The 114,932-nt window shown below is 60.4% G+C and carries 102 protein-coding genes, 2 tRNA genes, 2 pseudogenes and 1 riboswitch (2 of these 107 cut by a window edge); of the genes and pseudogenes, 59 read left to right on the top strand and 47 right to left on the bottom strand.

The features are described 5' to 3' along the window. A protein-coding gene (locus J3P73_RS03580; RefSeq protein WP_130773930.1) for a PAS domain-containing hybrid sensor histidine kinase/response regulator crosses the window boundary here: on the top strand, window positions 1-3,399 show its 3' portion. The gene continues 126 nt to the left of window position 1, outside the view; 3,399 of the gene's 3,525 nt are visible here — the last part of the coding sequence; the start codon falls outside the window, past its left edge; the stop codon is at window positions 3,397-3,399. Between the two features lie 9 nt (window positions 3,400-3,408). Here J3P73_RS03580 and J3P73_RS03575 read toward each other — a convergent pair whose 3' ends face one another. Beyond that, window positions 3,409-3,966: a TetR/AcrR family transcriptional regulator gene (locus tag J3P73_RS03575; RefSeq protein ID WP_130690765.1), complete on the bottom strand. Its 558-nt coding sequence runs from the start codon at window positions 3,964-3,966 to the stop codon at window positions 3,409-3,411. A 137-nt stretch (window positions 3,967-4,103) separates the two neighbouring features. Between J3P73_RS03575 and J3P73_RS03570 the strand changes: the two genes are divergently transcribed. After that, window positions 4,104-5,306: an MFS transporter gene (locus tag J3P73_RS03570; protein WP_018072468.1), complete on the top strand. Its 1,203-nt coding sequence runs from the start codon at window positions 4,104-4,106 to the stop codon at window positions 5,304-5,306. Window positions 5,307-5,312: 6 nt separating this feature from the next. Here the strand turns inward: J3P73_RS03570 and J3P73_RS03565 are convergent, their stop codons facing one another. Together J3P73_RS03565 and J3P73_RS03560 are read right to left on the bottom strand one after the other, a co-directional pair. Further along, a complete protein-coding gene (locus tag J3P73_RS03565; RefSeq protein ID WP_130654535.1) occupies window positions 5,313-5,756 on the bottom strand; it encodes a YybH family protein in 444 nt (147 codons plus the stop codon). Window positions 5,757-5,849: 93 nt separating this feature from the next. Beyond that, a complete protein-coding gene (locus J3P73_RS03560; protein WP_018072466.1) occupies window positions 5,850-6,254 on the bottom strand; it encodes a GFA family protein in 405 nt (134 codons plus the stop codon). A 58-nt stretch (window positions 6,255-6,312) separates the two neighbouring features. On the opposite strand from J3P73_RS03560, the gene J3P73_RS03555 reads away from it, so the two are divergent. Then, window positions 6,313-6,813 (top strand): MarR family winged helix-turn-helix transcriptional regulator, encoded by a 501-nt coding sequence (locus tag J3P73_RS03555; RefSeq protein ID WP_207579772.1) that lies wholly within the window; start codon window positions 6,313-6,315, stop codon window positions 6,811-6,813. Window positions 6,814-7,251: 438 nt separating this feature from the next. Here the strand turns inward: J3P73_RS03555 and J3P73_RS03550 are convergent, their stop codons facing one another. From J3P73_RS03550 to J3P73_RS03530, 5 genes are all read right to left on the bottom strand, one after another. Continuing rightward, window positions 7,252-7,461, bottom strand: coding sequence for a cold-shock protein (locus tag J3P73_RS03550; RefSeq protein ID WP_003545273.1), 210 nt, complete (start codon window positions 7,459-7,461; stop codon window positions 7,252-7,254). A 264-nt stretch (window positions 7,462-7,725) separates the two neighbouring features. Further along, entirely contained in the window at window positions 7,726-9,939 is a 2,214-nt protein-coding gene (locus J3P73_RS03545; RefSeq protein WP_130690763.1) for a 3-hydroxyacyl-CoA dehydrogenase NAD-binding domain-containing protein, read from the bottom strand. Between the two features lie 15 nt (window positions 9,940-9,954). Next, entirely contained in the window at window positions 9,955-10,338 is a 384-nt protein-coding gene (locus J3P73_RS03540; protein WP_024321009.1) for a cupin domain-containing protein, read from the bottom strand. A 2-nt stretch (window positions 10,339-10,340) separates the two neighbouring features. After that, window positions 10,341-11,549: an acetyl-CoA C-acetyltransferase gene (locus tag J3P73_RS03535; protein WP_024321010.1), complete on the bottom strand. Its 1,209-nt coding sequence runs from the start codon at window positions 11,547-11,549 to the stop codon at window positions 10,341-10,343. 141 nt (window positions 11,550-11,690) lie between these two features. Then, window positions 11,691-13,487, bottom strand: a complete 1,797-nt coding sequence (locus J3P73_RS03530) for an acyl-CoA dehydrogenase C-terminal domain-containing protein (protein ID WP_075224271.1) — start codon at window positions 13,485-13,487, stop codon at window positions 11,691-11,693. A gap of 279 nt (window positions 13,488-13,766) precedes the next feature. On the opposite strand from J3P73_RS03530, the gene J3P73_RS03525 reads away from it, so the two are divergent. The 8 genes from J3P73_RS03525 (at window position 13,767) to J3P73_RS03490 (ending at window position 23,404) form a co-directional block, all read left to right on the top strand. Then, the gene (locus tag J3P73_RS03525; protein WP_245002705.1) at window positions 13,767-14,525 is read left to right on the top strand and encodes a DNA-3-methyladenine glycosylase I; all 759 of its coding nucleotides are present in this window, start codon (window positions 13,767-13,769) and stop codon (window positions 14,523-14,525) included. After that, on the top strand, window positions 14,522-15,223 hold the full coding sequence (locus tag J3P73_RS03520; protein WP_018493673.1) for an SDR family NAD(P)-dependent oxidoreductase: 702 nt from the start codon (window positions 14,522-14,524) through the stop codon (window positions 15,221-15,223). The genes J3P73_RS03525 and J3P73_RS03520 overlap by 4 nt, the downstream gene beginning before the upstream one ends. Before the next feature lie 162 nt (window positions 15,224-15,385). Continuing rightward, the gene (locus tag J3P73_RS03515; RefSeq protein ID WP_130690757.1) at window positions 15,386-15,751 is read left to right on the top strand and encodes a VOC family protein; all 366 of its coding nucleotides are present in this window, start codon (window positions 15,386-15,388) and stop codon (window positions 15,749-15,751) included. 327 nt (window positions 15,752-16,078) lie between these two features. Continuing rightward, the gene (locus tag J3P73_RS03510; RefSeq protein ID WP_130690755.1) at window positions 16,079-19,858 is read left to right on the top strand and encodes a peptidoglycan-binding protein; all 3,780 of its coding nucleotides are present in this window, start codon (window positions 16,079-16,081) and stop codon (window positions 19,856-19,858) included. Between the two features lie 315 nt (window positions 19,859-20,173). Next, window positions 20,174-21,097, top strand: coding sequence for a sulfite exporter TauE/SafE family protein (locus tag J3P73_RS03505; protein WP_018072454.1), 924 nt, complete (start codon window positions 20,174-20,176; stop codon window positions 21,095-21,097). Next, the gene (locus J3P73_RS03500) at window positions 21,097-21,897 is read left to right on the top strand and encodes a TIGR02186 family protein (RefSeq protein WP_024321015.1); all 801 of its coding nucleotides are present in this window, start codon (window positions 21,097-21,099) and stop codon (window positions 21,895-21,897) included. Before J3P73_RS03505 ends, J3P73_RS03500 begins: the two co-directional genes overlap by 1 nt. A gap of 224 nt (window positions 21,898-22,121) precedes the next feature. Next, a complete protein-coding gene (locus tag J3P73_RS03495; RefSeq protein ID WP_130773929.1) occupies window positions 22,122-22,679 on the top strand; it encodes a dihydrofolate reductase family protein in 558 nt (185 codons plus the stop codon). Between the two features lie 143 nt (window positions 22,680-22,822). Beyond that, window positions 22,823-23,404, top strand: coding sequence for a transglycosylase SLT domain-containing protein (locus tag J3P73_RS03490; RefSeq protein WP_003545252.1), 582 nt, complete (start codon window positions 22,823-22,825; stop codon window positions 23,402-23,404). A gap of 32 nt (window positions 23,405-23,436) precedes the next feature. Here the strand turns inward: J3P73_RS03490 and pdeM are convergent, their stop codons facing one another. From pdeM to J3P73_RS03475, 3 genes are all read right to left on the bottom strand, one after another. After that, complete coding sequence (gene pdeM, locus J3P73_RS03485; RefSeq protein ID WP_130693045.1) at window positions 23,437-24,162, bottom strand: ligase-associated DNA damage response endonuclease PdeM; 726 nt, start codon at window positions 24,160-24,162, stop codon at window positions 23,437-23,439. Window positions 24,163-24,205: 43 nt separating this feature from the next. Next, window positions 24,206-26,716, bottom strand: a complete 2,511-nt coding sequence (locus tag J3P73_RS03480; RefSeq protein WP_130664041.1) for a ligase-associated DNA damage response DEXH box helicase — start codon at window positions 26,714-26,716, stop codon at window positions 24,206-24,208. Between the two features lie 152 nt (window positions 26,717-26,868). Next, complete coding sequence (locus tag J3P73_RS03475; protein ID WP_130654523.1) at window positions 26,869-27,501, bottom strand: YitT family protein; 633 nt, start codon at window positions 27,499-27,501, stop codon at window positions 26,869-26,871. Between the two features lie 133 nt (window positions 27,502-27,634). Between J3P73_RS03475 and J3P73_RS03470 the strand changes: the two genes are divergently transcribed. Then, the gene (locus J3P73_RS03470; RefSeq protein ID WP_018072448.1) at window positions 27,635-28,135 is read left to right on the top strand and encodes an RrF2 family transcriptional regulator; all 501 of its coding nucleotides are present in this window, start codon (window positions 27,635-27,637) and stop codon (window positions 28,133-28,135) included. A 23-nt stretch (window positions 28,136-28,158) separates the two neighbouring features. After that, window positions 28,159-28,620 (top strand): carboxymuconolactone decarboxylase family protein, encoded by a 462-nt coding sequence (locus tag J3P73_RS03465; protein WP_130773928.1) that lies wholly within the window; start codon window positions 28,159-28,161, stop codon window positions 28,618-28,620. 334 nt (window positions 28,621-28,954) lie between these two features. Here J3P73_RS03465 and J3P73_RS03460 read toward each other — a convergent pair whose 3' ends face one another. Together J3P73_RS03460 and J3P73_RS03455 are read right to left on the bottom strand one after the other, a co-directional pair. Next, window positions 28,955-29,590 carry a YitT family protein gene (locus tag J3P73_RS03460; protein ID WP_075224262.1) on the bottom strand — a complete coding sequence of 212 codons (636 nt, stop codon included), beginning with the start codon at window positions 29,588-29,590 and terminating at the stop codon, window positions 28,955-28,957. Window positions 29,591-29,800: 210 nt separating this feature from the next. After that, a complete protein-coding gene (locus tag J3P73_RS03455) occupies window positions 29,801-30,733 on the bottom strand; it encodes a class I SAM-dependent DNA methyltransferase (RefSeq protein ID WP_130773927.1) in 933 nt (310 codons plus the stop codon). A 201-nt stretch (window positions 30,734-30,934) separates the two neighbouring features. Between J3P73_RS03455 and J3P73_RS03450 the strand changes: the two genes are divergently transcribed. From J3P73_RS03450 to J3P73_RS03440, 3 genes are all read left to right on the top strand, one after another. Next, window positions 30,935-31,201, top strand: a complete 267-nt coding sequence (locus J3P73_RS03450; protein WP_024321021.1) for a DUF6460 domain-containing protein — start codon at window positions 30,935-30,937, stop codon at window positions 31,199-31,201. Window position 31,202: 1 nt separating this feature from the next. Then, window positions 31,203-31,700 carry a CAP domain-containing protein gene (locus tag J3P73_RS03445; protein ID WP_018483937.1) on the top strand — a complete coding sequence of 166 codons (498 nt, stop codon included), beginning with the start codon at window positions 31,203-31,205 and terminating at the stop codon, window positions 31,698-31,700. Between the two features lie 85 nt (window positions 31,701-31,785). Further along, window positions 31,786-33,132, top strand: coding sequence for an MATE family efflux transporter (locus J3P73_RS03440; RefSeq protein ID WP_130773926.1), 1,347 nt, complete (start codon window positions 31,786-31,788; stop codon window positions 33,130-33,132). Here the strand turns inward: J3P73_RS03440 and J3P73_RS03435 are convergent. Further along, window positions 33,108-34,196 carry a quinone-dependent dihydroorotate dehydrogenase gene (locus tag J3P73_RS03435; protein ID WP_130773925.1) on the bottom strand — a complete coding sequence of 363 codons (1,089 nt, stop codon included), beginning with the start codon at window positions 34,194-34,196 and terminating at the stop codon, window positions 33,108-33,110. The two genes, J3P73_RS03440 and J3P73_RS03435, sit on opposite strands and share 25 nt — an antisense overlap. After that, window positions 34,193-34,546 (bottom strand): DUF952 domain-containing protein, encoded by a 354-nt coding sequence (locus J3P73_RS03430; protein WP_130773924.1) that lies wholly within the window; start codon window positions 34,544-34,546, stop codon window positions 34,193-34,195. The genes J3P73_RS03435 and J3P73_RS03430 overlap by 4 nt, the downstream gene beginning before the upstream one ends. A 176-nt stretch (window positions 34,547-34,722) precedes the next feature. Here J3P73_RS03430 and J3P73_RS03425 point away from each other — a divergent pair, with 176 nt between their 5' ends. From J3P73_RS03425 to J3P73_RS03405, 5 genes are all read left to right on the top strand, one after another. Next, window positions 34,723-35,121: a hypothetical protein gene (locus J3P73_RS03425; protein WP_130773923.1), complete on the top strand. Its 399-nt coding sequence runs from the start codon at window positions 34,723-34,725 to the stop codon at window positions 35,119-35,121. Between the two features lie 91 nt (window positions 35,122-35,212). Continuing rightward, window positions 35,213-35,860, top strand: a complete 648-nt coding sequence (locus J3P73_RS03420) for a response regulator (RefSeq protein ID WP_130773922.1) — start codon at window positions 35,213-35,215, stop codon at window positions 35,858-35,860. Window positions 35,861-35,981: 121 nt separating this feature from the next. Beyond that, entirely contained in the window at window positions 35,982-36,644 is a 663-nt protein-coding gene (locus J3P73_RS03415; protein WP_075224259.1) for a S24 family peptidase, read from the top strand. An 11-nt stretch (window positions 36,645-36,655) separates the two neighbouring features. After that, entirely contained in the window at window positions 36,656-37,366 is a 711-nt protein-coding gene (locus tag J3P73_RS03410) for a thermonuclease family protein (protein ID WP_207579771.1), read from the top strand. A gap of 102 nt (window positions 37,367-37,468) precedes the next feature. Continuing rightward, window positions 37,469-37,882, top strand: a complete 414-nt coding sequence (locus J3P73_RS03405) for a tellurite resistance TerB family protein (RefSeq protein WP_018072434.1) — start codon at window positions 37,469-37,471, stop codon at window positions 37,880-37,882. Between the two features lie 33 nt (window positions 37,883-37,915). Here J3P73_RS03405 and J3P73_RS03400 read toward each other — a convergent pair whose 3' ends face one another. Continuing rightward, window positions 37,916-38,791, bottom strand: a complete 876-nt coding sequence (locus tag J3P73_RS03400; RefSeq protein ID WP_130654513.1) for a transporter substrate-binding domain-containing protein — start codon at window positions 38,789-38,791, stop codon at window positions 37,916-37,918. A gap of 301 nt (window positions 38,792-39,092) precedes the next feature. Between J3P73_RS03400 and J3P73_RS03395 the strand changes: the two genes are divergently transcribed. Then, complete coding sequence (locus J3P73_RS03395) at window positions 39,093-41,291, top strand: adenylate/guanylate cyclase domain-containing protein (RefSeq protein WP_130773921.1); 2,199 nt, start codon at window positions 39,093-39,095, stop codon at window positions 41,289-41,291. A 13-nt stretch (window positions 41,292-41,304) separates the two neighbouring features. Here J3P73_RS03395 and J3P73_RS03390 read toward each other — a convergent pair whose 3' ends face one another. Both J3P73_RS03390 and J3P73_RS03385 read right to left on the bottom strand, forming a co-directional pair. Beyond that, window positions 41,305-41,811 (bottom strand): YHS domain-containing (seleno)protein, encoded by a 507-nt coding sequence (locus tag J3P73_RS03390; RefSeq protein WP_130674633.1) that lies wholly within the window; start codon window positions 41,809-41,811, stop codon window positions 41,305-41,307. A 14-nt stretch (window positions 41,812-41,825) separates the two neighbouring features. Next, complete coding sequence (locus J3P73_RS03385) at window positions 41,826-42,419, bottom strand: ankyrin repeat domain-containing protein (RefSeq protein WP_165422553.1); 594 nt, start codon at window positions 42,417-42,419, stop codon at window positions 41,826-41,828. Between the two features lie 682 nt (window positions 42,420-43,101). On the opposite strand from J3P73_RS03385, the gene J3P73_RS03380 reads away from it, so the two are divergent. After that, complete coding sequence (locus tag J3P73_RS03380) at window positions 43,102-45,096, top strand: methyl-accepting chemotaxis protein (RefSeq protein ID WP_130674632.1); 1,995 nt, start codon at window positions 43,102-43,104, stop codon at window positions 45,094-45,096. 117 nt (window positions 45,097-45,213) lie between these two features. Here the strand turns inward: J3P73_RS03380 and J3P73_RS03375 are convergent, their stop codons facing one another. Next, entirely contained in the window at window positions 45,214-45,594 is a 381-nt protein-coding gene (locus J3P73_RS03375; RefSeq protein ID WP_207579770.1) for a VOC family protein, read from the bottom strand. A 424-nt stretch (window positions 45,595-46,018) separates the two neighbouring features. Here J3P73_RS03375 and J3P73_RS03370 point away from each other — a divergent pair, with 424 nt between their 5' ends. Next, window positions 46,019-46,297 carry a hypothetical protein gene (locus J3P73_RS03370; RefSeq protein WP_018072426.1) on the top strand — a complete coding sequence of 93 codons (279 nt, stop codon included), beginning with the start codon at window positions 46,019-46,021 and terminating at the stop codon, window positions 46,295-46,297. Window positions 46,298-46,577: 280 nt separating this feature from the next. On the opposite strand, the gene J3P73_RS03365 is transcribed toward J3P73_RS03370, so the two are convergent. After that, window positions 46,578-47,726, bottom strand: coding sequence for a helix-turn-helix domain-containing protein (locus J3P73_RS03365; protein WP_018072425.1), 1,149 nt, complete (start codon window positions 47,724-47,726; stop codon window positions 46,578-46,580). Between the two features lie 354 nt (window positions 47,727-48,080). Here J3P73_RS03365 and J3P73_RS03360 point away from each other — a divergent pair, with 354 nt between their 5' ends. The 6 genes and pseudogenes from J3P73_RS03360 to J3P73_RS03335 all read left to right on the top strand — a co-directional run. Further along, entirely contained in the window at window positions 48,081-49,127 is a 1,047-nt protein-coding gene (locus tag J3P73_RS03360) for a UDP-glucuronic acid decarboxylase family protein (protein ID WP_018072423.1), read from the top strand. Beyond that, window positions 49,127-50,113 carry a UDP-glucose 4-epimerase GalE gene (galE, locus tag J3P73_RS03355; RefSeq protein WP_207579769.1) on the top strand — a complete coding sequence of 329 codons (987 nt, stop codon included), beginning with the start codon at window positions 49,127-49,129 and terminating at the stop codon, window positions 50,111-50,113. Before J3P73_RS03360 ends, galE begins: the two co-directional genes overlap by 1 nt. Continuing rightward, window positions 50,110-52,017 (top strand): glycosyltransferase family 2 protein, encoded by a 1,908-nt coding sequence (locus J3P73_RS03350; protein ID WP_207579768.1) that lies wholly within the window; start codon window positions 50,110-50,112, stop codon window positions 52,015-52,017. The genes galE and J3P73_RS03350 overlap by 4 nt, the downstream gene beginning before the upstream one ends. 19 nt (window positions 52,018-52,036) lie before the next feature. Further along, window positions 52,037-52,975 (top strand): glycoside hydrolase family 26 protein, encoded by a 939-nt coding sequence (locus J3P73_RS03345; RefSeq protein ID WP_130687085.1) that lies wholly within the window; start codon window positions 52,037-52,039, stop codon window positions 52,973-52,975. 18 nt (window positions 52,976-52,993) lie between these two features. Then, complete coding sequence (locus J3P73_RS03340; protein WP_207579767.1) at window positions 52,994-53,503, top strand: DUF995 domain-containing protein; 510 nt, start codon at window positions 52,994-52,996, stop codon at window positions 53,501-53,503. Between the two features lie 122 nt (window positions 53,504-53,625). Beyond that, window positions 53,626-53,829: pseudogene (locus J3P73_RS03335) on the top strand (hypothetical protein); the annotation flags it as partial. 11 nt (window positions 53,830-53,840) lie between these two features. On the opposite strand, the gene J3P73_RS03330 reads toward J3P73_RS03335, so the two are convergent. The 3 genes from J3P73_RS03330 to J3P73_RS03320 form a co-directional block, all read right to left on the bottom strand. Further along, the gene (locus J3P73_RS03330; protein ID WP_130720068.1) at window positions 53,841-54,473 is read right to left on the bottom strand and encodes an imm11 family protein; all 633 of its coding nucleotides are present in this window, start codon (window positions 54,471-54,473) and stop codon (window positions 53,841-53,843) included. A 146-nt stretch (window positions 54,474-54,619) separates the two neighbouring features. Beyond that, window positions 54,620-55,000: a hypothetical protein gene (locus J3P73_RS03325; RefSeq protein ID WP_207579766.1), complete on the bottom strand. Its 381-nt coding sequence runs from the start codon at window positions 54,998-55,000 to the stop codon at window positions 54,620-54,622. Then, window positions 54,960-55,304: a DUF4274 domain-containing protein gene (locus tag J3P73_RS03320; protein WP_207579765.1), complete on the bottom strand. Its 345-nt coding sequence runs from the start codon at window positions 55,302-55,304 to the stop codon at window positions 54,960-54,962. The genes J3P73_RS03325 and J3P73_RS03320 overlap by 41 nt, the downstream gene beginning before the upstream one ends. A gap of 141 nt (window positions 55,305-55,445) precedes the next feature. Here J3P73_RS03320 and J3P73_RS03315 point away from each other — a divergent pair, with 141 nt between their 5' ends. Further along, on the top strand, window positions 55,446-55,661 hold the full coding sequence (locus tag J3P73_RS03315; RefSeq protein ID WP_245002704.1) for a DUF3768 domain-containing protein: 216 nt from the start codon (window positions 55,446-55,448) through the stop codon (window positions 55,659-55,661). A gap of 17 nt (window positions 55,662-55,678) precedes the next feature. Here the strand turns inward: J3P73_RS03315 and J3P73_RS03310 are convergent, their stop codons facing one another. Next, a complete protein-coding gene (locus J3P73_RS03310; RefSeq protein ID WP_130808720.1) occupies window positions 55,679-55,942 on the bottom strand; it encodes a helix-turn-helix transcriptional regulator in 264 nt (87 codons plus the stop codon). Window positions 55,943-56,037: 95 nt separating this feature from the next. Between J3P73_RS03310 and J3P73_RS03305 the strand changes: the two genes are divergently transcribed. The 5 genes from J3P73_RS03305 to J3P73_RS03285 all read left to right on the top strand — a co-directional run bounded on the left by J3P73_RS03305 (window position 56,038) and on the right by J3P73_RS03285 (window position 68,161). Further along, window positions 56,038-56,367, top strand: coding sequence for a hypothetical protein (locus J3P73_RS03305; RefSeq protein ID WP_130808719.1), 330 nt, complete (start codon window positions 56,038-56,040; stop codon window positions 56,365-56,367). A gap of 509 nt (window positions 56,368-56,876) precedes the next feature. Further along, window positions 56,877-57,464 (top strand): hypothetical protein, encoded by a 588-nt coding sequence (locus tag J3P73_RS03300; protein ID WP_245002703.1) that lies wholly within the window; start codon window positions 56,877-56,879, stop codon window positions 57,462-57,464. Next, the gene (locus J3P73_RS03295; RefSeq protein ID WP_245002702.1) at window positions 57,461-64,414 is read left to right on the top strand and encodes a bacteriocin class II family protein; all 6,954 of its coding nucleotides are present in this window, start codon (window positions 57,461-57,463) and stop codon (window positions 64,412-64,414) included. Before J3P73_RS03300 ends, J3P73_RS03295 begins: the two co-directional genes overlap by 4 nt. A 67-nt stretch (window positions 64,415-64,481) precedes the next feature. Continuing rightward, window positions 64,482-66,689 (top strand): type I secretion system permease/ATPase, encoded by a 2,208-nt coding sequence (locus J3P73_RS03290; RefSeq protein WP_245002701.1) that lies wholly within the window; start codon window positions 64,482-64,484, stop codon window positions 66,687-66,689. Further along, window positions 66,686-68,161, top strand: coding sequence for an HlyD family type I secretion periplasmic adaptor subunit (locus J3P73_RS03285; protein ID WP_207579763.1), 1,476 nt, complete (start codon window positions 66,686-66,688; stop codon window positions 68,159-68,161). The genes J3P73_RS03290 and J3P73_RS03285 overlap by 4 nt, the downstream gene beginning before the upstream one ends. Before the next feature lie 97 nt (window positions 68,162-68,258). Here the strand turns inward: J3P73_RS03285 and J3P73_RS03280 are convergent, their stop codons facing one another. After that, window positions 68,259-68,570, bottom strand: a complete 312-nt coding sequence (locus J3P73_RS03280) for a hypothetical protein (protein ID WP_130808715.1) — start codon at window positions 68,568-68,570, stop codon at window positions 68,259-68,261. A gap of 269 nt (window positions 68,571-68,839) precedes the next feature. On the opposite strand from J3P73_RS03280, the gene J3P73_RS03275 reads away from it, so the two are divergent. The 3 genes from J3P73_RS03275 (at window position 68,840) to J3P73_RS03265 (ending at window position 70,707) form a co-directional block, all read left to right on the top strand. Further along, on the top strand, window positions 68,840-69,310 hold the full coding sequence (locus J3P73_RS03275; protein ID WP_207579762.1) for a hypothetical protein: 471 nt from the start codon (window positions 68,840-68,842) through the stop codon (window positions 69,308-69,310). A gap of 67 nt (window positions 69,311-69,377) precedes the next feature. Next, a complete protein-coding gene (locus tag J3P73_RS03270) occupies window positions 69,378-69,896 on the top strand; it encodes a hypothetical protein (RefSeq protein ID WP_207579761.1) in 519 nt (172 codons plus the stop codon). A gap of 268 nt (window positions 69,897-70,164) precedes the next feature. Then, entirely contained in the window at window positions 70,165-70,707 is a 543-nt protein-coding gene (locus tag J3P73_RS03265; RefSeq protein ID WP_207579760.1) for a recombinase family protein, read from the top strand. Between the two features lie 322 nt (window positions 70,708-71,029). Here J3P73_RS03265 and J3P73_RS03260 read toward each other — a convergent pair whose 3' ends face one another. From J3P73_RS03260 to J3P73_RS03250, 3 genes are all read right to left on the bottom strand, one after another. Further along, window positions 71,030-73,792, bottom strand: coding sequence for a hypothetical protein (locus J3P73_RS03260; protein ID WP_207579759.1), 2,763 nt, complete (start codon window positions 73,790-73,792; stop codon window positions 71,030-71,032). Continuing rightward, window positions 73,789-74,994 carry an SIR2 family protein gene (locus J3P73_RS03255; protein WP_130808711.1) on the bottom strand — a complete coding sequence of 402 codons (1,206 nt, stop codon included), beginning with the start codon at window positions 74,992-74,994 and terminating at the stop codon, window positions 73,789-73,791. Before J3P73_RS03255 ends, J3P73_RS03260 begins: the two co-directional genes overlap by 4 nt. Before the next feature lie 989 nt (window positions 74,995-75,983). Next, window positions 75,984-76,310 carry a sunset domain-containing protein gene (locus J3P73_RS03250; RefSeq protein WP_130808709.1) on the bottom strand — a complete coding sequence of 109 codons (327 nt, stop codon included), beginning with the start codon at window positions 76,308-76,310 and terminating at the stop codon, window positions 75,984-75,986. A 244-nt stretch (window positions 76,311-76,554) separates the two neighbouring features. Between J3P73_RS03250 and J3P73_RS38240 the strand changes: the two are divergent. Then, a pseudogene (locus J3P73_RS38240) lies at window positions 76,555-76,962 on the top strand (recombinase family protein); the annotation flags it as partial. Here the strand turns inward: J3P73_RS38240 and mcrC are convergent. The 5 genes from mcrC to J3P73_RS03225 all read right to left on the bottom strand — a co-directional run bounded on the left by mcrC (window position 76,942) and on the right by J3P73_RS03225 (window position 82,084). Continuing rightward, window positions 76,942-77,997, bottom strand: coding sequence for a 5-methylcytosine-specific restriction endonuclease system specificity protein McrC (mcrC, locus tag J3P73_RS03245; protein WP_207579758.1), 1,056 nt, complete (start codon window positions 77,995-77,997; stop codon window positions 76,942-76,944). The pseudogene J3P73_RS38240 and the gene mcrC overlap by 21 nt on opposite strands. Next, window positions 77,997-79,052, bottom strand: coding sequence for an AAA family ATPase (locus tag J3P73_RS03240; protein WP_245002700.1), 1,056 nt, complete (start codon window positions 79,050-79,052; stop codon window positions 77,997-77,999). The genes mcrC and J3P73_RS03240 overlap by 1 nt, the downstream gene beginning before the upstream one ends. Before the next feature lie 104 nt (window positions 79,053-79,156). Next, a protein-coding gene (locus J3P73_RS03235) for an IS3-like element ISRle4 family transposase (RefSeq protein WP_130655348.1) occupies window positions 79,157-80,346 on the bottom strand; the annotation gives its coding sequence in 2 pieces (ribosomal slippage) (window positions 79,157-80,097 and window positions 80,097-80,346; 1,191 coding nt in all). A gap of 176 nt (window positions 80,347-80,522) precedes the next feature. Continuing rightward, window positions 80,523-81,491, bottom strand: coding sequence for a hypothetical protein (locus J3P73_RS03230; RefSeq protein ID WP_207579757.1), 969 nt, complete (start codon window positions 81,489-81,491; stop codon window positions 80,523-80,525). A 125-nt stretch (window positions 81,492-81,616) separates the two neighbouring features. Next, window positions 81,617-82,084, bottom strand: coding sequence for a hypothetical protein (locus tag J3P73_RS03225; RefSeq protein ID WP_130808707.1), 468 nt, complete (start codon window positions 82,082-82,084; stop codon window positions 81,617-81,619). A gap of 247 nt (window positions 82,085-82,331) precedes the next feature. Between J3P73_RS03225 and J3P73_RS03220 the strand changes: the two genes are divergently transcribed. Next, window positions 82,332-82,916: a type VI secretion system-associated protein TagO gene (locus tag J3P73_RS03220; RefSeq protein ID WP_130808706.1), complete on the top strand. Its 585-nt coding sequence runs from the start codon at window positions 82,332-82,334 to the stop codon at window positions 82,914-82,916. Between the two features lie 57 nt (window positions 82,917-82,973). Here the strand turns inward: J3P73_RS03220 and J3P73_RS03215 are convergent, their stop codons facing one another. The 3 genes from J3P73_RS03215 to J3P73_RS03205 form a co-directional block, all read right to left on the bottom strand. Continuing rightward, the gene (locus J3P73_RS03215; RefSeq protein ID WP_207579756.1) at window positions 82,974-84,197 is read right to left on the bottom strand and encodes a tyrosine-type recombinase/integrase; all 1,224 of its coding nucleotides are present in this window, start codon (window positions 84,195-84,197) and stop codon (window positions 82,974-82,976) included. Between the two features lie 187 nt (window positions 84,198-84,384). Continuing rightward, window positions 84,385-84,458: transfer RNA gene (locus J3P73_RS03210), tRNA-Gly, on the bottom strand. 59 nt (window positions 84,459-84,517) lie between these two features. Continuing rightward, complete coding sequence (locus tag J3P73_RS03205) at window positions 84,518-85,612, bottom strand: 2'-deoxycytidine 5'-triphosphate deaminase (protein WP_012755918.1); 1,095 nt, start codon at window positions 85,610-85,612, stop codon at window positions 84,518-84,520. A 72-nt stretch (window positions 85,613-85,684) separates the two neighbouring features. Then, a riboswitch (SAM riboswitch) is annotated at window positions 85,685-85,763 on the top strand. A 42-nt stretch (window positions 85,764-85,805) separates the two neighbouring features. Between J3P73_RS03205 and J3P73_RS03200 the strand changes: the two genes are divergently transcribed. The 3 genes from J3P73_RS03200 (at window position 85,806) to apaG (ending at window position 89,245) form a co-directional block, all read left to right on the top strand. After that, on the top strand, window positions 85,806-86,990 hold the full coding sequence (locus J3P73_RS03200) for an O-succinylhomoserine sulfhydrylase (protein WP_207579755.1): 1,185 nt from the start codon (window positions 85,806-85,808) through the stop codon (window positions 86,988-86,990). A gap of 256 nt (window positions 86,991-87,246) precedes the next feature. Then, window positions 87,247-88,278 carry an IS110 family RNA-guided transposase gene (locus tag J3P73_RS03195; RefSeq protein WP_207579754.1) on the top strand — a complete coding sequence of 344 codons (1,032 nt, stop codon included), beginning with the start codon at window positions 87,247-87,249 and terminating at the stop codon, window positions 88,276-88,278. Between the two features lie 574 nt (window positions 88,279-88,852). Continuing rightward, window positions 88,853-89,245, top strand: coding sequence for a Co2+/Mg2+ efflux protein ApaG (apaG, locus tag J3P73_RS03190; RefSeq protein ID WP_026157240.1), 393 nt, complete (start codon window positions 88,853-88,855; stop codon window positions 89,243-89,245). 302 nt (window positions 89,246-89,547) lie between these two features. On the opposite strand, the gene J3P73_RS03185 is transcribed toward apaG, so the two are convergent. The 3 genes from J3P73_RS03185 to J3P73_RS03175 all read right to left on the bottom strand — a co-directional run bounded on the left by J3P73_RS03185 (window position 89,548) and on the right by J3P73_RS03175 (window position 92,787). Then, window positions 89,548-90,540 (bottom strand): Hsp33 family molecular chaperone, encoded by a 993-nt coding sequence (locus J3P73_RS03185; protein ID WP_207579753.1) that lies wholly within the window; start codon window positions 90,538-90,540, stop codon window positions 89,548-89,550. A 90-nt stretch (window positions 90,541-90,630) separates the two neighbouring features. Then, window positions 90,631-91,545 carry an ornithine carbamoyltransferase gene (argF, locus tag J3P73_RS03180; protein ID WP_003545186.1) on the bottom strand — a complete coding sequence of 305 codons (915 nt, stop codon included), beginning with the start codon at window positions 91,543-91,545 and terminating at the stop codon, window positions 90,631-90,633. A 42-nt stretch (window positions 91,546-91,587) separates the two neighbouring features. Next, a complete protein-coding gene (locus J3P73_RS03175) occupies window positions 91,588-92,787 on the bottom strand; it encodes an aspartate aminotransferase family protein (RefSeq protein WP_207579752.1) in 1,200 nt (399 codons plus the stop codon). 420 nt (window positions 92,788-93,207) lie between these two features. On the opposite strand from J3P73_RS03175, the gene J3P73_RS03170 reads away from it, so the two are divergent. Next, the gene (locus J3P73_RS03170; protein ID WP_130699391.1) at window positions 93,208-93,741 is read left to right on the top strand and encodes a GcrA family cell cycle regulator; all 534 of its coding nucleotides are present in this window, start codon (window positions 93,208-93,210) and stop codon (window positions 93,739-93,741) included. Between the two features lie 283 nt (window positions 93,742-94,024). Here J3P73_RS03170 and phoB read toward each other — a convergent pair whose 3' ends face one another. From phoB to phoR, 7 genes are all read right to left on the bottom strand, one after another. Continuing rightward, window positions 94,025-94,708 (bottom strand): phosphate regulon transcriptional regulator PhoB, encoded by a 684-nt coding sequence (gene phoB / locus J3P73_RS03165; protein ID WP_003545181.1) that lies wholly within the window; start codon window positions 94,706-94,708, stop codon window positions 94,025-94,027. A 133-nt stretch (window positions 94,709-94,841) separates the two neighbouring features. Continuing rightward, window positions 94,842-95,555: a phosphate signaling complex protein PhoU gene (phoU, locus tag J3P73_RS03160; protein WP_003556199.1), complete on the bottom strand. Its 714-nt coding sequence runs from the start codon at window positions 95,553-95,555 to the stop codon at window positions 94,842-94,844. Between the two features lie 44 nt (window positions 95,556-95,599). Then, the gene (pstB, locus tag J3P73_RS03155; RefSeq protein ID WP_017966871.1) at window positions 95,600-96,415 is read right to left on the bottom strand and encodes a phosphate ABC transporter ATP-binding protein PstB; all 816 of its coding nucleotides are present in this window, start codon (window positions 96,413-96,415) and stop codon (window positions 95,600-95,602) included. A gap of 15 nt (window positions 96,416-96,430) precedes the next feature. After that, window positions 96,431-97,753 (bottom strand): phosphate ABC transporter permease PstA, encoded by a 1,323-nt coding sequence (gene pstA / locus J3P73_RS03150; RefSeq protein ID WP_018072411.1) that lies wholly within the window; start codon window positions 97,751-97,753, stop codon window positions 96,431-96,433. Continuing rightward, window positions 97,750-99,231, bottom strand: coding sequence for a phosphate ABC transporter permease subunit PstC (gene pstC, locus J3P73_RS03145; RefSeq protein WP_026170928.1), 1,482 nt, complete (start codon window positions 99,229-99,231; stop codon window positions 97,750-97,752). The genes pstA and pstC overlap by 4 nt, the downstream gene beginning before the upstream one ends. A 170-nt stretch (window positions 99,232-99,401) precedes the next feature. Beyond that, window positions 99,402-100,436 carry a substrate-binding domain-containing protein gene (locus J3P73_RS03140; protein WP_018072409.1) on the bottom strand — a complete coding sequence of 345 codons (1,035 nt, stop codon included), beginning with the start codon at window positions 100,434-100,436 and terminating at the stop codon, window positions 99,402-99,404. A gap of 675 nt (window positions 100,437-101,111) precedes the next feature. Further along, window positions 101,112-102,335, bottom strand: coding sequence for a phosphate regulon sensor histidine kinase PhoR (gene phoR, locus J3P73_RS03135; RefSeq protein WP_026170927.1), 1,224 nt, complete (start codon window positions 102,333-102,335; stop codon window positions 101,112-101,114). A gap of 241 nt (window positions 102,336-102,576) precedes the next feature. Between phoR and ppk2 the strand changes: the two genes are divergently transcribed. Continuing rightward, window positions 102,577-103,458: a polyphosphate kinase 2 gene (gene ppk2, locus J3P73_RS03130; RefSeq protein ID WP_130690724.1), complete on the top strand. Its 882-nt coding sequence runs from the start codon at window positions 102,577-102,579 to the stop codon at window positions 103,456-103,458. A 56-nt stretch (window positions 103,459-103,514) separates the two neighbouring features. Here the strand turns inward: ppk2 and J3P73_RS03125 are convergent, their stop codons facing one another. Then, window positions 103,515-104,702 carry a regulator gene (locus J3P73_RS03125; protein ID WP_207579751.1) on the bottom strand — a complete coding sequence of 396 codons (1,188 nt, stop codon included), beginning with the start codon at window positions 104,700-104,702 and terminating at the stop codon, window positions 103,515-103,517. A 287-nt stretch (window positions 104,703-104,989) separates the two neighbouring features. On the opposite strand from J3P73_RS03125, the gene J3P73_RS03120 reads away from it, so the two are divergent. From J3P73_RS03120 to J3P73_RS03060, 13 genes are all read left to right on the top strand, one after another. After that, complete coding sequence (locus tag J3P73_RS03120) at window positions 104,990-105,949, top strand: NAD(P)H-dependent flavin oxidoreductase (protein WP_130690722.1); 960 nt, start codon at window positions 104,990-104,992, stop codon at window positions 105,947-105,949. Window positions 105,950-106,059: 110 nt separating this feature from the next. Further along, window positions 106,060-106,135 (top strand) — tRNA-Thr (locus J3P73_RS03115). Between the two features lie 352 nt (window positions 106,136-106,487). Then, window positions 106,488-108,131: a cytochrome-c oxidase, cbb3-type subunit I gene (gene ccoN / locus J3P73_RS03110; RefSeq protein ID WP_130690720.1), complete on the top strand. Its 1,644-nt coding sequence runs from the start codon at window positions 106,488-106,490 to the stop codon at window positions 108,129-108,131. A gap of 3 nt (window positions 108,132-108,134) precedes the next feature. Beyond that, window positions 108,135-108,887 (top strand): cytochrome-c oxidase, cbb3-type subunit II, encoded by a 753-nt coding sequence (gene ccoO, locus J3P73_RS03105; RefSeq protein WP_207579750.1) that lies wholly within the window; start codon window positions 108,135-108,137, stop codon window positions 108,885-108,887. A gap of 17 nt (window positions 108,888-108,904) precedes the next feature. After that, window positions 108,905-109,075 carry a CcoQ/FixQ family Cbb3-type cytochrome c oxidase assembly chaperone gene (locus J3P73_RS03100; protein WP_018072402.1) on the top strand — a complete coding sequence of 57 codons (171 nt, stop codon included), beginning with the start codon at window positions 108,905-108,907 and terminating at the stop codon, window positions 109,073-109,075. After that, window positions 109,066-109,944, top strand: a complete 879-nt coding sequence (ccoP, locus tag J3P73_RS03095; protein ID WP_130664019.1) for a cytochrome-c oxidase, cbb3-type subunit III — start codon at window positions 109,066-109,068, stop codon at window positions 109,942-109,944. The genes J3P73_RS03100 and ccoP overlap by 10 nt, the downstream gene beginning before the upstream one ends. After that, window positions 109,944-110,135: a hypothetical protein gene (locus J3P73_RS03090; RefSeq protein ID WP_130690718.1), complete on the top strand. Its 192-nt coding sequence runs from the start codon at window positions 109,944-109,946 to the stop codon at window positions 110,133-110,135. The genes ccoP and J3P73_RS03090 overlap by 1 nt, the downstream gene beginning before the upstream one ends. After that, on the top strand, window positions 110,136-110,960 hold the full coding sequence (locus J3P73_RS03085; protein ID WP_018496554.1) for a DUF2189 domain-containing protein: 825 nt from the start codon (window positions 110,136-110,138) through the stop codon (window positions 110,958-110,960). Between the two features lie 13 nt (window positions 110,961-110,973). Further along, window positions 110,974-113,241, top strand: a complete 2,268-nt coding sequence (locus J3P73_RS03080) for a heavy metal translocating P-type ATPase (protein WP_207579749.1) — start codon at window positions 110,974-110,976, stop codon at window positions 113,239-113,241. Continuing rightward, entirely contained in the window at window positions 113,242-113,400 is a 159-nt protein-coding gene (ccoS, locus tag J3P73_RS03075; RefSeq protein ID WP_018072397.1) for a cbb3-type cytochrome oxidase assembly protein CcoS, read from the top strand. 34 nt (window positions 113,401-113,434) lie between these two features. Beyond that, a complete protein-coding gene (locus tag J3P73_RS03070; RefSeq protein ID WP_018072396.1) occupies window positions 113,435-113,746 on the top strand; it encodes a hypothetical protein in 312 nt (103 codons plus the stop codon). A gap of 118 nt (window positions 113,747-113,864) precedes the next feature. Further along, window positions 113,865-114,254, top strand: coding sequence for a hypothetical protein (locus tag J3P73_RS03065; protein ID WP_024321062.1), 390 nt, complete (start codon window positions 113,865-113,867; stop codon window positions 114,252-114,254). A gap of 258 nt (window positions 114,255-114,512) precedes the next feature. Beyond that, window positions 114,513-114,932 carry the 5' portion of an MDR family MFS transporter gene (locus J3P73_RS03060; protein ID WP_130660831.1) on the top strand. It continues 1,071 nt past the right edge of the window, so 420 of the gene's 1,491 nt are visible here — the first part of the coding sequence; its start codon is at window positions 114,513-114,515; its stop codon lies beyond the right edge, outside the window.

Below are 114,932 nucleotides of genomic sequence, written 5' to 3'. Positions count from 1 at the left end.
GAAGGCGGATGGCCGGTGGTCTATGCGCTGAGCCTTGCGATCTACTGCACCTCCTGGACCTATTTCGGCAGCGTCGGGCTTGCGGCGCAGCGGGGCCTGGAATTTGCCGGCATCTATATCGGCCCCATCCTGGTCTTCACGCTCGGCATGCCGCTGCTTCGCCGTATCATCGAGCTCGCCAAGGCGGAGAAGCTCACATCGGTTGCCGATTTCGTCGCCGCCCGCTACGGCAAGAACTCGACGGTCGCAACGATCGTCGCATTGATCTCGCTGATCGGCGCCATTCCTTATATTGCGCTGCAGCTCAAGGCGATCTCCAGCACCGTCAGCGCCATGGTCAATCCGTTCGATTACGGCATCGGCAGCGGCAACCTCTATTTCCTCGACCTGCCGCTCGTCGCAACGCTGGTGCTAGCCTGCTTCGCCATCATGTTCGGCACGCGGCATACGGATGCGACGGAGCATCAGGACGGCCTCATCCTCGCCGTCTCGATGGAATCGGTGGTCAAGCTCGTCGCCTTCCTGACGGCCGGCGTCTGCGTCATCTGGTTTCTCTTCGATGGCCCGACCGACCTCTGGCGCAAGACCGTCGACAATGAGCTGGTCATGTCGGCGCTCAGCTACCATACGCCAATCAGCCGCTGGATCACCCTGATCATCTTGTCGGCCTTTGCGATCATCCTGCTGCCGCGGCAATTCCACGTGACGGTTGTCGAAAACCGAACCCCGAAACAGCTGAAACTCGCCGGCTTCCTGTTTCCCACCTATCTCATATCAATCAATCTCTTCGTGCTGCCGGTGGCGATCGGCGGGCTGCTGACCTTCGGCGGTAGCGGCAATGCCGATTTCTACATGCTGTCGCTGCCGCTTGCCGGCCAGATGCCCGTCATTTCGCTGATCATCTTCATCGGCGGTTTCTCCGCCGCAACGGCGATGGTCATCGTCGATTCCGTCGCGCTGTCGATCATGGTGTCGAACGACATCATCATGCCGATCTTCCTCAGGCGCAAACTCGCCGGCCGCGCCAGCCAGCGCGACAATTTCGCCAAGACGCTGCTCAACATCCGCCGCAGCGCCATTTTCGCCGTGCTGCTGTTCGGCTACGCCTATTACCGTTCGACCGACAGCACCGCCGGCCTTGCCTCGATCGGCCTTCTTTCCTTTGCCGCGATCGCGCAAATCGCCCCCGCGCTGTTCGGCGGGCTGATCTGGCGGCGGGCGAACGCGCGCGGCGCGATCCTCGGGCTGACCTCCGGTTTCGTCATCTGGATCTACCTGCTGTTCCTGCCCTCGCTCGGCGGCCCCGATTATTCCTATGTGGCAAGCGCCGTGCTCGGCTTCATCTTCCCCGGGACGACATTGTTCACCGCAGCCGACGCCGATCCGCTGGTCAATGCGACGGCGATGAGCCTGCTCGTCAACACCGCCTTCTTTATCGTCGGCTCGCTCACCCGCAACGCCAGGCCGCTGGAGCGCATCCAGGCCGGCATCTTCGTCAAGCGGCATTCGCGCTCGCAATTTGCCACGCGCGGCTGGAAGACCCGCATCAGCGTCGGCGATCTCAAGGCGGCGATCTCGCGCTATCTCGGCGAAGAGCGCATGCAGCGCTCGTTGACGACCTACGAACAAAGCTCCGGCCGCAAGCTGGAGGACGAACAGCCGGCAGACATGGCGCTCATCCATTTCAGCGAACAACTGCTCGGCAGCGCCATCGGCTCGTCTTCGGCCCGGCTGGTGCTGTCATTGATCCTGCAGAAGATCGAGGATGCCTCTTCCGACACGGCCTGGCTGCTCGACCAGGCGAGCGAGGCGCTGCAATATAACCAGGACATGCTGCAGACCGCACTTTCGCAGATGGACCAGGGCATTGCCGTCTTCGACAGTTCCAACCGGCTGACGATCTGGAACCGGCGCTTCCGGCAATTGCTGGATCTGCCGGAAAGTGCCGGCCAGGTCGGTTTTCCCCTGTCCGATATCGTCACTACGCTCAGCCAGCGCGGCGACATCGCGCCCGGCGATCTCAGCCAGACGGTGCGACATTTCCTGACGCTCGACAAACCCTTTTCGCTGGTGCTCGGCGGCGGCGAGCGGATCATCGAGGTGCGTTCCAATGCCATGCCCGACAAGGGCATCGTCGCCACCTTCACCGACATCACCCAGCGCGTGAGTGCCGACCAGGCGCTGAAACAGGCGAATGAGACTCTGGAGCAGCGCGTTGCCGAACGTACGGCCGAGCTTACCCGCGTCAACCACGAACTCGGCGAGGCACGCGCCGCTGCCGACGAAGCGAATATCGGCAAGACACGCTTTTTTGCCGCCGCCGGCCACGATATCCTGCAGCCGCTCAATGCCGCCAGGCTCTATTCCTCGGCGCTGGTCGAGCGCATGGCGCAATCCGACAACAGCCTGATCGTGCGCAACATCGATTCCGCGCTGGAATCGGTCGAGACCATTCTCGGCGCGGTGCTCGATATCTCCAGGCTCGATACCGGCGCCATGCGGCCGCGGCTTGCCTCCGTCGCGCTCTCCGACCTGCTGAAGCGTATCGAGACCGATTTCGCGCCGATCGCCCGCGAAAAACAGCTGAAGCTGGTGGTCATGCCGACGTCGCTCAGGGTCCGCTCCGACCCCAACCTGCTGCGCCGGCTGGTGCAGAACCTCGTCTCCAACGCCATCAAATACACGATCAGCGGCAAGGTGCTGGTCGGCGCGCGGCGGCGCGGCAACCAGGTGATCATCCAGGTGATCGATTCCGGCATCGGCATTCCGCCATCGAAATTCCGCACCGTGTTCAAGGAATTCGCGCGGCTGGACGAGGGCGCGAAAACCGCCTCCGGCCTCGGGCTCGGCCTTTCGATCGTCGACCGCATCGCCCGCGTGCTCAACCATCCGGTCGAGCTGCAGTCGACGCATGGCAGGGGCACGGAATTCCGAATCGTCATGCCGCTCGACGTCTCGCGCCCGGCCGAGGCCACAGTGGCCGTCACGCCCGCCGACCGTCCGGGGCAGCCGCTGAGCGGGCTGAAAATCCTCTGCATCGACAATGAGCCGAAGATCCTTGAGGGCATGCGGCTCTTGATCAGCGGCTGGGGCTGCGAGGTGGCGGCGCTGGATTGTCTCGCCGACGTGATATCAAGCGACGGTCGGGACGGACCCCCAGATATCGTCATCGCCGATTATCATCTCGGCGACGGCACCGGTATTGCTGCTATCCTGCATCTGCGCCGGCAGTTCGGCGCCGATATTCCCGCTTTGCTGATCACGGCCGACCGCACGCCGGAGGTGCGCAGCGAGGCCGAGCGATACTGCATCGCCGTTCAGCACAAACCGGTGCGCCCGGCGGCACTGCGCGCCTATATCACCCAGATTTCCGGCCTCAAGCGCGCAGCCGCGGAGTAAGAGATCCGCTCAGTCCGTCGCGCCCATGACACGGGCGACCAGATCGCGCACGCGCGCTGCATCCGGCACGTCACCGAACAGGATGCGGTACATGATCGGCGCCACGACCTGGTCCATGACGCGGTCAACATCCGGAAAGACCTCGCCGCGGGCCTTTGCCCTCTCGGCGATGACAGCGATCTGCTGGCGGGTAAATTCAGCGCATTTGCAGGCATTTGCGCCCGCCTGCGCCGCCAGCACGTCGCGGATCATCTCGCGGCCCGGCCCGGAGGACATTTCCTCGGCATATTGCTCGGCCCAGGCTTCGAGATCGGCCTTGCCACTGCCGGCATCGACCGGCTGCATATCCGGGCGCAGCCGATCGACGGCGACATCGGCGAAAAGCTCCTGCAGGTCGCCCCAGCGGCGATAGATGGTCGATGGCGTCACCCCCGCCTTGCCGGCGATCAGGGGGATCGTCACGTCGGCGCGGCTCATCTCGGCCATCAGCTCACGGACCGCCTTGTGCACCGATGCCTGAACCCGGGCGCTTCTGCCGCCCGGACGGAGATTCTCTTTCACTGTCATGCGGGCAACCCGACTTTCTCTCCTTGATGCCGATGGTTCAAAATCTTTGACAGACCTATTAACGCAAAGAATTTGCTTTTACGAAATGCCTGCTCTACATAAGCTAACGCAACGGCTTAGCTTTAAGGAGCTTATATATGTTCGTCGCAGCCAAATCCACCGAGAATTCGCCGCGCGCCTCGATCGGCTTTCATGCGCTGACGCTCGCCACCTTCTTCGGCGCCTCCGCGGCGCCGACGCCGCTCTACCGGATCTATCAGGAAAACTTCTCCGTCTCGCCGGTGCTGATCACGGTGATTTTCGCGGTCTACGCCTTCGCACTGCTGGCGGCGCTGCTGACCGCTGGCTCAATCTCCGACCACCTCGGCCGCAAGCCGGTAATCTTCTTCGCCCTTGTGCTCGAAATCGTCGCCATGGCGCTCTTCGTCGTCGCAAGCGGTCCCGGCTGGCTGATCGCAGCACGGATCGTGCAGGGGCTGGCAACGGGTATCGCCGGCGCCTCGCTCGGAGCGGCGCTCGTCGATGTCGACCGGGCAAAGGGACAGATCGTCAACTCGATCGCACCGCTTTCCGGCATGGCGGTGGGCGCGGTCGGCACCAGCGCCTTGATCCAATACGGCCCCTTCCCGATGCATCTGATCTATGCGCTGCTGCTCGTCGCCTTCACGCTGCAGGCAGCGGTCATCTGGCTGACGCACGAGACCGGCGGCACGCGGCCGGGCGCACTCGGCTCGCTGATCCCGCGGGTCACCGTTCCGCCGCAGGTGAAGCGACCGCTCTCGCTGGTGACACCGATCAACATCGCCAACTGGACGCTCGCCGGCTTCTATCTCTCGCTGGTCCCATCCTTGGTCGCCACCACAACCGGTAGCCGGGCGCCGCTGACGGGCGGGGCCGTCGTCACCGCATTGATGATGAGCGGAGCGATTGCCGTCTATCTCAGGCGCAGCAAGACGGCCTCGGCCAATCTCGCTTTCGGCGTATCGGCCAAGACGCTCGGTATCCTGACCGTCGTTGCCGGCGTGCATCTCGCCAATGTGCCGCTGCTGCTGATCGGCACGATTTTCACCGGCGCCGGTTTCGGCACCAATTTCCTCGGTTCGATCGGCACCATCATGCCGCTCGCCAAACCGGACGAGCGAGCCGGGCTGCTGTCGGCCTTTTATGTCCAGAGCTACCTCGCCTTCAGCCTGCCGGCGATCCTGGCCGGGTTCCTGGCGAAATCGGCCGGTTACGCACTGACGACGGACATCTATGCGACGGCGATCCTGCTTTTGATGGGCGTCGGACTGATGAGCATTCGCGCCGACCGGCGGAAGGTCGCGGGGAGTGCTGCCTGACAGTCTTTACGGTTTAAGGTCGAGCAGCGCCCGGCCGCTGCCGTCCATGGCGAAGGGCACCGAGGCGTGCTGATGGGCAACCAGCCAGCGGCCATCCTGCTTGACGAGGCCGAGGGTCTGGCGGAACCAGAGATCGACCGCGGTGCCATCGGTCTTGGTCCCGGTCATGCGCATGAGGCCGCTCCAGAAGGCGACATCCTCTCCGGCCGTCAGTCTGGCATCGCGCACCTCGCCGCCGATCGGGCCTTCCCAGGTATCGAACCAGGCCTGCAGACCCGCTTCGTCCTTGCCGTGGTAGACGAGCGGCGGCGCCAGCGAAAATTCGACGGAATCCTCGGCCTCATAGGAAAGCGCGTCGCTGGCGTTCTTCTCACCCAGCGCCTTGGCGCGCATCATCAGCATGGCGATGATCGCCTCTTCCTCAATCCTGGCGTTCTCTTCGTCTTTCACGATCGTTCTCCTTCTCCGTTATGGACAGAGGACGAAGGGGAGGACGACGATCCGACATCAGCGATAGAACCGCTGCGCACTTTTGGAATTGCGTCAGAGATAACTCGTCACCGCCGGTTCGTTCCACCAGGCATCGTGCCTGCCATCGGCATAACGGACGGGCAGTGCTGCCAGTTCCTCGGGCGTGATATCGTCGAGGCAGGCGATGTTGATCGAGACATAGGCCCCGCCGATCGCTTCGACATAACCGTCACCATAGGCCGGCACACCGCAAGTACGGCAGAAGCGATGATGACCGCTCATGGTGTTGAACTGATAGTCGGACGTTTCCGCCTGGTCGCACATCAGCCGGAAATCCTCCGGCTTGACGTTGGCGCCCCAATAGCGGCGCTTGGCGCAGATCGTACAATTGCAGCGGCCGGTGCCCTCCTCGAGGTCCATGTCCACCTCATAGTGCACTTTGCCGCAATGGCAGCTTCCCTTGTAGGTTTTCTTCATGGCGCTCTCCTCCTTCGACGTTGCCTTCAGTCTCCGTACATGACAATATGTTGTCATTATGGATGAGATACAAAATCGACAACATGTTGTCAAACAAAATCGACCGGAGCGAACAATGGAGGGGGATGCCTTTTCCGCTTTCGCGATCACCGCCCTTCGCCTCGCCGCCCATCTGACGGCGGCGGGCGACCGGCTGGCAAAGCCGGCAGGACAGACGAGCGCGCGCTGGCAGGTGCTGGCGGCGGCACGACGCGGCGGCATGTCGGTGGCGCAGATCGCCCGCGCACTCGGCGTCGCCCGCCAAGGCGTGCAGCGGCTGGCGGACGTGCTGGAAGGCGAAGGGCTGATCGCCTATGCCGACAACCCGCAGCACCAGCGCGCCAAGCTGGTGCGACTGACCGCAGAAGGGGCCGCGCGGCTCGGTGTCATCGAGATCGCGCAAGCCGGGTGGGCCGACGGACTGGGCGCCGCGTTCACGCCAGCGGAACTCGATGCCGCACGTGCGGTGATGGCGCGAGTCATGGACAGGCTGGAGGGTGCCGAGGCGCCAGGAGGTTGAGCGCGTTACCCGTCCTGCGGGCCTGTTGTCGCCGGTGGACGCACTCGGCTTGGCGATGCGAAAGATTCTCTAAGGTCATGCCGTGATCGCCCCCCTCTGCCCTGCCGGGCATCTCCCCCACAGGTGGGGAGATTGGCTGGGCACACGGGCTTCCCCAAACAGCGGACGTCCAGCACGGCGAAACGGTAGATGGGCAGGAAGTTCAAGCCACTTGTGATCTCCCCACCTGTGGGGGAGATGCCCGGCAGGGCAGAGGGGGGCTTATACGGCACGACCTATGTGCCAAGGCGATGCCAACAACTCCGCCAATCGGGCACAGCATCAACCGACCAGACACAAAAAAAGGCCGGGGTAACCCGACCTTCCCTGCTATCTCAACGAACCGTGCCAGTACATCCGTGGTCACGATCCGGAGATGATATTTAGAGCCTTGAAGGCTCAGGCCGCCTGGAGGCGGTCTGCCGACATCTTGCCGGACTTGTTGTCGCGGACGAGCTCGTAAGACAGCTTCTGGCCATCCTTGAGATCGCGCATGCCAGCACGTTCAACGGCAGAGATGTGGACGAAAACGTCGGCTGCGCCGTCATCCGGCTGAATGAAGCCGAAGCCCTTGGTTGCGTTGAACCACTTTACGGTACCTGTGCTCATGACGATATCCTTTTCGAATCGTTCATAGAAGATTGCAGCTCGGATAAATGCCAAGCGGCGATGAAAACCGATTTTGGAGGAAGTTCGCCAGGAACGACGCGAGGCCGTTTCAAAGTTCATCTAGCAAGATCGATGCGCGAACATGTAATCGGAAATTGTGTCCGTGACAAGGCCGCAGCAAGGGAAAGTCGAATTCAAATGGCGAGGGTGAAGTCGAATAATTCTTGAACGTCGTAGCGCCGCGGCAGGATGGGTAAAGGCGGCCTAAGCCGCCTTCCCCAGCTTCGCATAGGGGTCGAACCGGCCGTAAAACGTCTCGCCCTTGGCGGCCATGTCCTTCAGCAGCGGCGTCGGCTTGAAGTGACTTCCGTAAGCAGTAGCTAACTTTTCCGCCAATTCCACGAAAGCCTGCGCGCCCATCCCGTCGATATAGCTCAGCGCCCCGCCGGTATAGGGCGCGAAGCCAAAGCCCAGGATCGAACCGACATCCGCTTCGCGCGGATCGGTGACGATGCCTTCCTCCACCGTGCGTGCGGCTTCGAGCGCGATGGTGACGAGGAAACGCTGTTTCAGGACGTTGACGTCGACCTCATCCGCCTGCTTCTGCGGATAGAAGGTCTTGAGGTCGGGCCAGAGGGACTTCTTGGCCGGCTTCGGCGGATAGTCGTAGAAGCCCTTGGAATTCTTGCGGCCGAAACGGCCCTCCTTTTCCACCATGCGGGAGATGAGTTCCATATGCCTGGGGTCGATGGCCTTTTCGCCGAGATCGGCGACCGTCGCCTTGAGGATCTTCAGCGAGAGGTCGATGGCGACCTCGTCGTTGAGCGCCAGGGGACCGACCGGCATGCCGGCCATCTTGGCGGCATTCTCGATCATCACAGGCGGCACGCCCTCGATCAGCATATCGTAGCTTTCCGACATGTAACGCAGCACGCAGCGATTGACGAAGAAGCCGCGGGTGTCATTGACGACGATCGGCGTCTTCTTGATGGCCGCGACATAGTCGAGAGCGACGGCCAGCGCCCTGTCGCCGGTGTCGCTTCCGAGGATGACCTCGGTCAGCATCATCTTCTCGACAGGCGAGAAGAAGTGAATGCCGATAAAATCGGCAGGGCGTTTCGAATTCCTGGCGAGACCTGAGATCGGCAGGGTCGAGGTATTGGAGGCGAAGACCGCGCCTTCCGGCAGCACGGCTTCGACCGCCTCGATGACCGCTTTCTTCACCTCGCGATCCTCGAACACCGCCTCGATGACGAGATCGGCATTGGCGAGGTCGGCATAGTCTGCCGAGGGCGTGATGCGGGAGAGCAGTGCAGCCGCTTCGTCCTGCGTAAGACGCCCCTTACCGATCGAATCCTTGACCAGGCCTTCCGAGACGGTCTTGCCCTTGGTCGCCGCTTCGATGTCGCGGTCGATCAGCGTCACCGGAATGCCGGCGGCGGCGGTGACATAAGCGATCGAGGCGCCCATAAAACCGGCGCCGACGACGCCGACATGTTTCAGCTCGGTCTTGGGGTGACCGGCCGGGCGGCGGGCGCCCTTGCCGAGCTCCTGCATGGAGATGAACAGCGAACGGATCATCGAGAAGGCTTCGCGGGTCTGCAGCACCTCGGTGAAATAACGCTGCTCGATCTTCAGGCCCGTATCGAACGGCACCTGCAAGCCTTCATAGACGCATTTCAGGATGGCAAGCGCCGCCGGATAATTGCCCGATGTTTCCCGGCGCAGGATCGCCGGGGCTGCCGGCCAGAGCAGGGCGGAAGCCGGCGTCCAGATGCCGCCGCCCGGCGCCTTGAAGCCCTTCTCGTCCCAGGGGGCGATCGGCTTCAGGCCATCCTTGATCATCTGCTTGGCGGCCGGGATGAGCAGATCCGGCTCGACCACCTGATGCACGAGGTTCATCGCCTTGGCGCGGGAGCCGGTCAACGACTGGCCCGTCGTCATCATCTGCAGCGCATCCTGGGCGTTCGCCAGCCGTGGCACACGCTGCGTGCCGCCGGCGCCGGGGAAGATACCGACCTTCACCTCGGGCAGCGCGATCTTGACGCTCTTGGCATTGGAGGCGACGCGGCCGTGGCAGGCGAGCGACAGTTCGAAAGCGCCGCCCATGCAGGTGCCGTTGATGGCGGAAACCCAGGGCTTGCCCGACGTTTCGAGCTTGCGGAACAGGCCGCTCATGCGGCCGACCAGACCGAAGAGGTTCTGCACGGCCGTCTCTGGGCTCTTTGCCTTTTCCTCCTGATAGGAGCTGAACATCGATTTGATCATCGACAGATCGGCGCCGCCGGAGAAGGAGGACTTGCCCGAGGTGAAGACGACACCCTTGACGGCAGCATCAGCAGTCGTGGCGTCGATGATGGCGTCGAGTTCGGCCATCACCTCGGCGGTGAAGACGTTCATCGATTTGCCGGGCATGTCCCAGGTGACGAGAGCGATGCCGTCGGCGTCGGTTTCGAGCGTGAAATTGGTGTAGGTCATTGGGTTCCTCCCCGATCAGGCCGGCAAATGGCTGCGCTGCGCGTCTAAGGTCTTCGTCTTTTCGGTGACGACATCGCCGGTATGCTTGGTCAGCGACGGCTCGAAAAGCACGATCCAGCATTCCTCCGGCGCAACCGGATTATGCTCGACGCCCCTCGGCACGACATGAAAATCACCGGCGCTCAGATGCACATGCGGGCGGTCGCGATATTCGATGGTCAGCGACCCCTTCCAGATGAGGAAAAGCTCGTCCTCGTCGCGGTGAGAATGCCAGGCGAGCTGGCCTTGGACCTTGGCGAGCTTGACGCTCTGGCCGTTGAGATCAGCGATGACGCGGGGCGACCAGTGCTCGGTGACCTCGGCATATTCGGTTTCGATCGTGCCGGTGTTGAAGCCCATCGTCAGACCCTTTCGATAACCGTTGCCGTGCCCATGCCGGCGCCGATGCAGAGCGTCACCAGCGCGGTGTTGAGGTCGCGGCGTTCGAGTTCATCCAGCACCGTGCCGAGGATCATCGCGCCGGTGGCGCCGAGCGGATGGCCCATGGCGATGGCGCCGCCATTGACGTTGATCCTGTCATGGTCGATGTCGAAGGCCTGCATGTAGCGCAGCACCACGGCAGCGAAGGCCTCATTCAACTCGAAGAGGTCGATGTCGGAAAGGCTCATGCCTGATCGTTTCAACAGCTTCTCGGTGACGTCGACGGGCCCGGTCAGCATCAGGGCCGGATCGGAGCCGATATTGGCGAAAGCCTTGATGCGGGCGCGCGGCTTTATGCTCATGCTCTCACCGCCGGCTTTGGAGCCGAGCAGGACGACACTGGCGCCATCGACGATGCCGGAGGAATTACCGGCATGATGAACATAGTTGATGCGCTCGATCTCAGGATGGGCCTGAATGCCGACGGCCTCGAAGCCGCCCATCTCGCCGGGCATCTGGAAGGACGGATTGAGGGAGGCGAGCGCCTGCATATCGGTGCCGGGGCGCATGTGTTCATCCTTTGCCAGGATCGTCAGGCCGTTCTGGTCCTTGACCGGGATGACCGACTTGTCGAACCAGCCCCGTTCCCAGGCATGGGCGGCACGCTTCTGGCTCTCGACCGCGTAAGCGTCGACATCGGTTCTGCTGAAGCCGTATTTGGTGGCGATCAGATCGGCCGAGACGCCCTGAGGCATGAAATAGGCCGGGAAATTCACGGAAGGATCCATGAACCAGGCGCCGCCCGACATGCCGAGGCCGACGCGGGACATGCTTTCGACGCCGCCCGCGATGACGATATCGTCGGCTCCTTGGGCGATCTTGCCGGCACCGAAATTGACGGCATCGAGGCCGGAGGCGCAGAAGCGGGAGATCTGCATGCCGGGCGCCTTGGTGGAGTAACCGGCTTCGAAGGCGGCGGCCTTGGGGATGACGGCGCCGGCATCCATGACCGGATCGACGCAGCCCATGATGATGTCGTCGACGGTTTCTGTATTGAGCCCGTTGCGCTCGCGGATCGCTTCCAGCGTCTTCGCGGCGAGGCGGACGGAGGGCACCTCATGCAGGGCGCCGTCCTTCTTGCCGCGGCCGCGCGGCGTACGCACGTGGTCGTAAATGAAAACCTCGGTCATTGTCTCATCTCCCTGACGGCGCGGCGGCGCCGGTGAATTTCGTTCTTCCCTCTTCTGCCCAACGGGCCACCTCTGCCTGGGTCGAGCCACCGGTCTCGACCCGTCCTTCGGACCCCCGCTGGGGAGAAGAGGGAATTCGTCTCAAAACGCTTCGGCGGCCAGTTCCATCATCGTGTCGGCGCCGGCTTCGATGCGGGCCTTGCGAAGCGCGGTTTCCGGCATCAGGCGTTCCATGAAGAAGCGGGCGGTGACCAGCTTGTTCTTCAGGTAATCCTCACGGGCGGCATCGCCGGATGCAAGGCCATCCTCGGCGGCTTTCGCCATCTTTGCCCACATATAGCCGAGAATGACGAGGCCGAAGAGGTGCATGTAGTCGGTCGAGCCGGCGCCGGCATTATCGGGCTTGGCCATGGCGTTCTGCATGAACCACATGGTCGCGCCCTGGACGTCGTTCAAGCCCTTCTTCAGATGCTTGGTGAAGAAGGATAGCTTTTCGTTGCTGCGGTTCTCCTCGCAGAAATCGCCGATCTCCTTGAAGAGGGCCATGGCGGCGCGGCCGCCGTTCAAGGCGAGCTTGCGGCCGACGAGATCGAGCGCCTGAATGCCGTTGGCGCCTTCATAAATCATGGCGATGCGGGCATCGCGCACATACTGGCTCATGCCGTGTTCTTCGATATAGCCGTGGCCACCGAAGACCTGCTGGGCCATGACGGCATGATCGAAGCCCTTGTCGGTCATCACGCCCTTGAGGATCGGGGTGACGAGGCCGAGAATATCGTCGGCCGTCTGGCGCTCCTTCTCGTCGCTAGCGCGGTGGGCGATATCAGACTTGAGCGCGGTCCACAGCAGGAAGGCGCGGCCGCCCTCGTTGAAAGCACGGATGGTCATCAGCGTCCGGCGAATGTCCGGATGGACGATGATCGGATCGGCCTTCTTGTCCGGCGCCTTGGGGCCGGACAGCGAGCGGCCCTGGATGCGATCGCGGGCGTAGCTGGCGGCGTTCTGATAGGCGATCTCGGAAATGGCGACGCCCTGCAGGCCGACCATCAGGCGAGCCTCGTTCATCATCACGAACATGGCGTTGAGGCCGCGGTTTTCGGCGCCGATCAGGAAGCCGGTCGCCTCGTCGTAATTCATCACGCAGGTGGCGTTGGCGTGGATGCCCATCTTGTGCTCGATGGCGCCGCAGGAGACGGCGTTGCGGGCGCCGACCGCGCCGTCCTTGCCGACGAGGAATTTCGGAACGATGAAGAGCGAGATGCCCTTGGTGCCCTCGGGCGCACCCTCGATGCGGGCCAGCACCAGATGGATGATATTGTCGGTCAGATCGTGCTCGCCCGCGGAGATGAAGATCTTCTGGCCGGAGATCTTGTAGCTGCCGTCAGCCTGCGGCACCGCCTTGGTGCGCAGCATGCCGAGATCGGTGCCGCAATGCGGCTCGGTCAGGTTCATGGTGCCGGACCACGTGCCGTCCACCATCTTCGGCAGATAGGTGGCCTTCTGCTCGTCGGAGCCGTGGACGAGGAGTGCTGCGATCGCACCCTGCGTCAGGCCCGGATACATCATCAGCGACATGTTGGCGGCCGAGGTATATTCGCCGACGGCGGTATGCAGCGTGTAGGGAAGCCCCTGCCCGCCGAATTCCTCCGGCACCGCAAGGCCGATCCAGCCGCCTTCGCGATAGGCTTTATAGGCTTCCTTGAAACCCTTCGGCGTCGAGACGCTCGCATCGTCGTGGCGCGTGCAGCCTTCCTGATCGCCGGAATAATTCAGCGGAAAGAGAGCTTCCTCGGCAACCCTTCCGGCCTCGCCGAGGATCGCTTCGATCATATCGGGGGTCGCGTCGGCAAAACCCGGCAGATTGTTGTAGCGTTCGAGGCCCAGCACATCGTTCAGGACGAAGAGCGTATCGTTCACCGGGGCCTTGTAGACTGGCATCTCTCAAATTCCTCCCATTCGACTGACCGGATCGCTCCAGCCTCGGGCACTGTCTTACAAAATATTGACGTTTGCGTAAACGTCAAAATTTGTACATTGGCCGTCTTTTCATGAAAAAAATTCGAACGCGCGAATCCGTAGGGCGATGAAAGTGCGACGCGTGATGCGTCACGCGTGGGAGGGAAGAGACGCCATCTCATCTTCCTTGTCCATCGCAGAACGGCGTATAAACGGAAGCGTCGCTCAAACCGCCATCGGGCAATGTTTCAGGAGGGCCGCATGATCAGTTTCGAAGCGATAAGGCAGCGTGCGGAGGAACGAAAGGGCGGAGCGGCCGCGTTGCAGGCCTTGCTGGAGAATCATCGACCGGATCACGAGCGGCTGCGCGCCGTGCCCGACGATCGCATCCTGGCAGACATGACCCGGCGCATCTTCTACAGTGGTTTCGTCCAGAAGGTGATCGACAGCAAGTGGCCAGGTTTCGAGGCAGCGTTTTCCGGTTTTGATCCGGCGATGCTGAATATTGCGCCCGACGACTATTGGCACGCCCTCACCTCGGATGAGCGGATCATCCGCAACGGCGCCAAGATCATGTCGGTTCGGGCCAATGCCGCCTTCATCAGGGAATTGGCGAAGGAATATGGCAGCGCCGGCGTCTTCTTCGCCGACTGGCCTGGGGATGACCAGATCGGCCTTCTCGACCTTTTGAGCAAACGCGGCAACCGGCTCGGCGGCATGACTGGACAATATTTCCTGCGCGGCATCGGCCGCGACAGCTTCATCGCCACGATCGACGTGCTCGCCTGCCTCCGATCGGCCGGCGTGCCGCTCTCCTCCTCCGGCACGACGAAGAAGGACCAGCAGCTGATCCAGCAGGCCTTCAATGACTGGGCGGAGGAAACGGGCCTTTCCTTCATCCATCTCTCGCGCATCAGCGCCTATCCGCGATTCAGCACACTGAAATTCCGGTCGAGTGGTGGCGCCGGCCGTTCGGACTTCCTACGTCTTTGCGACGATCCATCGAGGAAGACATCATGATCGATTTTCCCTATGAGAGCGCGCTGATTGTCGGCGCGGGCTCCGGCATCAGCGCATCGCTTGCCCGGCAATTGTCGGCGCAGGGTGTCAAGGTCGGGCTCGCCGCCCGCAATATCGAGAAACTGCAAGGGCTCATCGAGGAGACCGGCGCCAGCGCCTTTACAACGGATGTCTCGCAACCTGCGAGCGTCGCAGCACTCTTCGAAGCGGCTGCCGCTGCGATCGGCGGGCCTGACGTGGTGATCTTCAATGCCAGCGCCCGTCAGCGCGGCCCGCTCGCCGAACTCGATCCCGCCGATGTCGAGAAGGCGATTGCGACCACCGCTTTCGGCGGTTTCCTGGTGGTGCAGCAGGCGGCGCGGCGGATGATCCCGCGCGGCCGCGGCGCCATCCTCATCACCGGCGCGTCGGCCAGCGTGAAGGGCTTTGCGCAATCGGCACCCTTCGCGATGGGCAAGTTCGCGCTGCGTGGCCTTGCCCAGAGTGCTGCCCGCGAACTCGGGCCGATGGGCATCCATGTCGCCCATTTCGTCATCGACGGTGCGGTCCGCTCGCAGACCCGGCCAGACCGGGTGGAGAAGCCGGATGGCACGCTGCTGCCGGATTCGATCGCCCAGACTTATATCGACGTGCTTCGCCAGCACCGCAGCGCATGGTCGCTGGAGGTGGAAGTCCGGCCCTGGACGGAAAGCTTCTGAGCTTCAGTTCTAGATTAAATAATCGGAGCATGATGTCGTCCGAAAACCGCTCACACTTTTCGGCATCATGCTCTGGCGGCGGCATACTGCCACGGCGAGGCAACTTTCGCGGCGACATCAAACAGATTATGTTCATTCTCGGAGTTGGCCGGGAGGACACTGATGCCGCGTCTGGACCACGTCACCATCGAGACCCGCGATGCGCCCGGGATGATCGGCTTCCTGGAGACCGTGCTCGGCGTTAGCGAGGGCTATCGGCCGCCCTTCGCCTCGCCCGGCCACTGGCTCTATCTGGACGAACGCCCGGTCATCCATCTCAGCCTGACATCGCGCAGCACCGATTTTCCACCCGGCGTCTTCAATCATGTCGCCTTCAGCCTCTACGAATTCGGGCCGGCGCTGGAGCGCATCAAATCGGGCGGTTATCGCTACGAATATTACGATATCCCCGACACCGATCTCGGTCAGGTCTTCGTCTACGGACCCGAAGGCGTGAAAATCGAGCTGCAATATCCCAGGCCCGCCTGAGCCCGCGAGTGGCCATTCGATGTGATGCGTTCGGGGGCAATTGCCGCCAAAAACGGCGTTTTGAACACAAACGTTAAAAAATTCCCATCGGCATTAACGGCTTGTTTACCACGTTTCGTGAAAGGTGCGGATTGAGCAGTAGCGATCCGCATTCCTTTTCCCAGTCTCGCGTTCCTTAAGGATGCCGCTACATCGTTCAGCTTGAGGAAAGTCTAATTGACTATCGTCTTATGAATGGTGCGCTCAGGTCCGCGTAAAGCGGGCAGCAGACGAAAAGCCAAAGATCGAGCTCTGACGAGGGGTCGAGCAGTCGAAGCGAGCAAGAAGATGAACGGATCGCGATCAAATCTTTCCCGACAGTCCGACAGGACCTCGCTCGATGCGCTGAACCGCACGATCGAAGGGCTGGAGGCGCGCATCGAAGGGCTGATGGGCAGCGGGCGCGAACAGCGGCCGCGCACTGCAGCGGCCGAGCGCGATCCTTATGCCGGCTCCCATGCTCCCCGGCCCGCAAAGGCCCCGCCCGAGCCGCGGCCCGATCCGCTCGCCGAAATCCGTCAACGCCAGCGCGCGCTCGAAGCCAGCCGCGAACGGCCCTACGCACGCGAACAGGCCCCGCAGCTTCGCGAACCTGTGCCGCGCGCCGCCGCTCCAGTGCCAGCGCCGGCCTTGCGCGCCGGCGACGATACGATGACGGAGATTGCCCAGGCCCTCGTCAACCTGCGGCAGGACCTGAAGCGCGACATTTCCGAGGGCGTCACCCGTGAGATGAACGCGTTGCGCGCCGAGCTGCGCGAGATCAAGACAAATGCCGGAGACGGCCGTTTCGCCGACGACATGCGCGCCGACATGGGCCGCCTTGCCCAGAGCATCACGCAGCTGACCGGCCGGTCCGCCGCGCCGGAGGCCACGGGCCTTCGCGAGGATTTTGAAGAGCTGCGCTCGCTGATGGACGGGCTGGCGCGCGAGGATTCGCTGCGCCATATGGAAAACCGCTGGGACGGTTTCGAGAACCGGCTTGCGGCGCTCGATACCGAAGGGCTGCAGGAAGAGCTCGTTTCGCTTGCCTATCGGCTCGACGACATCAAACGCCATATCGGCGGCATGGGCGAAAGCCCGGCGGTTCGGGCGCTGGAAGACAAGCTCATCTCGATCGCCACGGCGATGGAGCACTTCGGCAACATGATCCAGCCGCACGACCGGGTGATGTCCGAACAGTTCGCCGCCATGGACATGCGGCTCGACGAGATCAGCCGGGCGATCGCGGCAAGCGGGCGCACGGCCACTGCGAATGATCCGGGCCTGATGCAGCGGCTGGAAAACCGGCTGGAGGCGCTGGCCGATCAGATCGACCTGATGAGCCATGATGCGGCCAGCCGCGTGAACCCGGCCGACGAGCTGGCGATGCGGCTGGAGGCGCTGACGGGACGCGTCGAGGAGATGACGAAGGCGGAAGCGACGTCGCGGCTCGACGAACGGCTGGAACATCTTTCCTATCTGCTGGAGCGCACGCAGGAGACGGCACCGCAGCCCGACCTCACCGGCACGCTTTCCGACATTTCCCGCAAGATCGACGCGCTTGAGAATGGCGCCGTCAACGACGTGCTGGCGCAGCGGCTCGACCATCTCGCCCGGCGCATCGACGAGATGGCCTATCAGCAGCAGGCGCCGGCGCCCGCTGCTGTAGCCGACGACAGCGCCTTCCTGCGTCTCGAAGGACGGCTGAGCGACATTGCCGCCCGCCTGGAGGAAAGCACATCGGCAGCGCCGACCGATCCGCGCGCGCTGAAGAACCTCGAAGACCAGATCGCCAATCTGTCGGCGCTGATGAGCGCGCCGCGCGAGAGCGCTGCGATACCCCCCGAATTCGACCAGCGCATGGGCGCGATCGAAGACTATATGGCGACGAGCGACGAATATATCATCGAGGCCGCACGCCAGGCGGCAGAGGCTGTCGTCGAAGCCTATTCGCGTCATGGCGGCCCGCAGGGTGTCATGCCCGCCGCCGACATGTCGGCGCTGACGGCGCTGGCCGAGGATCTGCGCCACCTCGAGGATCTCAGCCGCGACAGCGAGGAACGCACGCACAAGACTTTCCAGGCGCTGCACGAGACGCTGGTGCATATCGCCGACCGCCTCGACGGCATGGAAGATCGCGGCCGGCCGCTCGCCCAGATGCCGGTCGCCGACGTCGATTTCGATGTCGATCCCTATGCGCTGATGGTGGCCGAAGCCGAGATGACCCGGACGCCGGCCGCTGCCCCGACAGCGAAGGCTTCTCCTGTTATCCGCACGGCCGAGGTCGCAACAGAGCCTGCCGCCCCGGCACAAGCCACCGCCATGAGCGGAACCAGCGCGATCGCCATCGAAGCCGCGACCAGGACGACGGAGGCTGCGACAGCGGCACGGACACAGGTCCCGGCGAAGGCCAGCCTGCTCGCCAGCCTCGGCAAGCGGCTGCTGCCCGGCAAGAAAGCCGAGAGCCGGGCGACCGAACGTCCGATGATCGATCCCGCGCCGTCGATCGATCCCACCGACGTGGTGCCAACGGATGCGGCAAACGAACTGCTCGAGCCGGGCTCGGGCGCACCTGACGTAAAGAAGATCCTTGAACGGGTTCGCGCCAGCCAGAGTGCGGCGCGCGGCAAACCTGCCGGTGAAACCGATCGCGCCGATTATATCGCTGCTGCGCGCCGTGCGGCGCAGGCGGCCGCGATGGAGGTGGATGCCAATCCGAAGCAGGCAGCCGTCAAGGCCGAGAAGAAGGGCGCGAATGCCGACAAGGCCGGCAAGGCTTCTGACAAGACGGGCAAGACCAGCGCCTTTTCGCGCTACCGGCGGCCGATCCTGCTGGCGGTCGGCGCCGTGCTGCTCGCCATCATGGCCTTTCCGCTCGCCCGAACGCTGACGAGCGGCGAGCGCGCGCCGCAGCCGCCAGCGGAAGTCTCGGCGCTGACCGGCACGGCGGAAAACCCGGCGCCGGCCTTGCCCGAAGCGACACCTGCCCAGCCGGATGCCGCCGCTCTCGGAACGACCGCTCCGGCAGCTGAAGCTGTACCGCCCGCCGCCGAACAGGCGCAGCCGGAAGCAACCCCGCCGGTTGCCGGCGACCATCTGACCGATATGGTGCCGCTCGACGGCGAAGGGGCCGCGACCTTTGCCCCTCCCGCTCCGTCCGGCGCAGCGCAGGAGACATCGGGCTTCGTTCCCGCACCCGCACCGCAGGCCGCCATCACCATTCCAGACACCGTCCAGCCGAAATCGCTTGCCGATGCGGCGAGCGGCGGCGATGCGCTGGCGCTGTTCGAAATCGGCGCGCGTTATTCCGACGGCCGCAACGGCATGACGGTCGATCAGAAGCAGGCGGCGAGCTGGTACCAGCTTTCGGCCGACAAAGGCTTTGCGCCGGCAGAATACCGGCTCGGCAGCATGTACGAGAAGGGCAACGGCGTCGAACGCGACATCGCCAAAGCGAAGAGTTTTTACGAGCAGGCGGCAAACCAGGGCAATGCCAGCGCCATGCACAATCTCGCCGTCCTCTACGCCTCCGGCGCGCTTGGCCAGCAGGATTATGCAACGGCCGCCTCGTGGTTCACCAAGGCAGCGAACCTCGGCATCACCGACAGCCAGTTCAACCTGGCGATCCTCTGCGCACGCGGCAACGGGGTTCCGGAGGATCTCGAAGAGTCCTACAAATGGTTTGCGATCGCCGCCAAGGCCGGCGACAAGGATGCGGCGCAGAAGCGCGACGAAGTGGCCAAAGCCATGAAGCCCGACCAGCTCGAACGGGCGCGCGCCAAGGCCGATCTCTGGAAGCCGGAGCCGGTCGACCACCGCACGAACACCATCGACATTCCCGACGAATGGGCCGGCACCGGCGCGAAGACGGCGACCGTCGACATGAAGAAGGCAGTCCGCAACATCCAGGCGATCCTCAACAATAACGGCTTCGACGCCGGAGTTCCGGACGGCGAAATGGGTGCGAAGACCGTGACCGCGATCAAAAACTTCCAGAAGTCCGTCGGCCAGGAGCCGGACGGCAAGGTGACCGACGCGACCGTGAAGGCGCTGCTAGAACGTAACAAGCAGGGCAGCAAGGCGATCTGAGGCGCGTCGCATCGACGCGGGATCGTCTCGACTCTTTGTTCCGGGCAATGAAAAACGCCTGGCGGCACTATGCCGCAAGGCTTTTTCCAATTTTACCGCAGTCTGTCACAAAACCTGAAAAAAGCCGGATTATGCCCGGACATATCGATCCGCGCATCCGGCGAATCCTCTGCCACCGATCTCTCCGCCAATCTCTATGGCTAATCACGGGGCCGATCGAAAGCCTCTGGCAACGATTTCACAGTATGGTGCGCATTCGAACGGGGACGTGACAAGAAACCGCCCGGCAGGAGCGGTCATCATTCGGGGTCGGCTGTGACAATCTATCTGCCCATCGCAGAATTGTCGGTGAACATTTTCATCATTCTCGGCATGGGGGCGGCCGTCGGATTCCTGTCTGGAATGTTCGGCGTCGGCGGCGGTTTTCTGATCACCCCGCTATTGATCTTCTATAACATCCCGCCTGTCGTCGCGGTCGCGACCGGCGCCAACCAGGTTGTGGCGTCATCGATATCGGGCGCGATTACGCATTTCCGGCGCGGCTCGCTCGACGTCAAGCTCGGCACGGTGCTGCTGGTCGGCGGTCTTACGGGTGCGACGGTCGGCATCTGGATCTTCTCGCTGCTGCGCGCCATCGGCCAGCTCGATCTCATCATCTCGCTGATGTATGTCGTCTTCCTCGGCACCGTCGGCGGACTGATGCTGCTCGAAAGCATCAATGCCATGCGGCGAGCAGCGCGCAACGAGCCGCCCGCACCGCGCAAGCCCGGCCACCAGCACTGGGTGCACAAGCTGCCGCTCAAGGTGCGTTTCAAGAAATCGAAGATCTATCTCAGCGTCATTCCAGTCGTCGCGCTCGGCTTTGCGATCGGCATCCTCACCTCGATCATGGGTGTCGGCGGCGGCTTCATCATGGTGCCGGCGATGATCTACCTGCTGCGCATCCCGACCAACGTCGTCGTCGGCACCTCGCTGTTCCAGATCATCTTCGTGACCGCTTATACGACGATCGTGCAGGCCGCGACGAATTTTTCCGTCGACATCGTGCTCGCCTTCATCCTGATGGTGGCGGGTGTCATCGGCGCGCAATATGGCGTGCGCGTCGGCCAGAAGCTGCGCGGCGAGCAGCTGCGCGCCCTGCTCGGCCTGCTGGTGCTCGCCGTCGGCCTACGTCTTGCGATCGCGCTGGTGGTGGCGCCGGCCGACGTCTATTCGGTGGTGATGGGAGCCGGCAACTGATGCGCTTGGCTGTTTTCGTCATCGCGTTGTTTTGCCTGCTGCCGGCTTCTGCCGGAGCCCAGTGGCTGCCAGGGCAGGCAACCGAGGCGGTGCGTGAAGGGTTGGAAATCGGCACGTCGACCAGCGAAATCGCCATCACCTCGGATTTCCACGGTGCGGATCTGACCATCTTCGGGGCGCTCTCGAACACAGATCAGCTGCTGCTCGCCGTCGGCCAATATGACGTGGTCGTGGTGCTGGAAGGCCCGCGCGAGGATGCGACGGTGCGCAAAAAGGAACGCGTCTTCGGCATCTGGGTGAACACCCGCTCGATGACCTTCGAAGCGGTGCCGCATTCCTATTCGATGTCGAGTTCACGCATGATCGACGACATCGTGACGCCGCTTGACCTGACCGATCAGGGGATCGGCATCGACCACATTCCGCTGACGCCGGTCGGCTTCGTCGGCGACGGCAGCAATCTCGGCGAATTCCGCGACGCCTTCCGGCGGCTGCAGCAGGGCGGCGGGCTCTACGACCGCAACCCCAGCGGCGTGCGGTTCGTTTCCTCCAACCTCTTCAAGGCGAGCCTGCGCTTGCCGGCGAACATTCCGAACGGCGTGCATAGCGTGCGCGCCTATCTCTTCAAGAGCGGTCTTTTCGTGACCGAGAAATCGCTGCCGCTGCGGGTCATCAAGACCGGCATCGAGCAGACGATCACCGATGCGGCGCATGATCAGCCGATCCTCTACGGCTGTGCGGCCGTGCTGCTCGCCGTGATCACCGGCTGGGGTGCCAGCCTGATCTTCCGCAAGGACTGATCCGCCGCCAAGGCGCGAGGCTCCATTTCCTCTATTGATTTCTGCGATCGAATTGGGTCGGGCGTCGAGCCCGCTGTGCGGGAGCTGCTACGCGGATGTTTTGGCGGCAGCTCATCCATGTCCCCAAAAACCGCTTGCATTTTGCTATCAGTCGATCTAGTTTTCAACCAGTTGCTAAACGCAATCGGTTTTATCTTGATTGGCAATTCAGAAGGAGGATGGAAATGAGGAAGCTTGTTGTCTGGAATTTGATGACGCTCGATGGTTATTTCGAAGGCACGAAGCCGTGGGATATCGACTTCCACAATCTCGCCTGGGGGCCTGAATTGCAGCGCTACGCCGAACAGTTCGGCAGGGAAGGCGATCTGCTGGTGTTTGGCCGCAAGACCTATGAGGGCATGGCCGCCTACTGGCCGACCGCCGAGGGCGAAGGTGAGATCAAGGCCTATATGAACGGCATCGCCAAGATCGCCGTGTCGCGGACGATGACCGAGCCCGGCTGGAACAATGCCCGCGTCGTCAGCGATCCGATCCCGGAACTGACGCGGCTGAAGCGGGAGGACGGCAAGACGATCTTCATCTTCGGCAGCGCCGAGCTTGCCGACAGCCTGCTGAAAGCGGGGCTTATCGACGAAATCCGGGTTTGCCTGGCGCCGGTGATCCTCGGTGGCGGCAATCCGCTTTTCAAACAGGCAGAGGGCAAGGTGCCGCTGAAGCTCATCGAATCCTCGACGACGGAGGGCGGCGCGGTGATCCTGCGCTACGAGCCCGTCAAGGCGTAGTGGATGGGATGCCGTCCGGTGGGTCAGGCCAGGGTATCCATCCCTGGCCGCACAAGAGAGCAGCCTGGGAAGTTCGCATTCGACTAAAAACCGGTTTTTAACATTTACGAGTTAGTAATCTCTCGGAAACGAGAGGTTTTGTCATGCGTACTCGTATCGTTCTGACGGCCGTGGGTCTCGCGCTGCTTGCCGGCTGCGCGACGGCGCCGAAGCAGACGAGGAACATCTGTGCCGTCTTCGACGAGCGCGACGGGCTCTTCTCCAGCTGGCAGAGTGCAGCCGAGCGGACGGAGAAGAAATACGGCGTGCCCGTGCCGATCCTGATGGCGACGATGTATACCGAATCCGGTTTCCAGCCCTATGCGCGGCCGCCGCGCACCAAGCTGTTCGGCTTCATTCCCTGGACCCGGCCGTCGACGGCCTACGGCTATTCGCAGGCGCTCGACGGCACCTGGGACCACTATCAGTCACAGACCGGGAACTGGACTGCACGGCGGGCGAACTTCGCCGACGCGATCGATTTCATCGGCTGGTATCACTATCAAAACAGCGTGGAGACCGGCATTCCGCTGAACGATGCCTATAATCTCTATCTTGCCTATTATTCCGGTCCGACGGGGTACAAACGCGGCGACTGGCGTTCGAACGGGCAATTGCAGCAGACGGCGCAGAAGTTTGCGCGGATGGCGGGGACGTATCAGCGGCAGTTGCAGGAGTGCGATTGAGTTTAGGCGGTGCCGTCCAAATATGAAGGGCACTACCCCCTCAAGTTCCCATATCTGACCGAATAAATCCGATCTCGCCCCAACAGATGCGCCACTAGCAAAGCCTTGTCGAACAGGCCCTTCATCGCCTGATGGCCGAGATCCACACCGCCGCTCATGACGCCGAAAGCCGGCATCAGCAGGCGGGCGCCGTCGGTGGCAAAGCACGGGCGGCGGATGGATTTCTCGCGGCGGCGGACGGTCGCCGACGGGTGCAGGTGGCCGGCGATTTCGCCGCTCTGCAATCCGTTCTTCGGCTCGTGCCGGAAGGTCAGGCCGGCATATTGCATCTCGTCGGCGGAAGCGCCCGGCAGATCGACGATGCCATCCGGATCATGGTTGCCATTGATCCAGATCCATTCACGGCCGCGGGCCATATTGACGATCAACGTGCGGAAATTCTCCGGCAGATGCTTCGAACCGATGCGGTCGTGGAAATTGTCGCCGAGCGAGATGACGAGCTTCGGATCATAACGCGAGATGACGGCGGCAAGGACGGTCAGCGTCGCCAGCGTATCGTAAGGCGGCAGCATCATGCCGCGGCGCGCGAAGGCCGCACCCTTTTCCAGATGCAGGTCGGAGACGACGAGCAGGCCGGCATCCGGCAGATAGAGGGCGCCAAGCGGATCGCAGACGGCGGCAATGCCGTTCACCGATGTCTCGATGCCTGGTATCGCGGCCAGTCCTGAAATGTCGCGCGCCAGCGCCAGGCGGTTCATCACTCTCTTATTCCCAAATACGTCAGTCAGGCCCAATTTTTCATCAGGCCAACGCTTCGGCGATCAGATCATCCGCCGCTTCGGCCAGGAGTGCGTCATGGGCCTCGCCCGGCACCGCCTCGCGTCCGATTTCCAGCATCACCGGCACGGCGAGCGGGGAAATATGGTCGAGGGCGCGGTGGGTGATGTGGCCCCTGATTCGTCTCAGCATATCGCCAAGACGGCCAATATCCAAAAGTCCCGTCGCCGCATCCTGCCGCGTTGCCTGCAGGAGGATGTGATCCGGTTCGTGGCTGCGCAGCACGTCGTAGATCAGGTCAGCGGAGACGGTGATCTGCCGGCCGCTCTTTTCCTTGCCCGGATGGCGGCGCTCGATCAAGCCTGCAATCACGGCGCAATTGCGGAAAGTGCGCTTCAACAGGAAGGATTCGTCCAGCCAGGCTTCGAGATCGTCGCCGAGCATGTCTTCGTCGAAGAGGTCGGAGAGGCTGAGCCGGCCGTTGCGGATCATCAGCCCCATATCCTCGAGGCCCCAGATGGCAAGCGAATAATCGGTGGCGACGAAACCGAGCGGTTTGGCGCCTATCCGCTCCAGCCGGCGGGTCAGCAGCATGCCGAGCGTCTGGTGGGCGAGACGGCCTTCGAAGGGATAGGCGACCATGTAGCCGCGGCTGCCGCGCGGAAAGGTTTCGATCAGGAACTCGTCGCGCTTCGGCAGCATCGACTTGTCGTTCTGCAGCGACAGCCAGTCGCGCACCTGATCCGGCAGGCGGCGCCAGCGATCGGGATCGGCGATCATCGCCCGCACCTGCTCGGCCAGATAGGTCGACAGCGGAAACTTGCCGCCATTATAGGACGGGATCTTCGGATCGAGCGAAAAGGCCTGCGAGGCAAGGCACTCATTTTCGCGAATGCCCTCGAAGCGCAGCACCTTGCCGGAGAAGATGAAAGTATCGCCGGGCGACATCTGCTCGAGGAAATATTCCTCGACCTTCCCCAGCGTGGCGCCGCCACGGCCGATCCTGCCGCCCTCGCCGCGCTTGACCATGCGGATATTCAGCATCGGGCTTTCGACGATGGTGCCGAGGTTGAGGCGGTATTGCTGGGCGACCGCAGGATTGGAGACGCGCCAGCGGCCCTCCCCGGTCTTGCGGATGCGGGCGTAACGCTCGTAGGTGCGGAGCGCATAACCGCCGGTCGCGACGAAATCGACGATGCGCTCGAAGGTCTCCCAGCTGAGATCGGCATAGGGCGAGGCGCTGGTGACCTCATCGTAGAGTTCCAGCATGTCGAAAGGCTCGGCGCAGGCCATGCCTAGCACATGCTGGGCGAGCACGTCGAGCGCGCCGCGGCCGACGGGCGGGGTATCCTGCGCGCCGATATAATTGGCATCGAGGGCGGCCTGACACTCCATGACCTCGAAACGGTTGGCGGGAACCAGGATCGCCTTCGAGGGCTCGTCCATGCGGTGATTGGCGCGGCCGATGCGCTGGGCAAGACGCGAGGCGCCCTTCGGCGCGCCGACATGGATGACGAGATCGACATCGCCCCAGTCGATGCCGAGATCGAGAGTGGAGGTGGCAACGACGGCGCGCAGCCGGTTTTCGGCCATCGCCGCCTCGACCTTGCGGCGCTGGGCGACATCGAGGGAGCCGTGGTGGAGCGCGATCGGCAGGTTGTCGTCATTGATCGTCCAGAGTGCCTGGAAAAGCATTTCGGCCTGGCTGCGGGTGTTGACGAAGAGCAGCGTCGTGCGATGTTCGACAAGATGCCGGTAGACATCGGGAATGGCATATCGGGCGGAATGGCCGGACCAGGGAATGTGCTCTTCGGTCGAAAGAATCGAGATATCGGGCTTGGCGCCGCCTTCGACGACAACGAGGCCGGCATAATGTTCGCTACCCTCTTCCTGGCCGACCAGCCATTTCTGCAGATCCATGGGTTCGGCGACGGTGGCCGACAGGCCGATGGTCTGGAGGCCGGGGGCAAGGCGGCGCAGGCGGGCAAGGCCGAGCGAAAGCATGTGGCCGCGCTTGGAGGTGACCAGCGAATGCAGCTCGTCGAGGACGATATATTTCAGGTCCTTGAAGAAGCGCTCGGCCTCGCGGTTCGCCAGCAGCAGGGCGACCTGTTCCGGCGTCGTCAGCAGAATATCCGGCGGGCTGAGTTTCTGGCGCTGGCGCTTGGCGTTCGGCGTGTCGCCGGTGCGATTTTCGACGGTGACCGGCAGGCCCATCTCCGCAACCGGTTTCATCAGATTGCGCTCGATATCGATGGCAAGCGCCTTCAGCGGCGAGACATAGAGGGTGTGGATGCCGGTGAAGGCGGAGCCGGGCGGTATCCGGCCGCGGCGGGTGAGATCGGTGAGCGACGGCAGAAACCCGGCGAGCGTCTTGCCGGCGCCGGTCGGCGCAATCAGCAGCGTGCTTTCGCCGGCCTCGGCGCGGGCGAGCAGTTCCAGCTGATGGGCGCGCGGGCGCCAGCCCTTTTCCGCAAACCAGCGGGTAAAGGCAGCAGGAAGCAGTGTGCGGGCTTCGGAATCGATCTGGTCCACGCCCTGAAACTAGTGAAACGCCGGGGAAAGAGAAGAGCGGCCAAAGCATGTCGCGCAAAAGTGTGCAGCGGTTTTGCGCTAACGACATGCGTAAAAACAAAGAGCTAAAGCGCGAGGAGCGAATCTGAAAGATCGCGACGCGCTTTAGCAATTCACATGGCGATATAGCGGTCCTTGCGGTGGTTGATGGCAATCGTGAGGTTGAGAACGATCGCACCAAGCACTGAGCAGGCGATGATGAAGGGGCTTGCGACGAAGAAGGAGAGCGCCAGGATGATGCCGTCGAAGCCGAGCTGGACGAAGCCAGCCCGCCAGCCGAAGCGATCCTGGATATAGAGGGCGAGAATGCCGATGCCGCCGAGGCTGGCGCGGTGGCGGAAGAGCGCCAGCATGCCGGCGCCGATGACGAGACCGCCGAAGAGCGCACCGGCGAAAGGATCGACATGCGCCATGCTGATGAAGCCCGAGACGAATTCGGACAGGACCGAGGTCAGCGCGATGGCGGCGAAGGTCTTGATGGTGAAGGCAAGGCCCAAGCGGCGGAAGGCGAGATAATAGAAGGGCAGGTTCACGACAAAGAAGCAGAGGCCGAAGCTGAAGCCCGTCGCATAATGGGCGAGGAAGGCAAGGCCCGCCGTGCCGCCGGCAAGCAGTCCGGCGCCGGAGAGAAGCGTTACGCCGAGAACGGCGAGCATGCTGCCGGCGACGATGCCCTGGGCGTCGTCCAGCAGCGAGTGGCGATCGGCGCTGGAATTCAGAAGGCCTGCGAAAGCGTTGGATGCCATGATGTTCCCCTGTCGGCTTTTCCGTCTTCTATCCGGGGTCAGGATAAAGGCAAGTGGCAAGCAACGCGGACGTCTCTTGACAGGCGGCATAATCATGGATATTTTTTATCCACGAATTGAGGAGGCCACGTGGATGAAGATGGGCGATGGGGTCGAGCAGGCCATTCACAGCGTTGCGATGCTTTCCGGCCTCTCCGAGGGCGGCGTGCTATCGGCGGCCGCGCTGGCGGAATTCCACGGCGTCTCGACGAGTTATCTGCTGAAGCATCTGCAGGCACTGTCGGGCGCCGGCATCCTCGATACCGTGCCGGGGCCGAAGGGCGGATATCGGCTGGCCAAGGCGGCGAAGGAAATTTCGCTGCTCGACATCGTGATCGCGGTCGAAGGACCGGCGCCGGCCTTCCGCTGCGCCGAAATCCGCCAGCGCGGACCGAACCCGGTCTCCGATCGCTTCTTTGCCAAGCCCTGCAACATCAGCGCGGCGATGCTCAGGGCCGAACGAGTCTATCGGGCCGAACTTGCCAAGACGAGCATTGCCGATCTCGGCATCGAACTGAACGCTCTCGACGACGGATCGATCGCCGCTAGAGGCTGCGCTTTCCTTGAAATCCATGAACGCAAGACGGCTCGTTGAGCCACCAACAAAGGAGAAAGACCATGCAATCACGTTTCAACTTCGCCAAAGCCGCTCCCGATGCCTACAAGGCTGTCGCCGCGCTCGAGCAATATGTCCAGTCCTCCGGACTGGAGCGCCGCTTCATCCATCTGATCAAGCTGCGCGCCTCGCAGATCAACGGCTGTGCCTATTGCGTCGACATGCATGTGAAGGAAGCCCGCCATGATGGGCTGAGCGAGCAATGGATCAACCTGATGTGCGTCTGGCGGGAATCGCCGGTCTATGACGCCCGCGAACGGGCGCTGCTCGGCTGGGTGGATTCAGTGACCAATATCGCCAAAACAGGCGCGCCGGATGCCGACTACGAGACGCTGAAGGCGCATTTTTCCGAAGAAGAAATGACGAAGATCACGGTGGCGATCGGCGCGATCAACATCTGGAACCGGCTTGCCGTCGGCTTCCGCTCGCAGCATCCGATTGATGCGGTAACGAAGGCCGCCTGATCGAAATCTGCTTACCGAGAATTCATCCTGGCAACCGACCCGAAAATCTCGGGTCGGTCGAATATCGGATCACTCGTGATCCCTGGTGGCTCGTACGGCAACGGCGTCAAACCGATTGCCCGAGGGGTCCATGCTGTTGAATATGTCTCGGACGACTTTCGCAATTTCTTCTGCGGAAGCGCCCTTGGCGCGTTCTTCCTGCATACGGCGTCTCACAAGCTTTTCCAAATCTGACATAGTTCACCTCATCAAATCCGGCGCGAGCAGAGTTTGGCGCCGAGACCGATCACAGGCAAGTTACGTTTTATTTAGAATGGCTTACCGATTGGTAATGTTACAACGCGATGTAGCGGTCGGCGCGATGATTGATGGCGACGAAGAGGTTGAGGACGACGGCGCCGAGCACCGAATAGAAAACGACAGGCGGCGTGGTGACGAAGAAGGCGGCGGCGAGCACGCACATGTCGATCGCGAGCTGGACGAGGCCGGCACGGATGCCGAAACGCTCCTGCAGGTAGATGCCGAGAATGCCGACGCCGCCAAGGCTGGCGCGGTGGCGATAAAGCGCCAGCAGGCCGAAGCCGAGCAGCAGGCCGCCGAGCAGGGCCGCCCAGGCCGGATGAATGCTCGAAATGGTCAGGAAGCGCGACTGCACATCGGCAATCACCGAGGTCAGGCCGATGGCGATGAAGGTCTTGATGGTGAAGGCCATGCCGAGGCGCTTCCACGAGAGATAGAAGAACGGTAGGTTGAGCAGGAAGAAGGCAAGCCCGAAATTGACGCCGAAGGCATAATGCAGGAGGAAGGCCACGCCGGCCGTGCTGCCGGTGAGAAGGCCGGCGCTGGCGAGCACATAAAGGCCGAGCGCCGCAACGAAGCTGCCGGAGAATATGCCCTGTACATCTTCGATCGGGGTGTGGCGCGTCGCAGTCGTATTCCAGAAGCCAAGGGCATTGATGAGCTGTGTCATGTCGCCAGTCTCCACGGCAGACGAGTTCAAGAACGCGCTTGGGAAGATCTGGGCGCGACGGAATTTTGGATCATGAAAGGAGCCCGAGCGCCTCGGCGTTAATTGCCAAGCTCTCTGCCGATGCGGTGCAGTATCGGGTTTTTCGGCCTTTCGATCAAGCGAAATAGGTAAGCAATGCTGACCTATTAAAAAATCGCAAGAAATGTTCGCTCACACGGGCTTATGCGTAAGGAACAGAATGCCGGAAACCGGTTTTCCGCCATCTTTGCGAATGACCGATTTGACGATCTTGAGGATTTGGAAGCCGTGACGGGCAAGAAGCATCCTGACATAGCTTTCCGAATGGGCGTAGCGCAGCGACGGAGCGAGGTGAAAGCCGTCGCCCTCACCTGCATCCTCGACGGAAAAGGCGATATCGGCGCCTGGTGCAGCGAGCTCTCCGACGATGGCAAAGACGCTTTCGAGATTGCCGAGATACATCAGCACATCGGCTGCCGTCACCAGGTCGGCGCGACGGCGCGCCGCATCTGCAAAGAGGCCGGAGAGCTCGGGCGCGAGCGAGAGATCGGCCTGGGTGAGACTGTCATAGACCCGTTTCTCGGCAGCCTTCGCCAGCATGTTCTGCGAGAGGTCGAAGCCTTCGAGGCGGCCGGCAAAGCTACGGATTTCCGGGCCGAGCAGGCCGGTGCCGCAGCCGAGATCGACGGCCAGTTCGTAACACCTGCCGGTGGAGGCGACGAGCGCTGCGAGCTTCTGCGGGACATTGTAGTCGAGCTTATCGACAAGTGCTGATTCGAACCGATCGGCATAGTCGTCGAAGAGGCGCTCGACATAGCGGCTCGGCGGCAGGTCAGGCGTGGCCGCGTCGCCGAGAAGGGCGAGTTTGAGGGCAGCGCCGAAAATGTCTTCGGGATCGAGGGCAAGCGTCTTGCGATAGGCCTCGATCGCGGCTTCACCCCTGCCCGCCTCTTCCAGATAGGTGGCGAGGCGATACCAGCCGGCTGCCCAGGCGGGCACGAGTTCGAGGGCCTGCTCCATCAGCTCGGCAGCCGCTTCCGGCTCGCCGCCTTCCTCGAGCATCCTGGCATAGTCGGCGCGGCGGTCGGCAATGACATCGCCGGAGGAAAGCTGGTGGGGCTGCATCAATGGACCTGTAGCTCTTTGTTTTATGCATGTCGTTTTCCCGGAACCGCTGCACACTTCCGGGCGACATGCATTGGCCCGCATTTGGCGGCGGCCACAAAAAAACTCAAGTCCTATTTCAGAGGCGAAGCGGCCAATTCCGGAAAGGGCTTGCGGGCGCCGCGCCGCGACCTTATTCCAAGGGCAAACAGGAGATGGCTTATGTCCGATCAGGCGAACAGGTTCCTCGGCGATTCAATCGGCCGCACATTGATAAAACTTATCGTGGTGTCGCTGATCGTCGGTTTCGTCATGACCGTTTTCGGCCTGACGCCGTGGAGCATCATCGACGGCGTCCGCGACTTCATCCTGGAAATCTGGCACCGGGGCTTCTCGGCTCTCGGGCGCGTCGGCGACTATCTCATCCTCGGCGCGACGATCGTCATTCCGCTCTTCGTCATCCTTCGTCTTTTCAGCTACCGCCGGTAACATGACATCCATCGATCTTTCCAGACGCGGCCTGCTACGCCTTTCCGGACTTGCGCTCGCCGCCGGCATCGCCGGCTGCACCACGACCCCGCGGATGGCCGGCACGCCGTCGGACGGCGAAGACGAGACGGCGAGCGTGCTGCCGCTCGTCAACCAGCTGCGGGCCAAACACGGCCTGCCGGCGCTTGCCGTCGATCCGGCGGCGACCACCGCCGCCCTGTTCCAGGCAAAACGCATGGCGAGCGCCGGCAAGATGGCGCATCTGATGGGCATGACCGACAGCTTCGGTGCGCGTGTCAAGGCGAGCGGCGTGCGGCTGCCAGCGGCTGAGAACATCGCCGCCGGCCAGCAGAGCGTCGATGCCGTGGTAACGGCCTGGATCAACTCGCCGCATCACCTGGAAAACATGCTCGGACGTTATGATGGCCTTGGCGTTGCCGTCGCCCACAATACATCTTCCAGGAACCTGCCCTATTGGGCCATGGTGCTTTCCAGCTGAGGTGATTCCGCCTGCAGCAGTTCAAGTGATGCAGCGTCTGTTGCGCGTCTGAAACGACGCGTGGCGCTGCCGCGACGAGGCCGGCATGGATACACGCAGCAATCACAACGCGCTCGCATTCGACGTGACGCACCTGATGGTGCTGTCGATCGCCCTTCCGATGACGCTCGGCTTCATGACGACGCCGCTGCTGGGGCTGACGAACACCGCCGTCGTCGGCCGCATGGGCAATGCGGAGGCGCTGGCCGGGCTGGCAATCGGCGCGATGCTGTTCGATCTGATCCTCGGCAGCTTCAACTTCCTGCGCGCCTCGACCACCGGACTGACGGCGCAGGCCTATGGCCGTCGTGACCAACACGAGCAGCAGGCGGTCTTTTCCCGGGCAATGATTTCGGCTCTCGGCTGCGGGTTGGCGCTGCTCTGTCTTTCGCCGCTGCTGATGGCGGCGGGGTTGAGGTTGATGGGGGCGGAAGGAGCGATCGCCGAGGCAACCGGCACCTATTTCTCGATCCGCATGCTGGCAGCACCGGCGGCGCTGGCGAATTATGCCATCCTCGGCTTTGTGCTCGGGCGCGGACAGGGCAATATCGGACTGCTGCTGCAGGCTGTTATCAACGGCATCAACATCCTGCTTTCCATCTATCTCGGCCTGACGCTCGATTGGGGCGTGGCGGGGGTCGCCTGGGGAACGATGGCCGGCGAAACCGTCGGCGCGCTCGCCGGGCTTGCCATCGTGCTCAGCGGCTTCGGCAAGGCATCGCGGCCGGCATGGTCCGAGGTCTTTTCCCGGCACCGGCTGGCTGAGCTTTTCGCACTCAACCGCGATATCCTGATCCGCACCTTCGTGCTGATCGGCGCCTTCACCATCATGACGCGGATCGGCACCAGCTTCGGCGCGGTGACGCTTGCCGCCAATGCCGTGGTGATGAATTTCTTCCTGCTGTCCGGCTATTATCTCGACGGCCTTGCCAATGCCGCCGAACAGATCATCGGCCGGGCGATCGGCGCGCATTACCGGCCGGCCTTCGACCGCGGGCTGAAGCTGACGACCTTGTGGTCCTTCGGGCTGGCCGCTGTTGGTTCCGCCTTCTTCTTCCTCGCCGGCCCCTGGTTGATTTCGGTGCTGACGACCTCACCCGAGGTGCGGCAGGCGGCCGAAACCTATCTGCCCTGGGCCGCGGTGACGGGATTGACCGGCGCGCTCGCCTTCCTGATGGACGGAGTCTTTATCGGCGCCACATGGTCGGCCGACATGCGCAACCGGATGCTGATGTCCTTTGCCGGCTATCTCTTGATGCTCGCGGTCTTCGTGCCGCTCTTCGGCAATCATGGCCTGTGGCTGGCGATGAACGCCTTCCTGCTCTTCCGCGGTTTCTTCCTGGCGATGCTGGTGCGGTCGCGGGCCGATCAGACCTTTCGCGCCGCCCAATAATCCAGCCTGACATCGCGCAGGTCGCGGATCGAAGCCGTCTTTTCGCGGTCCAGGAGCTTCGAGAGGCCGCGGACGATATCGCCGGCCAGGCCGGGGCCTTCATAGACCATGCAGGAATAGAGCTGGACGAGATCGGCGCCCGCCCTGATCTTCTCCATCGCGGTCTCGGCCGAGGAGACGCCGCCGACGCCGATGATCGGCAGGGCCGGGCCGACGCGCTTGCGCATCCTGGCGAGCACCGCCGTCGACTTTTCGAACAGCGGCACGCCGGAGAGACCGCCCGCCTCCTTCGCCTGGCGCTGATCCTTAAGGCCATCGCGCGACAGCGTGGTGTTGGAGACGATCAGGCCATCCAGCGCATGCGAGAGCACTTCCGCGGCGATATCGTCCATGCCTTCCTCGGTCAGATCAGGCGCGATCTTCAGAAAGACCGGGATCGTCCGGCCGGATGCCGCCGCCATTTCGTCACGCGCCGCAAGCACGGCTGATAACAGCACCGCAAGGCTTTCGCGCCCCTGCAGGTCGCGCAGGCCGGGGGTGTTCGGCGAGGAGATGTTGGCGGTGAAATAGCGCGCGACGGAATAAAAGCGGCGGATGCCGGCGACATAGTCGGCGATGCGGTCCTCGCTATCCTTGTTGGCGCCGATATTGACGCCGATCATGCCACCGCCCCCTAGCGCGGCGAGGCGCCCGAAGGCGGCATCATGGCCTTCATTGTTGAAGCCGAGGCGGTTGATGACGGCTTCATCCTCCACCAGGCGAAAGATGCGCGGCCGCGGATTGCCGGATTGCGGCTTCGGCGTCACCGTGCCGATCTCGGTAAAGCCGAAGCCGAGCTTCAACAGCGCCTCCGGCACTTCGGCATTCTTGTCGTAGCCGGCGGCCATGCCGAGCGGATTTTCGAAGGTAAGGCCGGCAACGGTCTGGCGCAGGCGCGGATCGGGCGTCAGCTGGCAGGCAGGCACGAGGCCGGATTTCAAGGCGGCGATCGACATGCCGTGCGCCGTTTCCGGATCGAACAGGAAGAGACCCTTGCGGGCGAGACGCTTGAAGGGATCGATCATGGCTGCAGCTCCGGAAAGACATGGGCGCCGGCTTCGTCGAGCGGCAGCGGCGCCTCCCAGAGCACGGTGGCCAGCGGCAGATCGGCGTAGAGATGCGGGAAGAGATCGCCGCCGCGCGAGGGCTCGAAGACCAGCTTGTCACTGAAGCCGCCGCCATCGACGGCAATCAGCAACAGGCCGGACTGGCCGGCAAAATGCAGGGCGGCGGTCTGCTTCACCTGGTCCGCGGTCGAGAAATGGATGAAGCCGTCCTTGAGATCGATGCCGGCGCCATGAAAAGTGCCGGTTTGTCTGGCTTGCTGCCAGAGCGTTTCCGTCACGATCTTGTAAAGGGTCGGTGTCAGGGTCATCATGGCCTCACGATAGGCTGTTCCTTGGTCACGAGGGCTTTGCCGGAAAGAGGCGGCGATGTCCACGCCCCGGCGCGAAAAACGGGGGCAGCTGGAACAGAATTAGAGCATGATGTCATCCGAAAACCGCGCACACTTTTCGGCATCATGCTCCAGAAAATCCGGAGGATGAGACAATGAAGGCATTCGTTATCACACTTAGCGTTTTTCTGATGCCGTTGGCCGCGGCGGCCGTCGAAGCCGATGCAAGCCGCTTCCAGCTGGAGAAGAGCGGCGACCATTTCGTCCGGCTCGACCGGCAGACCGGGGCAATGTCGATCTGCCAGGACAAGGACGGCGCCCTCGTCTGCCGGATGGCAGCCGACGAGCGGGCGGCCTATGAGGACGAACTCGACCGGCTGGCAAAGCGGGTGACGGCGCTCGAACAGGGCGGTGTCATCCAGCGCGCGTTGCCGAGCGATGCCGAGGTCGACCGTTCGATCAGCATCATGGAGCGGATGATGAAGAGTTTCATGGGGATGGTGAAGGAGTTCCAGGCCGAGGAGAACACCAATCCCCTTCCGCAGAAGACCTGATCTGATATAGTCGGTATGAGCAAGCTGGCGTGCAACGCGGAGGGGCGGAGGCACATGCCGGCATGATCGGGCTCTTGGGAGGGAGTTTTCGATGCGGGAACACACCATCATCATTGCGGACGATCATCCGCTTTTCCGCGACGCGCTGCGCCAGGCGGTGATCGGCATGGAAGGCCGGCAATCGATCGTCGAGGCCGGCGATTTCGCTGCCGCGCGCCGGGCGGCCGGCGCCCATGCGGATGCCGACCTGATGCTGCTCGATCTCGCCATGCCCGGAGTCAGTGGCTTTTCCGGCCTGATGGCGCTGCGCTCCGAATTCGCCAGCCTGCCGATCGTCATTGTCTCGGCAACCGACGACGCGACGACGATCCGCCGGGCGCTGGAACTTGGTGCTTCCGGCTTCATTTCGAAATCCTCCGGCATCGACGACATTCGCCGCAGCATCCAGACGGTGCTTGCCGGCGACATTGCCACGCCGGAAAGCTATCGCGACGGGCAGGAGCAGGATCCCGATGTCGCCGATCTGATCCACCGCCTGCATACGCTGACGCCGCAGCAGAGCCGGGTGCTGACCATGCTCGGCGAAGGGCTGCTGAACAAACAGATCGCCTACGAGCTCGGCGTCTCCGAGGCGACGATCAAGGCGCATGTCTCGGCGATCCTGTTGAAACTCGATGTCGACAGCCGGACGCAGGCGGTGATCCAGCTCGGCAAGATCAATATGGCGATGGTCGCCTGAGCGACGCATTCCCTTTGGCAACAGGATTTTATTCCTCTTCTATCTTTACTCAGGCGGCGCGGTCGGTTAATATTCCGCCGGGTTGGAGCGCGGCGTTGAATGAGCCGCGACGGAATCGCGCATGCTGTCACACAACCAGATCTGGGAAGCGCTCGACAGGCTTGCCGAACGGCACGAGCTGACGCCATCCGGACTTGCGCGCCGCGCCGGCCTCGACCCGACCTCCTTCAACAAATCGAAACGGCTTTCCGCCGACGGGCGGCTGCGCTGGCCCTCGACGGAATCGATCGCCAAGGTGCTCGACGCGACGGGGGCGAGCATGGAGCAGTTTCTGGCCTTCATGCGGCCGGACGGTGCTTTCGGACGGCAGGAAGGCGCATTTCCCCAGCGAGGCAACTCCATTCCGCTGCTCGGCTTCGCTCAAGCCGGCGCCGGCGGCTTCTTCGACGATGGCGGCTTTCCGGCCGGCCAGGGCTGGGACGTGGTGGAATTTCCGGCAGCCCCGGCACAGAAATCAGGCGTCTATGCGCTGGAGGTGCAGGGCGAGAGCATGATGCCGCTCTACCGCGACGGCGACGTGCTGATCGTCGAGCCGGGGGCACAGGTGCGCCGCAACGACCGCGTCGTCGTGCGCACAAACGAGGGCGAGGTGATGGCCAAGGTGCTGCTGCGCCAGAGCCCGCGGTCGATCGAGCTGATGTCGCTCAATCCCGAACATCCCAACCGCACCTTCGAGCTTTCCGACGTCGACTGGATCGCCCGCATCATCTGGGCCAGCCAATAGGAAGATATTCCATGCGCCCTGCCGCCTTCATCACAGGTATCACGGGGATGGCGGTGGTGGCTGGCCTGCTGATGGCGGGCGAAGCAAGGCTTGGCGGCGGCACGGCAGGCGAAGAGACGGCGTCCGCCGAGGCGACGGCGTCCGCACCGGCGGGTGCGGCCCCCGAGGCCGGCGAACCCGCGGCGATGTCGGACGACCGTGCCGAAATGATCGCCCGGTCAGTGGAACCGGCGGAACCGCCTGCCCCGGGGCCAGGCGACGGCGTGGCACCCCAACCGGCCGATGTCCCGCAACAAGCGGAGACGGCTGGCGGGCAAGCGGCAAGTCCGGCTACGAAAAAGCCGATGGAGCTGGCGCGGCCGGCGGTCGAAAATGCCGGCATTCTGTCCTTCGGCGAGCGCCGGCTTCAGCTTGCCGGCATCGTGCCGACGCCGGTCGACAGGATTTGCGGGCCGGCGGGCCGGCAATGGCCCTGCGGCATGATGGCGAAGACGGCGCTGCGCCTGCTGTTGCGCAACCGCGCCGTCACCTGCGATCTCCAGACCGTGGAGTGGAAGGAAACCGTAACGACTGCCTGCCGGCTCGGCACAGAGGATCTCAGCGCATGGCTTGCCGAAAACGGCTGGGCGGAACCGGCGGCGGGTTCGCCGCTTACATCTGCCGCCGAAAAGGCCAGGCAGGCGGGAAAAGGCCTCTACGGCGACGATCCGCGCCGCAATTAAACCGGCAGCCATGACAAGCGATCGGACAGCCCGGATCGGGCCGATCCCTTGTAATGACTGTTACCAATTCCTAATCTGGGCTGATCGAAAAAGGAATCAGAGATGAACAAGCCGCTTTCTGCCCATGACGCGCTGATCTACGTGATGGTGATGGCATCCGCCGTCGACAGCACGATGAACGACAGGGAGCTGGAGAGGATCGGCCAACTGATCGGATTCCTGCCTGTTTTCCGGGATTTCGATGACGACAAGCTGATTGCGGTGGCGCGCGACTGCGCCTCGCTGCTCGCCGGACCGGAAGGTCTCGACGTCGTGCTCGAAACCGTGCGCGACACCCTGCCCGCGAAACTCTACGACACGGCCTATGCGCTGGCCGTCGAGGTGGCATCCGCCGATCTCTCGGTCAAGGCGGAGGAGTTGCGGCTGCTCAGCCTGCTGCGTGACCGGCTCGGCCTCGACAAGCTCACCTGCGCGGCGATCGAGCGCAGTGCGATTGCCCGGTTCCGCAAAGGCTAAAGGCCAAAACGCGTCCCGCGTCTTTTCGCGGCTTCAATAGAGCCCGTAGGGAAAGTAGCGCAGATAGATCTCCTGAAGCCGGCCGTTGCGCGACAGCGTGGCGAGCGCGTGGTCGATGGCGGATGTCAGCACGCTGTCCTTCTGCCGGAGCATGATCGTCATGCCCTCGCCGAGGAAATGCTCGGAAAGATAGGGACCGTCGAACAGCGCGCAGCATTTGGCTGATGCCGGCGAAGAGACCCAGAAGGAAAGCTGCAGCGCATCGGCAAAGGCGGCATCGACCTTGCGGTCCCTGAGCGCCGCAAGCAGGGCGTCCTTTGTGTCGAACGGCTCGGCCTTGAGCGTGGGGAAAAAGGCGGCCAGCATCGCCTCGTGCACCGTCCCCCTGACGACACCGACCGGGTGGCTGGAAAGGGCGGAAGCCGTCTTTCCGTCGAGCGGCACGGCGAGATTGCGCACGAAGCGCGCCGGCAGCATCAGATAGGGTCTGGAGAAGACGAATTGCCGGCGCAGTTCCGGCGTCACGGCAAAACCGGCGATGACGGCATCACCCTGCGAGGCGGCGAGCGCATCCCTGAGGTCGGCGAAGGGGATCGCCTGGATCTGGCACTTGTCTGAAATCTCCAGTTCGCTGCAGATTTCGCGGGCGAGGTCGACATTGAAGCCGGAGAGTTTGCCGTTCTGATCGGTGAAATTGAAGGGCGGGAAATCGACCGACGTCAGGAAGCGCAGGCGCACCAGCGAGGATAGATCGGGCCTCGCAAGACGTTCGCGCGCATCGAAGAGCAGCGGCAGCGAGGGGGACGCCTGCTGGGCGGATGCGGCAAAACTCGAAAAAAGCGCCCCCAGAAACAGGCCGAACGCGAAAAAACCCTTCAGAGTCAGGGATGCCAGCTTGGATTGCATCATCTTGATCTTGGTCTCTGGGTTAAGCGCGAAGCATTGCGGCGTCGGCGAGATGTAGCAGAGTCATGCGCGGTGGGGAATATGTGTGGGAGTGAGACGGATCCCGCCGCCGTGCAGAGGGACGGCCTTCATGCGACATCTCCGGCCGAGATCCGCCGACGCCAGGCGTGAATCTAATAGCTCTGCTGGGGAGAAGAGGGAGCCAAGCCGCGGCTGGACACACTCAGCTTTCGGGAATAGCGTTCCAAGGCGCCACCTGGCCGAAAAAATGCCTGAGCCAGCGTGGATCGCGCAAGGCGCAGATATGGAGCGACGGCTTACCGCGATCTTGGCCGCTGATGTAGTTGGTTACAGCAGCCTCATGGGGAATGAGGAGGTCGGCACGCTGGAAAGGCTGAAGATCTGCCGCAGCGCGCTGTTCGACCCTGCCGTTGCGGAGTTTCACGGCCGTATCATCAAGCTCATGGGAGACGGGGCGCTGGTGGAGTTTGCCAGCGTGGTCGATGCCGTCCAGTGCGCGGCGGCGATCCAGCGACGGATGGCCGGGCACGACCCCGATGTGCCGGACGCGCAGAAGATCCGTTTCCGCATCGGTGTGAACCTCGGCGACGTCATCGTCGAGGACGACGATCTCTATGGCGACGGCGTCAATGTCGCCGCGCGGCTGGAGGCTATGGCCGAGCCCGGCGGCATCTGCATCTCGGGCACCGCCTTCGATCACGTCTTTCACAAGGCCGACGTCGGCTTCACGAACCTTGGCGAGCAGCGGTTGAAGAATATTCCGGACCCGGTTCGGGTCTACCGCGTTCATCTCGATGCCGGCAAGGCGGGGGAGGTGGCCGCAAGGTTCCGTCGGCCGCGTGCGCGCACCATGGTCCTGTCGGGGATCGGGATTGCGGCGCTGCTGATCGTTCTCGCTGCCCTTGCGTGGCAGTTCGAATGGCGAAACCTTGCCGCGCCGCAACGGACGTCGGTCGCGATCCTGCCATTTGCCAATCTCAGCGGCGATCCGAAGGAGGACTATGTTTCCGACGGCATCACCGAAGACCTGATCACCGATCTCGCCAAGCTTTCCGGCGTCGATGTTATCGCCCGCGATTCTGTCTTCGCTTACAAGGGCAAGCCCGTCGTGCTTGCGGATGCGGCGCGCGCGCTTAACGTGCGCTACCTGGTCGAAGGCAGCGTTCGCCAAGTCGGCGAGCAACTGCGCATCAATGTGCAGCTCGTCGACATGGCCAGCGGCAAGAACGTCTGGGCCGACCGCTTCGACCGAAGTGCTGCGGATCTCTTCGCCATCCAGGACGATCTCAGGCGAGAGCTGGTCAGCGCGCTTGGCATCGAGCCGTCAGCCACCGAAGCCAAGCGGCTGTCGAGGGTGCCGACTGAAAATCTCGAGGCATACGACAACTTCCTGCGCGGCGAGCAGGCGGCGCGCAGCGGCAAGCGCGACGGGCTGCAGCAGGCGCTGGCATTCTACGACAAGGCGGAGGCGCTGGACCCCGCTTTCGCCGAGGCCTTTGCATTCGACGCGCGCACCACCGTGAATATCTGGCGCGCCAGTTTCAACGACATCATGCAGAGCGCGCTTGCGAGGAAGAGGGCTTACGAGAAGGCAAGCATCGCCTTGAAACTCGATCCTGATCTCTCGTCGCCCTACGCCATTCTCGGCATCATGCAGGTCGTCGATCGCCGTTACGAGGAGGCGATTGAGTCTGCTGAGCGCGCCACAGCACTCGGCCCGGGAGATGCGGCAGCGCAGATCGCGCTCGGCTATGTTCAACTGTTTGCCAGCAACCACGCCGAGGCAAGTGTCGCGGTGGAAACCGCGCTGAGGCTCGACCCCGATCTCTCCGCCATCGACCGGGAAATCGCCGGTCTCGTCTTTCTCGTGAAGGGTGACACCGCGAGAGCCGTCGAAACCCTCGAACGCGTTCGCGACGACGCACCCGAAGTCAGCGAATTCAGGATCGTGCTGGCTGCGGCCTATGCCCGCGCCAACCGCCTGGCCGAGGCACGGGCAGCCGCTGCCGAGGGCTTACAGTTGTTATCGGGATCTGAAACCTTCAACGAACGGTCCCTGGCTGCCTGGCGGATCGGCTATGCCCACTTTCGGAACCCCGAAGATCTGAGGCTCATCACAGACGCGCTCAGCCAGGCCGGCTTGCCCGAATGGCCATTCGGGTTCACCGCGGATGAAAAGGATCGGGTGAAGGGCGCAGCCCTTGCCTCCCTCGTTTTCGGCCACACCTGGCAAGGCCAGCTCGAACCTGGCGGTCAACCGGCCATCCTGCAGATCGCAGAGGATGGTAGCGCGGGATTTCGCTCGATGACACGCATGTACACCGCCAAGCTCTATGTCGATCAGGACGTCTTATGCGAGCAGAGCGAGAACATGTTCGGGCGGCCCGATTGCGGCCCCGTTTACATCAGGGGCGACGAGAGCGACAAATTCTATACTTATACCAACTCGGGCAAGGTGTTTCATTTCACCGTGGCCGAATGACACGGCCTACGCTTCAGCGATAATTATTCTGCGCCAGCTCAGCCTGCTTTTTCGGCCAGTTTGCATCGGCCTTCGGCCCTGCTTCGTCAACACGCGCCGCAAAATCCTGCGTGTGGACCTTGTCATAGGTGATATAGAGTTTGCCGTCGACGATGGCGAAAGCCTCGGGATCGATGTTGACGGTGACCGAGCCGGTAACGGCGACCTCTCCTGCGCAATAACCGCCATATTGCGGGGCATATTTCGCCGGATTTTCCTTGAAGAGTTCGCGGTGCGCTTCACTGGCGAAGTACCAGGGCGTGCCCAGCCACTCATAGGAATATTGCTCCGAGCCTTTGACGGCCTTGTTATCCAGGAAATAGGCGACCGTATCGTAGCCACCAATCGCGACGCCGCCGAAGTAGCCGGTATTCACGCGGCCATCGGCAAACGCGGGCGCGGAAAAACCGAGCAAGAGAGCGAGACAGGCTGCTCCCTTGATGACATGCACAGGCTTTGCGTATTTACGGTGTGAGACCATGATCCGTCCTCCCATCAATAGCTCAGACACTTTTGATACCATTCTTCACTGCCGAGAATTTTTGCCGGCGGGCAGGTGACCCCGTGCTGCTTGTAGAGGTGAACGATATCCTTGTTCCCCTTCCAGAGCGCGCGCGTGATCGGCAGGTAACCGTGAATTTCGGGGTGGCTGGGGTCCGCTCCCTCAGCGATCAGCAACACGGCGACATCGAGATGGTTTTGCTCGCCCGCCACCATCAGCGGCGTGACGCCCGCCTTGTTGGCTGCATCGTCGAGGGACGCGCCTTTGGCGAGAAGTTGCCGTGCGATCGCAGCACTTCCGGCATAGGCCGCCGCATGCAACGGCGTGAAGCCGCCGGAATTGCGCGCAGTGACGTCAGCCCCCTTGTTCAGCAGCAATTCAACAATATCGGCTTGCTTGCCCAATGCAGCGGCAATCAGCGGCGTTGCCTGATCAGCGGCCCGGTCATCAACCTTGGCGCCGCCGGCCAGCGCCTGCTCCAAAGCATGCCTGTCGCCAGAAGCCACCGCGTCGAACAACGTCTGCGCTGACGCAGCCGGGCTCGCCATAGCAAGTCCAGCCATCGGTAACGCCAGAAGCCATCGCATTTCTAATATTAGCATATTCGGAAATTTTGTACCAGCTGGATTGGGTGGTAGGGGGCGGATCGCACCCATCCGCCCCGGGTTGGAGGCCAACTGTCAGGTGCCCACTTCTTCTGTTCATTCCAGTGGTCGCGGAGCAGGGGACGACGGCGGCTGCCACATACCTCTTCTCCCCAGCGGCGTAAACGGGGAGAAGTGCCGGAGCGATAGCGAGGCGATGAGGGGGTGAGCGGCAAAGCCGCGAATGCGCTGAGCGCAAGCGAAAGGCAATGAACGGCGTACCGTGCGCGCTCCTTGCATCCGCCTTGCCGGCACCTTTGGGACACCAAGCCCGTGGGAGAGCGTGGGTCTCCGTCCGCCGTTCCATTGAACCCGAACAGTCGCCAGGGCCGCTTGCGAAAGCAAAGCCCGATTGGGCAAGGATGAGATTTGAGGCGTCGTTTCGATTCCCATGACAAGTCAGCCCCTAAAAATCACAGTCATCCGCCGCCTTCTGTTAGCGCGGAATTAAAGAATATCGCCTTTATTTGTTGCGACGACATCGGACCCCGCCAGCCGATCGCATGATGCAATCGTCAGCCCAAACGTAATCCCTAAACCGCGATATTGAAGCAGCGTTTTCTGCAACAATTGATTTCAAAAGCACCGGGCGCGCGAGCACGCCCGTCAATCGGGTGACATTTCCATGCTGAAGCATCTGAAAATCCGCACAAAAATCATATCGGTCGTGGCGCTCATGGGGCTGATCACGATGGCCGGGCTGATCTATGTCATTTCCGAGTTCCGCCGTGCGGACGCGGCCTATAGCGCCTTCATCGATCATGAGGCGCAGGCCTCGATGCTGAGCGCGCGCGCCAGCGCATCGGCGGTGGCCTCGGTGCTGCAGGTCACCCTGCTTGCCGACATGAAGCCCGATACGCCCGAATTCCAGGCGGCGCTCGCCATACCGAGCAAGTTGCCGCAAGCGCGCGACCGCATGAAGCAGGCGCTGGCGCTGGTGCCCAGCCGCAAGCCGGCGATCGATGAAATCCAGGCCGGAATCGATGAGATCGAAACCCTGGCGAACAAGATCGTCGAACAGAGCAAGGCCAAGGACAGCGCCGGTGCGCTTTCGAATGTTGCCCTGATCAATGCCAAGCTCAATGCGCTGACGCCGAAGATGATCGCCAACAATGATGCGATGATGACGATGCTCAACGATGGCGGCGACGCGCTCTCGGCTTCCGTCAACGAACGGATCGTCTTCTGTTTCGTGCTGATCGGCATCGCCGTTCTCGCCGCCGTCGGCTTCAGCGTGGTCGTCGCCCAGAAGGGCATCGCCGGCCCGATGACGCAGCTGCGCCAGCGCATGACCCGGCTTGCCGAGGGCGATGCAACAAGCGATGTCAGCGGCCTCGACCGCGGCGACGAAGTCGGCCAGATGGCAAAGGCCGTTTCGGTCTTCCGCGACAATGCGATCGAGCGCGGCCGGATCGAGGCGCGCGCCGAAGCCGACCGCAATCTCAGCGACAGCGAGCGCCGCGAACGCGAGGCGCAGAAGGTCCGCGAAGCATCCGAACTGGAACGCGCCGTCACCGCGCTCGGCGACGGCCTGCGCCGCCTTGCCGCCGGCGATCTCGCCTCGCATATCGACGAGCCCTTCGTCGCGCATCTCGATGCGCTGCGTGAGGATTTCAACAACTCGGTCGAGAAGCTCAACGAAACCCTGCATACGGTCGGCGCCAATGCCCGGGCGATCGGCGCCGGTGCCAATGAAATCCGCTCTTCCGCAGACCAGCTTTCCCAGCGGACGGAACAGCAATCGGCCTCCGTCGAAGAGACGGCAGCGGCGCTGGAGGAGATCACAACGACCGTGCGCGACGCCGCCAAGCGTACCGAGGAGGCGAGCCAGCTCGTCGCCCGCACCCGCCTCGGCGCCGAGAAATCGGGCGAGATCGTCCGCAAGGCGGTCTCTGCCATGCAGCAGATCGAGAAGTCCTCGGGCGAAATCTCCAACATCATCGGCGTCATCGACGACATCGCCTTCCAAACCAACCTTTTGGCCTTGAACGCCGGCGTTGAAGCCGCCCGCGCCGGCGAAGCCGGCAAGGGCTTTGCGGTCGTCGCCCAGGAAGTGCGCGAGCTCGCCCAGCGCTCGGCCAAGGCGGCCAAGGAGATCAAGGCGCTGATCAGCACCTCCGGCACGCATGTGCAGACCGGCGTCTCGCTGGTCGGCGAGACCGGCAAGGCGCTCGACGCGATCGTCCAAGAGGTGCAGGAGATCAACCAGCACGTCCACGCAATCGCTGAAGCCTCCCGCGAACAGTCGATCGGCCTGCAGGAGATCAACACCGCCGTCAATTCCATGGACCAGGGCACGCAGCAGAATGCAGCGATGGTCGAGGAATCCACCGCCGCCAGCCACAACCTGGCAACGGAAGCGGCAGCGCTCAACAGCCTGCTCGGCCAATTCAGGCTGACCGGCACCGGCGGCTTCACCACCAGTGCGCCAATCGCCACAGCAGTACCACGCGCTGCCGCCCGCCCGGCAGCCAGGGCAGCCCCAATCCGTGTCGCCCGCGAAGGTGCTGCCCGCCCGGCCGCCTCGCCGGCCCGTGCGCTCGGTCAGAAAATCGCCAACGCCTTCGGCGCCGGCAGCAGCGCGTCGCCGAGCCAGGATCCCGACTGGACGGAATTCTGAGCCGGTCAAAACAGGCATTGGCAAGGGCGGCTGCGGCCGCCCTTTCTATTTGCGAGGGCCGATTTCTTTGCGCAATTCCGGACGCAAAACCGCTGCACACTTTTGCTGGAATTGCTTCTAACCCGGCCGCCAGCCGATCTCGACGAGGATGTTTCCGGGCGCCGTGCAATAAAACAGCCAGCCGCCGCGCATGGCGGCCGGCGGGCCAGACAGATCAGCACCGGCAGCAGCAAGCCCGGCATGGGCCGCATCGACATCCGCCTTTTCGGGCAGAATGAAGCCGGTGTGATAGGTCTGGCGTCCGATCTCCATCTGATCGGCGGTGCCGAATTTTGCGATTGCGTGGCTGAGGACGATTTCGAGGCCGGCATCGTCTTCGAGGATCGCCAGGCCGTTCTGGCCGCGCATATCCTTAAGTCTCAGGCCGCAATGGCGGATGAAAAAATCCGCGGTGGCAGCGATATCGGGTACGTGGAAGTCGAGGTGGTTCAAGCGCATGACAGTCTCCGTTCGAAAAATCCCGGGACTGCCTTTTGCCGTCTCCGCACGCCGCCGGGATCCCGCATCTTGATGCGGATCACGTCGCGGGTTCTCGTGCCATGGCACGGAGCAGAGCTTCCGTGAGAGCGCTCTTGACGCTCCAATGGAAGGGACCGGGCTTACCTCAACCGATCCTGCCTTTTTCGACGATGCCGATCTAGCAGAAGGCATCGATTTCGGCAATGGATGCGTCGGCGCGTCTGGAGGAACGGGATTCTCACCCTAATATCAACAGATGGATGTGGCGTCCCGCCGGCCGCTCGATCACGACGTCCCCGGCGACGCTTCCCGAAGGATTGAAGAGCGGCATGAGCATTCGTGTCGTGAGCCCTATCCGACGAGGTGTAGAGTGATTTTATTCAACGCAATGGGAGGGATGGACATGAAACCTGCAATCATCGGCCTCGTCGGCACGCTCGTTGTCGCGGGATGCAACACCGTCAGCTACAGCGGACCGGGCCTCGAACCCATCCCCGGAAGCATCACCTATAGCGGCCAACCGCGCACCAAGCTCACCAAATCGCCTGTTGGTTCCGCCTTTCCGCATGATTTCATCGACCAGTACGGCCAGCAGGTGGAAGAAACCTACATCATCCAACCCGACCGGAGCCTGATGATCGCACATCGCCGATACAAGCCGATCCGCTTTTTCGGGGATTAGGCTTGGTCGGCGTGGTTTGCGGGAGATGGAGCGGTGACGGGAAATATACCCTCAATTGCGAACGGAGGCCCTGAGATCGCATCTGGCGCGAACCGGTTTGTTCAGCATAAAGCTGCATTCATCATTGCACAGTGCGAAGATGAAAAGGAGAGGAGCAGGCATCATAGACCGCAACAGGCGGTTTAGAGGCCATGGGTCTGGATCAAGTCCGCGGTGTCTTCGGCAAGCGCGTCGATCGCCGCTTAACGGACTTCGAGTCCGGATTTCAGCCCGAGCCGGATCAACCCGTCAGGGCCAGCCAATCACCGATCGTTTTTCCGTAACGCCGCGTGGAGCTGATGGCCGGAGCCGGCCGCTGTTGGGTTGCCACCGTCCTTCGGATTTCACGCGGGCTCAGCCCGAATTCGTGGATGAAGGCGCGCGTAAAATTGGCGGCGACCTCGAAACCGGCGGCTTCTGCGATTTCTGAAATCGGCCTGTGGTCGGCCGAATTGCTGAGATCCGCATAGGCCTGCAGCAATCGCCGCTTGCGAATATAATTGAGCACGCCTCCGCTCGCCTCAAACAGTTGGTAAAGCCGCGTGCGCGAAATCCCCAACGCGCGGCACATCATGTCCGGTGTCAAGTTTTCCGAATGGAGATTGACGTGAATGTAGCGGTGCGCCCGCTCCATCAGTCCCATGTTGGTCTGGTTTTGACCGGTATCAGTCCTTGTGGACGATGCGGCGCCCGCAACGACCATATCGCCGATGGTTTGGATGATCCGGGGCACTTCCTCTATCGTCAGATTGCCGAGGTTCGTTTCGAGGCCCGTGAGATAGCCCGTGAGCAACTCGGCGTGGCTGCCCGAAAGAACCGTGTTGCCGGCGCTCTGGAGAAGGCTCGCATCGCGAGCCAGCAGCTCATACGGCAGGAACACGAGCAAAGCTTCGGTATCGGTCATCCGTCCGCGATAGGGGCTGCCGAGAGACATGAACAATATCTCGCCGGCACCGGTCTCGGTGACACGACGGTTGACCTCGGTCCAGGCTTGGCCGCTGCGCTGCAGGCCGACGTTCCAATGGTCGATGGGGCTCGATCGAAGCATGGCCTGATCGCGGACATATCTGTGGGCCTGCGCGCGCTGCTGGACGATGAGGATATCGCCGAGATGCCAGCCGATCTGCTCCGCGAGGAACCCGTCTTCCGGTGATTTTCCCTCCGGCAGATGAACATCCACGAGCGGCGCCATATGTGCCCGCCAGGCCTGGAATTGTTCTGCCGGTGGCAGGTCCTGCGTCGAGAATCGCAGCGGCACGAGTGCAGGGGAGGCATGGGGTGGGCGTTCCTTGCGCATGGCCGGTTCACGCGGCCAGCGCCGCCGCTCCATATGCGCCGGCCGTTCCTGTTCCGCGGCAGGATCATCGTCGGAATCAGACCCTGTAGCCATCCAATTCCTCCAGCGCATAACCCGACCCGAGCCATGGAAATTGAGAAAAGCGATTGTTTTTGCGGCTGAAATCTCCGCAGAACTCCGTCTGAAAAAGCGGAAGTGCCCGAAGAGTCACCTCCATGAGTTGTTTATCATATTCCTTTTCGCTCCGAAATGTACGGAGCGATAATTTCCAGGACGCGAGGATAACGACAATTGCCTTTCTTAGCTGTATCTAAATAAACATCGGTTCTTTCCAAAAGAAAAACCGGACGAATAAAATATTCGCATGATCGAACGACTTGGTTTCGCGATATATCGAAGTAAATATCGAATATCCCATAGCAAAATCTGAAAACACGGGAGGTAGTCGTGAACTATCTTGGTAAGATTCGTGCGCGCTCTGTACAAGCTTCGGCTCTTGATGCAAATAATCCATCCGGAATACATCGCGCTCCCAAGAGAGTTCTTGTCACCGGCGGTGCAGGTTTCCTCGGATCGCATCTGTGCGAGACGCTTTTGGCCGCCGGACACCAGGTGATCTGCCTCGACAACTTTTCCACCGGCATGCGGCGCAATATCGTCCATCTGAAGCGAGTCGATCGCTTCAATGTCGTCGCCCACGATATCGTCCACCCGCTCGATCTGGAAGTCGACGAGATCTATAACCTCGCCTGCCCGGCATCGCCCCCGCATTATCAGGCCGATCCGATCCATACGACAAAGACCTGCGTGCTGGGCTCCCTCAACCTTCTGGAGCTGGCCGCGCGCACCGGCGCACGTATCCTTCAGGCATCCACCTCCGAAGTCTACGGCGACCCGAACGTCCACCCGCAGGTCGAAAGCTACTGGGGCAACGTCAATTCGTTCGGGCCACGTTCCTGCTATGACGAGGGCAAGCGGTGCGCCGAGACGCTGTTCTTCGACTTCCACAAGACGCACGGCGTCGAGATCAAGATCATCCGCATCTTCAACACCTACGGCCCGCGGATGCGTCCGGACGACGGCCGCGTCGTCTCGAATTTCATCGTTCAGGCCCTGACGGGGCAAGACATCACCATATATGGCGACGGTTCGCAGACCCGCTCGTTCTGTTTCGTCGATGATCTCATCGGCGGCATGGTCCGCATGATGGCCTCACCGTCGTCGCTGACGGGGCCTGTCAATCTCGGCAATCCGGGCGAATTCACGATCCGGGAGCTGGCCGAGCAGGTGATCGCATTGACCGGCTCCCGGTCGCAAATCATCCATCGCGCTCTGCCGGTTGACGATCCCCGTCAGCGTCGCCCCGATATTTCGCTTGCCATGCAGGAACTCGACTGGCGGCCGAAGATCGACTTGTCGAGCGGCCTGCGTCAGACGATCGACTATTTCGATGGCCTTCTCACCCGTCCGGCGCGCGAACTGGAGGCCGTCTGATGGATGCGCCCCGGGTCCTTGTCACGGGCGGTGCCGGCTATATCGGCAGCCACACCGCCAAGCTCCTCCGCTCGGAGAGGATTGAGCCTGTCGTCTACGACAATCTCACGACCGGAAACCGTTCGTCCGTGCGCTGGGGCCCTTTCGTCGAAGGTGACGTCCTCGACACGCCATGCCTGATCGAGGTCATCGAGAAATATGCTCCCGATGCCGTCATCCACTTTGCCGCCTCGGCCTACGTGGGCGAGTCCGTGCAAAACCCGGCGAAATATTACAACAACAATGTCTGCGGTGCATTGTCGCTTATCGATGCCTGCCGGCAGACGGGGCTTCAGAACGTCATCTTCTCATCGAGCTGTGCCGTCTACGGCGTCCCCTCCGTGCTGCCAATCGATGAGACGTTGCCGAAGGCTCCGATCAATCCCTACGGCAAGACCAAGCTGATCTTCGAGCATATGCTCGCCGATTATGCGGCGGCCTACGGCCTGCGGTACGTTGCCCTGCGTTACTTCAATGCCTGTGGAGCCGATCCGGACGGCGAGCTTGGCGAATGGCACGTTCCGGAAACTCATCTCATTCCGCGGGCGCTGCTGGCCGCGGCCGGCCGGATTCCGCACCTGGAGATATTCGGCGATGATTACGATACCCCTGACGGGACCTGCATAAGGGACTATATTCACGTCGCAGATCTCGCGCGCGCCCATGTTCAGGCCTTCACCCATCTCGCCAAAGGCGGAGCAAACCTCGCTGTCAACCTCGGCACCGGGCGGGGTTTTTCCATCAGGGAAGTCCTGCGCGTGATCCAGGAAACGACCGGGTGCGAAGTCCCGGTCGTCATCCATCCACGCCGGCCGGGCGATCCGCCCAGCCTCTACGCCGACGCCAGCCTGGCCCGCGAGACGCTCTGCTTCCAGCCTCGATATTCCGACCTCGAAACCATCGTGCGGACGGCGGCTCCGTTCTTCGGACTGGAGGCGCGCGCGTGACCCAACCTGCGATTAGCCAAGCGACGCATGCTCCGGAACCCACCCTCGAGCCACTTCTTGTCCCGGTTCTGACCGGACATCGGCGGGTCGAATATCTGTTCTCGGCGGCCGTATGGGCCTGCGCCTTCGCCTATTTCTGGATCTGGTGGTTGGAGCCGCGCCATCACGTCGATGCTTTCGGCACAATTACGGTGAGCCTCGTTCTTGCCTGGGTTACCGCTCTGCCGGCCTATTTCATCGTCGTCTTCTATCGGGCGGCAAGACCGAACGGTCCCTTGCGCCTGCCGGCGGGCAGTCGAGTGGCCATGGTCGTGACCAAGGCGCCGGCGGAACCCTTCTCGGTCGTCAGTGAAACCCTGCTGGCAATGCTTGCCCAGGAGGTGGAACACGACACCTGGCTTGCCGACGAAGACCCTTCCCCCGAGACTCTCGACTGGTGCTCCGGGCACGGAGTCCTCGTCTCGACCCGCAAGGGGCGATCCGATTATCATCGGACGTCGTGGCCCCGACGCACGCGGTGCAAGGAAGGCAACCTCGCCTTCTTCTACGACCACTACGGCTACAGCCGCTACGATTTCGTGGCGCAACTCGATGCGGATCATGTTCCCGCGCCCGACTATCTCTTCCACATGCTGCGTCCGTTCGCCGATCCAAAGGTCGGCTATGTCTCGGCCCCCAGTATTTGCGATAAGAACGCTTCCGAAAGCTGGTCGGCACGTGGAAGGCTCTATGCCGAGGCCAGCATGCATGGCTCGCTTCAAGCCGGTTACAATGGCGGCCTGGCGCCGCTGTGCATAGGGTCGCATTACGCGGTCCGTACCGTCGCCCTCAAACAGATCGGCGGCCTCGGTCCGGAGTTGGCTGAAGACCACTCGACGACATTGATGATGAATGCCGGCGGCTGGCGGGGTGTGCATGCGCTGGATGCCATCGCCCATGGTGACGGCCCCAGAACCTTCAGCGATCTCGTGACGCAGGAATTCCAGTGGTCGCGCAGCCTGGTCATGCTGCTGTTGCGGTACTCGCCGAGCCTCGTCGGCCGGCTGCCGCCCCGGCTCAAGTTTCAATTCCTCTTTTCGCAACTCTGGTATCCGCTTTTTGCGTTCTTTATGTTGCTCATGTTTGCGTTGCCGATCATCGCGCTCGTGCGCGGCCAGAACTTCGTGACGGTGACCTATCCCGATTTCCTGGCGCATTTCGCACCGCTTTCTATCGCTCTCGTGGTGATGGCTTATCGCTGGCGCGCCAGCAGCTCGTTCCGCCCCTACGACGCCAAGATCCTGAGCTGGGAATGCATGCTCTTTCTCTTCGCGCGCTGGCCTTGGGCGCTCGCCGGCACGCTGGCTGCGGTGCACGATTTTGTGACAGGCTCCTTCGTCGATTTCCGCGTCACGCCGAAAGGCCGGTCGGAAGTCGATCTGCTGCCGGTGCGTGTCCTGGCGCCCTACGCTGTGCTGGCGCTCATGGCGGTATTGCCCGCCCTGGCAATCGGTGATGCCGGCGCCTCCAAGGGTGGTTACTTCTTTACCATCCTGAACGCGGCAATCTACTGCGCGCTGCTGTTGGTCATCGTCGGGCGTCATTCGAAGGAAAATACGGTTGCGGCGGCCCCGCGTTTCTACCGTCCGGCGATGGCGACCGTGCTGCTTGCGCTCGTCGCGCTGCCGGGGCTTGCAACCATCATGCGCGGAAAGGATGCGACCGAGGCACTCGCCTGGGGCAGCGGCCGCCTTCAGCTGTTCGAAGAGCGCTACGCCGCCTCCGGTGCAGGCCGGGGCGGGACCGCCCTGCGCACGATCTTCTTCAAACCACGATGGATTTCCGATCCGGAGGAGATCCAACTGAGAACGGATGCCGCTCACCCGGATGTGCGGCCGAGCGTGGAGGAAATACACAATGCATAGCCCATCCAAAATAGCCCTGTTGTCATTAACCGGCCTGTTGCTGTCGGGAGTCGCGGTCCTGCCGACCGCTCTGGGCAGTTCTGCCGAAGGGCAGCCGCTTGCAATGACGACATCGTCCATTGCGCCGCCGAGCAAAATGCCGGTCGTCACGAAGGAGTCGATCACGTTCGGCGCCTATGATCCGCACGGAGATTTAGGCGCCTCGCCCAATTCAAAGATCGAACACCTCTTCCTGCCCTGGGAAGATGTCGATCTGCGCACGCTCGCCCTCGCCGACGATTATGCGCAAGCGCGTGGCCGCACCCTGCTGATCTCGGTCGAGCCCTGGACCTGGTCGACCGGTTCGCGCCAAACCTCGCAGGAACTGCTGCACAGCATCCTGGACGGTTCGCGCGATGCGAACATGGCCGCCGTCTGCTCGACTGCTGCCAAGCTGAAAAGTCCGGTCATCATTCGCTGGGGACAGGAAATGGACGAAACCGACAGCCAGTTCTCCTGGTCGCATTGGCAGGGCGCCGATTATGCCAAGGCCTATCGCCGGATGGTAGAGGTCTGCAAGGTCCACCTGAAGACGGCCAAATACATGTGGTCACCGAAGGGTAATGAGGGGCTTCAAGCCTTTTATCCCGGCAACGATGTCGTCGATCTCATCGGGCTCTCGGTCTTTGGCCTGGAGCAATACGACAGGGACAAGACTGGCCGTGACCAGACGTTTGCCGAGCACCTTGCGCCCGGATACGCCCGTGTCGCCGGTTACGGCAAGCCCATCATGGTTGCCGAACTCGGCTACGAAGGCGGCGATTCCTTCGTGCGAAACTGGGCTGAGAGCGTAACGAAACGCTATCCCCAGTTCCCGGCGCTCAGCGCCGTTATCTACTTCAACGACCGCGAAGTCTATCCGTGGCCGGACGGCTATGGCCGCCCCGACTGGCGGGTCGTCCGCGAAAGCATCAATTGAACAACAAGGAACCTGAACATGTCCATGCTTCAAAAAATGTTCCTGGCCGTGGCCCTGACCAGCGGTATCGCCACGGCCGCGTCCGCTTCCGGAACCAATGAGCCTGCGGGGATCGAGACCGCAAAGCCGATGAGCAGCGCGGAAATCTATCGGCTCTACAACCAGAATTCCTGGATGTGGAAAGCCGGCGCCGGCTACTTCTCTACAAAGGCGCGTCGCTTTACCGCCTGGTCGCGGGAAAATGGCTCGCCGTCCTTCGGCATGGGCCGCTGGTTCATCACGGAGTCGGGGAAACTCTGCTTCAACGCCGACTGGCACGCCAAGACCGGAACGGCGACGGCAATCACCTGCTTCAGCCACCGCAAGAAGGGCGGCCTGATCTATCAGAAACGCGAACCGGACGGTGAATGGTACGTTTTCAAGAGCGCACCGGCACAAGCCACCGACGAATTCGCTAAGCTTCGCCACGGCGACTACGTGAGTTCTCAATTGGGGGGAATTGAGACCAGCGTCAGTAAGACCAAATAAAGGCGAAGCTAGGGGTTGCGCGCGGCCGAGGCGCCATCTGTGTCCTTGTAGGAGCCGATGCCTGCGCGCAACCCTTTTCATAAAAGATCGCGAAGCGCCTTCAAAAGGCGGCGAACGAACGGCCGGGCCTCGAACCCATCCCCGGCACCATCACCTATTATAGCGGCCAGCCGCGCAGCAAACTTACCAAATCGCCTATTGGTTCCGCCTTTCCGCATGATTTCGTCGACCAGTACGGCTGGCAGGTGGAGGAAACCTACATCATCCAGCCCGACCGGAGCATGATCATCGCGCATCGGCAGTACAAGCCGATCCGGTTTTTTGGGGTTTGGGGCCCCTATTTCGGTAAAAAGCCGACCTGTTGGAAAGAGGTGCCTTTAATACCTCTGTCTTTGCAAAGGTCCTTGAATGTTTGATCGCAAAAAATTGACCCCGCATACTCAACCAAGCGGAAGAGCTGCGTGCCCTTGAGGACATCGGGCAGAAAATGCCAGTCAGCTCCGCCCGATATCATATAGCCGCCCCATTGAGTGACGCGAATTAAAGGGGAATTCTCGACATCAACCGCCTTGCGATATGAATCAACAACGCTGCACAGCCAGATTCTCGGGCCGGTTTTTCCGTTCGAAAACTCGGTCTCGCAAAGCAGGTATTCGCATGACTTTGGAGCGAACTCCTCAAGCAAGCTCTTCATTTTGTCGGAGATGAAAAGGAAATAATCCACGGCATAAATGTCTTGCACCTTCCGCTTTGGATCAAAGATCAGCTTTGGCGTTTCAACATAGTCGGGTATTCGCCACGGGCCGCGGGGCAAATCGAGCATGCTATCCGGCCACGGAGCCCCCCTATAATTGAGGCCGAGGCCGCCGCCATCTGGCTGCAGCCTGTCCCAGTTTGCAAACTCCCAGCCGTAATTCCCATTTGAATCAAGTATGTAAATTCCTTGAGGCTTCACCCTGGCGCTACCCACGCTTCTCTCCATTGAGACTGTCTGCACTCGTTTGTCAGCCTTCTCTTTCATTCCAAATCGCACTTGCGTGAACGTGGCGCGGGCGAACCCGAGACAGCAACAGAGCATCACCGTATATACGTGCCTGGGAGGGTCGAAGACGTAGATCAATCCCCATCCCGCCGCAACGAATGCGATGTAAAGGTAGAACGGCGTGAAAGGCGACCTGCTCGACGCTGCTGCTTTTTTTCCGACGGTGAATTGTTGCGCCGGCTGCGCATCTTTCCTGGAGGCTGATCCGCCCCCATCGCTTCTGCTGGAATTAGTCCGGAACCTGTCCCGAGCCCGGCAAAGAGCTTTCTGAGCTCTTCCGATTTATCGGGACCTTCTTCATCCGAGATGCGAACTGCGCGATGCCCAAACGGCGGCACTAACGCCTCAGGTAAAGTCCAGGGAAGATTGGAAGCCTTATGGTCGTGCGCAAACTCTCGAAGCAGTTCGGCTTCTTCAAGTGTCGAGCTGTCCACCTCTTCGCCTTCTCGCGCCATAAAAAATCTCCGACCGGCTATAAAAACCCGCATTGACGCGGTCTATCAGCCGCTGCATCGTCATGCTGTCTTCGCTCCTGTAGGCAGAATTTTCGAGAAGGTCGAAAGGTTCTGTCCGCCAGAAATAGCTTGCGGCAGTTGCCAGATCGCAGTCCGGCTGCGTCAGGATCCACTCGAACACATCTTCAGCGAAGTCGAAGTTCAGATCTTGCGCAATAGCATGACGAGCATCGGGGGACCGGCCGGTCAACCAATCTATCATGGCCCGCTGTTCAGCATCGTAACTTTCGAATTTGCCGTCCATCGTTCTTCCCGGAATGACCGGGCGCATCCTTAAGCCGGCACGCTGCATCGGACAATGTGTTGCAACGCTTTCAGGCGCAATCCGACCGCTGGTAGGGTTGTCATCACCCCCGGGGTGAGCGCTCTGCCCCATGACCAACGATTGGCCTTGCTGATGGCCGTCGTCGGCTTGGACGACTTCAACGCCGGCAATGATCCGTACAACGAGCACGACTTCGGTGCGATCGAACAGGATGGAGTCAGCTATTTCTGGAAGATCGATTATTACGACCTGGATTACGACATGGGGTCACTAGACCCCGCCAATTCGCATGTCACCCGTCGCGTGCTCACCATCATGCGGGCGGACGAATACTGATGGCCGACCTCGCTACATCACCGACCGGGCTTTCGTCCGGCGGGCAGCGTACTCGGCGGCGCTTCCCGCTCGTTTGGTATCGCAAAGAGCGCGGCGATATCGATGGCCAGTGCTGCCGCGATACGATCGAGAAGATCGATCGACGCGTTGAAGTCACCTCGCTCGATTCCGCTAATCGTCGTGCGGTCGACCCCTGCATCAACTGCAAGGTTCTCCTGCGTCACCTTCTTATCGGCCCGCACCTTTCGAAGATTCCAGGCAAGTCGTTCACGAGTATCCATGATCGCATGGCGACCATCTTGAAGGCTCGTAATCCATCGGATATATCCGACATATTTCAATTCATGCGCGAGGTTCGCGCTGCTGGGGACAAGCAATGAAAATAGCAGTCGGAATTATTGGCATCTTCTTAGGCCTGCTGGTGCTGATGCAATCATGCGCGGTCACGGCGGGCAGCGGCCTGCTGCAGGACAAGGCAACCGGAGGTGCCGGCGCCATCGGTATGCTCGTCGGCCTGCTGTTCTTCATCGCGGGGGCGTTCTCGTTCGCCCTACCGCTCGTTGGCGCGATCATGTTCGCTCTGGCCGCTGTGTTGGCCTTCATTGCATCAACGTCGGGCAGCTTCTCTGACATAACGATCTGGGGCTTCATCGCCTTGGTCCTGGCAATGACGAGCTTTTTCACGTGGCGTTCGTCAAAGCGGTAGAAGCTCGATGCGTCTGTTTGATAACCTAAAGCCTGTTGCCATCAAGACGTTCTGGACTAGAAGAATGTTACAACGACAGCATGTCACACTCAAACTCCGCTACGACCGCGCACGGAACGGCATTTTCACGATGGCGTAATAGCGGTCGACGCCGCTGTCATCTGCTGAATCCGGATCTCCCTGGTTCAAAAGAGCAGGTGACACAGCCGTCGATGCGCATTCACTAGATGGATCTAATTGTCTATATCTATTCCTCGTAACCCCACCCGAGATTTCCTAAGTTTTCACGAAGTTTATACCTACAAGAATTCGTGCTTTAGCTAACTTGACACTGCATCGTAATAATAATAGTTCGGCGTAGGGTTGCATTTTTTTCAGGCCGTTTCGCTTGCGGAGACTCCATAAAATCTTGGTGTTACGTCGAGCGCAAGTCGATTCGATAGGCCTAAAGAGTTGAAAAGCGTAACATAGACGCACATTGTGCTAAATATAACTCTGTCGGACTACAAATGATTGTACAGACAAGCTCAGATGAAAAGAAAGCGACGTCAGACAAAGAAATGCGGCGACAGCTTTGGGCGCTTCTCGGTGCAGCGCTAATTGCATTTATAGCTGCAACCTCAGCGTATATCTTCTTTATGTTTCATGCTGATGTGGCATGTTACTTGGCATCTAACAGTATATTTATGAGATTGTGGCCACGCAATCTCCGGGATGCCGATATCCTTCTAGGCGCTGGGTATCCGGTGGCAGAGAGCTGCATACTGCTTTCCATGCGCTCCATCACTAGTGCGGTTATGCTGATCTATGTTTTTTACCTATTTTTAAGCCAGATTTGGGTCAAGGATACCAAATATATCCCCAACCTTATGCTGATATCTGCCTTTTTGACTTTTGGTTATCTTTACACATCTATGAAGGAAATTTCCACTGAGCCGGCCAGTATCTATTCTATTAGTACACACTCCAGTGTTGCTGTAAATCTAGTTAAAAGTTACGTCAAGATATGCGGATTATATATTGGGTTTGCTTTATTCACTCAACGAACATTCGCATTATTTCGTCTTAAATACAACACGGGCAGGGGCCGTCAATGACTGCTTTAAAGAAAGATACACGCGACGCTCTCAACTATAGGCTTGACCACATATCGAGCTTATTTGGGAAGACCCTGACGGTTATCGATTCCTATCATGCTTTGATCTCACCATCTCTCCACGTTCAGGATGCGGCGAAATTCTTGAAAGTCGGCGGATTTGTGACTGCTGGAATCGGAACTGTCGCGTCAATCGCGATAGAAGGTAGGAGATCTGGCTGGTATGGTGTGGGTAAAGGTGTAGTCACTTCCGGCGTTAGTTTTGCGACGGGGTTCTACGTTGGCGCTGCTGTTGGCACGCCTATTGGCGGCCCCCTGGGCACAGCTGTCGGAGGTGTCGTCGGCGCCTTAGCCGGATACTTGGCTAACGAACTAAGCGGAGATCTCTATGACTACGCTGGTGGTGTGCTGGGTGACCGGACAACCTTTTCGTACCCTCACTATTCCTGGGGGGCTGTTGATCAGCCAACTGCGATTGATTATGCTATCGAAGTCAACGGTTACACTGTATATGATCCGAACGTCGGACAACTTTGGAGCGGTTACACCGGGCAAAATACAGGATACGCTAGTCCTGCTGAGCTGAACGCCTCATCGCGTCCATCGCCTGGGGCGCCGTTTGAATTCGACTTCAGCAGATTAGGCTTGTCGCCGAAGGCCGATAGGGCTTATCAATTCGACTACGATAGGCTTGGTTTATCCCCAAAAACGGATAGACCGGTGCAGTTTGACGACGGTAGGTGGTCGACGCCTGTCTCCCCCGTGTCATTCGGCAGTCCCTTCTCGACGAAGCCCTACACCGAGGTTTCTAGCAGTCCTTCGAAAAGCCTTCCGTTAGGCAAAGATTTCATAATTGCAGATCATTTTTATAAGTCGTGGGGCGGTTCTGACAACAATACCAGTTCGAACTGGTCTGGTAGAAGCGGCGGCCTTTCTCCAACGGAGCGAGACGAGCGCAATGGCACGACGACGAGTTCTAAAACAAGTGGTGGTCTATCACCGACTGAGCGGGACGAGCGCAATTCGACCACGAGGAGTTCCAAAACAAGCGGTGGTCTATCACCGACTGAGCGAGACGAGCGCAATTCCAATTCACTGCATGGTTGGAGCCCCCAAGAGGCGAAACGCGACAATGAAAATACTGCGAGCTATGGAAGCTCTTGGGGACAAAGAAGTCCAGTTCTTCTTGATTTGAGCGGCAATGGCTTGAGCGTCGAGACGTTGTCGACCTCCTCCAAGTTCCTCGATCTCGACGGCGACGGCTACCAGCATCGTACTGCCTGGGCGGGAACGGGCACCGGTGTTCTTGTTATCGATGCAAACAGCGATGGCCAGATCAGCCGGTCGAATGAATTCGCGTTCACCGAATGGGATTCCTCGGCGACGAGCGATCTTGAGGCGCTGAAGCATATCTTTGATACTAATGCCAACGGCAAGTTGGATGCCGGCGATACGCAGTGGTCAAAATTCCGGGTGGAGGTCAACGGCCAGCTGGTAACGCTTGACAGCCTCGGCATCGCCTCGATCGACCTGACCCCGAAGGGCAGCGGCCAGACCTACGAGGACGGCTCCGCCATCACGGGAACAACCACCTTCACCCGTGCCGATGGCACGACCGGAACGGTTGGCGACGCCAAGCTGGCGAATGATGATGCCGCCTATATCATCAAAACAACCAGCACGACCAAGGCCGACAGCTCTGTTGAGAAGACAATCCTTGCCTACAACAGGGATGGCGGCCTTGCCTTTCGCAATCTGGTAACCACAAGCGCCGATGGCCGTAGCGTCCAGACGCAGTTCGACGACGACGGCAACGGCACGTTCGACCGCTCGCAGACCAATGTCCTGACAGTCGATGCTTCAGGCGTGCAGACAAAAACCGTCTCTAACTTCAACGCCGACGGATCGCTTGCGGATCGCACCACGACGGTCACTAGCGCCGATCATCTGACGGTGACGACCACCGTCGACCAGGACGGCGACGGCATCCTCAACCAACGTCAGACTTACGTCGGGAACGCCGATGGTTCGACCACGACGGCGACGGAACAGCTCAGTGTCAACGGTACGCTCCTGACGAAGGCGATGGTCGCTTCGTCCGCCGACGGATTGGCCAAGACAACCAGCCTCGATTTGGACGGCAACGGGGTCTACGACGATATCGTCACCGAGACCACGACTATCGCGGCGGATGGAGCGCGTAACACAACGACTGTGGATCGCAGCTCGAACAATGAAACCCTCTCCACGGTCTACAAATCGATCAGCGCCGACAAGCGTACCACGACAATAATGACCGACGCGGATGGTAACGGGCCAGCCGAAACCAAAACTGTCACCACATCGACCACCGCAGCATCGGGCGATGTGACGCTGGACACGACTGTCTACAACACCAACGCATCCTTCATTGAGCGCTCGAAAACAACGACGCTCACCACTGCCAACGGATTGTCGAAGACCGTCAAGAGCGACGTGAATGCCGATAACATCAACGATTTCACCGATTCCGACGTTACGGTGATCGACACCAGCTACCGGACACAGACGGTCCAGCATCGCAGCGGCGACAATACGCTGCTATCGCAGACGATCACTAAGACCAGCATTGACGGCAAATCAATCACGATCTCTGAAGATGCCAATGGCGACGCCAAGAACGATAAGTTCACCGAGATCTTGGTCGGCACCGATGGCAAGACCACCAATACTGTCAACAACCTTAACAGTGACGGCTCGCTAGTCAGCAAGACCGTGACGGTTACATCCGCCGACGGCCTGTCGAAAACGACGAGCACGGAGGCCAACGGCGATGGCGTTTACGATCTCGTGGTGACGGATGTCATCACCAACGAAACCAATGGAAGCCGCACGGAGACCGTGACGTCGAAGAACACCAACGGTGCGACCATCGCCACGACGATCACCAACACATCGGCCGACAGCCTGACCCAGACGGTCAAGACCGATGCCGATGGCGATGGTGTCTTCGAGGAGACGACGACCGATGTCATCGTTCTCGACACCACCGGCAAGCGAACGGAAACAGTGACGAGCAAGAGTGCTGACGGGACGCTGAATGCGCAGTCCATCACCGAAGTCAGTGCGAACCGCCTGACGACCACCGTCTGGACCGATGCGGACGGCGACGGCAAGATCGATACGCGCCAGGTCAAGGTCCTTGCAGTAGATGGCTCGACCACGGCGACGGAAACGGCTTACACGCCAAATGACACCGTCACCGGCACGACCAGGAGCACGGTCACCGTCAGCGGCAACGGCTTGACGACGACCACCTCCGTCGATCTGAACCGCGATAGTGTCGCCGACCGAATCACGACCGACCAGACGGTGCTCAATACAGACGGCAGCAAGACCGAGACGATCTCTCTGACGGGCAGCGATACCACGCGTCTCAACAAGAAGACCATCCTCACCACCGGCAACGGCATGTCGATCACCACGAGCGAGTACATCAATGGTGACGAAGTGGTCGATACCAAGAAGACCGATGTCACGACGTTCGATACCTACGGCCTGCAATTCCAGACCGTATCGGACTATCGGGGAACGACGCTCGTCGGAACGACGAAAGTGACGACCAATCTCAATGGCCTTTCCGGATCGACCGATTACGATCTGGATGGCGACGGCACGGTCAATCAGACCTTGTCGTGGAAAAAAACGCCGATAGACCCGAGCGGTGCAGTCACCAGCAGTGAAACGGTTAGGGCAACCGACACCGCCGCCACGCTGATCTCGCAGAAGATCACGACCGTCAGCGCCGACCAGAATACCACCACGATCAGTTCCAAAATCGATGCTGACGCAGTTGTCGACCGTCTGGAAACAATCACTATCGACAATGCCGGAACGAAGAAGGACGAGCTCAAGCAGTATAACGCTGCTGCCGCGCTTGAAAGCCAGGCCATCGTCACCATCACGGATGACGGGCTGTCGAAGACGTCGAGTTCCGACCTCGACGGCAACGGTGTCTTCGAACTTGTCACCACCGATGTGACGGTGCTGAACGCGGACGGCAGCCGCACTGAGACAATCTCGAAGAAGGGTATCAGCGACGCGCTGATCTCCCGCACCACGACGAATGTCAGCGCCAGCGGTCTGAGCAAGACGACGACCTGGGCCGATGCCAGCGGCAATCCGGTGCGCTCTATGAATGACGTCACCGTCCTCAACGCCGATGGCGGCACGACGCAGACACTGTCCTACTTCAAGGCGAATGGGACGACGCTGGAAAGCAAGACCGTTACGACGGTTGCGGCACATGGACTCTCGGCCACTGTTACCATCGACGTCGACGGTAACGCCACCGTCGACAAGAAGTCGGTCACGACCAAGCAGGCTGACGGCTCGACCGTACAGACATTCAGCGACTTCAGCGCCAACGTGCTCAAGGATTCCAAGAAGGTCACGACGTCCGCCGACGGCCTGACGCAAACCATCGAATATGACAGTGACGGCAATGCTACGGTCGACAAGAAGAAGACCAGCACCACGGCTCTGAACGCCAATGGCAGTAGGACGACCAGGACGGACGATATCGTCGGCAGCGTCACCAAGAGCATCACGCTGGCGGATGTGTCCGGCGATGGTCTGACCACAACTACCAAGTGGGACACAACAGGCACCGGTGGCGGCACGACCTTCAACAAGAGCCGGACCGACCTCACCGTGCTCAATCCCGACGGCTCGAAGACGCAGACGATCAGCGACTTTACCGGCACGACGCTGACCGGCCGCATGCTCGTCACCACCAGCGCCAACGGCCTGTCCATCACCACCCAGATCGATCCGACCGGCGCCGGCTCCTACAGCCAGACGGCGACCGATGTCACGGTCTTGAATGCCATTGGCACTAAGACGCAAACGGTGGAAAGCAAGAAGGCTGACGGTTCTCTGATCTCGAGGAGCATCACCACGATCAGCGCGAATGGCCTGATCATCGCATCGGTTGAAGAGCGGCCGGGCTTCACCAACCAAAGCGTCACCGACACGACGACGGTCCTGGCCGACGGCGCCATCCGCGAGATTGTCGCGACCAGCGATAGCACCGGTACTCTTATCGGCAAGGCGGTCACGCTCACGAGCGCCGATAAGCTGACTGTTACCGTCGACCGTGACGGCAATGGCGATGGCATCGTCGATCAGCATCAGCAGACGGTCACCGCCAATTCCGGCATTCAGACAACGGTCACCACCAACTTCGAGGCCAATGGAACAACGGTCAAGGACAATTCGACCATGGTCGTATCCGCCGACGGTCGCCTGACGACGACCACCTGGGATCTCGACGGTAATGGCACTGTCGATCGTAAGCGTGTGACAAATCTAACCTCCAACGCCGACGGTAGCAGCACGGCCGTCATTTCGGACACGAAGCTCCCCGCCGGGACGCTGGATGCAAAAACGACGATCCAGACGTCCGCCGACGGCAGAGTGAGGACAACGTCAAAAGATACCAACGGCGACGGTACATCCGACCAGGTCGAAACAGTCACCATCGATTCCACCGGTGCCTCGGTTTCCGGAGTCACCAACAATGCAACGGCACGCGCCACTTCCAACCTGACGCCCGGCGTCGTCTATTGGAAAGGGGCCATCGCCGCCAAGATCGAGACCACGACTTCGGCTGACGGTCGCACCGAGGTCGCCAAATACGACTATGATGGCAACGGTGTCTCCGAGACCGTCATGCAGTCGACCACCCAGGTCGACGGCTCCGTCATCACGACGGTGACGGAAACCGGCACGGCCCCGGCCAAGGGCACGATCTCAACCAGTGCCGACGGCCTAGTCACGACCCTATCGAAAGATACCGACAACAATGGCAGCATCGATCATGTCGAGACAGCGGTCACCCATGCCGACGGATCTATTACGCTGAACAAGAAAGACGCTAACGCCGTGAAGCAAACGGTTGTAGAGGAGGTGCGGGCAACTGGTACGCTTGCTTATCGAAAAACGACAGACTTAAGCGGCACCGCTGTGAATTGGTCCTACAGTGAAGACAACTATGACGGCTTGGGCCGCCAAGTGTCGTCAAATGTTGTTTACGATGACAACACACGCCTTGCGTACATCTTTGATGCAACGAACACTAATCCCTGGTGGAAGAAGCAATATTCCTACACTGGGACCACACTTGTTTGGCTGCGGGAATTTTGGGACGACGGTACGTTGACGCACCGGCAATACGATTACAATCCTAACAACAACTATTGGCAGATCGCCAATGACGAGTATGCGGACGGAACTCTGATCCAGCAAACCAAATATTTCGACAACGGCAATTACGATGTCACCAGAGACGGTGTGACCTATCACTATAACGCGAGCGGAAAAAAGATTGGTCCCGTACTTCTGGATCTTGACGGTGACGGCCATGTGGATCTTCGCCCGATCGATCTGACAAACATGGTGGCCTCGCCGACGTTCGACTGGGATGGAGACGGTGTTCGCGACACGACCGCCTGGGCTGGTTCTTCCGATGGCTTCCTTGCCATCGACCTTGCCTCCGATGGAACGGCCGGGCCTGACGGTGTCATCGACCAGGCAAAGGAACTGGCCTTCTCGCTTTGGGCCGAACAGGACGGGGAGGCAGGGAGTATTTCGGACCTTGATGGCGTCCGCCTTGTCTTCGATACGAACCACGACAACGTGCTGAATGCCGATGACGAGCGCTGGAACGAGTTCCGTATTTGGCGCGACGCCAACCAGAATGGTGTCACCGACCAGGGCGAACTCCTGACGATGACGGACGCCGGTATCAAGCTCATAAACCTGATGCCCACTTCAGATGGATTTCAGGCATTCGCTGACGGTTCGACGATCACAGGCACCAGCTCCTACCAGACAGTTGACGGCAATGAGCACCTGGTCGGAGACGCAATGCTTTCCTTCCGGCCGAGTCGGACGTCCAATGTCGCATAGGAACATTTCCTGCCGTATGCCAGCGCCCCATGGCGCCGGCAGACCCTCTCTTTCTTGATCCGACGCCATGACGGACATCCAGACAGCATCCGAGCTTGGCGCGGCGAAAGCGGAGATTAGAGACGACCTCACACCAGCACCTGAAGCGACAATCGCCGACAGCGGTCTGGCGGCGATCTCTGCCGTTGCCGGTTACTTCAGGATCGCATCTCGTCCGGAAACCTTGAGCCGAGAGCTGGCGCTGACCGCGCCGGCGTCACGCGACGATCTGCAGCGTGCCGCAAAAATCGTCGGCCTAAAGGCGCGAAGAGTCCGAGTGGACAAGGCCAAACGGCTGACAACGCTTCCAGCGCCCGCACTTGCGACGTTAAAGGACGGCACCTTCGCAGTCTTCGCCGGCGTGGCCGCCGAAGGTCGTTATCGCCTGATCAACCCCATCGATTTCTCCGCCCGCAATGTCGAGGCCGAGGAGCTTCTCGCGCTGACCTCAGGCGAGTTCATCCTCGTCCAGCGCCGTTTCGCCGGCCCCGGCGCTTCGCAGCAGAATTTCGGGTTCCGCTGGTTCCTGCCGGCGATCTGGCGCTATCGACGCGCCTTCGGTCATGTGCTGATCGCCTCGCTCGTCATCCAGATCTTCGCGCTGGTGACGCCCCTGTTCTTCCAGGTGGTCGTCGACAAAGTGCTGGCGCATCGCAGCTATTCGACGCTGATCGTCCTCGTCGTTGGCCTTGCCGCCGTCGGGCTGTTCGACGTCGTGCTGCAATATCTCAGAACCTATGCGCTGTCGCATACGACGAACCGCATCGATGTCGAGCTCGGCCGCCGCCTATTCCGGCATCTGTTGAACCTGCCGCTCAGCTATTTCGAGACCCGCGCCACCGGGCAGACGGTCGCCAGGATCCGCGAACTCGAAACCATCCGCAATTTCCTGACCGGCCAGGGCCTGTTCTCCGGTCTCGACCTGATCTTCACCATCATCTTCATCTTCGTGCTGTTTTCCTACTCGTCAAAGCTCGCCTGGATTGTTGTCGCCTCCATTCCCTTTTACATGGCGATCGGATTTCTGATCCGCCCCTTCCTCAAGGAGCGGATCGACGAGAAGTTCGAGCGCGGCGCCTTCAGCCAGCAATTGCTCGTCGAGACCGTGGTCGGCATTCAGACGCTGAAGGCATCGGCGGTCGAGCCGGTGGTCTCCTCGCAATGGGAAGAGCGGCTGGCTGCCTATGTGCGCTCGTCGTTTCTCGCGACCATGTTGGCGGCGAAGGGGCAAAATGCCATTCAGTACGTCAACAAGATCACCTCGGCCGCCCTGCTGCTCTTCGGCGCACAGGCGGTCATCGATGGCGAGCTGAGTGTCGGCGCCTTGGTCGCCTTCAATATGATCGCCGGACAGGTCTCCCAGCCGATCCTGCGGCTGTCGCAGCTCTGGCAGGATTTCCAGCAGGTGCAGGTCTCCATCGCCAGGCTCTCGGATATTCTGAACGCCCCGCAGGAGCCGCGGCCGAGCGTTGCTGTCAGCCTGCCGCCGCCGAAGGGAGCGATCGGCTTCAAGTCGGTGAACTTCCGCTATTCGCCCGATGGCCAGGACGTGCTCAAGGACATCAATTTTTCGATCCGGCCGGGCGAAGTCATCGGCATCGTCGGCCCTTCCGGCTCCGGCAAGTCGACGCTGACCAAGCTGGTGCAGCGCTTCTATATCCCGAACAGCGGCCAGGTTTTCGTCGACGGCCAGGATATCGCCCAGGTCGATCCGGCCTGGCTGCGGTCGAATATCGGCGTGGTGCTTCAGGAAAACATGCTGTTCAACCGGACGATCCACGACAATATCTGCATGGTCAATCCGGCTATGTCGCGGGCCGCCGCTATCCAGATGGCGCGACTGTCAGGCGCCGACGAGTTCATCGCCAAGCTGCCGCGCGGCTACGACACGCTGATCGAGGAGCGCGGCGCCAATCTTTCCGGCGGTCAGAGGCAGCGTCTGGCCATCGCGCGCGCCCTTGCCACCAATCCGCCGATCCTCATCCTCGACGAAGCGACAAGCGCCCTCGACTATGAGAGCGAGCGCATCATTCTCGGCAATATGCGCGAGATCGTCCGCGGCCGCACCGTCATCATCATCGCCCATCGCCTCGCAACTGTCCGGCATTGCAACCGCATCATCGGCATGAAGGACGGGCGCATCGTCGAAGAGGGAACACACGAGACGCTGCTTGCCCGTCCGAACGGACTCTATGCCCATCTGTGGCAATTGCAGACGGGGCCAGTTCAGTCATGAACCAAAACGTCCAGCCTCCGCGGCTTCCTCCGAAGCCCCAGAAACGATTGCAGGTGGACAACGAGTTCCTCCCGGCCGCCCTCGAAATCCTGGAAACGCCGGCATCGCCCATCCGCACGGCGCTGATCTGGTTCATCTGCCTGTTCACCGCCGGCGCGCTGATTTGGAGCTACGTCGGCAGGTTCGATATCGTCGCGACAGCCCAGGGAAAAATCCAGCCGACCGGGCGCGTCAAGGTCATCCAGTCGATCGAGGTTGGCAAGACGATCGCAGTTCCGGTCTCAAACGGCGCCAAGGTGGACACCGGAGACATTCTCGTCGAGCTTGATCCGACTGAAGCCCGGGTCGAAGTCAACACGCTGACCACCAGCCTCGCGGCACTGCGGGCAGAAGTTGCGAGGCGAGGCGCGGCATTAACGCAGGTCAACACTTGGCAACGTGGCGATCTTTGGAGCGGAGCGCGAAGGATTGAGATCGTTCCCGAATTCCCCAACTCCATACCAGCGGAGATCCGCACGCGCGAGGAACTGCTCTATACCTCCGATCTCGAGCAGCTCGCATCGACACTCGACAGCCTCGCGGCCCAGCGCAATCAGCAGTTCGCCTCGTTGAAGAGATATACCGAGATGGTCACCGCCCAGCAGGCGCTGGTGGCAACGCTTGCAGATCGTGTCGCCATGCGCTCCAACCTCGTCGACCTAAGTGCCGGTTCGAGATCCGGCGTCATCGATGCGGTCGAGATCAGGCAGAAGGAAGAGGCAACGCTTGCCGAGCAGATCGGACAGCGGGCGGAGGCGGAAACCGCGATCGTGACGGCAGCGAGCGAAGGCCTGAAAGCCATCAAAACCTTCGTCGCCGACAACGCTGAGAAGCAGGCGGCAGCATCGCGCGAGATCGACGAGAAGGAACAGCAGCTGGTCAAGGCGGCCAAACGGCTCGAGTCGATGACGATCAAAAGCCCGATCAAGGGCATCGTCCAGACATCAGCCATCACCACGGTCGGCCAGGTGGTCACCGCGGGTGCCGAACTGATGCGGATCGTCCCGGACGACGCCTCGCTGGAGATCGAGGCCTATCTGCCGAACCGCGATATCGGCTTCGTCTCGCCAGGACAGCCTGCCGTGATCAAGGTCGAAGCCTTTCCCTTCACTCGCTATGGCATTCTCAACGGCAAGGTCACCCGCGTCGCAACCGATGCCATTCCGGAGCCGGATGCACAGCAGCTCGAAGGCCAGCCGGCAAAGGAACTGCAGAGCATGATCCCGATCGGCAATGCACAACGCGTCCAGAACCTGGTTTTCCCGGTCACCATCAAGCCGGATGTCGCAAGCATCGATATCGATGGAACCCGCGTTGCGCTCTCGCCCGGCATGTCCGTCACCGTCGAGGTCAAGACCGGCAGCCGGCGCATCCTTGAATATCTCTACTCGCCGCTCGCTGAAGTTGCGTCGGAAGCGATGCAGGAAAGGTAGGCAGAGAGGCGACAGGCAGCCCAACGCTTCGAACAATGCACCGGAGCTCGCAAGCTCGCACTGCGTAAAGGCCCCACAGTTGTGGCTGGGGCACGAGTTAGTGGTGCATACAAACCCGATACCAGACGGCATCGCCATTTCGGACGACTGCAATGCCCCTATTCCCTATGAGGGCTGTTGGCTCAAAGCGCCGCGACTGCGCCAGCCAGAGTTCATCCCCTGGCAGCATCCGCGCGAGCAGAGTCTTCAGTTCCTCCTCCGGGGCAGGAATGCGGTCCCGAATTTCGGCGGGCACAGCCTCAATGCCACCCGTGAGGCCAACGAGCCACTCGCGATATCTTTGCGGGGTGGTTCGCTCTAACAATACGACTTCATCTCCAGCAACTGGGCGGTCGATCTCGACTGGCATTCTTCTTCCCGACGTTAATGAAATGTGCGGCCATTTTATCAATCTGAAGCGATAACACGCGTGCTGCGGGACCAGCAACGTCCGCTTCGTACCCACCCCGACTGCGGTTTTTTTGGCATGCGTTACTCGACCGGATAATTCCGCGGTAAGAGTTACGCGATTCGGCTCTGCTTGTGGTCGTTGACCATGGGCTTGAACGGAATGAGGATATCCGGTTCAGCCTCACGCAATCGAGGCAGCATAGGCATCGCTGTGCGAAAGGAACAACGATGCTACGAGCGCTTCTGAACACACGTATGCGACTCTGTTTCAAAGCAATTTTGCTTCTGGCAGTTTTTGGTCTGAAGCCAGCAGCCGCTACGCCCAAATGTCCCCCCCAGAACGAAATGCTGGCCAACGCGGAGGTCGTGGTTGAGGCTCGTGTGAAGTCGCTGTCGATTGGAGAATCGGGTTTGCTGCCGGCGGATACCAACGTTCCGCCCCGGATGATACGGGTCGATTTAGAAATCACGCGGGTTATCAAAGGCAAATACCCACGCAAGGAAGCGACCGTGTACGGAGCCCCCTTTCCCCCAGGACCTATCATGGAACTGTCCAAGATGGCGTTGATTGCCGGCCTCGGTGATGGCGACACGTTCGAATGGGAGCTTTCACGGACCGAACTAGGTCCTGGTTTGGAGTTCTATTCGATGAACAACTGCAGCTTTTACAAGTTCCGGGATGATTTATTTCCCCGCTAATCTACGACATTTGCTTTGGAGCGTTGCGTAGATACTTTAATCTAAACCGCCTTGCTCGGTTGGAGAGATGATGTTGAAAAAGCTAATATTGATCGGCGCGATATTAAGCAGCACAGCTTGCAGTTCTCAGGCACAGGATGTCGATCCCGATGTCGCTCATGAATGCGCAAGGCTGTGGGGGGCTGACTATCACATGCAGCTCTTTTGCCGAAAGCAACAAATGCGGGCGAAGGACGAAATCAGAGCGCAAAATTTTGAGAACGCACTGAAGGGGAGTTCTTCAACTCAACAGGCGATTGCCCTAGCAAGAAAGCTCTACGCAAAAGGTATTGGCGAGCTCAACAGGTCCATCGACGGCTGCTATTCCGGGGCGTCCACTAGTGGACAATATCAAATCTGCTTGGTCATGGATACGTACGCGCAAATTCGCACGGGCGCCAAGGGCAGGAACGGCGCCCAAGTCACCGAGGATCGGCAAATCGCTCAGGCCACCCGAATATTCGGTAAAACGCGGGGGGAGACCGCTCGTCACTCTATCGTTGGTGAAGCACTGTTGGCCGTGATTAATGACCTCGATTTAAAGTAGCGCGGTCGGGTCTACTCGGCAGGTGAAAAATCCGGCGAGGTCAAAACTGTGACGTTCCGATGAACTGGTGCCTGCCGCGGATCTAGGGTGGGCATGAATCCGACCGGCGCTCGTGGTCGCATCGGCGGATCAACATGCGAAGGCGATCCCGCACATTAGGGTATAGCCTTGCGTGATAGCGCGCACGTTACGTTGCCAGTCGTCACATTGTTCTTGACGCCGGCTATTTGTGACAGGGTAGCCTCGGGCTTAAAGCTTGAGGTGACACATGACAAAAATAGGCTATGCCCGGGTCAGCACAATTGATCAGGATTCTGAAATACAGCAGCAACGCCTTCACGCTGAGGGATGCCAGCTCATCAGGTCAGAGAAGGTATCCGGCGCAAGCCGTGCAGGCCGAAGCGAGTTGGCAACAATCATCGATTTCCTCCGCCAAGATGACGAACTGGTCGTCACGCGATTGGACCGGCTGGGACGTGACACACGCGACGTTCTCAACATCGTGCATGAGTGCGAGCAGCGCGGGGCTTTCGTCACAGTTCTTGACCCCCACGTCTCGACGCGCGGTGAAATGGGGCATGTTATCCTGACCGTACTGGGTATGGTCGCTCAAATGGAACGCCGCTTCATTAAGGAGCGTCAGCGAGAGGGAATTGCACGAGCTAAAGCTGAAGGAGTTTACAAAGGCGGAAAGGCTCGCCTGGATCACGCACTGATCCGGCGGCTTCACGGTGACGGGCTCGCGGCATCGGCCATCGCGAAGATAGCGAAGTGCTCGCGAATGCAAGTCTACCGCATCCTAGGGGATTGACCTGAGTGATTTGTGTTTTGAGGAGTTGGCAACAGTACATTAGGACAACGGATGCTTCGCTGCCGCTCGAAGCCCGGCAGCAATGGAAACGAGCAGTTGGCCTACAAACAACGGCGGAACCGGTATGTACGGCGAACTAACAAACTAGGATGTGGCGTGAGAGAGAATTCCATTTCCTCACCAAGCTCCGAATGATTTGTTTCGGCTCCGCTTTCCGGACTTTCAGTGTTTGTGGCGCACCGCCTGACCGACGGCCTATGTTCTTTATGCCGCTATTCGGCAGGATGTGCCGCGAGAGGTCGCATGAAATTATGTTTTCGGGTCAACGGCGAGCCACTGTCGAAAGGCGACGGAACGAGGGTAGATCGGCAAGTGGGGGCGCGACTAACCGGATCTGATCCAATGCATCGGTAAGATCGTAGGGAATGACAGCGCCCTCCGATGTTCCGACGGTCAGATCAAGCAATTGCAACAATGCCTTTGCCTTGGTCTCGTCATTAATGAGCGTAAGCTTTCTTGCACCGCCCTCTTCGCCAAAAAAGCCGTAGTCGAGCATCGACCAGCACTCAAAGGGCACGAGGAAACGCGATACAATATCGACGGCCTCGGCGAAGGCTTCCTTAGAGGTAGCGGGAAGATCAGCAAGAGCGCCACTAACGCCCGGAGTCGCGAGCGAGCGCTCTTGTGGCCAAACCTCGCGAAGGAAGGGAGCCGCCGCGGACCGAAACAATGCCGCTGCAGAGGTTGCGTCCGTTGGTTCTTCGCCCTCAGGCTGACCTTCCTCGGGAACCTTCCTGGACAAATCGCGGACGAATTGTTGTAGCGTGTTTGCCGCTGATGCACGAACTTCGTCATCAAGCGTACGCAACATTTGTTGAATCCGGGAGTTGGGCACGGCGGAGGCCCGTCCTTCGCGGAATGCGTGGAGCGACTCGATCACGATGCTGAATACCAATCTCCGCCGCGTCTCCCGCCCAAGCCGGCGATCCGTCGCTCGCTCCGCCATTGCGCCGCCAATAATCTCTAAGACATTGGTGAAATGGGTGCGGCGGGCGATAGCGCGCCAGAGCGCGAGCGACGCCCCGTCGTCGTTCAGGAGGGGGGTAATCAAATGTTCCTGCGTCCAGTCAGGGTCAGCGCGCAGGAAGTATGGCAGAGCCTCGATCAAACGATGCCGTGCGATCAAGCCGCTTCTTCCGGTTGCTGCAATCACGACGTCGCGCATCTGTCGTTCCACCGATCCAACGGCAAATGCCTGTGAGCCGGCGGTAAGCGTAGGGCATGCCGCTAAAAACACCCCGACTAGTTTTCCTGCAGGCGTGTTGAGCGTGTCGAGATCCGTTGGTTCTCGATCATCGTCGATGGTACGGGCGGTGACGCTGAGATCGGAATCATCACTGCTCTCCGGTCTGGTGTTGGACGCCTCAACGGCGATCGGCCAGACCCGTAACCACACGGGCAAACCAAGGGGCGTGACAACGATCTGCTTTTCCCACGCGTCGAGCCACGCGCTGATCCCTTCTATTGCCTGAGATAGCGTCCCTTCTGAGAGTTGGTTCAGCAGTGCAAGGACTCTTGCCGCCTCGCCTGGAAGATCGCGTGGTGCCGCGCCGGCGGGTTCTGGCGGCTTTGGTGAATGTGCCCAACCGAAACGATTCCAGACTCGGGGGAAGTCGTCTCCGCCATTCCCTGTGGCTTCGAAATCGCTGAGGACAAGTGCAGCCTTTTCGGGTTGTTGCAGCCAATCGTTCGCCCGTTCAGCGGGGTCGTCATCCCAACCGCCGCGGCTCGTTGAGAGCGCCGTCTCAAGCGCGCGCAGCCGGGGTGCGCCCTCAAGCATGTTGTAACGATCGTCCGGGTTGCGAGGAACCGATCTTACGGTAGCCGCTTCTAGAAAACCTTCGTCAATCGTTATCGCGTTAAGATCAGCAAAATGCGGGATTTGAGCGGTGAGCCATGACTTCGAACTTGCTGGCAGTTGGCCACCCGCAACCTCGATACGCCTCAGCTCGCGAACAGCCCAGTACAGACGTGCGCTCTTAACTTTTGCAGCCTCGGCCTTCTTTGGCCAATGAGCCCGCGGCGGACCTTTCTGGATGTGCTCGGCAATAGCTTGTTGGCTCTTTTGATCCAAATCGCCAAAGCGCAGTGCCCGAAGCTCCGCGATCTCGGGAAACGCGTGCAAGTCCCAAAACTTGCGATCATCGATCTCCAGCAGGAAGGAACCAACTTGCTCGGCCGAAGTCAAATGAGAGTTCCGGGACATGGCAGCCCACAAACGAACGTGCACTGGTGAGTCAACCGGGCTCCATCGCGATATAAGCGGCCGCGCGGCGCCGGGGTCAAGATCAGCAATCCTAGCGAGAACGGAGTGCAGAAGCTTCACTGATGGGGCGATCCCCTGATGGTAGGCATCAGGGTCTTTGCTTTCGTCGGCTTGCGGAGCGGAGGTTACGTAGTAGACTCGCTCCAGACCTCCAAGCTGCCACAAGCGCCGCTGCCCATCCCATCCGAGACGGCGTGCGATATCGAGGCCGCGCAGAATTGCGGCTTCAAGAGCGCCGGCAAGCGACTTCAGGAATTGGATGTCTGTAAGGTTAGCACGATCGAGGAGACTCAGATCGATCAGATCGCCACTCGTCAGGCTCGCTGAAAGAATGTCGTCGAACGACTTCGGGCTCCGTGGTTTCCGAATGAACTGCCAGCGCCACGCGCCAATTGGCTCGACTTTAAGGCGGGGAGCAACAAGGTTCACGATAGTGGCAATAACCGCACCAGAACGATCACCGCCGCGCAGGCGCTTCCGAATGCCGTAGATCGCCGTCCCATCATCTCTCTCGGAATGGGCGGAGGACCAGCTTTCTTCAATCAAGCGCCAAGCAGTCGCCCAAGGCTCCTGTAAGTCTATTGCACGCGGACCGTTCAGCAAATCTTCAATCGCAACCCGTTCGACTCGCTGTTCGGGATTCAAGCGCAGCGCCCAATCGATTGTGCCTTGTTCCGGCAGGCGCTTGTTGAGAAATGCGATGGTTGCGCGGAATGTGTCGCGATCCCACGGCTCGAGACTTGCCCAAGGTGGAATCATGATTTCCGCCCCCGCTCTCTTTCAGCAGCGATTTTAACAATGGCATCGAGCCACCCTATGTCCGCGTTCGCGTCAGAGACTAGTGATGCTAACCGCGTTCGTTCACTCGCATTGCTTCGCCTGAAAAGATGGTCGAATAGGTCCCGATCCGATTCTGAGGCTGCCGGCCGGCTTACCTTGACAATCCGCCGAAGCTCCGAGTCGATCTTAGCTTTTTTCCCGTTCACGGCCGATAATTCGGCCCACCGCTCAAGCGTCGCCAACAACGAATGATGATTGCCATTCGAGTCGTAACGGATCGGCGTAATCCCGCGCCCCTTCCAGTCTTCCAGTGAGACGGGATCGGGCGCGTTCGTCCCGAAGAAAGTGAATCGCTCTTTCAGATCATCGAAGCGACTGCCGTCCGCAGCGACCGCATTCAACAGGTAACGCATCGGTGGATCGTTTGCGCTATAACCGACGAGGACCAAATGAAAGAGCCGCGCCGCATCGTAAATAAAATCTGGCACAACGCGCCGCCGCAGGTAGAATTCGCCAAAATCTTGATCGGACAATACGAGTTCGGAAAAACGCGACAGACCTGCGTTCAAAGCGCCGTGAATGTGAAGTACGCCTGAAAAGTCTGTTTGTCTGGAGGGCCTGGGAATCGCACCCAATGCATAGGTCGCAATAGGTGGTCGGTGCCGCTGAGTTGCCTTTTGAAGCAGCAGATCGAAATTCGTCGTCACAATAGTCTTCGCCCCACCTCTGTCGGCTAGGCGCATAAGTGCCCGATGAATCGGTGCGGGTTTGTGGATACCAGAACTTAAACGTGCGGCGACTTCACGTCTGACTTTGCTGTCGCCGCGGGTCTGGTCGTCAAGTCGGCGTTCAAGCATACCCAAGACAACGTCGTAGTCGCCGACAACGAACCGCTTAACTTCAGCTGTCTGGCGTTCAGTTAAAGCAGAACAATCAACCTGCCATTGATTACATACCCCAGCCGGCAAACCAGCCAATACGGAATGAACGCTAGTATCTAGCCGCGCATACACGTCGACCACGAGTTCTCTAAAATCGGGAAGTCCCGCGGGCTTCGAAATCCCAGCACCACAGATGAAAAGGACTTCGCCGCGAGCATGAGCCAACAGCAGACGCTCAGGGATGGTGGCGAGCCCACTACCAAGAGATATCACGCGATCTTCGATATTGGGCGAGCTCATTCACACACCTTACTGAAGTCGCAACTCACGGTCGCGCTTACTGAAACGGATCTACCCGCAAAAAGTCGCTCGGTACAAGGCCATCGGTGTGATGCTCAACAAGTATTGTGAGCGTCCGGCGAATGCATTTTTTGCGTCTACGAGGCGCGGTTTAGGACTTGCGGCTTAGCTCATCTGCCATGACGCGCTCGATCATCTCGGGATCGCATTGTCTGGGAGCCACAAATTCCCAGACCGTTCCATTTACTACATGCTTACAGATGCCGGTTTCGAGGCTTGGAAGCGCGGCGTTTGAGACCAAAATGGCCTCAAGAGAATTTTGGCGCCGAAGAGGTCGAGCGTCGCCCAATTTACGTCACCTGGAAAACTCGGTCGCGGAGATGTAACAAGGCATTTGCATATCATTCGCGACTAGCGAACCCGAGTGATAGTATTCGTGATAGCTTGTAACCGCAGCAACTTCGAAAGTGATCGGCACGTTCGGAGGGGGTCTATAGTATACAGAGGGATGAACAGTCAGCCACTCTGCGTGGATTGAGTTCACCTCATCCGAAGTGGGGCCGCCAGCCTCGGCGATTCCTAGATGATGCCCGCTCCCATCGAGAATTCTAATAGCCGATCGCGCAGTTATATTGTTTTTAGACTGATTGTCCGGCGCGTCATACTTGTAACTCTCGTTGTGTAAAACTGCCTGACCGGTAACAAGCACTTCCCCTCCTTGAGGCGAAATTGTAACGGTACATAGAGTCGCATAAAGATTATCTACCAGGGGAACGGGCGTATTGCTTGTCCCAAAGCTTCTCTGGAGGATATTGAGACTACCCACCGTGGGTGCGACAATGACGTTCTTTGACGAACTGAATTCAGCTGATCTATCGCTATGGCGGGCGTCACAAAAGTAATAAATTGAAGTGCAGCAACGGTCGTGTATCTCATGCCCTTACCTCCTGGACGCGATTGAACCCGTTCTCTGTCCCCGTTTGTCGCGGCTATCTATGAGCTGGCCGCCAGCCCGCATCCCGCGCTTCCTGCTCCGTGCAAAACCACCGCTCGCCGTATTCGAGACGTATTCTAGTTGCGGAATAAAACTTCTGCCCCGGCACATGGTAGATGCGCTCTCCTGAGTTGATGCTGATATTGCCTTTGATGTTGCAACTGGGATCTACGAGCCGGAGCAGTTGCGAAGGGGCAGAAGCCAAATCGTCGATCGAATAAACGCCGGCAACGCCAGCAACTACAAGACCGAGGAACAGTGCCGGAGCCTCAGCCAAAAGTGATTTCCGCTGCGGCCCTGGATGATAACGCCGATTGCGCATACTCTTCCCCCCAGAAGATTTGCGCCACGATTGTATCCGATGTCGTACATTAGCATAAGCTGCATGCGCCTACTCCAAATGGAGTGAATTTAGCTTCGCAGTGCGCCTTTCGGGTAATCTTGACTGTTGCGTGCGCTGTGAGAGCCCTCAAGCTCTTGGCTGCATACCTTGAGAGGGCACTTGTTTCGGGTAGCTTTGCTTTCAGCCAGCCTGCTAGTTCGCACGTCTCGCAACTGCTCATCGTACCCGTCTCGATCGGCTTCGCCGAGGTACGTGCGATGTCTCCACTATCGTTCATGCATGCTAGCAACGGGGCGCCTTCGTCACCGTTCTTGACCCTCACGTCTCGACGCGCGGCGAAATGGGAAACGTTGTTCCCACGGTGCTCGGGTGCTCGGCATGGTCGCCCAGATAGAGCGTGGTTTCATCAAGGACGCCAGCGCGAAGGTATCGCTCGCGCGAAGGCGCCAGGAAGCCATACGGAAAGGTCCGCCTTGACCATGCGCTCATCCATCGGCTCCATCCTGATGGCGTTGGCCCCGCCGCCATCTCGAGACAGGCCGGCTGCTCACGAATGCAAGTGTACCGCGTTCTCGGAGCGTCCCGGGTAAATCGTAGGCGAATTGCTGCTTCATTCTGCCTCTGGCTGTAACGGAGCCAGAATTTTCAGAAGTCGTTCCCTAATCTCTTTCCAGGGCATCGAGAGGTCGATGGTCGCAATCTTTACCGAGTGGCCCTGAATCATAAATGCCTCATCAAGGCTTACCCCAACGCGAGGGTAAAGAAGAATTCCCTCGGTCTTCGCGAAAGCATTATCGCTCCCAGCTGCATTTCTCAGGTAAGCGAAGAGCTGGTAGAGGTTTTCGGAGCGGAAGCTCTCCGCATTGTAGTAGGTCTGGAGGGCATCTACATAGTACTTTGTATCCAGAATTATCCGCCGATTTGCACTTCGTAGGAACACATCGACACGCATGCTCGGCAATCGCGCAGCGCTGCCTGCAATCCGGGTAGCATCCCACTTGATATTAAGTGGTTCAACAGACAGCGATTGTTGTTCAACCCTGTAGAAGTTTCGCACAAACCTTTCGAACACAGCTGCCATTTTGCGTTCGTCGCGCGTGACATCGTGAAAGAGATAGTCGGTTCCATCATGGTTCGGCAAAAGACAATCGAATGCCAGCTCCGCCACCTTCAGCAGAAACTGATAGTGTGAATTGTTCCGGTGCAGGCTAACTCTAGAGAATGCCGATCGATCGAGCCGAATGTCGCTGACGTATGGCATAAGCCGAACAGTCACCGCCAGTTCATGAGCTAACCGGCGATCGATCATAGAAGCGCGTGCTAATCGCTTTATCGATGCTTTGAGGATTTGATTATGAAGTAAGTCGTGGCTTAGTTCGTCGAACTCACATTGCAGCCGCCTAATTCTTCTCGCTTGGAGGCGCAATGTCTCGCCAAGTTCAATCCGGCCTCGTACGGTCGGAAGGACATCCCTTTCATATCGGTAGTCGCGATCGAGTCCCCGTCGCAATATTTTTCGCATTCCGCTCAGCAATACCCGAGCGAGCAGATTAGGGAGGTTTGGGCTTGCTTCAGCCCCGACCGGAAGTGATTGCGCGTCTTCAAACCTGTTCCAGGCATAGCAGAACAGGTAATAAACGTTTTCAATGGGAATAGCAGGAGGCATCACATGGGAGACAGTAGGTGACCTTCCCAGTTGCTTACCTTACTTGGTGCGTCAAACCAATATTCGCGGAGCAACGGAAGGATTTCGGTCTTCATAACCCGTTCATACCATGCTGTATCCTCCTCTTCCGACATCGGGCCACTGCAGAAGAAGCTATGACCAATAGCAAAACCCGGACCGAGGTTTGCCACATCGCCGACAATCTCCTTGTTGAGCATGCCTACCCGGCTGATCAGAGTGTCGATCAGGTCTTCCTTCAACCCGTAGCCTGACAGAAGTTGTCGGAATTTCGGGGCATTAAGGTTAGGCTCGATGTCTACAAACGCAAACCGCCGCCGTAGTGCATAATCGACAACTGCGAGCGATCGATCTGCCGTGTTCATGAGCCCCAAGATATGTACGTTCGCAGGCACGTAAAATGGAACTTTTCCAGATGAGAGCGGCATCGCCCATTTTGGATCTCGCTTGTCGTGCTCGATCAAGAGCATTAACTCGCCCAGGATCTTGCTCAGATTTCCTCGATTAATTTCATCGATAACAAACACATAGATTTTTTTCGGATCGGCTTCCGCCCGCCTGCAGAACTCCACAAATTTCCCAGCTCGAAGGTCGAAGCCAGTTGCGGTGGGCCGATAACCTTCAACAAAGTCCTCATAAGAATAGGATTGATGAAACTGGACGAGGCCAAATCGGCTGCGATCCTCGGCACCCATGAGCGCAAAAGCAAGTTTCTGCGCCGCGAACGATTTTCCAACGCCCGGTGGCCCTTGTAAGATTATGTTTTTTTTCGCGGCCCACAGCCGGAGAATGTCTTGCGCTTGGGGGGCCTCCAGAAATAGGACCTCAAGAGCGTCTTCAAGGGTGTAAGGCGCTATGACCTCCTCTGCTTCCTGCGGGGCGTCCATCAACAAATGTGGCAAGCTTCGACCTGCGAATGCCTGGTAGGCACGGTTCAGGATAGTAAGCAGTGTCGGTGTCGCTTCGGTGAGGTAGGCGCCCTGATTAAGGCCAAGTCGGTTGTTGTAGAACAACCCCTTAGCGCCGCTCTCAGCCAATTCTCTTAGCTCTGTCGAAAACGGTTCCGTATCGAGAAACGCAGCGCGAGGAAGCTTCGGCTCAAGAATCTCATAGCTGGTTAATTTGACCTTGCCCCCAAGTTTTATCCAGTTTTGAGTTCGCTCCAGCGGTTTTTGGTTGCTGTTGTTGGTTCGGTAGCGGCGGGTTGCGGTGCGGAGCCATTTCGGCTGCGCAGCACCGCATCACGTCGCGGGTTGAGTGTCTGAGCGAATTCGGCCGGTGTCAGCCAGCCAAGGCCTGAATGCGGGCGTTGATCGTTGTAATCACTACGCCAGTTTGAAAGCGCGGACCGGGCGTGAGCAAGCGACGAGAACAGAGTTTCATTCAAGAACTCGTCTCGCAGCCGCCCGTTGAAGCTTTCGATAAAAGCGTTCTGGATAGGCTTGCCAGGCGCAATGTAATGCCAGTCAACTTTGGTCCGGTCCGCCCATTGCAGGATCGCGTTGCTGGTGAACTCGCTGCCGTTGTCGCTGACGATCATCCTCGGCTTGCCGCGCTCCTCGATAATCCGGTCAAGCTCCCGTGCGACGCGAAGACCGGAAAGCGATGTATCGGCGACGAGCGCCAGGCACTCCCTCGTGCAATCATCGACGACGGTCAGAATCCGCAACCTGCGCCCATCGGTGAACTGATCCGACACGAAGTCTAGCGACCAGCGATCATTGGCCACCATCGGCACCAGCATCGGCGCTCGCGTGCCTATCGCTCGCTTGCGACCGCCGCGCTTGCGCACCGTCAGTTTCTCCTCCCGATAGAGCCGGAAGAGCCTCTTGTGGTTCACGAGGTGACCCTCCCGCCGGAGCAGCACATGAATGCGTCGATATCCGAAGCGGCGACGTTCATGCGCCAACGCCTTCATTCGCTCGCGAAGCTCATGATCATCGTCGCGCCTGGTCTCGTAACGGACCGTCATTCGGCAAAAACCAATGGCTTTACACGCCCGCCGTTCGCTCATCTCATGATGGCTCATCAGATGCGCGACAACTTTCCGCTTGGCCGCGGGCGTCACCACTTCTTTCCCAAAAGGTCTTTCAAGGCAGCATTGTCGAGCATCGCATCCGCCAGAAGCCGCTTCAGCTTCGTGTTCTCGTCCTCAAGCGTCTTCAGCCGCTTGGCCTCGGACACCTCCATGCCGCCGTACTTGGCCTTCCATTTATAGATGCTGGCATCGCTGACGCCATGCTTGCGGCAAAGCTCCGAGACCGGCGTGCCTGCCTCGTGCTCCTTCAATATGCCGATGATCTGTTCGTCTGTGAAACGATTGCGCTTCATCCTCTGGTCCTCTCAATGGGCCAGAGCTTACTTCAAAATGGATTATTTCAACGGGGCAAGGTCAAATTCAATGCGGAAGCCTGGTTGCTTTCCCCACTCGCTCTCCTCCAAGGTGGTGAAGTCGCTATCAGCGGCTGTGGCGGCAACAGAGATTGCTGACAAGCCCTCGTTATCTGTCAGATGGAAGACAGCGTCGCCCGGTTGTAGATGTTCTTTCCATCCTTAGACCGCTGTGGCGACCATAGCGCGCGGCCTATTGAGTTCTCGCCCGCTTCGCGATCGGGGCGACCAGCAACTATTGTTTTCTCGATCCAGAAACGCTGAGCTGTGGGCGACGCACTGTCGCCGAACAGATCAGACCAAGACTTATGATTGCGGAACCAAGTGACATCTTGTGGCTCATCGAAAAATGCAAAGGCGATCAATCTGTCAGCTAGATCATTCCCCGGATGTAGTTCCCAAACCGTAGGCCGATATGTATAGAAGTACCAGTCCTTTGGCTCGAACTCCTCGTCCCACGACACCGACACACGCTCGCCGTCCCGCGGATTGGCGGTGACCACGCCGCGCGCCTTAACACGCATTACCGACACTCTTCGGTCGCGATTATCAAACGGAAGATTATGGCGTTGCACAAAGGCTGCCTTAATTGCAATTCGATCGCCAATCTTCATCGAGCGAACAGCAGCGGCGTCATGAGCGTTAGGGGTTCTGATTTCCCAAATGCCATCAGCTAAAAAGCGTGGCACTTGGTCATCCGTCCCGCCGAATGATCCTCCGACAAACCAATAGCGTTCGTCAGCCAGTAGGCCAAGATGCTCAGGACGGTTGCTAGCTCCGCGAAACTGTCCGTATTGCCCGAGCCAGGCCCGACTGTTCGCTATCCTGTTGATGGGATCGTTTGAATTTGGAAAGAGCACCCGATACCGAGTGCCTCCGTTACGCAGATCGAGGCGCATATCATCAAGCGCCTGTCTAAGTTGCGCGAATTGGTCATTGTCGTAGGCCGCATCAAGATCCGTGTACGAGCTGCCAAGGGCGGCCATTTCGGTTTCGATCTTGCGGATTGCAGTTGATCGTGTGTTGACGCTGTTCGGCTTTCCGCCCCTCGCTCGCAACCAACCGCGAAATTCGTCATACTTCATTCCGTTAGAATCCTTGCGGTAAGATGTTCCACAACGGCGTTATCCTGCAACGGCGGGCCTTTTTGCCGAGCATTGAGGAACGTACAGTCTCAGCCTTTCCCATTCAGCGGCCTCTCCAAGGTCCTTTAATCCTGCTTTTCAGCATCGATCACTTTGTAGGACGCTCCGGAAGCCTGCTCGTCAGATCGCTTCGTCAGCTCGTCGTATAAAACTTTCAAAAACATCGAGCCCCCACCGAAAACCATCCACAACGGCACGCCGACAGCACCACCGAGTGCAGCAATGCCAGCGTTTGCGCCCGGGAACAGGGTAAAAGCTCCTGCTGCGGCTGCTATGCCCAAGCGTTGCGTCGATGTTCTGTTGTCCCAACCATGTTTCTTTACCTGCGCGCTGATGATCTTCATTGCAGGCAGGATGACCTTGCTAGAGGCCGTCAGCGAAATCGCCTTCCTTGCCTTCGCTGTGGCCGAAATGTTCTCGTCTTTTAGATCGATCAGTAGTCGCGCCCAATCGCGGAGAGCGTCAGCCTCGGCTCGACTCGCGGATCCGGCAATAGTGATCGCGAGCTGCTTGTGGCTGTCGCTGTCGTCCATGTTGTCTTTTTCCAGCCAAACGATGTGCGGAGAATAATTTTACAATCGATATGCGAAGGAGACCTTTGTCAACTGCGCCGCCGTCGGAGATAGCCGACCCATGGGTCGCTGGGCACACGCGGCAGACAATGCCGCAATCAACGCCGCCGCTAACGCTGACGGTATCGCGAATGCTCATGAAGAGGCGTTGCCAACGGCGCGTTAGCGTGAAAATAGATTACTGACGTAGAGATGATGGACATCCTTAATGAAAGTGCCTTTCCTATCACTGACTATTGCTTCTTTTGGTCTCATCGCTACTTCAGCGCACGCCATCACTGCCCAAGAATGCGCAACGATGCCTAGCGATGGTGATCGGCTGCTTTGTTACGACAAGATCTTCAAGCCCGAGCCCGCAGCGACGTCTTCCACTGTGTCGAAATGGACGGTCGAAAATCAGAAGTCCAAAATGGACGATTCCGATATTTTCAATATCTCGGTGACAGCCGACAGGTACGGTGCGCTGCTGAACATTCGGTGCGAAGAGAAGGTCACGAGCCTGTACTTCACACTTGGCGGCACTTTCATGGCTGATATTGAGAACTACGGGCGCATTCGGTACCGCCTTGATGCCGAGAAGACGAAAAGCAAGTCCTTTGTCATCTCGACTGACAATGAAGCGCTGGGGCTATGGTCGGGCGGTTCCGCCATACCGTTTGTAAGGCAACTGCTCGGGCACAAGACGCTGACTGCGGAAATTACTGGCTATAACGAGTCCACATCGACGGTGGAATTCGACCTGACCGGTATAGATGAGCAAATTAGACCGCTGCGGAAGCAGTGCGGCTGGTAGGCCGTCTTTCCAGCTTCGACTCCGGGCGTCAATGAGCTGATGCCCGATTGACCTGCGTCAAGGCGTCGGACCGCCGCTCGCCCCAGCAATCGGCGTTGTTGTGCGCTCTTCATCGAGCATGTCAGCCCACCATTGCATCATCTTCACGCGCTCATTCCAATATGTCGCGCGATTATAGACTCGCCTTACCTCTCGCGTGTCCAGGTGAGCAAGCTGAGCCTCAATTGCGTCCGGACTGAACTCACTGGATTCATTCAAAATGCTGCTAGCTGATGAGCGAAACCCATGTGCTGTGTGCTCATCCTCCCCCACCCCCATGCGCCGTAGAGCTGAGTTCATTGAGTTTTCCGAAAGCACCGTCTTTCCAGACATCATCGACGGAAAGACCTGCGGTTTGTCTTCAAACAGTTCCTTCATATGTTTGATGACCTCGATGGCTTGACGAGAGAGGGGAACATGATGCTCACGGCGCATCTTTGTCTTTGCGGCGGGGATTGTCCAAATGGCGTTTTCAAAGTCAAGCTCCGACCATTCCATTGATCGGGTTTCACCGGGCCGAGCGAAGCAGAGAGCCTGAATTTTCAGCGCTGCGACAAGCGACGGCCAGCCATCATATCCATAGATTGCCCTCATTAGGCCGCCAAGCTCCTTACGAGTCGTGAGCGCTGCGTGGCTCACCGGCACATGCCGCTGAAGAGCGCCCCGCAAAGCTGAGGTAGGGTCGTTTTCCGCTCTTGCTGTAGCAATAGCGAACCGGAAGACGCGTCCAATTGCTGACCGCGTGGCGAGCGCACTCTCTATGCGCCCACTTTTTTCGATCACGTTGAGGACGTCCAAGACGTCTTTCGCCGAAATCTGTGTGATAGGATAAGGTGACAGCTTCTTCGCGAGCACCTTTAACATCCAAGTGTTCTTGTCGATGGTCGGGTCGGCTCGCTTGTCACGGCGCAGCTTGGCGATGAATTCATCGGCGATCAAACCGAACGTGTTTCCCGCCGCCGCTTTGGCAGCAAGTTGTTCCCGCTTTTTTGCCAGCGACGGATCTAAACCCTCTGATAGCTTTTTCTTGGCTTCATCTCGCCGGGTGCGAGCGTCGGAAAGTCCAAGGGCGGGATAAACACCTAGCGTCAGCGTCTTCCGCTTACCGAAATAGGCGTAGTCGACCCTCCATGACTTACCACCTGCCGTCGAAACATAGAGATAAAGGCCTTTTCCATCTGGCAGTTTGTAGGGCTTTTCGGATTTTTTGGCATTTCTAATTTGGACATCGGTCAGCGCCATTTACGGTATTGGCCTCTAAGCTAGCAGCCTTGTACCGCAGTTTTGTACCGAAAAAATTACTGGCTGTCACTGCACCTTGTTGCACTTCGCTACGCGCGCGCGAGGCATGGCACCCCTATAAGCCACTGGTTTACATGGATTTATTGGACGTCTGTGGACGTTACTAAACAACTAGCCTGAGGGTGAGTGGAGCGGGTGAAGGGAATCGAACCCTCGTATTCAGCTTGGGAAGCTGCTGCTCTACCATTGAGCTACACCCGCGACGAAGCGAGATTTCCAACAGATGGGGGCGGCTGTCAAGTCGCGCCGGATGCGACGTCTCAGATGCGGAAGTGTTTCGAGAGTTTCAGGCCCTGGGCCTGGTAGTTGGAGCCGAGGCCGGAGCCGTAGAGGCTGGCGGGCTTTTCCTGCATGTGCTCGTAGACGAGGCGCCCGACGATCTGGCCGTCTTCGAGGATGAAGGGCACTTCGTGGCTGCGCACTTCGAGCACCGCGCGGCTGCCGCGTCCGCCGGCAGGCGCATGGCCGAAGCCCGGATCGAAGAAGCCGGCATAATGGACGCGGAATTCGCCGACCAGCGGATCGAAGGGGGTCATCTCGGCTGCGTAATCCGGCGGCACGTGCACGGCCTCGCGCGAGACGAGGATATAGAATTCGTCGGGATCGAGGATCAGCTCGTTGCGGCCGCGGCTGTGGAGCGGTTCCCAGAAATCGAAGAGGTCGTGCTCGGCCTTCTTGTCGACGTCGACGACGGCAGTGTGATGTTTGCCGCGATAACCGATCAGGCCGTCCTTGTCTCCGGCAAGGTCGATCGACAGGGCAATGCCGCCGCCTGATACGTTCGGCAGCTTGCTGGCGACCAGCGTCTCGCTCTCGTGCAGCTTCAACAGTTCCGGCTCGCCGAGCAGGGCCTGGCCGACGCGAAAACGGATCTGCGACAGGCGCGAGCCGCGGCGCACAACGATCGGGAAGGTGCGCGGGCTGATTTCGAGATAGAGCGGGCCGGAATAGCCTGATGGGATCTTGTCGAATTCCTGGGCGTAGTCGGTAATGACGCGGGTGAAGATATCGAGGCGCCCGGTCGAGCTCTTCGGATTGGCCGAGGCCGACATCTCGGCCGGCAGCGCCAGGCTCTCCATCAGCGGCACGATATAGACGCAGCCCGTTTCGAGCACCGCGCCTTCGGAGAGGTCGATCACGTGCAGGCTCAGCCGGTCAAGCTTGTCGGACACCAGATGCGAGGGGCCTGGCATGAAGCTGGCACGCACCCGAAAAGCCTTGCCGCCCAAGCGCAGGTCGAGGCTTGCCGGCTGGATCTGGTCGCGGTCCAGCTCCCGCTCGGAGATCAGACGCCCCGTTTCGAACAGCGCGGAGATCGCGCGATCCGCCAGAATTCCCGTTTCGCGAGCCATCATGCCTCATCCATCATTTGCGCCGACAAAACCAAACTCGGGGAATTGACGCAAGCAGCTAACAGCAGTATTGCAGAATTATCCCGTGGTGATTTGGCCGGTCGGCTTGCAGCCACGTTAAACAAGTGGCTAAAAAGACCGGGTTGAAACCGGTCTGCTTTTGCGACCGGTTTTTTTGTTATGTGAAGGTGATGGCATGAGCAAGACCTGGCGCCCGGCAACCCAACTCGTCCACGGTGGCACGCTGCGTTCGCAATATGGCGAGACGTCCGAGGCAATCTATCTCACCCAAGGCTTCGTCTACGAAACGTCCGAGGCGGCCGAAGCCCGCTTCAAGGGCGAGACGGAGGGCTTCATCTACGCCCGCTACGGCAGCCCCACCAACGACATGTTCGAAAAGCGCATGTGCATGCTCGAAGGCGCCGAAGACGCCCGCGCCACCGCTTCCGGCATGGCCGCCGTCACCGCGGCGATCCTCTGCCAGCTGAAATCAGGCGATCATATCGTCGCCGCGCGCGCCCTGTTCGGTTCCTGCCGCTGGGTCGTCGAGACGCTGGCGCCGAAATACGGCATCGACTGCACGCTGATCGACGGCCGGGATCTGGCGAACTGGGAAAAGGCGATCACGCCGAAGACCAAGGTGTTCTTCCTGGAAAGCCCGACCAACCCGACGCTCGAAGTGATCGATATCGCTGGCGTCGCCAAGCTCGCCAACCAGATCGGCGCCAAGGTCGTCGTCGACAACGTCTTCGCCACGCCGCTCTTCCAGAAGCCCTTGGAGCTCGGCGCCCATATCGTCGTTTATTCCGCCACCAAGCATATTGACGGACAGGGCCGCTGCCTCGGCGGCGTCGTGCTTTCCGACAAGGAATGGATCGACGAGAACCTGCACGACTATTTCCGCCATACCGGCCCGGCCATGTCGCCGTTCAATGCCTGGACACTGTTGAAAGGCATCGAGACGCTGCCGCTGCGCGTGCGCCAGCAGACCGAAAATGCGGCAAAGATCGCCGATTTCCTGGCCGAGCAGGGCAAGGTCGCCAAGGTGATCTATCCCGGCCGCAAGGACCATCCGCAGGCCGATATCATCGCCAAGCAGATGACCGGCGGCTCGACGCTGGTCGCCTTCGAGCTGAAGGGCGGCAAGGATGCGGCCTTTGCGCTGCAGAACGCGCTCGATATCGTCAAGATCTCCAACAATCTCGGCGACAGCAAGAGCCTGATCACCCATCCGGCGACGACCACGCACAAGAACCTGACGGATGAGGCGCGCGCCGAACTCGGCATTTCCCCGGGCACGGTCCGCCTTTCGGCCGGCATCGAGGATACCGACGACCTGATCGAAGATTTCGCCAAGGCGCTTGACAAGGTCTTGGCCTGATCGACAGCCAGAGCGGCCGGACCCCACCCGGGTTCGGCCGGATCTCACTAAAGCGCGTCGCGATCTTTCAGATTCGCTCCTCGCGCTTTAGTTTTTGTTTTTACGCATGTCGTTATCGCAAAACATGGGGTAATCGCGGCGCGATCATCCCAGACCATTTTCGTGAGAGATGGCTGGCAGGGGTGGTTGCCCCCGATAAGATGGAAAAACGGGCTCACGATTGGAACCGGGCCCAAACATCGAACGGAGAGCAACCATGGACCAATATATCGGGCTTGATGTTTCATTGAAAGAGACCGCGATCTCAATCCGACAGGACGGTAAACGGATCTGGCGGGGGAAGTGCGCTTCGGACCCCAAACTTGTAGCCGAGATGATCCGCAAGCATGCCCCGCACGCCAGGCGCGTTGTTTTCGAGACGGGGCCATTGTCGACGTGGTTCTATCATGAGCTGACCAAGGAAGGCGTGCCGGCGATCTGCATCGAAGCGCGGCACGCACAAAAGGTCTTGAACGAGACGCTCAACAAGACCGATGCCAATGATGCGGATGGCTTGGCTCATTTGGCCGAAGCCGGCTTCTACAAGGCTGTCCGGGTCAAGGCTTTCGACAGCATGCTGACGCGCACGCTGGTGGCGGCCCGCACTCAGCTCCTGAGCATCTCAACCCAGCTTAGCAACCAGATCCGCGGTGTGATGAAGACGTTCGGTCTTATCGTCGCCCAAGGAAAAGGTCGGGTGTTTGATAACAATGTGAGGCAACTCCTGGATGGGAATGACGGCCTTGCAAAGATCATCTTGCCGCTGCTTGAGGGGTGGCGTGACATACGCATGCGCGCGGCCGATCTTGGTCGCCAGCTGGTCGCAGCGGCACGGGAGAGCCAGGCGACGAAGCGGTTGATGACGATCCCGGGTATCGGTGCCGTCACGGCCATCTCCTATGTCGCCGCGATTGAAGGTCCAGACAACTTCAAAACGTCGCGATCGGTGGGCGCCTGGCTCGGGCTGACAACGAGGCGCTACCAGTCAGGCGAGGTCGACTATGACGGCCATATCTCTCGAAGAGGCGCCCCCCATCTGCGGGGGCTGCTTTATGAAGCGGCGACGGTGATCCTCACAAGAACCAGTGCCAGGAACGAGAGCCGTCTCAAAAGCTGGGGGCTTAAGCTGCGTGAGCGGCTGGGCTTCAAGCGCGCTGCGGTGGCGGTCGCCCGAAAGCTTGCGGTCATCATGCACAGCATGCTCAAGACAGGAGACGTATTCAACAGATTGGCCGGCGCGACGGCATAAGCGAAGTGTCGGGCCTTCTTCCCTCAGCGCGTCAAACCTGATGTGAGGCACTGAGCGTCCCAGCTGCGGGCGTGGGTCGGATCATTCCGTTACAGCGGCTGCAGCTCATTGAGACTGCGCGCAAAACATAGGAAGATCCTGCCTGCGGAGACCCATTATGCGGCGACCAGGTGTCGACCGCGCAGACAACCCTGCTCCCGGCGCTGGACAGCTTTGAAGACAACATCGCCCAACCAATCGAATACACCGCGGGTGCGCGTTCCTCAAAAACAGAGCCAATACCGAATGGCAAAACAAAACAGCCTTGACTAAGGCAATGCGATTAGACAACCGCTGCACACTTTTGCGCGACATGCTTGGGGTTCGGCCGTGCCGGACCTCACTGGGTGAGACCGAGGGGGGGAACAAGTTTGCCCGCCGCGGCGTTCCGAAACTGAATTAACACTGACAATTAGGCTTAACGATCGAAAACCCTTCGGATCACAGCCATTTCAGCGATGATAATTGTTCCGTTTCTTGACGGACAGGGCCTCTTATAAGATACGGGTAAGATATCTTGACTAAGGTGCAAGGCATGTATCGCGCCCTCACAAGAGACATCGAAGTTGTCGTCGAACCGTTCTATCTGGAGGAGCAATCCGATCCGGACGATGACCGCTATGTCTGGGGTTATCGGATTGTAATCAGCAACAATTCCGGCATAGCCGTTCGACTGGTCAATCGTTACTGGAACATCACCGACCAGAACGGCCAGGTGGACGAGGTGACCGGTCCCGGCGTCGTCGGCGAACAGCCGCGGCTCAGCCCCGGCGACACCTACGAATATTCCTCCGGCTGCCCGCTCGACACGCCCTCAGGGCTGATGTTCGGCCATTACCAGATGGAAACGGACGACGGCGAGATGTTCGATGTCGACATCCCCGCCTTCTCGCTGGATTCACCTGGGCTGCTGCGCGTGCTTAACTGAGGCGCATCCATTGAGACGTCATCTTCCGTCTGCGCCACGTTCCTGAGACGTCTTCAACGCCCCCGCTCCTGGGGGATTGCCGAGGCCTGCCCCTCATCCGCCTGCCGGCACCTTCTCCCCGCTTTTGCGGGGCGAAGGGGACGTGTCGCGACCTCTCCGTTCCCCATCAACCTTTCGTAGGGCACGTCCCCTCGCCCCGTTTTTACGGGGGTCCGCAGGACGGGTCGAGACCAGTGGCTCGACCCCGGCAAGGTTAGGGTGAGGGGCAGCCATCGGCGCGAACCGAGCAGCAGTGGTGTCGACTATTCAGCCGGCTGAAGCTCGGCCGGCTCGAAGCGGTAGGTGGTCGAGCAGAATTCGCAGGTGACGGCGATTTCGCCATCTTCCTGGCTGGCTTCGATCTCCTCGGCCGAAAAGCCCTTCAACACGCCCTTGATCTTGTCGCGCGAGCAGCTGCAGCGGTCGAAGACGGCGCGCGGTTCGTAGACGCGCACGCCGCGCTCGTGGAACAGGCGGAACAGCAGCCGCTCGGTGCCGACCAGCGGATCGGTCAGTTCATCGGCATCGATGGTCTCGACCAGCGAACGGGCTTCGAGCCAGGCGTCGTCCTCACCATGCGGGCGGCTGCCGGTGTCGCCGTCGCCGCCGTGGAGATCCGGCTGGCGCATGCGCTCCGGCGCTTCCGGCAGGAACTGGGCGACGAGGCCGCCGGCCCGCCAGCGATGGCGCGGCTTGCCCGCATCGTCACGATCAAAGAGTTCGGCCGCGGCAAGGCGGACGCGCGTCGGGATCTGCTCCGACTGGCGGAAATAGACGCCGGCAATTTCTTCCAGCGTGGTGCCGTCGAGCGCAACGATGCCCTGGTAAGGCTGGCTGAACTTGCCCTGGTCGATGGTGAAGGCGAGCACGCCCTTGCCAAGCAGTTGCTCCGGCTCGGTTTCACCCGACTCGATCGCCTTGTTGAGCAGCGCCTGATCGAAACGGGCATAGGCGCGGACATTTTCCGGCGTCGAGAAATCGGCGACGAGAAGATCGACCGGGCCATCGCCCTTGGTCTGCACCGTGAACTTGCCGTCGAACTTCAGCGAGGTGCCGAGCAGCACCGTCAGCACGACGACTTCGGCAAGCAGCCGGGCAACGGGTGCGGGATAATGATGACGCTCGAGGATCGCATCGAGCATCGGGCCGAGCTGGACGGCGCGGCCGCGCACATCCAGCCCCTCCACCTGGAAGGGGACGACATGGTCATCGCCGGCGAAATCAAACTGGCCGAGGGCGGCTGCAGCTTCTGCCATGGCTTTTAACTCCTAGTTTCAGAGCGATGGGCCAGCGTGCCCTTCGCTCACGCGGTCGCGAGTCTGTCTCTCGCGACGTCCGATTATGGTTCAGATCGCGCCCAGGCACCAAGCAAGAATCGACTTCTGCGCATGAAGACGGTTTTCCGCCTCATCGAAGACCACGGATTGTGGACCGTCGATCACTTCGTCCGTCACTTCCTCACCGCGATGGGCGGGCAGGCAATGCATGAACAATGCATCATTGCCGGCTTTCGCCATCAAGGCCGCGTTGACCTGATAAGGCTGGAAGACATTGTGACCCCGGGCCCGATGTTCCTGATTCATGGAGACCCAGGTATCGGTCACCACGCAATCGACGCCGGCGACCGCACGGTCGGCATCATGGCAGAGCATGATTTCGGCGCCCTCATTGCGGGCCCAGTTCAGATAGTGATCCTTGGGCTCGGAGCCAAGGGGTACGGCCATGTTCATGCGATAGCCGAAGCGCGCGGCACCCTCGACCAGCGAATGCAGCACATTGTTGCCGTCGCCGGTCCAGGCGATGGTCTTGCCCTTGATCGGGCCGCGGTGCTCTTCGAAGGTCATGATATCGGCCATGATCTGGCAGGGATGGGTGTCATCCGTCAGCGCATTGATCACAGGCACGGTCGCATGCTGGGCCAGCTCGACCAGCCGCGAATGCTCGGTGGTGCGGATCATGATCGCATCGACATAACGCGACAGCACCTTGGCGGTGTCGCCGATCGTCTCGGCGCGGCCGAGCTGCATCTCGGTGCCGGACAGGAACAGCGTTTCGCCGCCGAGCTGACGCATGCCGACGTCGAAGGAGACGCGGGTGCGGGTCGACGGCTTCTCGAAGATCATCGCCAGCATCTTGCCGGCGAGCGGCTTGTCGCCCTGGCCTGCCTTGAAAGCCTGCTTGCGGGAAAGCGCATCGTTCATGATGGTTCTGAGATCGGCTGATGTGACTGCCGAAAGATCGAGGAAATGTTTAGGGCTCATATCGTCTTCTTACCTGTGCTGCGCCCGAAGGCGGCAATCTCTTCAAGCCGTCTTCTTGACCTTGGAGGCGCGAATGCTCTCGGCGGCGCGTTCGACGCGGGCAAGGCCCTCGCGGGCTTCCTCGGCGGTGACCACGAGGGGCGGAAGAAGGCGGATGACGTTGTCGCCGGCGGGTACGCCGAGCAGATGGGCGGCGCGGATCGCCTGCAGCAGCTCGGCTGAGGGAACGGCAGCCTTGATGCCGAGCAACAGCCCCTCGCCTCTGATATCCTCGATCACATCGGGATAACGATCCTTCAGCGAGGCGAGGCCCTGGCGAAAGACCAGTGCTACGTCGCGCACATGCTGGAGGAAGCCATCGGCAAGGATGATGTCGAGCACGGCGCTGCCGACGGCCATGGCGAGCGGATTACCGCCATAGGTCGAGCCATGCGTGCCGGCCTTCATGCCGGAGGCGGCCTCTGACGTGGCAAGGCAGGCGCCGAGCGGGAAACCGCCGCCGATGCCCTTGGCGACAGCCATGATGTCGGGGGTGATGCCCGACCATTCATGGGCGAAGAGCTTGCCGGTGCGGCCGACGCCGGTCTGGACCTCGTCGAGGATCAACAGCAGGTCGTTATCGTCGCAGAGCTGGCGAAGCGCCTTCATGAATTCGGTGGTGGCCGGACGGACACCGCCCTCGCCCTGCACCGGCTCGATGAGGATGCCGGCCGTGGCATCGGTGATCGCGGCGCGGACCGCTTCGATATCGCCGAAAGCCACCTGATCGAAACCCGGCGCCTTGGGGCCGAAGCCTTCGAGATATTTCTCCTGGCCGCCGGCAGCGATCGTCGCCAGCGTCCGTCCGTGGAAGGCGCCTTCGAAGGTGATGATATGGAAGCGCTCGGGATGGCCCTTGGAAAACTGATAGCGGCGCGCCGTCTTGATCGCGCATTCGAGCGCCTCGGCGCCCGAATTGGTGAAGAACACCTTGTCGGCGAAGGTGGCGTCCGTCAGCCGTTTTGCCAGACGTTCCTGACCGGGGATCTCATAGATGTTCGACAGGTGCCAGACCTTGTCGGCCTGCTCCTTCAGTGCGCCCACAACATGCGGATTGCTGTGGCCGACGGAGGTGACGGCAACGCCGGCGCCGAAATCGAGATATCGCTCGCCGCTTTCGGTGATCAGCCACACGCCCTCGCCTCGCTCGAACCGCAGCGGGGCACGAGAATAGGTGTCATAAAGCGGCGCGGCTTCAGCCATGGCGCGATCTCCATCAAAGTTGCCGGGCAATGACTCCGGCTAAAGAAACCAGGCCCGAAAAATCAAAAATGCCGCCTTGCGGCGGCGAGTGGCACTATTTCCTTTTCGCGCTGCAATGTCAACAAAACTGCGCCCTTAGCTTATGCAGCAAGGGTGTACAGCGGCATTTTCAGTCTTCAACAGGCATTATTGCAGAAATGCCACGCAGGGGCAGCAAGTTGGGGAAAACTACGAATTCGATTCATCCGGATTCATGCGACTCTTGTCACGGAGTCAGCCTCACACTAGGTTAAAGTTCAATTACTAGACTGCATGCGGCGGAACTAGTCACCAAAATTGATCAAGCGTTTCTTGTTTCGGAGCTCCCGGGACAACGGTGAGGGATTCTGCCATCACCAACGCAGAAGGTGGAGACAGGGCATGAACTGGACAGACGAGCGGGTCGAGAAACTCAAGAAACTTTGGGCCGAAGGACTGAGCGCCAGCCAGATCGCTGCGCAGCTTGGCGGGGTCAGCAGAAATGCGGTCATCGGCAAAGTGCACCGGCTGAGCCTTCCCGGCCGTGCCAAGGCCGGCGGCACCAACACCGCGGCACGAACGCCGAAGCGCAATACCTCGGCGCCGCGCGCGCCGAACTACGCCTCGCGGGTCACTACCCGCACCGTTACCCGCCAGCAGGGCGCGACCATGCTGAAGGAAGAGATCGAGATCGAAACGATCGAGGAAATGGAATACGTGCCGAGAGGCAACGTGGTCGTGCCGATTTCCCGACGCCTCGGCCTGACGGAACTGACCGAACGCACCTGCAAGTGGCCGGTCGGCGATCCGCTGAAGGACGACTTCCATTTCTGCGGCTGCGAATCCCCCGACAATTCGCCCTATTGCGGCTATCACCAGAAGCTTGCCTACCAGCCGGTCAACGAACGCCGCCGGGCAGCAGCGCGGGCCAGCTGAGCGGGCTGACCATCGTCAGAATGCAGAAACGGGCCGAGTGGCCCGTTTTTTTGTGCGCGTGGATGGGAGCGCTCGTTGCGGGGATGGCTGTCCCTCACCCTAACCCTCTCCCCGTAAACGGGGCGAGGGGACGTGCCCTGCAAAAGGTTGTGGGGAACGGAGAGGTCGCGGCATATCCCCTTCGCCCCGTTTACGGGGAGAACGTGGCGGCAGCCGGATGAGGGGCAGTCCATCGCCGCGAACCGACAGCAGCGGGACAAGCCCGAGCATGACGAAAAAGCCCTCAGGCTTCCATCGAATAACCGGCGCCGCGGACGGTGCGGATGACGTCCTGCATGTTGGAAAAATTCAGCGCCTTGCGCAGGCGGCCGACATGGACGTCGACGGTGCGCTCGTCGACATAGATATCGTGGCCCCAGACGCCGTCCAACAGCTGCGAGCGGGAGAAGACCCGGCCTGGCGACGACATCAGGAATTCCAGCAGGCGGAATTCGGTGGGGCCGAGGCGGACTTCGCGGGTCTTGCGATGGACGCGATGGGTCTCGCGGTCGAGCTCGATGTCACCGCATTTCAGCACCGTCGACAGCACTTCGGGACGGGCGCGGCGCAGCATCGCCTTGACGCGGGCAACAAGCTCGGGGGTCGAGAAGGGCTTGACGACATAATCGTCGGCGCCTGTCGACAGCCCGCGGACACGCTCGCTCTCCTCGCCGCGCGCCGTCAGCATGATGATCGGCAGGCGCTCGGTTTCCGGCCGCATGCGCAGGCGCCGGCAAAGCTCGATGCCGGAGACGCCGGGCAGCATCCAATCGAGGATGAGCAGATCGGGCGTGCGCTCCTGAAGCCGCATTTCGGCTTCGTCGCCACGAAGGATGGTATCGACCTCGAAGCCTTCCGCTTCGAGATTGTAGCGAAGGAGCACGCTGAGGGCTTCCTCGTCTTCAACAACTGCAACTCTCGGGATCATGCGTGTCGGTCTCCTCGCGCATGATCCTTAAACCGGGGGTGATTTAAGCAATGCATCCTGCGCAAAATCAGAATTGGCTGCGACCTCTTGCGCGCCCGGATGGGCGCGCACGCAAGCGGCGGGGTGTGGGCGGTTATTCGGTGACCGCGCCGACGGTGTTGGCGCTGTCGTCCTTCGGACGGTCGCCTTCCGGCTGCGCGCCTGTCGTCATGTAAAAGATCGTCTCGGCGATGTTGGTGGCGTGGTCGCCGATGCGCTCGATGTTCTTGGCGCAGAAGAGAAGATGCGTGCAGCTGGTGATGTTGCGCGGATCTTCCATCATGTAGGTCAGGAGCTCGCGGAACAGCGAGGTGTACATCGCGTCGATCTCGTTGTCGCGTTCGCGGATCGCATTTGCCTTGTCGGCTGAACGATTGGTGTAGACATCGAGCACTTCCTTGAGCTGGACGAGCGCCAGCTCGGACAGATGCTCAAGGCCGCGGGCGAGCTTGCGGGGAACGCCGGTGCTTTGGACGGCGATGACGCGCTTGGCGGTGTTCTTGCCGAGGTCGCCGACGCGTTCGAGATCGGCGGCGATGCGGATCGAACCCATGATTTCGCGCAGGTCCGAAGCCATTGGCTGACGGCGGGCGATGGTGACGATCGCCTTGTCGCCGATTTCGCGTTCGGCGTGATCGAGGATCACGTCGTCGGAGATGACCTTCTGCGCCAGCGCGGTATCGCCGTTGACAAGAGCGCGCACGGCTTCGCTGACCATCTGCTCGGCCAGGCCGCCCATTTCGGAAATCCGCCTGGACAGGAACTTCAAGTCATCATCATAGGCAGAAAAAATATGTGTCGATGCCATGGGGCTTTATCCTCGAATAACGGGAAGGCTTGGTGTCGCCAAAATCAACCGAAGCGACCCATGATGTAGTCCTGGGTGCGCGGATCGTCGGGATTGGTGAACATCTTGTCGGTGTCGTTCTCCTCGACGAGATTGCCGAGGTGGAACATGGCGGTGCGCTGCGAAACGCGCGCGGCCTGCTGCATGGAGTGGGTGACGATGACGATCGTGTAGTTCTCGCGCAGCTCGTGGATCAGCTCCTCGACCTTGGCGGTGGCGATCGGGTCGAGCGCCGAGCAGGGCTCGTCCATCAGGATAACTTCGGGGCTGACGGCGACGGCGCGCGCAATGCAGAGGCGCTGCTGCTGGCCGCCCGACAGGCCAGTGCCGGATTCGTGCACGCGGTCCTTGACCTCGTTCCAGAGGCCGGCGCGCTGCAGGCTGGTCTCGACGATCTGGTCGAGGTCGGCCTTCGACTTGGCAAGGCCATGGATGCGCGGGCCGTAGGAGACGTTTTCATAGATCGTCTTCGGGAACGGGTTGGGCTTCTGGAAGACCATGCCGACCCGGGCGCGAAGCTCGACGACGTCGATATCGGGATCATAGATATCGTCGGTATCAAGCGTGATCTTGCCGGTGACGCGGCAGCCGTCGATCGTGTCGTTCATGCGGTTGAGGCACCGCAGGAAGGTCGACTTCCCGCAGCCGGACGGGCCGATCAGGGCGGTTACCGTGTTTTCGCGGACGTTCAGGTTCACATCGAAAAGCGCGCGCTTCTCGCCGTAGTAAACCGAGACTTCCTTTCCGATCATCTTATAAGGGACGTTGCTCATCTTGCGATCCAGCGCCTTTTCAACTGCAGCTTCCGTCAACATATTCATGATGTTTAACTCCGTTTACCAGCGGCGCTCGAAGCGACGACGCAAGAGGATGGCGCCCATGTTCATGACGATCAGGAACAGGAGCAGGACGATGATGGCACCCGAAGTACGCTCAACGAAGGCACGTTCGGCCTCGTTGGCCCACATATAGACCTGTACGGGCAGAGCCGTCGAGGGATCGAGCGGTGTCGTCGGCGCGTTGGCGACGAAGGCGACCATGCCGATGAGGAGCAGCGGCGCGGTTTCGCCGAGCGCGTGCGCCAGGCCGATGATCGTGCCGGTGAGGATGCCGGGCATGGCAAGCGGCAGAACATGGTGGAACACCATCTGCATCTTCGAAGCGCCGAGGCCGAGTGCTGCGGCGCGGATCGACGGCGGCACGGCGCGCAGAGCCGCACGCGTGGCGATGATGATCGTCGGCAGGGTCATCAGCGTCAGCACCAGACCACCGACCAGCGAAGCCGAGCGCGGCAGGCCGATGAAGTTGATGAAGACGGAAAGACCGAGCAGGCCGTAGACGATGGAAGGAACCGCGGCGAGGTTGTTGATGTTGACCTCGATCAGATCCGTCAGCTTGTTCTTCGGCGCAAACTCCTCGAGATAGATCGAGGCGGCGACGCCGATCGGCAGAGCAAGCACGAGGACGATCAGCATCAGATAGAGCGAGCCGATCAGGGCGACGCCCAGGCCTGCGGCCTCCGGACGGCTGGAATTGCCGTTGACGAAGAGGCCGGTGTTGAACTGCTTGTGGAGAGCGCCGCTCGCCTTCAGCTCGTTCATCCAGGCAACCTGCTTGTCGTTGACCTTGCGGTTCTTCTCATCGACCGAGAGGTCAATCTGGCCCTTGCTGGCGCTGTCGACATTGGCGTCGGCGAGCACCGTGACGTTGACCGTCTTGCCGATGAGCGACGGATCGGCGATCACCATATCGCGCAGCTGGATCGGCGCGCTCTTCGACAGCATGGCGGATGCATCGCGCACGTCGGGACGGCTCGAGGCATTGATGTTCAGCTGCTTGACGATCGCGTCACGCAGGAGAACCGGATAGTTGGCGGCGATCAGCACCGAAGGGTCGGTCGCACGCTTATTGTTTGGATCGATCGTCTTCTCGGAAAATTCGATCGGCAGGGTGACCGCCGTCTGCTGGAAGGCGGTATAGCCTTTGCCGATCACCGTCCACAGCAGGATGAAGAGAAAGACGAGACCGAAGGTGATGGCGGCGATGCCATAGGCCTGGAACCGGCGCTCGGCGGCATAGCGGCGCTTGATGCCGATATCGCGGCGCACGGGCGCCTTGGAAACGGTGACGCCGGCTGTGGGAGAAACAATATCCGTCATTCGTACTGCTCCCGGTATTTGCGCACGATGTAGAGCGCATAGATATTGAGGCAAAGCGTGATGCAAAACAGCGTGATGCCAAGGGCAAAGGCAACCAGCGTCTGCGGCGAGGTGAACTCGAGGTCACCGGTCAGTTGGTTGACGATCTTGACGGTCACCGTCGTCATCGGCTCGAAGGGATTGATCTGAATGCGGGCGGCGACACCGGCGGCCAGCACGACGATCATGGTTTCGCCGATGGCGCGCGAGGCCGTCATCAGCAATGCGCCGACGATGCCGGGAAGGGCTGCGGGCAAGACCACTTTCTTGATGGTTTCAGAACGTGTGGCACCAAGACCGAGCGAACCGTCACGCAGTGACCGCGGCACGGCGGTGATGATGTCGTCCGACAGCGAAGACACGTAGGGGATCAGCATGATGCCCATGACGATGCCGGCCGTCAGAACGCTCTGCGCCTGGATGAAATTGCTGTAATTGCCGGACAGAAGGCCGCTGATCTGGGCGGAGAAATCGCGCAGGAACGGACCGACGGTGACGAGCGCGAAGAAGCCGTAGACGATCGTCGGAATGCCGGCGAGCACTTCAAGCAGCGGCTTGGCGATCGAGCGCACCCTCATCGAGGCGTATTCGGCCATGTAGATGGCGGCGAAGAGGCCGACCGGCACGGCGACCAGCATGGCGACCAGGCCGATATAGATCGTGCCGAGCAGCAGCGGGATCAGGCCGAACTGGCCGAAGGACGAGCTGCCGGCGCCGGCAAAGCGCGGATCCCAGACGGTGCCGAAGAAGAAGTCCATGGCAGGAACGGCCGCAAAGAAGCGGGCGGCTTCCGACAGCATGGAGAACACGATGCCGATCGTCGTTAGAATGGCGATCGAGGAGGCGAGCAGCAGGCCCCAGAGCATGACGCGCTCGACCCGGTTGCGGGCGCGGAAGCGTGGAGCGATGGAACGCAGCGCATAGAAGGCGCCGGCAACAGCGAGAGCGAAGACGATCACCGTCATGGCGATGCGGCTCATCATGCTCATGGCGTTGAGCTTTTTGGCGGCGTCGAGCATGTAGGGCAGCGGCTGGCTGGCAAGCGGCACACCCTTTTCGAGGAGCTTGGCCTGCAGGGCAGCTGGATCGTTGGCGACCGCAGCAGTTTCATCCGAGGTCAGCATCGTCAGGCCGCGGGCGACCGTCGCCACCATCGAATAACCAAGATCCTGCTCGACCGAGGCTTGCGCCTTGACGTCGTCGGGAACAGTGCCGCGAACCGAGGACTGGATGATGCCGGGGCTGATGGAGAGCCAGAGGCAGAGGACGATGAGGGCGGGAAGAACCGCCCAGATCGCGGCATAGGCGCCGTAATAGGCCGGTCGCGAATGCAATGCGGAGGATCGGCCTCCGGCAAGCGCCGTGGCGCGGCTGCGCGCGACCAGATAGGCGGCGGCTCCAATCACCACAAGGCACAAAAGTATGATGGATGTGCTCATTCGTTACGTCCCCAGGCCCATGGCCCCCAAAAAGCCCGGCAGCTTCATCAGCCTGCCTTCAGCTTCCAATCATGGAGAAGGAATTCAACCCTGCAGCTCCAGAACCGCCGGCGCGCAGGGACATAAGGCAATGCCGGCGCGGGCTGAAAGGCACCGCGCCGGCAAAGTGATTACATGGACTTGCCGGCTTCGACGTCCTTGCGGATCGCGTCACGTTCGGCATCCGGAGCGGCAACGAGGCCGTATTCGACGAGCGGGCTGTCGGGGCCGATCATCTGGTCGGATACGAAGAAGTTGACGTATTCCTTCAGGCCCGGAACGGCGCCGAGATGTGCCTTCTTGACGTAGAAGAACAGCGGGCGGGAAACCGGGTAGGTGCCGTTAGCGATCGTTTCGGTGGACGGAACGATACCGCTCATGCTCGCAACCTTGAGCTTGTCGGCGTTGTTTTCGTAGAAGGAAAGGCCGAATACGCCGACGCCGGTCTTGTTGGCGGCGATGCGTGCGAGGGTTTCCGGATAGTCGCCATCGATGTCAACGGCAACGCCGTCCTTGCGAACTGCGACGCAGGCCTTGCCCTGGGCAGCCTTGTCGGCGATTTCCTTGGCGATGACGTCGATTGCGCCAGAGGCCTTGCAGCCGGCGGCGAGAACGTTCTGTTCGAAGACTTCGCGGGTGCCGTGCTTTTCGCCCGGGATGTAGGCAGCGATATCAACAGCCGGAAGCTTCGGGTTGACTTCCGACCACTTCTTGTAAGGGTTGGCGACGAGCTTGCCGTCGACGACGACCTGGGCTGCGAGGGCCTTGTAGATGTCGGCAGGAACGTAGGCGACGTCAGGGTTGGAAGCGTCAGTTGCGAAGACGATGCCGTCGTAGCCGATCTTGACTTCCTGGATGTCGGTTACGCCGGCAGCCTTGCAGGCTTCGGCTTCGTTCTTGTTGATCGGACGCGAGGCGTTGGCAATGTCGATGGTGTCTTCGCCAACGCCCTTGCAGAATTCCTTCAGACCAGCGCCCGTGCCGCCGGATTCAACGACCGGCGTCTTGAAATTGGTGAAGGTTTCGCCGAAGGACTCGGCAACGATCTTTGCGTAAGGCAGGACGGTGGACGAACCAGCAACCTGAATCTGGTCACGGGCGACGGCAGCGCTAGCGAAAGCGGCGGTTGCAGCGAGCGCGGCAACGGTGAGCTTGAAGGTGTTCATTTAAAATCTCCCGGCATTTGGGCTTGTGTGAGTGCGGCCTTAGAGAGGCCCTCGCATTGCCTTTTTTCATCGGCGAGACTCTCTTAGCGCTTTAAGCACCGTCCTTTTATGTCAAAGCCGTGAAACATTTGTGACAGGTTAAGCTATTGATTTATAAGGTTATATTTTAGATCGACCGATCGATCATGTCGGACGACCGGCAAAGTTCGGTGGTCAATCCACCTCGCGTTGTAAAAACCGGCAGCATATCGGCGACGGGTAGGTGAGGCGGCGGTTCTTTGCGTAGGCCCTTTCATCAAGGTCGCTTCGCGTGATTTGCCCCTCATCCGCCTGCCGGCACCGACCGGGGTCGAGCCGCGAGTCTCGACCCGTACTTCGGACCCCCGCTCGCGGGGCGGGCGGAGGTATATGCCGGGCCTCTCGATTCCCTCTTCTCCCCAGCGGGGAGAAGGTGCCCGGAGGGCGGATGAGGGGGCCGGCGAAGCCGGTCTTTCCTATAATCCGTGAACCGTGCAGGCGTCGTCTCGACCATCGTCAAGGCCCTTGGGCAGGTGTCGCGGAATAGGTTTTACGTGAGGGCGTGCCGTGTGGCCCGCTCATCCGCCTGCCGGCACCTTCTCCCCGAGGGGAGAAGAGATTTGCGGCAGCCTCTCCGTTCCTCACGCGACACATACGTCAGAAACGGACGGTAAAATCGGTGCCCTTGCCGACTTCCGACTTGACGATCAGCCGTGCCCGGTGGCGGGTGAGGATGTGCTTGACGATGGCAAGGCCGAGGCCGGTGCCCTTTTTCGAGCGGCTGTCCTCGATGCTGACGCGGTAGAAGCGCTCGGTCAGGCGCGGCACATGCTCGGCCGGAATGCCCGGACCCTTGTCGACGATGCTGACCTCGACCGGCTGGCCGGTGCCGTTCTTCAGCCAGACGTCGACGATCTCGCCCTCCTGGCCGTATTTGCAAGCATTTTCCATCAGGTTTTCGAAAACCTGGACAAGCTCGTCACGGTCTCCGAGCACCTCGACCTTGCCGTCGGGCAGATGCAGGTTGATGTCGACGCCGACATCCCTTGCCAGCGGCAACAGCGCATCTCTGACATGGCCGAGCAGCGGCACCAGATCGACCTTCTCATCCGGCGCGATGTGCGATTTCAGCTCCAGGCGGGAAAGCGACAGTAGATCGTCGACCAGCCGGCTCATGCGCGTCGTCTGATCCAGCATGATGTTGAGGAAACGCGCCTGCGCCTTCAGATCGTTCTTCGCCGGCCCCTGGATGGTCTCGATGAAGCCGCGCAGCGAGGCAAGCGGCGTGCGCAGCTCGTGGCTGGCATTGGCGACGAAATCCGACCGCATGCGGTCGATGCGGCGGACCTCTGAAATATCCCGGAAGGACAGGATGAAATAGCGCTCACGCGCGCCGTCATCGGCCGCGAATTCTATGGGCCCGCTGCGGACGATATAGACGCGCTCGGAGGGCAGCCGCTCGGAATGCTCGATCTGGTTCGGCGCGTTGGTGGCGATGGTTTCGCGCACCATGTCGAGCACGCCGGGCGAGCGCATACGGGCCGATATATGGGCGCCAAGCGCCACCTCGCCGAAGGCCTTTTCGGCAGCGCGGTTCTGGAAGAGCACCGAGGCATCGTCCGACAACACCATGACCGGGATATCGAGGCCGGAGAGCGTGGCGGAAACTTCCGGCAGGCGGCTTGGCGGCGCCTCGGGCTCGATCTCCACCGGCGGAGCCGGTTCGGCCTCGATGATGGGCGCCTCATTGAAAAGCGCGGTGAGGATCATCACAAGCAGGAGGACAAGCACAACCCATTTGTTCATGCCGGCGGCAAGCGCGGCGAGCGCGCTGAGGATCGCCGCAAGCAGCACCGGCCGTTCGCGCCTTATGCGCGCCAGCAGGCTTTTTCTCCACGGAGTTTCGTCTTGCAAGTGCCCTCGCGGCGTCGATTCGTTTTTCTCTATATTGAACTCTGCCTGATAGCGGCAATTCATGACAGAAGTTTTCGGGCTGTCGCTTTGAAGCGAAAGGCCGCAGCCGAAACCCACGAAAAATTGCCGGCCAACCGCGAAAGATTTGATTTTCAACGGTAACTATGTTCGCCTGCGAGAAGAGAACAATCAGGCTGAGGAGGATCACATGGACGAGGACGTCGAAAACAGGGCCGTGGAGCTGGAGATCCGCGGAAAGAAACGCATCTTCGACGTCGACGATCCGACCCTGCCGGCCTGGGTGGACGAACACGCGCTGGACTCCGGCGACTTCCCCTACAAGAAGAAGCTCAAGGAGGAGGACTATCTCGAGGAGCTGGAAAAGCTGCAGATCGAACTGGTCAAGGTGCAGTTCTGGCTGCAGGCGACCGGCAAGCGGGTGATGGCGCTGTTTGAGGGGCGTGACGCGGCCGGCAAGGGCGGCGCGATCTCGGCCTCTTCGGCGCATATGAACCCACGCCTTGCGCGCGTCGTGGCGTTGACCAAGCCGACCGAGCGCGAACAGGGGCAATGGTATTTCCAGCGTTATGTCGCGCAGTTTCCGACATCCGGCGAATTCGTGCTGTTCGACCGCTCCTGGTACAACCGCGCCGGCGTCGAGCCGGTCATGGGTTTCTGCACGCCGCAGCAATATGAGGATTTCCTCAAGCAGACGCCGCAGCTCGAAAAGATCATCGCCCATGAGGGCATCTTCTTCTTCAAATTCTATCTCGATATCGGCCGCGAGATGCAGCTCAAGCGTTTCCACGACCGCCGGCACGATCCGCTGAAAGTCTGGAAACTGTCGTCGATGGACATCGCGGCGCTGACGAAATGGGGCGACTACAGCGACAAGCGCAACCGGATGCTGAAGGAAACCCATACGGATTTCGCGCCCTGGACGGTGATCCGCGCCAATGACAAGCGGCGCGCGCGCCTCGAACTCATCCGCCACATGCTGAACAAGATGGATTATGACGGCAAGGACAAAAAGGCGCTCGGCACGGTCGATGCAGAGATCATCGGCTCAGGGCCTGGATTTCTGAAATAGGGCTTCCTGAAATAGGCGTAGGCTAAACGGGGTCACCGGCTCCGCCGGGACTGAGATTACTGCCCCGGCAGGATGCGGATGGCGAAGAGGTTGATGCCGCGCGCCTTGCCGTCGAGATCGCTGTTGATCGTCAGCGTGCCCGGCGAATTCGGCGCCAGCGAGCGGTCGAACTTCACCTGCAGCAGCGCATCCGATTTCTCGCGGGTGACGTTGAAGCGATGACGGGCGCAATTGCCGAGTGTTTGGAAATTGCACTCGACGGTGATCTGGGTCGGCTCGTCGGTGGTGGACTGCAGCGTCAGCGCGATGGTCGAGGATTTGCCGGCAAGCTGCTGCAGCACCGAAGGCGGAACGCTGATCGAGATATTGCCATCGGCAGTACCGCGCTCGGAAATCAACCGGACGGCGGGGCCGTCATTCTCGACGATTTTTTCGGTGCGCGCCCGCGGGCCGCTTTGAATCTTGTCGGCGTCCTCAGGCTTGAACAGCGGGATCCAATCGGCCGAGAAACTGTTCTGCGGGTCGATGGTCACCGGCTGATCGGTGTGGGAGGCGGCATTCCCGGCGCTGTCGTCATTGCCGGTAAAATCCTCGGGCTGGGTGCTTGCCGGCGGATTGGCGACGCTGGTGTCGCGTTCGGCCGCCGTCATCAGCAGGCCCGATGTATGCGCCCACCAGGCGCCGATGCCGATGAAGGCCAGCAGCACGCACCAGACGAGCAGTCTCGAAAAAAACTTGCGCGGCTTGCGGCGGCCTGCCGCCCGCTCCGGGCGGAAATCCATATTGGTGGCGCGCTGACCGCGGGCGAGGCGTTCCTCGCCGACAGGGGCGGCAGCCAGATGATCGGCACTGCCGGCATGCACGTCGTCAAGACTGGACTCGTCGCCGCGGTTCGGGGCAACGTCGGGCGCGCGGGTCTCGCCTGAGACCATCGGACCGTCGAACTCGTCGACTTGGGCTTGGTGAACCGGCGGCGCCGGCATTTCCACCACCGGCGGCACGGGTACTTCAGGCGGTCTCTGGCGGGGGTGAAGGCGGTCGCGCTCCTCGCCTTCGATGGCGTGGATGGTGCTTTCCAGGCGGTGGCGGTGATGGGCGACGACCTCGGTGTCGGTGATATCCTGCTTGCGCAGCCCGGCTTCCAGCGCCTGGCGGGCCGACTGATAGATCCTCGCTCGAACCTCCGGATTATCGCGATCGGAATTCTCGAGCGCAGTTCTGATGGCCGTTTCTAATCCGCTCACATTCAGTCCTTCACCTTGAATTCGGCATCGGACTGCAATCCCCGCCGTTCTCCATCAAAATTCGGTAGCGTCAAGTGCGGCAAACCGCAAGCCTTGCGAGGGTGGGCCGCCATCGATCGGCAGGGATATCGGCAGGTTTCACCGCTTGTGGGCCTTATTCTATTAGCTTTCTCGGACGTATATATTCGGGCTGAAATCGACGAAGGCATGGCAGCCGCTCTTTTATCGCCTTTTCATCTCTGTTATGAGATTGACGTTTTCGTAAACGTCAATGGAAGCGATGAACCATGGCCCTGCCCCCGATCCTCAAGGACAGATTGAGACTGCCGGTCATCGGCTCGCCGCTGTTCATCATCTCGCATCCGGCGCTGACGCTGGCGCAATGCAAGGCGGGCATCGTCGGAGCATTTCCGGCGCTGAACGCCCGGCCGGAAAGCCAGCTCGACGAATGGCTGGCCGAGATCACCGAGGAGCTTGCCCGCCACGACGCCGCCCATCCGGAGCGGCCGGCCGCCCCCTTTGCCGTCAACCAGATCGTCCATATGTCGAACAAGCGGCTGGAGCACGACCTTACGCTCTGCGTCAAATACAAGGTGCCGATCGTGATCTCCTCGCTCGGCGCCGTGCCCGAGGTCAACGCCGCCGTGCATTCCTATGGCGGCATCGTGCTGCATGACATTATCAACAACCGCCACGCCCATTCGGCGATCCGCAAGGGTGCCGACGGGCTGATCGCGGTGGCGGCCGGGGCCGGCGGCCATGCCGGCACGCTGTCGCCCTTTGCGCTCGTCCAGGAGATCCGCGAATGGTTCGACGGGCCGCTGCTGCTGGCCGGCGCCATCGCCACCGGCGGCGCCATTCTCGCCGCAGAAGCGATGGGCGCCGACATGGCCTATATCGGCTCGCCCTTCATCGCCACTGAAGAGGCGCGTGCCGCGGACGCCTACAAGCAGGCGATCGTCGCAGGCGCCGCTGGCGATATCGTCTACTCCAACTATTTCACCGGCGTGCACGGCAACTACCTCAAGCCCTCGATCGTGGCTGCCGGCATGGACCCCGATAATCTCCCCTTAGCCGATGTCTCGAAGATGGATTTCGAGCAGGCTGTCGGCGGCGCCAAGGCCTGGAAGGACATCTGGGGCAGCGGCCAGGGCATCAGCGCCGTCAAGGCCGTCGAGCCGGTGGCAAATCTCGTCGACCGGCTGGAGGCCGAATACAGGGCGGCGCGCGCCCGGCTGGCGCTCTGAGGCGCCCTTCCCTCTTTTTTGCCAAAGCCATGACAGGGTGCTTGAAATCTTCCAACAATGGCTGTATCAGCGCCATGCAAATCGCAGGCCGCATGCTTCGGCCGTGAAATGCCGCTTTAGCTCAGGTGGTAGAGCACATCATTCGTAATGATGGGGTCACAGGTTCGAGTCCTGTAAGCGGCACCATTCTTTTCAAGCGCTCCGGCCGGCTTCAATTTTCTCGCTCATCCTATTACATCATTCCCCAAATCGGAATCGACTTAAGGAATTATGAAGCAATTCAAAGTGTTAAAGCGTCTCTGCGTCTGAAAAGACGCGTGGCGTCTCGGCTAGTGGCAAAGCTCATCTGGGTCAAATGACAACGGGAACGTTCGCTCCCATGGCCGAATAATACGGTCTTCTGTTTCAGGGCCAAATCGGCCCAACAGCGATTGTGATGGACGATCTAGTCTATCTTCGCGTGTGCACACTCGCAGAACTGATTGCCTTTCAACGCTTTGTGGAGCACCATCATCGGCACAGCCGGGGGGATGGAACAATGGGACAGCTCACGAGCGCAGAGCGGGGGTTTGCGGCAGCTATACTTATCGCTTTGATGGTTGTCGGCGTCTCGATGGCCGCTGCTGGCCGCTTTGATCCCTTCGGCATACACGGCGTTATCGTCTTCGTGTATTGCGGCGCGTTGTTCTGCTACATCCTGACTTTGGCTTTCGGCGAAGAACCGGATGCTTCGCGCTTTTCAAGCTACTATGACGATCCGATCAAGGTGGGCGTGGCGCTCACATTGGCCTGGGCGATCTTTGGCATGTTCTTCGGCGTCTGGGCGGCCGCCCAGCTTGCCTGGCCGAGCCTGAATTTTGATACGGCGTGGTCGAGCTTCGGTCGAATACGACCGGCCCACACGACCGGAGTGATCTTCGGCTTCGGCGGAAATGCGTTGATCGCGACATCATTCCATGTCGTTCAGCGAACATCGCGCGCAAGGTTGGCCGACCAACTCTCCCCCTGGTTCGTGATCTTCGGCTATAATCTTTTCTGTCTGATCGCCGTCAGCGGCTATTTCATGGGCGTTACCCAGTCCAAGGAATACGCAGAAGCGGAATGGTATGCCGACATCTGGCTCGTGATCGTCTGGATCGCCTATTTCGCGCTTTTCGTACGCACCTTGGCACGGCGCAAGGAACCTCACATCTACGTCGCCAACTGGTATTATCTTGCCTTCATCATCGTGGTGGCGATCCTCCATATCGTCAACAACCTGGCAGTGCCCGTATCGTTCGGACAGGCGAAAAGCTACACGGTATGGGCCGGTGTACAGGATGCGATGGTCCAATGGTGGTATGGGCACAATGCCGTGGCGTTTTTTCTCACGGCAGGCTTCCTGGGAATGCTCTACTATTATCTGCCGATCCGCGCTGAGCGGCCGATCTTTTCCTATCGATTGTCCATTCTCAGCTTCTGGGGGATTACCTTCTTCTACATGTGGGCGGGATCCCACCATCTCCATTACACCGCGCTGCCTATCTGGGTGCAAAACCTTGGAATGACGTTTTCGGTCATGCTGCTGGTTCCGTCGTGGGCATCGGCCGGAAACGCCTTGCTGACATTGAACGGGGCCTGGCACCGCGTCCGTGACGACGCCACTCTTCGCTTCATCATGATGGCGGCGTTCTTCTACGGTCTGTCGACATTCGAAGGGTCTTTCATGGCAATCAGACCCGTCAACTCACTGTCTCATTATACCGATTGGACGGTCGGACATGTCCATGCCGGTGCGCTGGGCTGGGTCGCCATGATAACGTTCGGCGCGTTCTACACACTCGTTCCATCGATCTGGAAACGCGAAAGCATGTATTCTTCGGCCTTGGTCGAAGTCCACTTCTGGTTGGCGCTTGCAGGCACGCTCATCTACGTCTTCGCCATGTGGAATTCCGGCATCATCCAGGGCTTGATGTGGCGCACATATTCAGCCGACAACACCCTGGTCTATTCATTCGTCGACAGTCTGCTGGCGATGTATCCCTACTATATCGCACGCGCTTTCGGAGGGCTGCTTTTCCTCCTTGGGGCGATCGTGGCGAGCTTCAATATCTGGATGACCGTTCGAACGGCTCCCGCCGCGGAAGCAGTTCACGACGCGCCCCTGACTTCGGGCCTTCTCGAAAACGCGCCGGCGGAGTGAGAGATGAGCGAACGTCTGCATGGAAGACTGGAACGGACGGCCGTCGGGTTTATGCTGGCTATCGTTGTAGCGGGAAGCGTCGGCGGGCTTGTCGAGATCGCCCCGCTGTTCACGATCCACGAGACGGTCGAGGACGCCCCGGACATGAGAGTTTACACCCCTCTCGAAGCGGCCGGCCGCGACATCTATGTCCGGGAAGGCTGTTACGCGTGCCACAGCCAGATGATCAGAACGCTGCGGGACGAGGTCGAGCGGTACGGTCCTTATTCTCTTGCGGTCGAATCCAGCTACGACCATCCCATGCTGTGGGGATCAAAGCGCACGGGTCCGGATCTGGCGCGCATCGGCGGGAAATATTCCGATCTCTGGCACGTGGCTCACCTGATCAATCCTCGTGACGTCGTTCCCGAATCCAACATGCCTTCTTACCCGTGGCTGGCGACAACCCAGCTCAAGCTGGCCGATTTGCGCGGCCATCTCGCCGCGCTGAGGGCCGTCGGCGTGCCGTACACGGATGAAATGATCGCCAACGCGGCCGCAGATGCTTACGGACAGTCCAATCCTGACAGCGAGCAATCCTCGGGCGTCGTGGAACGTTATGGGGACAAAACCCAGCTATCGGTATTTGACGGTGTCAAAACCAACGTCACCGAAATGGATGCCATGGTCGCGTATCTGCAGGTCCTGGGTGAGTTGACAAACGCAGCCTATGAAAACACCGCGGCACCGGAGCAGATGCCGAACCCCAACAACTAAGGCCACAGGGGATTGAAATGGATGTTACTCACGAGACCATGTTGGAACTGTCCAAGGTATGGGGCCTGCTGTATCTCATCCTGTTTTCGATCGGAGTGGTCGTCTACACGTTCTGGCCCTCCAACAGGGCGCGTTTCGACCGGGCGGAAACGGAGATATTCGACAAGGACGACACCCCATGGCGATAGAGGAAGTCGATCCCGTAACAGGCCGCCAGACGACCGGACACATCTGGAACGGCATCAAGGAACTGGATACTCCGGTGCCGCGCGGAGTGCTGCTCTTCCTGATCGTCACGCACCTGTTCGCCGCTCTCTGGTGGATACTGTATCCGACCTGGCCGCTTGGAAGCACGTATACGAGGGGCCTGATCGGGACGGGTCAAAAGCAGGCGGTAGAGCGAAAGATCATAGAAGCCGATGCTTCGCGCGCGCCCTGGATCGAGAAGATCGAGACCAGTTCCTTTGATGAAATCCGTGCCGACGAAAAGCTGATGGAGAAGGTGGCCTCCAGCGGCCACCAGTTGTTCGGAGACAACTGCGCCGCCTGTCATGGAAGGGACGGCAAGGGCGGACGAGACTTCCCCGATCTTACCGATAACGACTGGCTTTGGGGTGGCGGACCAGAAAAGATCGTCCAGACCATGACGGTGGGGGTGAATACGACGCACTCGCAAAGCCGCGTGTCGCAGATGCCTGCGTTCGGAACAGACGAAATGCTCGACCGAAAACAGGTGAGCGACGTCGCCGCCTATGTCTATTCGTTGAGCAATACGTCCACCGAAGCCGCAGACGCCAGCCAGATAGCTGCTGGCCGCGAGGTGTTCATGGCTAGCTGCGTGGCATGCCACGGCGAAGATGCCAAAGGCAAACAGGATGTCGGTGCGCCGAACCTGACCGATGGCCGCTGGATTTACGGCGGGGGCATCGAACGTATCGTCCAGTCGATCCATGGCGGACGGCAGGGACATATGCCCACCTGGGACGAACGCCTAAGTCCAGCTGAGATAAAGATACTCGCGCTTTATGTGAACAAGCTGGGTGGGGGTCAGCAGTGATGCCCGAAGCGAAGAGACCTTTACCACGCGCTTTCAAGTGGCTGCTGATCGGGCTGGCCGGGGCGATCTTTGTCGGCGCTAACGCCCATTTTGTTTACATGGCGATCGCCACCCAGCCCGCCTGCATCGAGCATATCAAGGAAAAAGGCCAGCAACCCAACCAATTCAGGGCCGCCGCTTCAGCTTGCTGAATGCACGAGGAGGATCAGATGCCGCAGGACGACACTTCCGGCCGATATCGGAGCGAGGTATCGGGGATACAGGAGACGATGGATCCCAAGTGGCAGCGGCATCTGCCCCTCGGTGCTCCTCTCGGTTGGCTTGGCCAAGGCTGGCAGGACTTGATCCGGCAACCCTGGCCAAGTCTGGCCTACGGGTTCGTGGTGTTCTTACTGGCGTTGGCGGCCACCGTGATGCTGTTTCGGCTCGAGCGCGACTATCTTCTCTTTCCCGCATTGGCGGGCATATTGATCGTCGCGCCGCTCTTTGCCGCAGGGCTCTATGTCAAGAGCAGGAGTTTGGCGAACGGGGAGCGCATCACGCTTCGGGAGATGTTATTCGTCCGGCCGAGAGCTGGAGGGCAGGTGTTTTTCACGGGAATGCTGCTGTGCATGGTGATGCTGCTCTGGATGAGGGCGGCGGTCATTATCTACGCGCTCTTTTTCGGCGTTAATCCGTTCCCCGGCCTTGATGGCGTAGCAAGGCTATTGGTCACCACCCCCTCGGGCTGGGGCATGCTGATCGTCGGCTTGTGCGTCGGCGCATTGTTCGCTGGATTCGCTTTTGCAATCGGGGTGTTCTCAATCCCGATGCTGCTGGATGAGCGCATCGACGCCTTCACAGCGATGGGCGTCAGCGTTGTCATGGTCTGGAACAACATGGGACCGTCAATGGTCTGGGGCGCGATCGTGCTCGCCCTCTTCCTCGCCAGCCTGCTGACGGGACTTGTCGGACTGATCTTCGTTTTTCCTTTGCTCGGCCACGCCACATGGCATGCCTACAAGGCAATGAGGTAGCGAGGAACGGACAATGACCTGCTGCGCGTCAATTGCGTCTTCGCTCCACGAGCCCGGACCAAGAAGGCCGGGTGTGGACGAGGTTGCGTTGGCAAGCAGGGATTTGGGCAATGGTCTCAGGCAGATCACCTTGTCCGTTCCGGACATGCGATGCGGCGCATGCATGGCGCTTCTGGAATCGACCCTTGGCAAGCACCCCGAAGTTCACATGGCGCGCGCCAATCTGACGGCAAAGCGCGTAACCATCCATTGGCAAGCGGAAAATGGTTCGCCGCCCGATTTTGCCGCCCTGATCGGAACGATCGGTTACACGGCCGTCTTGCCGGCGGAAGGCCGTGATCAACCGGACGGTGAGATATCAGGCCTGCTGCGCGCGCTGGCAGTCGCCGGCTTTTGCTCAATGAACATCATGGTGCTGTCCGTATCGGTCTGGGCGGGTGCGGACCCGGCAACACGTCAGACGCTCCACCTGATGTCGGCCGCGCTCGCACTACCGGCCATGATCTACTCCGGGGCGACATTCTACCGGTCGGCGTGGCGGGCGCTCGTGCACGGTCGGGCAAACATGGATGTGCCGGTCAGCATCGGCGTCTTGCTCTCGTTCGGTCTCAGCGTATACGACACGTTCGCCGAAGGACGGCAAGCCTACTTCGAGGCCAGTACCTCGTTGATCTTCATTTTGCTCGTCGGACGCACGCTGGACCATCTGATGCGACGGCGGGCGCGATCGGCGGCGGCGTCTCTGGCCGACATGATGCCGAAAGGCGCGAATGTGATACGCGCGGACGGACGGATCGAGTATGTCCCACTGAGCGATATCATTTCCGGAACCCGCACCCTGATTGCCGCCGGCGATAGAATTCCAGCTGACGGGACGATTCTCTCCGGCCTGTCGGAACTTGACCGTTCATTGCTGACGGGAGAGAGCCGTTGGGAGACGGTTGGACCAGGCGGACAGGTTTGCGCGGGAGATTTGAACGTCGGCCATCCCCTGACTGTCGAAGCCACCGCCACACCGGGAGATTCGACAGTCGCCGAGCTGCATAGGATGCTGGAAGCGGTCGAGGACGGCCGTTCTGAATACCGGATACTCGCAGACAGGGCCGCGCGTCTCTATGCTCCTGTTATACACGGACTGTCGGTACTGACATTCCTTTCGTGGTTTGCGGTGACACAGGACATCCACCTCGCCCTGACGATTTCGATCTCGGTCTTGATCATTGCCTGCCCTTGTGCGCTGGGGTTGGCGGTTCCGATGGTTCAGGTCGTTGCAGCACGCAGATTGTTCACCCAGGGCATCGTGGCACGGGACGGATCGGCATTGGAACGTTTGGCGGAAATCGACACCGTCGTTTTAGACAAGACCGGTACGCTGACGCAATACGAGCCGAGGCTGTTGACCGGGAACTGGACCGGACCACTGGAATTTTCACTGGCTGCGTCGCTGTCGCAGTTTTCGAGCCATCCGATGTCGAGAGCGATCGCGGATTACGCCTCACGGCGCGAGTGGGAGGCTCTCGCGCTCGATGACGTCAGGGAGTTACCAGGCAACGGTCTCGAGGCGTCTTTCCGAGGGGAAGTTTATCGACTTGGGCGAGCGGCATGGGCGGCGAGCGGCGATGCAGATGACCGGACTGCCGCAGCTTCGACTGTCGTCCTGACACGACAGGGAGAAATCCTTGCCTCGTTCGTTTTTGGAGAGAAGGTTCGAGCCGGGTCGGCGATGGCGGTGCAGTTCTTGAAGAGTCGCGGCATCGCCGTCGAAATGCTGACCGGCGATGTCCCCGAAGCGGCTCTTGCAGTGGCACGGGAAGTCGGAATCGACTCGGTAAAAGCCGCCGCCCTCCCCAAGGACAAGGCCGAGGCGATCGATGCGTTGCGCAGTCTCGGTCGCAAGGTGATGATGATTGGTGACGGAATAAACGACGCGGTCGCGCTGAAGGCCGCGCATGTTTCCATGGCTCCGGCATCAGGAAGCGACATCGGTCGCAGCGCCGCCGATTTCATCCTGCTCAATGGAGACATGGACGGAATGAAGGTCGCGCTGACGACGGCGGGTCGTGCGGCCGTGCTGATCCGCCAAAATTTCGCTTTGGCCGCCGTCTACAATGCGTGCAGCATTCCTCTCGCACTGTTGGGCTATGCCAACCCGCTCATCGCCGCGATAGCGATGTCGACGTCGTCCATATTGGTCGTCGCGAATGCGATGAGGCTTGAGATCGACGGCACGCCACCAGAGCGGGAAATGCGGCGGATAAATAAGCTGGCGGGAGTGGGATAAATGAGCGCATTGTCGTTTCTGATACCCATAGCTCTGTTCATGGGCATCGCCGGGCTTGGTGCCTTCCTTTGGTCCCTGCGCACCGGTCAGTACGAAGATCTGGATGGCGCAGCGGAAAGGATATTGTCTGAAAAGGACGACAAGCCTCTCGGCGGCTGAAGGATCGATCGTAAATGCTTTGAAGGAGGGTCGAATGGAAGACACGGATCGCCAGTCTCCGCCGGTTGAACATGATACCGCCCAAGCGCCACGCATCCGCACCATTGATCCATCGGAGGCTGTGACGGGGGTTGCCATTGTCTTGGGCATCCTTGGCGGAGCAATCGGCGTCGTTTCCACCTTGTTCCTGTCTGGTGCATCCAGCGTTGGTTCCTGGATCGCCTACTGCCTCATTGCGGCGTTGGCGGGCGGCTCTGCAGGGATCGTCGTCGGCGGAATGTTTGGAGCGATTTTCGCGGTAACCAGGGGAATAACGGTACCCGCCCGCAGCGATCGTCAGGGCTGAAGAGGCTAAGCCGGGGTCACCGCCTCCGGCGCAATAGTGCCAACCAGCCCAACCCATCCCGGAACAATGCCCCCGGGGATCAAGTTTTCTCCCTGAGACAACAAGCATGGAGAAAATCATGTCCTGCAAGTTCATCGCGATATCACTGCTTTCGATCGGTCTGGCTGGCCCGGCGCTGGCGCAGACGGCCGGGGGTGCGGATGCCAATGGGCGGCTTTCGGTGGCGCCTGTTATCGGCGGATCGGGGAGTTCGGGCGGCGGTTCCGCCGGCGCCGGGTCAGCTGGCACGGGGTCTGTCGGCGGCGGCGCAACGGGCACCGGGTCTATCGGCATCGATTCCGGCACCACCGGCAGCACGACCGGCAATGGCGGCGTCAATCTCAACAGCGGCCGCAGCACGATCAATCCCGGCGGGGTCAATCCCAACCTGCAGCAGACGCCGGGTTGCGCGGGGGCGGCCGGCACGGGGACGGATACCGGCTCGGTCGGCGATGCGTGCCCGCAATGAGGATAGGGCGATTGTTCCCCTTCCCTCCCGACAGGATGAAGGCCCGGCGTCGCTCTGCCCGGGCCTTCGCTTTTGACCGAAACTTCCCTGACATGGCGCGAAAAGGATCGCTGCCGTCAGAAACCGGTCGCGGCCTGCTTTACCGTTCGGCCCTGAAGACGTAAAAGAGCCACATCACTCCGCAAGCGGCGCATCGCCCCACATCTCGCCAGCCTGCCGATATTTCCGGCATCTGCGGAGCACCCGAAGAGGATCGTCATGTCGAATGCAGCGCAACGCTCGAACCGCGTGCTTATCGTCGCCACCATCATGCTCGCAACCTTCATGGTGGCGATCGAGGCGACGATCGTGGCGACCGCGATGCCGCGCATCGTCGGGCAGCTCGGCGGGTTTTCCTATTACAGCTGGGTGTTTTCGGCCTTCCTGCTGGCGCAGTCGACGACGACGGTCATCTACGGCAAGCTTTCCGACATTTTCGGGCGCAAGCCGGTGCTGATCGGCGGCATCCTGATCTTCCTGGTCGGCTCTTTGCTCTGCGGGCTTGCCTGGTCGATGATGTCGCTGGTGCTGTTCCGGCTGCTGCAGGGGCTCGGCGCCGGCGCCATCCAGCCGGTCACGACGACGATCATCGGCGATCTCTTCAAGCTCGAGGAACGCGGCCGCGTGCAGGGCTTCATG

This window comes from Rhizobium ruizarguesonis (assembly GCF_017357285.1).
In the GTDB taxonomy this organism is placed as follows: Bacteria; Pseudomonadota; Alphaproteobacteria; order Rhizobiales; family Rhizobiaceae; genus Rhizobium; species Rhizobium ruizarguesonis.
This window is presented reverse-complemented; position numbering and strand designations above follow the sequence as displayed.

Excerpts from the sequence above, each read along its gene's own strand:
- J3P73_RS03575 (WP_130690765.1), bottom strand. The coding sequence starts at position 3,966 with ATGACAGTGAAAGAGAATCTCCGTCCGGGCGGCAGAAGCGCCCGGGTT.
- J3P73_RS03570 (WP_018072468.1), top strand. The coding sequence starts at position 4,104 with ATGTTCGTCGCAGCCAAATCCACCGAGAATTCGCCGCGCGCCTCGATC.
- J3P73_RS03560 (WP_018072466.1), bottom strand. The coding sequence starts at position 6,254 with ATGAAGAAAACCTACAAGGGAAGCTGCCATTGCGGCAAAGTGCACTAT.
- J3P73_RS03555 (WP_207579772.1), top strand. The coding sequence starts at position 6,313 with ATGGATGAGATACAAAATCGACAACATGTTGTCAAACAAAATCGACCG.
- J3P73_RS03550 (WP_003545273.1), bottom strand. The coding sequence starts at position 7,461 with ATGAGCACAGGTACCGTAAAGTGGTTCAACGCAACCAAGGGCTTCGGC.
- J3P73_RS03545 (WP_130690763.1), bottom strand. The coding sequence starts at position 9,939 with ATGACCTACACCAATTTCACGCTCGAAACCGACGCCGACGGCATCGCT.
- J3P73_RS03540 (WP_024321009.1), bottom strand. The coding sequence starts at position 10,338 with ATGGGCTTCAACACCGGCACGATCGAAACCGAATATGCCGAGGTCACC.
- J3P73_RS03535 (WP_024321010.1), bottom strand. The coding sequence starts at position 11,549 with ATGACCGAGGTTTTCATTTACGACCACGTGCGTACGCCGCGCGGCCGC.
- J3P73_RS03530 (WP_075224271.1), bottom strand. The coding sequence starts at position 13,487 with ATGCCAGTCTACAAGGCCCCGGTGAACGATACGCTCTTCGTCCTGAAC.
- J3P73_RS03525 (WP_245002705.1), top strand. The coding sequence starts at position 13,767 with ATGATCAGTTTCGAAGCGATAAGGCAGCGTGCGGAGGAACGAAAGGGC.
- J3P73_RS03520 (WP_018493673.1), top strand. The coding sequence starts at position 14,522 with ATGATCGATTTTCCCTATGAGAGCGCGCTGATTGTCGGCGCGGGCTCC.
- J3P73_RS03515 (WP_130690757.1), top strand. The coding sequence starts at position 15,386 with ATGCCGCGTCTGGACCACGTCACCATCGAGACCCGCGATGCGCCCGGG.
- J3P73_RS03510 (WP_130690755.1), top strand. The coding sequence starts at position 16,079 with ATGAACGGATCGCGATCAAATCTTTCCCGACAGTCCGACAGGACCTCG.
- J3P73_RS03500 (WP_024321015.1), top strand. The coding sequence starts at position 21,097 with ATGCGCTTGGCTGTTTTCGTCATCGCGTTGTTTTGCCTGCTGCCGGCT.
- J3P73_RS03495 (WP_130773929.1), top strand. The coding sequence starts at position 22,122 with ATGAGGAAGCTTGTTGTCTGGAATTTGATGACGCTCGATGGTTATTTC.
- J3P73_RS03490 (WP_003545252.1), top strand. The coding sequence starts at position 22,823 with ATGCGTACTCGTATCGTTCTGACGGCCGTGGGTCTCGCGCTGCTTGCC.
- pdeM (WP_130693045.1), bottom strand. The coding sequence starts at position 24,162 with ATGAACCGCCTGGCGCTGGCGCGCGACATTTCAGGACTGGCCGCGATA.
- J3P73_RS03475 (WP_130654523.1), bottom strand. The coding sequence starts at position 27,501 with ATGGCATCCAACGCTTTCGCAGGCCTTCTGAATTCCAGCGCCGATCGC.
- J3P73_RS03470 (WP_018072448.1), top strand. The coding sequence starts at position 27,635 with ATGAAGATGGGCGATGGGGTCGAGCAGGCCATTCACAGCGTTGCGATG.
- J3P73_RS03465 (WP_130773928.1), top strand. The coding sequence starts at position 28,159 with ATGCAATCACGTTTCAACTTCGCCAAAGCCGCTCCCGATGCCTACAAG.
- J3P73_RS03460 (WP_075224262.1), bottom strand. The coding sequence starts at position 29,590 with ATGACACAGCTCATCAATGCCCTTGGCTTCTGGAATACGACTGCGACG.
- J3P73_RS03455 (WP_130773927.1), bottom strand. The coding sequence starts at position 30,733 with ATGCAGCCCCACCAGCTTTCCTCCGGCGATGTCATTGCCGACCGCCGC.
- J3P73_RS03450 (WP_024321021.1), top strand. The coding sequence starts at position 30,935 with ATGTCCGATCAGGCGAACAGGTTCCTCGGCGATTCAATCGGCCGCACA.
- J3P73_RS03445 (WP_018483937.1), top strand. The coding sequence starts at position 31,203 with ATGACATCCATCGATCTTTCCAGACGCGGCCTGCTACGCCTTTCCGGA.
- J3P73_RS03440 (WP_130773926.1), top strand. The coding sequence starts at position 31,786 with ATGGATACACGCAGCAATCACAACGCGCTCGCATTCGACGTGACGCAC.
- J3P73_RS03435 (WP_130773925.1), bottom strand. The coding sequence starts at position 34,196 with ATGATCGATCCCTTCAAGCGTCTCGCCCGCAAGGGTCTCTTCCTGTTC.
- J3P73_RS03430 (WP_130773924.1), bottom strand. The coding sequence starts at position 34,546 with ATGACCCTGACACCGACCCTTTACAAGATCGTGACGGAAACGCTCTGG.
- J3P73_RS03425 (WP_130773923.1), top strand. The coding sequence starts at position 34,723 with ATGAAGGCATTCGTTATCACACTTAGCGTTTTTCTGATGCCGTTGGCC.
- J3P73_RS03420 (WP_130773922.1), top strand. The coding sequence starts at position 35,213 with ATGCGGGAACACACCATCATCATTGCGGACGATCATCCGCTTTTCCGC.
- J3P73_RS03415 (WP_075224259.1), top strand. The coding sequence starts at position 35,982 with ATGCTGTCACACAACCAGATCTGGGAAGCGCTCGACAGGCTTGCCGAA.
- J3P73_RS03410 (WP_207579771.1), top strand. The coding sequence starts at position 36,656 with ATGCGCCCTGCCGCCTTCATCACAGGTATCACGGGGATGGCGGTGGTG.
- J3P73_RS03405 (WP_018072434.1), top strand. The coding sequence starts at position 37,469 with ATGAACAAGCCGCTTTCTGCCCATGACGCGCTGATCTACGTGATGGTG.
- J3P73_RS03400 (WP_130654513.1), bottom strand. The coding sequence starts at position 38,791 with ATGATGCAATCCAAGCTGGCATCCCTGACTCTGAAGGGTTTTTTCGCG.
- J3P73_RS03395 (WP_130773921.1), top strand. The coding sequence starts at position 39,093 with ATGGAGCGACGGCTTACCGCGATCTTGGCCGCTGATGTAGTTGGTTAC.
- J3P73_RS03390 (WP_130674633.1), bottom strand. The coding sequence starts at position 41,811 with ATGGTCTCACACCGTAAATACGCAAAGCCTGTGCATGTCATCAAGGGA.
- J3P73_RS03385 (WP_165422553.1), bottom strand. The coding sequence starts at position 42,419 with ATGCGATGGCTTCTGGCGTTACCGATGGCTGGACTTGCTATGGCGAGC.
- J3P73_RS03380 (WP_130674632.1), top strand. The coding sequence starts at position 43,102 with ATGCTGAAGCATCTGAAAATCCGCACAAAAATCATATCGGTCGTGGCG.
- J3P73_RS03375 (WP_207579770.1), bottom strand. The coding sequence starts at position 45,594 with ATGCGCTTGAACCACCTCGACTTCCACGTACCCGATATCGCTGCCACC.
- J3P73_RS03370 (WP_018072426.1), top strand. The coding sequence starts at position 46,019 with ATGAAACCTGCAATCATCGGCCTCGTCGGCACGCTCGTTGTCGCGGGA.
- J3P73_RS03365 (WP_018072425.1), bottom strand. The coding sequence starts at position 47,726 with ATGGCTACAGGGTCTGATTCCGACGATGATCCTGCCGCGGAACAGGAA.
- galE (WP_207579769.1), top strand. The coding sequence starts at position 49,127 with ATGGATGCGCCCCGGGTCCTTGTCACGGGCGGTGCCGGCTATATCGGC.
- J3P73_RS03340 (WP_207579767.1), top strand. The coding sequence starts at position 52,994 with ATGTCCATGCTTCAAAAAATGTTCCTGGCCGTGGCCCTGACCAGCGGT.
- J3P73_RS03325 (WP_207579766.1), bottom strand. The coding sequence starts at position 55,000 with ATGGCGCGAGAAGGCGAAGAGGTGGACAGCTCGACACTTGAAGAAGCC.
- J3P73_RS03320 (WP_207579765.1), bottom strand. The coding sequence starts at position 55,304 with ATGGACGGCAAATTCGAAAGTTACGATGCTGAACAGCGGGCCATGATA.
- J3P73_RS03310 (WP_130808720.1), bottom strand. The coding sequence starts at position 55,942 with ATGGATACTCGTGAACGACTTGCCTGGAATCTTCGAAAGGTGCGGGCC.
- J3P73_RS03305 (WP_130808719.1), top strand. The coding sequence starts at position 56,038 with ATGAAAATAGCAGTCGGAATTATTGGCATCTTCTTAGGCCTGCTGGTG.
- J3P73_RS03300 (WP_245002703.1), top strand. The coding sequence starts at position 56,877 with ATGATTGTACAGACAAGCTCAGATGAAAAGAAAGCGACGTCAGACAAA.
- J3P73_RS03295 (WP_245002702.1), top strand. The coding sequence starts at position 57,461 with ATGACTGCTTTAAAGAAAGATACACGCGACGCTCTCAACTATAGGCTT.
- J3P73_RS03290 (WP_245002701.1), top strand. The coding sequence starts at position 64,482 with ATGACGGACATCCAGACAGCATCCGAGCTTGGCGCGGCGAAAGCGGAG.
- J3P73_RS03285 (WP_207579763.1), top strand. The coding sequence starts at position 66,686 with ATGAACCAAAACGTCCAGCCTCCGCGGCTTCCTCCGAAGCCCCAGAAA.
- J3P73_RS03280 (WP_130808715.1), bottom strand. The coding sequence starts at position 68,570 with ATGCCAGTCGAGATCGACCGCCCAGTTGCTGGAGATGAAGTCGTATTG.
- J3P73_RS03275 (WP_207579762.1), top strand. The coding sequence starts at position 68,840 with ATGCTACGAGCGCTTCTGAACACACGTATGCGACTCTGTTTCAAAGCA.
- J3P73_RS03270 (WP_207579761.1), top strand. The coding sequence starts at position 69,378 with ATGATGTTGAAAAAGCTAATATTGATCGGCGCGATATTAAGCAGCACA.
- J3P73_RS03265 (WP_207579760.1), top strand. The coding sequence starts at position 70,165 with ATGACAAAAATAGGCTATGCCCGGGTCAGCACAATTGATCAGGATTCT.
- J3P73_RS03260 (WP_207579759.1), bottom strand. The coding sequence starts at position 73,792 with ATGATTCCACCTTGGGCAAGTCTCGAGCCGTGGGATCGCGACACATTC.
- J3P73_RS03255 (WP_130808711.1), bottom strand. The coding sequence starts at position 74,994 with ATGAGCTCGCCCAATATCGAAGATCGCGTGATATCTCTTGGTAGTGGG.
- J3P73_RS03250 (WP_130808709.1), bottom strand. The coding sequence starts at position 76,310 with ATGCGCAATCGGCGTTATCATCCAGGGCCGCAGCGGAAATCACTTTTG.
- mcrC (WP_207579758.1), bottom strand. The coding sequence starts at position 77,997 with ATGCCTCCTGCTATTCCCATTGAAAACGTTTATTACCTGTTCTGCTAT.
- J3P73_RS03230 (WP_207579757.1), bottom strand. The coding sequence starts at position 81,491 with ATGAAGTATGACGAATTTCGCGGTTGGTTGCGAGCGAGGGGCGGAAAG.
- J3P73_RS03225 (WP_130808707.1), bottom strand. The coding sequence starts at position 82,084 with ATGGACGACAGCGACAGCCACAAGCAGCTCGCGATCACTATTGCCGGA.
- J3P73_RS03220 (WP_130808706.1), top strand. The coding sequence starts at position 82,332 with ATGAAAGTGCCTTTCCTATCACTGACTATTGCTTCTTTTGGTCTCATC.
- J3P73_RS03215 (WP_207579756.1), bottom strand. The coding sequence starts at position 84,197 with ATGGCGCTGACCGATGTCCAAATTAGAAATGCCAAAAAATCCGAAAAG.
- J3P73_RS03205 (WP_012755918.1), bottom strand. The coding sequence starts at position 85,612 with ATGATGGCTCGCGAAACGGGAATTCTGGCGGATCGCGCGATCTCCGCG.
- J3P73_RS03200 (WP_207579755.1), top strand. The coding sequence starts at position 85,806 with ATGAGCAAGACCTGGCGCCCGGCAACCCAACTCGTCCACGGTGGCACG.
- J3P73_RS03195 (WP_207579754.1), top strand. The coding sequence starts at position 87,247 with ATGGACCAATATATCGGGCTTGATGTTTCATTGAAAGAGACCGCGATC.
- apaG (WP_026157240.1), top strand. The coding sequence starts at position 88,853 with ATGTATCGCGCCCTCACAAGAGACATCGAAGTTGTCGTCGAACCGTTC.
- J3P73_RS03185 (WP_207579753.1), bottom strand. The coding sequence starts at position 90,540 with ATGGCAGAAGCTGCAGCCGCCCTCGGCCAGTTTGATTTCGCCGGCGAT.
- argF (WP_003545186.1), bottom strand. The coding sequence starts at position 91,545 with ATGAGCCCTAAACATTTCCTCGATCTTTCGGCAGTCACATCAGCCGAT.
- J3P73_RS03175 (WP_207579752.1), bottom strand. The coding sequence starts at position 92,787 with ATGGCTGAAGCCGCGCCGCTTTATGACACCTATTCTCGTGCCCCGCTG.
- J3P73_RS03170 (WP_130699391.1), top strand. The coding sequence starts at position 93,208 with ATGAACTGGACAGACGAGCGGGTCGAGAAACTCAAGAAACTTTGGGCC.
- phoB (WP_003545181.1), bottom strand. The coding sequence starts at position 94,708 with ATGATCCCGAGAGTTGCAGTTGTTGAAGACGAGGAAGCCCTCAGCGTG.
- phoU (WP_003556199.1), bottom strand. The coding sequence starts at position 95,555 with ATGGCATCGACACATATTTTTTCTGCCTATGATGATGACTTGAAGTTC.
- pstB (WP_017966871.1), bottom strand. The coding sequence starts at position 96,415 with ATGAATATGTTGACGGAAGCTGCAGTTGAAAAGGCGCTGGATCGCAAG.
- pstA (WP_018072411.1), bottom strand. The coding sequence starts at position 97,753 with ATGACGGATATTGTTTCTCCCACAGCCGGCGTCACCGTTTCCAAGGCG.
- pstC (WP_026170928.1), bottom strand. The coding sequence starts at position 99,231 with ATGAGCACATCCATCATACTTTTGTGCCTTGTGGTGATTGGAGCCGCC.
- J3P73_RS03140 (WP_018072409.1), bottom strand. The coding sequence starts at position 100,436 with ATGAACACCTTCAAGCTCACCGTTGCCGCGCTCGCTGCAACCGCCGCT.
- ppk2 (WP_130690724.1), top strand. The coding sequence starts at position 102,577 with ATGGACGAGGACGTCGAAAACAGGGCCGTGGAGCTGGAGATCCGCGGA.
- J3P73_RS03120 (WP_130690722.1), top strand. The coding sequence starts at position 104,990 with ATGGCCCTGCCCCCGATCCTCAAGGACAGATTGAGACTGCCGGTCATC.
- ccoN (WP_130690720.1), top strand. The coding sequence starts at position 106,488 with ATGGGACAGCTCACGAGCGCAGAGCGGGGGTTTGCGGCAGCTATACTT.
- ccoO (WP_207579750.1), top strand. The coding sequence starts at position 108,135 with ATGAGCGAACGTCTGCATGGAAGACTGGAACGGACGGCCGTCGGGTTT.
- J3P73_RS03100 (WP_018072402.1), top strand. The coding sequence starts at position 108,905 with ATGGATGTTACTCACGAGACCATGTTGGAACTGTCCAAGGTATGGGGC.
- ccoP (WP_130664019.1), top strand. The coding sequence starts at position 109,066 with ATGGCGATAGAGGAAGTCGATCCCGTAACAGGCCGCCAGACGACCGGA.
- J3P73_RS03090 (WP_130690718.1), top strand. The coding sequence starts at position 109,944 with ATGCCCGAAGCGAAGAGACCTTTACCACGCGCTTTCAAGTGGCTGCTG.
- J3P73_RS03085 (WP_018496554.1), top strand. The coding sequence starts at position 110,136 with ATGCACGAGGAGGATCAGATGCCGCAGGACGACACTTCCGGCCGATAT.
- J3P73_RS03080 (WP_207579749.1), top strand. The coding sequence starts at position 110,974 with ATGACCTGCTGCGCGTCAATTGCGTCTTCGCTCCACGAGCCCGGACCA.
- ccoS (WP_018072397.1), top strand. The coding sequence starts at position 113,242 with ATGAGCGCATTGTCGTTTCTGATACCCATAGCTCTGTTCATGGGCATC.
- J3P73_RS03070 (WP_018072396.1), top strand. The coding sequence starts at position 113,435 with ATGGAAGACACGGATCGCCAGTCTCCGCCGGTTGAACATGATACCGCC.
- J3P73_RS03065 (WP_024321062.1), top strand. The coding sequence starts at position 113,865 with ATGTCCTGCAAGTTCATCGCGATATCACTGCTTTCGATCGGTCTGGCT.